A 115343-nucleotide genomic window follows, 5' to 3' on the forward strand; every position below is an offset into this window, starting at 1 on the left:
GCCACGCTCGCCGACATCTGGGCCGACGTGCTGGGCGTCGAACGGGTCGGCGCGCGGGACAACTTCTTCGCGCTCGGCGGCGACTCGATCCTGAGCATGCAGGTCGTGTCGCGGGCCCGGCAGCTCGGGCTGAAGCTGACCTCCAAGGACGTCTTCCTCCGCCAGACGGTCGCGGACCTCGCTTTGGCCGTCACCGAGACCACCGGGCCGACCCACCAGGCCGTGACCGGACCAGCGCCTCTTACCCCGATCCAGCGCTGGTTCTTCACCGAACAGGGCCCGTTGGCGCACTTCACCATGTCGGTGGTGGTGGAGTTGGGTGACGTCGAGCCCGCCGCGGTGCAGGCCGCCGTGCGGGCCGTGGTCGCCCACCACGACGCGTTGCGGCTGCGGTTCAGCCAGGTGGACGGCGTGTGGCGGCAGGAGGTGGCGGAGGACGAGCCGAACGTGTTCCGCGTCGCCTCCACTGCCGACCTCGCCGCCGAAGCCGACCTGGCCCGCGCGAGCCTCGACTTGAGGCGCGGGCCGCTGGTGCGCGCGGTGCTGTTCCCCGACGGCAGGCTGTTCGTCACCGCGCACCACCTGGTGGTCGACGCGGTGTCGTGGCGGATCCTGCTGGCGGACCTGGACACCGTGCTGGCGGGCGGCGGACTCGGCCCGAAGAGCACGGCGTTCACCGACTGGGCGCGCAGGCTGGACCGGCACGTGCTGGACGGCCGGTTCGACCACGCCCTCCCGCACTGGACCGCCGTGCCGGTGGAGGAACCCGTGCCGACGGAGGCCGGCGCCGCGCGGAGCGTGTCGGTCCGGTTGAGCCGAGCCGAGACCGACGCGCTGCTGCACGCCGTTCCGGACGCCTACCGGACGCAGGTCAACGACGTGCTGCTCACCGCGCTCACGTCGGCGTTCGACGGGCGGGCCCTGATCGCGCTGGAAGGCCACGGCCGCGAGGAGCTGTTCGACGGTGTGGACCTGTCCCGGACGGTCGGCTGGTTCACCGCGCAGTTCCCGGTGGCGGTCGAACTGCCCGAAGGTGACTGGGGGGCCGCGCTCAAGTCGGTCAAGGAGCAATTGCGGGCCGTCCCCGACAAGGGTTTGAGCTATGAAGCCCTGAAGTACCACGACCGCGGCCTGACCGGCGCGCTGCCGCGGGTGTGCTTCAACTACCTGGGCCAGTGGGACGGTGAACTATCCGAATCATCAGACACCGAAGCCGACCACGGTCGGGAGGTGCCGGACGACCTGACCCGCCCGCACCTGCTGGACATCACCGCGGCGGTGTCGGCGGGCGAACTCGTGGTGGACTGGGAGTACTCCACCGAGGCCCACGACGAAGCCGACGTCCGGGCGATGGCGGACCGGATGGCGGACGCCCTGCGCGGGATCGCGGCGTTCTGCGCCCGGCCCGACGCCTGGGGCCGCACGCCGTCCGACTTCCCGCTGGCCACGCTGACCGCCGAGCAGGTGGACCGGATCGCCGACCGGGACGTCGAGGACGTCTACCCGCTCACGCCGTTGCAGGCGGGCATGTTGTTCCACAACCTGGTGGACGGCGGCACCGCGTACGTCAACCAACTGCGCGTGCGACTGTCCGATGTGGACCCGGCACGGTTGGCGCAGGCGTGGCAACGGGTCGTCGACCGCACGCCGATCCTGCGTTCTGAAGTGGTGTGGGAGGGTCTGGACGAGCCGGTGCAGGTCGTGCGGCGCGGCGTGACCGTGCCGGTGACCTACGCCCCCGTCACGGACGAGCTGGTCGCAGCGGACGCCGCCGCCGGCGTGGACCTGACCTCGGCGCCGTTGATGCGGTTGACCATCGGGCGGGTGTCCGACACCGAGGTCGACCTGTTGTGGACGTCGCACCACGTGCTGTTGGACGGCTGGAGCACGGCGCAGGTGTTCGGCGAGGTGCTGAACGAGTGCGCGGGCGGCACGGCACCGGTCCGGCGGCCGTTCCGGGACTACCTGGCCTGGCTCGCCGACCTGGACCAGACCGCCGCCGAGTCGCACTGGCGCGGCGTGCTGGCCGGGTTCGAGGCGCCCACTCCCCTGCCGTTCGACCGGCCGCCGGCCGAGGCGCACCGGGCCGAGTCGTCCGCCCGGGTCGTGCTCGACCTACCCGCCGAACGGCTGGACGCGGTCGCCCGCACCCACGGCCTCACGGTGAACACGCTGGTCCAAGGCGCGTGGGCCCTGCTGTTGGCGCGGACCTCGGGACAGCGGGACGTGGTGTTCGGCAGCACGGTGTCCGGTCGGCCGCCCGAGCTGCCCGGCGTCGAGTCGATGGTCGGGATGTTCATCAACACCGTGCCCACCAGGGTGACCGTGGAGCCCGAGGCCGACGTGGTCGGCTGGTTGCGGCGGTTGCAGGAGGCGCAGATCGAGTCCCGCCGGTTCGAGCACGTGTCGCTGGCGCAGGTGCAGGGATGGGCCGGGACCGGATCGGGTCTGTTCGACAGCCTGCTGGCGTTCGAGAACTACCCCGTGGACAAGGACACCCCCGACGGCGGGCCGCGTGTCGGCGAGGCGAGCGGAATGGACACCACCACGTTCCCGCTCACGGTGGCCGCGCACGTGGACGACTCGCTGCACGTGGAGTTGACCTACGACCCGCGCCTGTTCGACGCCTCCACCATGACCGCGCTCGGCGACCGGTTGAGTCGGCTGCTCGACGGGATCGGCGCCGATCCGGACCGGCGGGTGTTCGAACTGCCGTGGCTGTCCGACGCCGACCTGGACCGGGTGCTGACGTCGTGGCGTGGCCCGGCGTCCGTGGTCGAGGACACCATCCCGTCACTGTTCGCCGCACAGGCGGCACGCACACCGGACGCGGTCGCCGTGATGGGTGGCGGGATGAGCTTTACCTACCGGGAATTGGACGAGCGCGCGAACCGGCTGGCGCACCACCTGATCGGGGTCGGAGTCGGGCCGGAGTCGGTGGTGGCGTTGACGTTCCCGCGGTCGCCGGACCTCGTCGTGTCGATCCTGGGCGTGCTCAAGGCGGGCGCGGCCTACCTGCCGGTCGACGTCTCGTACCCGGCCGACCGCATCGCCTACATGATCGCCGACGCACGGCCGGCGCTCGTCCTGGACGCTCTGCCGGACCTGTCCGGGCTGCCCGCCGACGCACCGGACGTGATGCTGCGGCCGGAACACGCGGCCTACGTGATCTACACGTCGGGTTCGACAGGCAAGCCCAAGGGCGTGGTCGTGACGCACGCCGGTCTGGCGACCTTCTCGGCCGCCGAGATCGCGCACTTCGACGTGTCACCGGGCGACCGGGTGCTCCAGTTCTCCTCCCCGAGCTTCGACGCCTCGGTGCTGGAGCTGTGCATGGCACTGCCCTCCGGTGCCACGCTGGTCGTGCCGCCGCCCGGACCACTGCTGGGTGAACAACTGACCGCGTTCGTCACCGAATTCGGCATCACCCACGCCCTGATCCCGCCGGCCGCGCTCGCCACCGTCCCGGACGGCGACCTGCCGACCCTGCGCACCCTCGTGGTGGGCGGCGACGCGACCTCCGCCGACCTCGTGCGCCGGTGGGCGCCAGGCCGACGGATGATCAACGCCTACGGCCCGACCGAGTCCACCGTGGTCACGTCGTGGAGCGAGGCGCTGGAACCCGGCGGCACGCCCCCGGTCGGCCGTCCCATCCCCGGCACCTCGGTCCGCGTGCTGGACGACGCGTTGCAGCCCGTGCCGGTCGGCGTCACCGGAGAGCTGTACGTCTCGGGCATCGGCCTGGCGCGCGGCTACCTGGACCGGCCGGGGTTGACCGCACAGCGGTTCGTCGCCGACCCGTTCGGGAGGCCCGGTGCGCGGATGTACCGCACCGGCGACCTGGTCCGCATCCGTGACGACGGTCAGTTGGCCTTCATGGGCCGCGCCGACCAGCAGGTGAAGCTGCGCGGTTTCCGGATCGAACTGGGCGAGATCGAGGCCGTGCTGGCCATGCACGACGCCGTGGCCCAGGTCGCGGTCGTCCTGCGCGAGAACCGTCTGGTCGCCTACTACGTGCCCGTGGGACGGGTGGACGCCGCCGAGTTGCGCGAGCACGCCGGACAGCAGTTGCCCGAGTACATGGTCCCCACCGCGTACGTGGTGCTGGAACGGTTGCCGCTCAACACCAGCGGCAAGCTGGACCGGGCCGCGCTGCCCGCGCCGGAACGGGAGGCGTCGACGGCGGGCGGGTTCGTCGCGCCGCGCACCGAGGCCGAACGACTGGTCGCCGACGTGTGGGCCGACGTGCTGGGGCTGGACGAGGTGGGCGCCGAGGACAACTTCTTCACCCTCGGCGGCGACTCGATCTCCAGCATCCGGGTGGTGTCGCGGCTGCGGGCGTCCTACGACGTCTCGCCTCGCGACCTGTTCGACCACCCGACCGTGACGGCGCTCGCGGCCCGGCTGTCCGGGTCCACGGCCGACGTCACGGTGATCCCCCGCGTCGACGGTGACGTGCCGTTGTCGTTCGCGCAGCAGCGGTTGTGGTTCCTCGACCAGTTCTCACCCGGCGGCACCGAGTACGTGACGCCGCTGGCCGTGCGGCTGCGTGGCGCGTTGGACGTGCCCCGGCTGGAACGGGCGCTGACGGGGTTGGTGGCGCGGCACGAGTCGCTGCGGACCACGTTCCCTGCGGTGGACGGGCTGCCGGTGGCGGTCGTGCACCCGCCAACCGACGTCGTGCTGCCGGTGGTCGGCGAGATGCCCGCTTTGGAGCCGTTCGACCTGTCCGAGGGGCCGTTGTTCCGGCCGGTGCTGGTGCGGCGCGGGCCGGACGACCACGTGCTGGCGTTGACCATGCACCACATCGTCACCGACGGCTGGTCCGGCGGCGTTCTGATGGCCGACCTGACCGCGCTGTACGGCGGCGCGGAGCTGCCGCCGCTGCCCATCCGGTACGGCGATTTCGCCGCGTGGCAACGGGAACAGCCGCTGGACGTGCAGCTGGACTACTGGCGCGGGCAGTTGGCGGACGTGCCCGCGCTGGAGCTGCCGACCGACCGGCCACGGCCGCCGGTGCAGACGACGGCGGGCGCGCAGACCGAGTTCGTGGTGCCCGCGCCGGTCGCCAATCGTTTGCGTGAGCTGGCACGGGCCGTGGACGGCACGTTGTTCATGGCGTTGGTGGCGGCCTGCCAGGTGTTGTTCCACCGGTGGTCCGGGCAGGACGACTTCGCGGTGGGCACGGTGGCGTCGGGGCGGGACCGGCCGGAGACGCAGGACCTGGTCGGGTTCTTCGTCAACACCGTGACGCTGAGGGCGCGGATCGAGCCGTCGGCGACGTTCCCGGAGTTCCTGGTCCGGACGCGCGACACCGTGCTGGACGCGTTCGCGCACCAGGAGGTGCCGTTCGAACGGGTGGTGGACGCGGTGCAGCCGGACCGTGACACCAGTCGCACGCCGTTGTTCCAAGCGGTGGTGGCGTTGCAGAACTCGCCGCAGGCCACCGGTTTCCCGGGCCTGGAAGCGTCCGATGTCGGGCAGCCGGTGGCGAGCACCGGGTTCGACGTGACGGTGGAGTTCACCGAGGAGGACGACGGGCGGCTGCACGGGGCGTTCGAGTACAACACCGACCTGTTCGACGCGGGCACGGTCAGGCGACTGGTCGAGCACCTGGGCGTGCTGCTGTCCGGGATCGCGGCGGACGCCGACCGTCCACTGTGGTCGTTGCCGGTGTTGCCCGAGGGCGAGCGGAAGTCGTTGGAGGAGTGGGGTTCGACGGGTCCGGCGATCGACGGTCCCGGGTTCGTCGAGCTGGTCGAGGCGCAGGTGGCGCGGACGCCGCACGCGTTGGCGCTGACGGGTGCGGTCGACGTGACGTACGCGGAGCTGAACGCCCGGGCGAACCGGTTGGCACATCACCTGATCGGGCTCGGCGCCGGGCCGGAGCGGATCGTCGCGCTGCGGCTGCCCCGCTCGGTCGACCTCGTGGTGGCCGAGCTGGCGGTGCTGAAGTCCGGCGCCGCGTTCCTGCCGGTCGACCCGGAGTACCCGGCGGAGCGGATCTCGTTCATGCTCGCCGACGCCCGGCCGCTGGTGGTGCTGGACGGTCCGGTCGACGTGTCCGGACAACCCGACACCGATCCCGGCGTGCGGGTGCGGCCCGAGCACGCGGCGTACATGATCTACACGTCCGGGTCGACCGGGCGGCCGAAGGGCGTCGTGGTGACGCACGCCGGTCTGGCCACGTTCTCGGCGGCCGAGATCGCGCACTTCCGGGTGTCGCAGGGTGACCGGGTGCTGGAGTTCTCCTCCCCCAGCTTCGACGCGTCGGTGCTGGAGCTGTGCATGTCGCTGCCGGCGGGTGCGGCGCTGGTCGTGCCGCCGCCGGGGCCGCTGCTCGGCGACCAGTTGGCCGAGGTGATCGACGCGTTCGGGGTGACGCACGCGTTGATCCCGCCGGTGGCGCTGGCGACCGTGCCGGACGCGGCGCTGCCGACGTTCCGCACGCTGGTCGTGGGCGGTGACGCGTGTTCGGCGGATCTGGTGCGGCGGTGGGCTCCCGGCCGACGGATGATCAACGCCTACGGTCCGACCGAGTCCACGGTAGTCACGTCGTGGAGCGAGCCGCTGGAACCCGGTGGTGTGCCGCCGATCGGGCGGCCGATCCCGGGAACGACGGTGCACGTGCTGGACGACGCGTTGCAGCCCGTCCCGGTCGGTGTGCCCGGTGAGCTGCACGTGTCGGGTGTCGGCCTGGCGCGCGGCTACCTGGACCGGCCTGGGCTGACCGCCTCGCGGTTCGTGGCGAACCCGTTCGGACCGCCCGGGTCGCGGATGTACCGCACGGGCGACGTGGTGCGGTGGAACGCGTCCGGGGTGCTGGAGTTCGTCGGACGGTCCGACGAGCAGGTGAAGATCCGGGGCTTCCGGATCGAGCTCGGCGAGATCGAGACGGCGTTGCTGCGGCACCCGGACGTGCGTGAGGCGGTCGTGGTGGCGCGGGCCGACGCCCGTGGCCACAAGCGGCTCGTCGCGTACGTGGTGGGCGAGGTGGCGAAGGTCCGGGACTTCCTGGCCGAGTCGCTGCCGGACTACCTGGTGCCGTCGCTGTTCGTGCCGGTGGACGCGTTGCCGATCAGCTCGAACGGCAAGGTGGACCGGGCGCGGCTGCCCGAGCCGGACTTCTCGGCGCTGACCGGCGGCGAGCACGTCGCGCCGTCCGGGCCGGTGGAGGAGGCGTTGGCGGCGGTGTGGGCGGACGTGCTCGGCGTGCCGCGCGTCGGGGTGGAGGACAACTTCTTCTCGCTCGGCGGCGACTCGATCCTGAGCATGCAGGTGGTGGCGCGGTCGCGGCAGGCCGGATACCGGTTCGCCACACGGGACCTCTTCACGCACCAGACCATCGCTTCCTTGGCGCCGCACGTGTCGGTGGAGGTCGTGTCGGCGGCCGACCGGGCGCCGGTGGTGGGCGACGTGCCGTTGACGCCGATCCAGCACTGGTTCCTGAACTCGGGGCGGCGCAACCCGCACCACTTCAACCAGTCGCACATGGTGGAGCTGGACCCGGCGGTGGACGTGGCGACGTTGCGGCGGGCGTTGGGCGAGTTGGTGGCGCACCACGACGCGTTGCGGCTGCGGTTCACGTCGGTCGACGGGGTGTGGCGGCAGCACAACGACGAGGTGCGCGATGTCGACGTGCTGACCGTGGTCGACGGGATGTCGGAGGCCGTCGCCGACGAGGTGCACGCGTCGTTCGACCTGGCGTCCGGTCCGCTGTTCCGGGCAGTGCTGTTCCAGGCCGCGCAGCCGGTGTTGTTGCTGGTCGCGCACCACCTGGTGGTGGACGGGGTGTCGTGGCGGATCCTGCTGGACGACCTGGACACCGCGTACCGGGGTGGTGACCTGGGCGCCAAGACGACGTCGTACCAGGAGTGGGCGCGACGGTTGGAGGCGCACGTGCTCGGCGGTGGATTGGACGACGAGATCGAGCACTGGAGCACGACGTTCCCGCCGTCTCCCACGCCTGAGGGCGCTACGGAGGCGGTCACGGTGGAGTTGTCGGAGGAGGACACGGACGCGTTGTTGCGCGGTGCGCCCGCCGCGTACCGGACCCGGATCAACGACGTGCTGCTGACCGCGTTGGCGTGGGCGCTGTCCCGGTGGACCGGGTCGTCACGGGTCGCGGTGGACCTGGAGGGCCACGGGCGGGAGGACGTGCTGGACGTGGACCTGTCGCGGACTGTCGGCTGGTTCACCACCATGTACCCGGTGGCGTTGGACGTGCCGGAAGGGACCTGGCGTGACGGGACTTGGCGGGACCGGGTGAAGTCGGTGCGGCGGCAGTTGCGGGCCGTGCCGGGGAACGGTTTCGGCTACGGGGCGCTGCGTCAGCACGGCCTGGTGCCCGACGCCGGACGGCCCGCGGTGTCGTTCAACTACCTGGGCCAGTTCGACGGCGGTTCGGCCGAGGCGACCGGGCTGTACCGGTCGGCGCTGCCGTCCGTCGGCCTGGACCACGACCCGGCGGACGCCGGGGACCACGTGCTGGACGTGGTCGGCGAGGCCGGTAAGACACTGGGCTTCACCTGGTATTACCACCCGTCGGTGCACCCGGCCGCCGAGGTCGAGGCTGTGGTCGCCGACTTCGCCGCCGCGTTGCGCGCGATCGCCGCTGATTGCCGGGGTGCGGCATGACCACGTCGTTGGCGCGCAATCGCAACTACACGCTGTTGTGGGGCGGTCAGGCGCTGGCCGAGGTGGGGTTCAGCGCCACGATGCTGGCGTTGCCGCTGCTGGTGCTGATCATCACCGGGTCGCCGATGCTGTCGGGCCTGGTGCTGACCGTGGACGCCACGGCGCAACTGCTGGTGGGGCTGCCCGCCGGGGCGTTGGTGGACCGGTGGGACCGCCGTCGGATCATGCTGTGCTGCGAGGCGGTCCAGGTGGTCGCCTTGGGCGGGCTGGTGGCGGCGTTGTGGTTCGACGCCGTCACGATGCCGCACATCATGGCGGTGGCCGCGGTGCTGGGTGTGTGCCGGGCGTTGTTCGAGCCGGCGGAGGACGCGTGCCTGCCCCGGCTCGTGCCGGAGTCCCAGCTGGCGACCGCGGTGGCGATGAACAGCGCCCGGTCGTCGTTGGGGCAGATGGCGGGGACGGCGCTGGGCGGCCTGCTGCTGGCCGTGACGCGGTGGCTGCCGTTCCTGGTGGACATGGTCACGCACGTGGTGGCGTTCGTGGCGCTGCTGTTCCTGCGGGTGCCGCCGTCCGCGCCGGTCGAGTCCCACCCGCACCTGCTGCGGTCGATCGGTCAAGGGCTGCGGTGGGTGTGGAGCCGGCGCGAGATCCGGGTGACGGCGCTGTGCGCGGTGGTGCTCAACCTGTTCTTCACCGCGTTCTACCTGGTCGTCATCGTGCTGGTGAAGGACCAGGGCGAGTCGGCCGGCGCGATCGGCGTGATGGCGGCGATGCTCGGGGTCGGCGGTGTGCTGGGCGCGCTGGCCGCGCCGTTCCTGCACCGGGCGCTGGGGCCGCACCGGTCGATCGCGTCGGTGTTCTGGGTGCTGACGCTGCTGGTGCCGTGCGCGTTGCTGGTCGAGTCGCCGTACCTGATCGGGGTGCTGTTCGCGCTGATGGCGTTCCTGGCGCCGACCGCCAACACCACCATCAGCACCCATCAACTGCTCCTCACCCCCGATGAGCTGCGAGGACGGCTGAGCGGGGTGATGGGGGTCGTCGTCGGAGCCGCCGGCGCCATCGGCCCCCTGGTGGGCGGCGCGCTGACCGAAGCGCTGTCCGCCCGTACCTCCGTCGTGGTGTGCGCGGTGGGGATTTCGCTGGTCACGGTATTCGTCACGTTGAGCCCGACTCTGCGGGAGTACGGGAAAGTCCAGGAGGAGAAGGCATGAGGGACGACATCGCTTACCAGGTGCTCGTGAACGACGAGGGTCAGTACTCGCTGTGGCCGGCGCACCACGACGTGCCCGCCGGGTGGCGGTTCGAGGGCACCAAGGGCACGAAGGACGAGTGCTCGGCGCACGTGGACGAGGTGTGGACCGACATGCGCCCAGCCTCCCTACGCGCCGCGATGGACTGAGGCAGGCGTGCGGCCCACGGGGATTCCACCCGTGGGCCGCTCGGCACCTGCCGGAGCCCGAACGGATCGCCAGTCGAGCTGTTGCGGCGACGTGCCTACTTCCCGAAGTCGAGAGCCACCAGCTCATCAAACCGATACCAGCACCTGGTCAGAACAGCGCGATCACCGCGCCGATGACACCGCACGCCACCAGCGCCGTCACCACGCCACGCCGCAGGACGAGCAGCCAGAGCGCGGCGAGGCCGAGCAGGACGAACTGCCAGGGCCGGTCCAGTGACCAGGCCAGCGGCAGGGTGGAACCGGCGATCGCGCCGATGGCGGCGGCGCCCGCGCCGGTCAGGAACGCCTGCGCACGGTCGTTGTCCCGCAGCCGTTCCAGCCTGGGGCCGCCCACGATGACCATCACGAACGAGGGCGCGAACGCGACGAACGCGGCCAGCAGCCCGCCACCCAGGCCGGCGGCGGCGTACCCGACCACGGCGACCGTCTGCACCACCGGCCCCGGCGTGATCTGACCGAGCGCCACCGCGTTGAGGAACTGCGCGTCGGACATCCACCCGTACGTGTGCACGGCGTCCTCCCGCATCAACGGGATGATGACGAACCCGCCGCCGTACGACAGCGCGCCGACCTTGGCGGACACCCACGCCAGCGCGCCCAGCCCTCCCCCGGCGGCAGGCAACGCGAGCACGACAGGCCACGCGGCACGTCGACCGGACGGTGCACGGACCGCGATCTCCACCAGCCCGGCCGCGATGAGCACCAGCACGAGCCACGGACCCGTCACCGCCGCCGCGACCCCGCCGGCCAGCAGGTACAGCACCCACCGCACACGGGCCGCCTTGGCCGCGCCGATGCGCTGCCGACTACCGGGGATCAACCCCCACGCCGCGTGCGCCGCCACCGCCGGCACCGCCGCGCCCGCCCCGGCCGCCGCGCCCGTCACCCACGCCGGGGCGTTGTCGGCCAGGAACAACACGGCCAGCGCGAGGATCAGCAGCAGCCCCGGCACGATGAAGCACAGGCCGCCGACCAGCGCACCCGCCGTGCCGCGCAGCCTCCACGCGCACAGGATCGCGAGCTGCGTCGACGCCGGCCCCGGCAACAGGTTCGTCACCGCGATGCCGTCCTCGAACTCGCGGTCGGTCAGCCAGCCGCGCCGGGTGACGCACAGGTCCCGCAGCAACGCGATGTGCGCGGGCGGTCCGCCGAACCCGATGCAGCCGATACGCCCCCACTCGCGTGCGATGGTCGCCAAGCCGATCCGGGTCACGGTGCGATCCTCGCTGGCGCCCCAGGCCCGGTCAAACGATCATTGGGTGACGTCAGTACAGCGGTCACTGTATGGTTCCGCTCATGCTGAAGTGTGAGACGCGCGAGGACGCCTTGGCGCGGTTGGGCAAGGCGCTGGCCGACCCGACCCGCTGCCGCATCCTCGTCGGCCTGCTGGACGGGATCAGCTACCCGGCCCAACTCGCCGACCACCTGGGGCTGACCCGCTCGAACGTCTCCAACCACCTGTCCTGCCTGCGCGGGTGCGGGCTGGTGGTGGCCGCCTACGAGGGCCGCAAGGTCCGCTACGCCCTGGCCGACGTCCACCTGGCACGGGCGTTGAGCGAGCTGGTCAAGGTCGTGCTCGCGGTCGACACCGCCGAGCCGTGCCTCGACGACGAGCCGGCCCTGACCGCGGTGGAGGCGGGCCGATGAGCACCGACCCCACCCCGGCGCCTGACGGGTGCGCGGACGGCTGCTGCTCGACCAAGGCCGCCGACACCTCGAAACTGGACCCGCCGCGGCGTGCCCTGCTGACCCGCCGGGTGCGGCTGCTGGTCGCCGCCACGATCACCTACAACGTGATCGAGGCGATCGTGGCGATCACCGCCGGGACCATCGCCTCGTCCACCGCCCTGATCGGCTTCGGCCTGGACTCGGTCATCGAAGTCGCCTCGGCGACCGCCGTGGCCTGGCAGTTCTCCGGCAAGGACCCGGAGGCGCGCGAGCGGGTGGCGTTGAAGGTCATCGCGGTGTCGTTCTTCGCGCTGGCCGCCTACGTCACGGTCGAGTCGGCGCGCTCCCTGCTGGGCGCCGAGGCCGCCGACCACTCCACGGTCGGCATCGTGCTGGCGGCGGTGTCACTGCTGGTCATGCCGTTCCTCTCGGCCGCGCAACGCCGCGCCGGACGTGAGCTGGGCTCGGCCAGCGCCGTCGCGGACTCCAAGCAGACGTTGCTGTGCACCTACCTGTCCGGCGTGCTGCTGGTCGGCCTGCTGCTCAACTCGCTGTTCGGCTGGTCCTGGGCCGACCCGGTCGTCGCCCTGGTCATCGCCGCCGTCGCCGTCAAGGAAGGCCGGGAAGCCTGGCGCGGCGACCACTGCTGCTGACGGACCTACATCTACGTCACCGGCACGATCCGGGCCGCCAGCAGCTCGCCGTCCTCGATGTCGAGCAGTCCGATGGTGCCGTGCGGCTGGCGGCGGCGGTCAGTGGGTGAACCGGGGTTGAAGACGCGCACGCCGTCGCCGGTGACGTCCATCGGGATGTGGGAGTGGCCGAACACGACCAGGTCGGCCTCGGGGAACCGGCGGCGCATCCGCGCGGTGCGGCCGGCCGCCTGGCCGCTGTCGTGGATCATCGCCACGCGCAGGCCCGCGAGGTCCAGTTCGACGGTCTCCGGCGCTCCCCACGCGACCACGTCCGGGCCGTCGTTGTTGCCGCACACGGCGGTCACCGGCGCGTACTGCGCCAGCTCGTCCAACACGGACGCCACGCAGACGTCCCCTGCATGCAGGACGACCTCCGCGCCGCGCAGGTGCTTCGCCACTTCCGGGGGACACGACTTCCACCGCCGGGGCGCGTGGGTGTCCGACAGCACGACGACCCGCATGGCTCGGACCGTACCGCCCGCCGGCCCTTGAGGTCAGGTCGCAGCGGGATCAGGTCACGGCGGGGCCGGCGTCGCCGCTGACGCTCAGCTCCCGGAGGAACTCGTGGCACCGCTTGGCGCGCTCGGAGTCCTCCTCCATCACCTGCCGGAAGAAATCGGCAATGTCCCGCTTGCCCGCGTTCTCCGCGTCACGCACGTATTGCCCGTAGTCGTGGCCCGCCTTGAGCGCGTGGTACTGGACGGAGATGAGGTCGTAGGTGACGTCGTCGAAGCCGGTCTCGCCGGTGGCCATGGCCGCTCCTCGGTGGTCGGGTCGGTCGGGTGGTCGGGTCGGGTGGTCGTCCACTGCGCGCACCACTGCCGCACCACTGCCGTACCCGTCCCATACCCGGCGGCGGCCCGACCAACCGCGCGTCACCGGGTGGCTCTGACTGGCAGGGACCAAGGGTTGCTTGTACGGTGCGAAATCGGGTTGAGACGACAGCCTGATCCGGCGTGACGCGGCACATCCCGCATCCTCGGCTGGAGGAACCCATGAGAATCGCAGTCGTTTCGGCCCACGCGAGCCCGCTGCCCGTGCTGAACGACTCCGAGGATGGCGGCCAGGACGTCCACGTGGCCGATCTGGCGGCGGCCCTGGCCACGGCCGGGCACGACGTCGTGGTGCACACCCGGCGTGATTCGGTGCGACCGCACGACGTGGTGCGCACCCGTCAGGGTTACGACGTGGTCCACGTGACGGCCGGGCCGCCGACCCCACTTCACCCGGACGAGCTACTACCCCACCTGGACGACTTCACCAGGTTCCTGCGCGACCAGTGGCGGGCCGACCCGCCGGACGTGGTGCACGCCCACTACTGGACGTCCGGCGTGGCGTCGGTGCTGGCGGCCAACGGGCTCGGCGTGCCGGTGGTGCAGACGTTCCACTCGTTGGGGGTGCTGGAGCAGGTCGACGGCGAGGACGTGCCGGAGGCTCGCGTGTCCACCGAACGGCTGCTCGGCCGTGAAGCGAGCCGGGTCGTGGCCGGCTGCACGGACGAGAAGACGCAGCTGGTGCGGCAGGGTGTGCCGCGCACGCGGATCGCCGTGGTGCCGCCGGGTGTGGACGTCGAGCGGTTCAAGCCGGACGGGCCGCGGCTCAACCGTCGGTTGCCGCACCGACTGGTCGCGCCCGCCACCGGGGCCGAGGACGTGATCGCGGCGTTGCGGTCGGTGTGGGACACCGAGTTGGTCGTGGTCGGCGGCCGGCCGGGTGATGTGCGCTGGTTGCGTGAGCACGCGCGCGTGCAGGAGGTCGGCGACCGGGTGCGGCTGGTCGGCCGGGTGCCGCGGGTGGCGATGCCCGCGTTGCTGAGGTCCGCCGACGTGGTGGTGTGCGCTGGGTCGAGCGGGTCGACCGCGCCGCTGGAAGCCATGGCGTGCGGTGTGCCGGTGGTGGCCGCCACCGTCGGGGCGGCGACCGACACGGTCGTGGACGGCGTCACCGGACTGCTCGTGCCGCCGAACGACCCCAAGACCCTCGCCCGCGCGCTGCGCCCCCTGTTGGCGGACGTCGCCCGCCGCGACGCGTACGGCATCGCCGCCGCCGACCGCGTCGAAGCCCGGTACAGCACGGCGCGGATCGCCGCCGAGACGGTCCGCGTCTACGTGGAGGCGACCGGCTGCGCGGAGGCCGTCGAGGCGTCGGCGCACGAGGGTTAAGGAAACGCCGCGATCGAGACTTCCGGAACACCGCCTAGCCGAGGTCGGGCCGGGTCGTCCCCGCCGGGTACTCGCTGAGGCGGTCCATGAGGTCGTCGGCCGCGCCGTACGCGCGCAGCCGCATCGGCCGGGGGTCGCCGGGATGGTCACCGCGCAGCATCGCCGCCACGAACGCGGCCACCTCCGCCGTCGCGGGCAGCACGTCACCCCGCAGGTAGGCGATGACGACCGGTGGTTCGCCCGTGAGGGTCTCCACCGCGCCGGCCCAGCCGAACTCCTCGTCCCACAGCAAGGCGAGGTCCTGGTCGGGGAGGGACGGCACGTACCCCTCCACGGCGAGGTATGCGGTCGCGGGCGGGCCGGGGTCGGCGCACGAGCACTCCCCCACCAGCCCCAACTCCGCCGCGACCGCCGTCACGTACCGCTGGAGGCCGCGGGCCGGTGTGTTGTCGAAGTCGAGGTCAGGGTCCACCGCCTCCACCCCCGTTGTCCTGACGGTGACGTTCCAGTCCGACTACCCGGCGGGTGTGCGTGCAAAACGGCCGATCGGCCTGTTCTTCTGGGGCGACAGCCCTGACCGTGACCGCCAGGAACCCCATAGGAAGTCCACAGGCGGCACGCGGGAACCGGAGTCAGGGTGGTCCTATGGCAACGCCCATCCACGACCGCGGACTCGCCTTCGACCTCGCCACGCTCACCCGCAGGCGGGCCTTGGCGCTCTTCGGCGGCGTCGGGCTCGCCTCCCTCGCCGCGTGCGACACCGGTGACGGCCAGTCCGCGACCACCACCAGCGCCGCGGCGGCCGAATGCGGTGACGTGATCCGGAGGAGACCGCCGGGCCGTTCCCCGGTGACGGGTCCAACGGCCCGAACGTGCTCACCCAGTCGGGGATCGTGCGCGGTGACATCCGCACCAGCTTCGGCACGGCTTCGTGCACCGCCGAGGGGGTGCCACTGCGGATTGAGCTCGCGCTGCCGGACAACGGATCGGGGTGCGCGCCGTTCGCGGGGGCGGCGGGCACGAAGATCATCACGTCCCAGCTCGCGCTGCCCGAGCAGGTCTGCAAGACGGTGTCCGGCACCGCCGGGTACGTGCAGAGCGTGCGGAACATGGCGCGGACGTCGTTGGAGGACGACACCGTGTTCCGCGACGGGCACGATTCGCAGTTGGCGGACGTCACCGGTGACGTGGACTCCGGCTACACCGCGTCGCTCGCCGTGCGGGTGTGATCAGCGAAGGGTGAGCACCACGTGCGCTGCCACCAGCAGGCCGCACGTGACGGTGTGCGTGATCGGGTTGTGCGTGAGCAGCGCGGCGAACTCGCGCAGGAACGCGCTGGGCAGGAAGTACCACGCCGTGGGCGCGCCGATGATCTGCATCCGCAGCCGGAGCCGGCGGGCCAGGACGGCGGCGCGGAACACGTGGAAGTTGTTGGTCACCGCCACGGCACGGCCGCTCCAGCCGCGTTCGTCGAGGAGTTTCGCGCTGTACTGGAGGTTCTGCTCGGTGGTGGTCGCGCGGTCCTCCAGCACGATCAGGTCGTCGGGCACGTCGCGGCGCAGCAGGTAGTCACGCATCGCCGCCGCCTCGGACACCTTCTCGTCCGGCCCTTGTCCGCCTGAGACGACGAGCAGCGGCGTGCGGCCCGACTCGACTTCGCGCCGGTACAGGTGGATGCCGCGGTCCAGCCTGCTCGCCAGCAGCGGCGGGACGCGGTCGCCCATCAACCCCGCCCCCAGCACCACGACCGCGTCGAAGCCCGTGCGGCGGCCGATGCTGCCGTAGACGATCGAGTACAGCAGCAGGCTGACGAACAGGAACGCGACGTAGGCGGCCACGATCAGCAGTGATCCGATCACCGCGTCGACCACCGGTCCGGTGTGCGCGGTGGCGAAGCCGAACGCGTAGACGACGCCGAAGATCGCGAGGCCGGCGAGCAGCGACAGCAGGTTCGCCGGCCGGAACCCCTCCCGCTTCAGCATCAGCACACCGTTCGCGATCAGGGCGGTCGGCAGCACGAACCCCAGCCCGAGCAGGAGGGCCAGGAACCCGTACCCGACCACGACGGCCGTCCACCCGCCGTACGCCGACGCCCGGAAGAGCAGCCACAGCAGGAGGAACACCAACGTCACCCCGAGCCACACCGCGTTCCCGATCCGCCGCCGGTCGCGGATCACGCCGACCACGAAGAACAGGGCAGGCACGATGGCCGCGATCCCGAAGATCATGGACAGGAATCTAAGCGGCTCCCCACCCGACCGCGCGACTCCCCATCCCCAAACCCCCGTGAGTCCTACGTTCACGTCCCGTGAGTCCTACGTTCAGGACCCCCGAATTCAACGCTCAGAACGGCGGCCGGTTGTTCTGAGCGTTGAACTCGGGGTACGGGAACGTAGGACTCACGGGGTCTGAACGTAGGACTCACGGGGTCTGGAGGTTCGACTCGCGGGGGTTGGGGGTTCGACTCGCGGGTTAGGCGAGGTCGTCCAGCAGGTCGGGGTCGGGGGCGGTGGCGGCTTCTGCTTCGGCCTCGCGGTCGGGCAGGACGGTGGCGAGGTAGGAGCGGAGGGCGGCGGTGGTGCCCACGTCACGGCCCGCGTGCTCGGACAGGTACCAGCGGTGGACGAGGACCTCGTGGAACAGCTCCGCCGGGGCCAGCACGCCGAGCAGGTCGGGCGGAACGGCCGCGACCACCGGGTCGTACACCTCGTTGCGCCACAAGTGACCCGCGGTCGTCTCGGGCACCGGCGCGCCGTCGCGCTGCTCCAGGTACGCGCGGAACGAGCGGAGGTCGTTGAGCAGCCGGCGGGCCTGCCCCTCCTGCACCTCCAGCCCGGTGAGCTTGAACAGCTCGCGCCGGTGCTGGCCGATCTCGGCCACCCGGATGTCCACCCGCAGCCGCGCCCCGCTGTCCGACGTGACCAGCTCCACCTCGCCGACGTCGAAGCCCAGGTCGTTGAGCCGCCGCAGCCGTTCGGCGACCCGGTAACGCTGCTCGTCCAGCTGGAAGAACTCCTCCCGCGTCACCTCGTCCCACAACGCCGCATAACGCACGGGCACGCCGTCCGCGACCTCGACCGGGTCGATGTCCGGCGGCAGCAGACCACCGGCTTCGAGGTCCATCAGCTCACCGCCGATGCGCTCCCGTGCCAGGTCCACGTCGTACGTGCGCTGGCCGATGGACAGCACCGGGTGGCGTTCCACGGTCTCGGCGTCGACCAGGTACGCGGCCAGGTTGCCCGCGTCGAGCCGGAACAGCGTGTTCGACAGCGAGCAGTCACCCCAGAACGTGCCCGACAGGTGCAGCCGGACCAGAAGTTCGACCAGCACGTCCACCAGGCGGTCGGCCGAGTGCTCGCCGCGCGGGCTGGAGAACAGGTATCGGTAGGACATCGAATGTTCGAGGTAGCGCGTAACGAGGATGGCCTGCTGGTCGTCCGGCCGGTCGACGCACAGCCCGAGCACCGACACCGCGGGCATGCCCTCCCGCTCCATGTCGCCGAGCACCGCGTATTCGTGCCGCGCGAGCGCTTCGGCGATCTCCTTCAGCGCGTACACCTGGCCTTCGCTGGCCACGAACCGGACCACGTGCCGCGAGATGCCCCGCTGTGGCACGGTGAGCAGCAGCCGTTCGTCCCACTCCTCCAGCGGCTGTGCCCAGGGCAGGGAGAGCAGGCCACCGGCCTCGGCGGCGGGTGGGCGGAAGAGGAATCGCATGTGCTCCCCGTGGCTGGTGCGCGGACGATCGGAAGCTACCCGTTTCGCGGCCCCCGTATCCACGCGTCCCAAGGAATGGCCTGTTCACCACGATCAAGACTCCGAGCCGGAACGACAAAGCGTGGCACAGGTCACACCCGAGTGGTTCAACGTGGGACGTCCTCTGAAGGGTTTCCCGACCGCAACGGAAACCGACAGCGGGAGAAGGGGGCGCCGTGCCGGACGACGACTTCGACCAGTTCGTCACCGAACGTCTTGATCGACTATTGCGCTATGCCACGGCCCTGACGTGCGACAAGCACCTCGCCCAGGACATCGTCCAGGACGTGCTGCTGCGCGCGCGGCAGCGGTGGGGGCGGATCGGGGCGATGACGGCCCCCTACCTCTACGTCAAGCGGATGGTGACCAACGAGTTCCTGTCGTGGCGTCGCCGCAAGGCCGCGCATGACGTGTCCTCGACCCACGCCACGCTGAACGACCTGGCGCCGACGGTCGCCGACCACGCCGTGCGGCACGCCGAACGGGACGCGATGCGCGCCCGGATCGCGGTCCTGCCGCGCAAACAACGGGCGGCGCTCGTGCTGCGCTACTACGAGGACAGCACCGACGCGGAGATCGCCCAGATCCTGGGCTGCACGGAAGGCACCGTGCGCAGCCACATTTCCCGCGCGCTCCAGAAGCTGCGGGTCAACGAGAACATCCCGTCGGAGGCGCTGCGATGAACCACCAGGAAGACCTGATCCGCGAAGCGATCGCGGCCGAGGCGGACGAGGCGGTCGACTACCGCGTCGTGCTGTCCACCCTGCACCGCGCGAAGTCCCGACGACGGCCGACCGCGCTGTTCGCGGCCCTCGGGGTGACCGCCGCCGTCGCCGCCGTCGCGGTGATCGTGCCGCTGACCATGGACCGGGACTCGTCGTCCGGGACGGTGGCGCCGGCCGAACAGCCGTCGGGGCAGACCGCCGCGCCCGCGCAGAACGTGCTGCTGATCGGCCTGGACGAAGGCACGAACACCGATTCGGTCGTGCTGGCACGCCTCGGCCCGGACGGCTCGGCGAGCGTGGCGTCGCTGCCGCGCGACTCGTGGGTCGACATCCCCGGCGTGGGCGAGGGCAGGCTGAACTCCGCCTACCGCCGAGCCCACGCGACCGCTCAGGCCGAGGGACGGGACGGTCACGCGGCGGGCGCGGAGGCGCTGGTGCAGACGGTCGAGACGTTGACGGGCGCGCAGATCGACCACTACGCGTCGGTCGACATGGCGAGCTTCGGCGCGCTGGCCGACGCGGTCGGCGGGGTGGAGGTCTGCCTCAAGACGGCGGCCCGCGACCAGTACGCCGGCATCGACCTGCCCGCCGGGCGGCACTCGCTCGACGGTGCGCGGTCGTTGGCGTTCCTGCGGCAGCGCCACGGGCTCCCCCACGGCGACCTCGACCGGGTCGCGCGCCAGCAGGCGTTCCTGCGTTCCCTGGCGGCCAAGGTGGTCGGCGCCGGTGACCTGGCGAAGCTGAACGAACTGGTGGCGGTGGCGAGTGCCAACGTGCGCACCGACGCGGGGTGGAACCCGATGGACCTCGCCAAGCACCTGAACGGGACCGTGCGGACGGCGACCGTCCCCGTCGGCGAGGTGATCGACACGGCGGACGGCGCCGCCCTGGCCGTCGACCCGACGGTGGTGCGGGCGTTCGCGGCGGACTTCTTCGCCGACCAGCCCGCCTCGGCGTCCACCACGCCACCTGCGAACTCCACCGGCACGCCCAGCCCGCCGGCCCCGGACGACGGCTGCGTGAACTAGGACCACTAGCGTCACCGCGCATGACTCCGCGTCGCATCGTCATCCTCGGCGTCAGCGGCGCCGGCAAGTCGACGTTGGCGCACAAGCTGGTTCCGCTGGTCGACGGCACGCATGTCGAGCTTGACGCGATCCACCACGGCCCGAACTGGACGCCGACGCCGGTGGAGGAGTTCCGGGCGAGGCTCGCGGCGGCCACGGACGGCCCGGCCTGGGTGGTCGACGGCAACTACATCGACCGGACTGCGGCCGTCCTGTGGCACCGCGCGGATCTCGTGGTGTGGCTGGACCTGCCGTTGCGGGTGATCCTGCCGCGGTTGGTCCGGCGCAGCACGGCCCGGATCGTGCGCAGGTCCGAGTTGTGGAACGGCAACCGGGAAACGCTGAACGCCCTGGTCGGCTCGGATTCGCTGCTGGCGTGGGCGTACCACGCGCACCGTCGGCACCGTGCCGAGTACCCGGACCGGCTGGCGCGCAACGGCGTGCCGTGGGTGCGGCTGCGATCAGCCACCGAGGTGGGACGTTGGCTCGCCGGGTTCAGCACGGCGGGCCGCTAGGTCACGGCCGGCGTCGAAGCGTGACTTCGGCGCCGGTCGCGGCCGACCGCACCAGCGCTTCGCCCACCCGCGCGGTGCGTGCCGAGTGGGCCGGTGACACCAGCGGCGTGACCTTCTCCCGGACCGCTTCGGCGAACGCGGCGGTCTGGTGTTCGTAGGCGTCGGCGGCGGGCACGACCTCGTCGCGCACACCGTCCAGCGTGACGACCGTGATCAGCCCGTCCTCGACAGGGCTGGTCCACGCGTTGCGCACGGAGATCGAGCCGCGCGTGCCCTGGAACTCGTAGGCGGCGCGCGGCCCGTATTCGAGGCTGTAGTCCAGCACCGCCGAGCGGCCGTCGCCGAAGTCCATCGTGGCCACCGCGCTGAGGTCCACCTCACGCGAGTGGAACGTGGCACGCACCCGGAGCGGGTCGGCGCCGAACGCCCACAGCGGCACGTCGAACGCGTAGCAGCCGACGTCCCAGGTCGCGCCGCCGCCCAACGCCGGGTCGAACCGGATGTTGCCCTCGGTCGCGGTCGGGTAGGCGAACGCGGACCGCACCACCCGCAGGTCGCCGATCTCACCGGACGCGAGCAGTTCGGCGGCACGCACCTGCTGCGGGTGGAAGCGGTACATGTACGCCTCCATGACCACGAGGTCGGCGGCGGCGCGTTCGATCCGCACGCAGTCCTCTTCGGACAGTGCCATCGGCTTCTCGACCAGCACGTGCTTGCCCGCGTCCAGCGAGCGCAACGTCCACGGCACGTGCCGGGTGTTGGGCAGCGCGATGTACACGGCGTCGATGTCGGGGTCGGCCAGCAGCGCGTCGTAGCCGTCGTGCACCCGTGCCCCGAACGGTCGCGCCACCTCGGCGGCCGCCGCCTGCCGACCGGGACGGCTCGCCACCGCCGCGACCACGTTGCCGGGCGTCCGGTGTATCGCCGGCAGCACCCGGCCACTGATGTGGGCAGTGGCTCCCAGGACGCCCCAGCGCAGTGGCTTCACAACAAGACCTTAACCGCTTAACCGCACGCCCCCACACCGCCAGACCCCGTGAGTCCTACGTTCAGAACGCGCGAGTCGTACCTTCAGAACCACCGTGTCCTACGTTCAGGACCCCCGAATTCAACGCTCAGAACACGCGGACCACATCGTGGGCGGACCCCTCACCGAGCGGTTCAGGGGCGATCAGCGAGACTTGGGGGTATGAACGACGAGCCCGACGACCGGACCAGCTTCGCCGACCTCGGGTTGCGCCCCGAACTCCTCCGGGCGCTCACCGGCCTCGGCTACGAGGAGCCCACCCCCATCCAACGCGAGGCCATCCCGCCGTTGACCGAAGGCCGTGACCTGCTGGGACAGGCCGCGACCGGCACCGGCAAGACGGCCGCGTTCGCGCTGCCCGTGTTGGAGCGCTTGGCCGCCGCCGACCGGAACCGGCGGGCGCCGTTCGCGCTCGTGCTGGTGCCGACCCGCGAGCTGGCGGTGCAGGTCTCCGAAGCGGTGCACCGGTACGGCCGGGAGCTGGGCGCGCGGGTGCTGCCGATCTACGGCGGCCAGCCCATCGGGCGGCAGCTGCGGGTGCTGGAGCAGGGCGTGGACGTCGTGGTGGCCACTCCGGGACGCGCGGTGGACCACCTCAGCCGCGGCACGTTGAAGCTGGAGCAGCTGGAAGTCGTCGTGCTGGACGAGGCCGACGAGATGCTGGACATGGGCTTCGCCGAGGACCTGGACACGATCCTCGCCGAGACGCCGTCCGAACGGCAGACCGTGCTGTTCTCCGCGACCATGCCCGGCCGCATCGACCGGCTGGCCCGCACGCACCTGTCCGACCCGGTGCGCATCACCATCGGCCGCGAGCAGGCGGAGCCCGGCGAAGCGCCGAAGGTGCGACAGAGCGCGTACGTCGTGCCGCGTGCGCACAAGCCCGCCGCGCTGGGCCGCGTGCTGGACGTCGAGGCGCCGACCGCCGCGATCGTGTTCTGCCGCACGCGTGACGAGGTCGACCAGCTCACCGAGACCCTGAACGGGCGCGGCTACCGGGCGGAGTCGCTGCACGGCGGCATCAGCCAGGAGCAGCGCGACCGGGTGATGGCACGCCTGCGCAACGGCACCGCGGACCTGCTGGTGGCCACGGACGTGGCGGCACGCGGTCTGGACATCGAGCAGCTGACGCACGTCGTGAACTACAACGTGCCGTCCGCGCCGGAGTCGTACGTGCACCGCATCGGCCGGATCGGGCGGGCGGGCCGCGAGGGCGTCGCCATCACGCTGGCCGAGCCGCGCGAGCACGGGATGCTGAAGACGATCGAGCGCGTCACCAAGCAGCGCATCCACATGGAGAAGGTCCCGACGATCGCCGACCTGCGGGCCCGCAAGTTGGAGCTGACCAGGGCCGCGCTGCACGAGAGCCTGCTGGAGGACGACCTGGAGAAGTTCCGGGTCGTGGTGGAGACGCTGACCGACCAGTTCGACGTGATGGAGGTGGCGCTCGCGGCGGTCAAGCTCGCGCACGAGGCCACCGGCGCGGCGGCCGACGAGGAGGAGATCCCGGAGTACGTGCCGCGGTCCGGGCCGTCCGGTGAGCGTCGTGGACGCGAGGCCGGCGGCGAACGCCGTGAACCGCGCAAGCCGCGCCGCCCGTCCGCGGGCATGACGAGGCTGTTCGTCGGCGCGGGCCGCAGCTCGGGCATCCGACCGCAGGACCTGGTCGGCGCGATCGCGGGTGAGGCCAAGCTGAACGGCAGGGAGATCGGCGCGATCGAGATCGCCGACCGGTTCTCGCTGGTGGAGGTGCCGGAGTCGTCGGCGCAGCAGGTCATCGCGTCCCTGCGCGGCGCCACGATCAAGGGCCGCAAGGTGACCGTGCGCCGGGAGCGGGACGACCCGGCACGCTGACCCCTGCCCGACACCGTGTGACGTTCAGCCGGGCGGCTGGACCGGGTAGTCGACGGGCGCGGAGAGGTCCACGCCCCGCCACGGCTCACGCCTGGCCTCGACCTCGTCACCCCAGTGCCGCACGCCGGTCCAGCCGGGGTCGCCGGTCGTGCAGAAGTCCACCCAGGCCTGGAGCATGCGGCGGGACAGCGCGCGCTCGTCGTCTCCGGCCGGGCCCCCGAGCAAGAACTCGGCTCCATCCAGGGTGCCGAACGAGAACGGCACGTCCGCGGTGTGCCAGGCGGGCGGCCGGGTGAGCCGGGCCAGGAACGCCCGACCGTGCGCCTCGGCCAGCCGCGTGGTGGGTTCGCCGAACACGAAGTCGCCGGCGAGCCGTACCTGCGCGTCCTCGAAGTGCGCGTAAGCCGCCACGACGTGGTCCGGGACGCCCCACGCCCGACCGAACTCGCGCAGACCGGGTGGCCGGAACGTGCCGACCGCCTCGAACAGCAGGTACTCGACGTCGGTGTGGCACAGCAGGGCGTCGACGTCCGGGCGCAACGCGGGCAACCCGTCGGCGACCGGCCCGAACAGCACCGGGTCGTACGCCAACGGCCCGGTGCGCTGGGCCGCGGCGAGCGCGTCGGCGGAGGCCACGGTCGACTCGGGCGTCGACGTGTCGATCCACTCGGCGACCCGGCGCGCGAACCCCTGCGTGTAGAACCGGTTCGGCACGCTGTGCGCGATGACCCGCCTCACCGGCTCCCACGCGGCCAGGAACAACGCCGAACCGGCACCTGCCGACTGGCCGCCGACGGTGATCTTGTCCGGGTCGCCGCCGAACACCGCGATGTTCTCCCGCACCCAGCGCAGCGCCGCCCGCTGGTCGAGCAGCCCCCGGTTGTCCGGCCGCCCCGGCACGTGCCCGAAGCCCTCGAACCCCAGCCGGTAGTTGCACGTCACCACGACCAGTCCGGCACGGGCCAACGCGGCGCCGTCGTAGTCGGGCTGGGCGGACGAGCCGAACGTGTAGGCGCCGCCGTGCACGTAGAACAGCACCGGCCACGGACCATCCGAAGTGGACGGTGCCCAGACGTTGAGGCTCAGCACGTCCTCGTCGCCCGGCCGCCACACCGGTGCGCCGGGCAGCCGGACGGACTGCGGCGCGATCGGCCCGAACTCCAGGCAGTCGCCCTCGTGGTGGACGGGGACGGGCTCGGCGAACCGGCGTGCGCCGAAGGGCGGCTCCGCGTACCGGATGCCCAGGAACGCGTCCACCTCGGCGTCGATCGCCCTGCCCCGGAACCGCCCACGTCGTGTCATCGGCGTCTACCCTGCCAGGATGGGTGATCCGCTGAACGCTCGGGAGGACGCCGCCGAGGCGTTGGGGATGGTCGCGAGGGCCGCTGGGCCTTACCTCGACGCGTTGCCGCACCTGCCGGTGCGCGACGCCACGCACGCCCACCTGCTCAAAGACCTGGACGGGCCGCTGCCGGAGGCCGGTGACGGCACGATCGCCGCGATCGCGGACCTGCTGCGCATCGGGACGCGGGCGGCGACGCACTCGTCCGGGCCGCGGTTCTTCCACTACGTGGTCGGCGGCGCGACACCGGCGGCGCAGGCGGCGGACTGGGTGACGTCCCTGTTGGACCAGGCCAGTGGCCTGTGGCTGACCTCGCCGTTCGCCGCGCAGGCCGAGACGGTGGTGCTGCGGTGGCTGAAGGAGATGTTCGGGCTGCCCGCGTCGCACGGCGGGGTGCTGACGCCGAGCGCGACGTTCGCGAACCTCACCGGGCTGGCGTGCGCGCGGTTCTGGTGGGCCGGGCAGCACGGCGTCGACGTGACGGTGGACGGCCTGGTGGGCCTGCCGCGGATGCCGGTGTTCTCCAGCGGGTACGTGCACCCGAGCAGCCGGAAGGCGCTGCAACTGCTGGGGCTGGGGCGTGACAGCGTGCGGACGCTGACCCGTGACGACGCGGGCCGGCTGGACGTGGACGCGCTGGACCGTGAGCTGGCGTCGTCCGGGCCGGCGGTGCTGATCGGCAACGCGGGCGAGGTCAACGGCGGCGACTACGACCCGCTGGACGAGCTGGCCGACCTGGCGGAACGGCACGGCGCGTGGCTGCACGTGGACGGCGCGTTCGGCCTGTTCGCCGCCCTCTCCCCGCGCACGGCGGACCTGGTGCGCGGCGTCGACCGGGCCGATTCGGTGGCGGCGGACGGGCACAAGTGGCTCAACGTGCCGTACGAGAGCGGGGTCGCGTTCGTCAAGGACCGGTCGTTCCTGGGACGGGCGTTCGGCGGCTGGAACGCCCCGTACCTGCCGGAACCGGACGAGGAGTTCGTCAACTACAACAACCTGGGCCCCGAGTCGTCACGTCGGGCGCGCGCGATCCCGATCTGGGCGACGCTGCGCGCGTACGGCCGCGAGGGCCACCGGGCGATGGTGGAACGCCACCAGGACTTGGCGCTCCGCCTCGGCAGGCGCATCGCCGAGGCCCCGGACCTGGAACTGCTGGCCCCGATCAACCTCTTCATCGTCTGCTTCCGCTACCGGCCGCCGGGTTTGTCCGAAGAAGCCCTGGACGACCTCAACCGGCGGATCGGCGAGGAGCTGATCGAGGACGGCCGGGTGTACGCGGGCACCACCGTGTACCGGGGCATGGTCGCGTTCCGGCCCGCGATCGTGAACTGGCGGACCACCGACGAGGACATCGACCTCCTGGCCTCCGTCATCCGCGAACTCGGCGCCCGCCTGGATCGGACGCCCTGAGCCGCTGCGCGACACTCGGGCTCGCCGGAGCCGCTATCGGTCACGCGGCCAGGTCCAGCATCCGGCGATGCCGCCGGATCGTCTCGATCCAGGCGGGGTCGACCAGCTCCCGCCGGTCAAGCGCGACGTGAGGCGTGCCTCCGTGGCCGCAGACGCCGTAAATCTGTGACGCCACGTCGTCCGTCAGGAGGCGGTCGATGTAGAAGTAGCCCTCGAAGCCCAACCACGCCATCCTTCCCTCCTCGGAGGCTCGGCGCAGAACCTCGTGGAGGTAATCGGGGGCACCGGTCGGCAGCACCTTGAAGAGCAGGTCGTACATGAACACGCTCAGGTCCCCGATCACGTTGTCCTCGTCGTCCAACGGGAAGCACCACACCGAGTCCGGCTCCCACGAATCGGTCGTGAAATCCGGGTCTGGCGACGAGTCCAGGTCGGTGAGCAGGTACACGTTGATCATCGCCTCGTACCCGCTCCAGCGAAGAGCGTCGAGCACGTCGTTCACAGCAGACCCCCACTTGGCCGGTTCGGGCGCGAGCAACTCTCGGAACGCTTGCGACTTCTTGATCATATTTCCCTTGTCCAAGAAGAATTCCGTCCGCGCGGGCGGCCGAGCGGGGTCTCCTCGGCGCGGCGGGTCGGACCGAGGTCCGGCGCTCGGCTCGCACAGCACGGGATCGAGCTCGAAGGCCACTGCTCGCCGGGTGTTCCCGGTGTGCCGATGGCGTCGCGGGAATGGGTCGGCCGTAGCATCGACGGTGTGCGGAACTCGATCACCGATGTGACCGGTGTGCTGGTCGGGCACGTCACGCGGATCGGGGACGGTGCGTTGACCGGGACCACCGCGGTGCTCTTCCCGCTCGGCACGGTGTCCACTGTGGACGTTCGTGGTGGGGCTCCGGCGACGCGGGACACGGCCGCGCTGGACGCCCGCTACGGCGGCCGTGAGGTGCGCGGCATCGTGTTGACGGGTGGGAGCGCCTACGGGCTGGCCGCCGCGGACGGGGCGGCGCGGGAGCTGGGGTCGTTCGTGCCCGCCGCCGCGTTGTTCGACCTCGGCCGCGGCGGTGACTTCCACGCCGTTCCCGGGCCGGACGAGGGCGCGGAGGCCGTGCGGAACGCCGGTGTCGAGGTCGCGCAGGGCAACGTCGGCGCGGGCACCGGCGCACTGAACGCCACGCTGAAAGGCGGCCTGGGCACCGCGAGCGTCACGCTGCCCGGTGGCGTGGTCGTCGGCGCGATCGCGGCCCTGAACGCGGTCGGTCCGTCCGTCGACGTCGACACCGGCCTGCCGTTCGCCACCCACCTCGGCGAACCGGGCGAGTTCCCCGCCTACCAGGGTGACGATCTCGAAGCCGCCCGGATCGCCGGTCACGCCCAGCCGTTCAACACCGTCATCGGCGTGGTCGCCACGAACGCCCGCCTGCCGCACCTGTACGCCATGGCCACCGCCGCCCAGGACGGCCTGGCGATCGCCGTCCGCCCCGCGCACGGCCTCACCGACGGCGACACGGTCTTCGCCGCCTCGACCGGCACCCACGACATCGGCACCCACGACGTCGACCCCGGCCAAGTGCTCGCGGCGGCAAGGCAGGTCTTCGCCCGAGCCCTGGTCCACGGCCTGCTCCGCGCCGAATCCGTCACCACGCCCTGGGGTCACCTCGCCGCCTACCGCGAGCTGTACCCACGCACCGCAGCCACATACCGGGGGAACTGACCATGCACGCGATGCACTACGAGATCACCCTGCCCGCCGACTACGACATGGACATCATCCGCACCAGGGTCGCCACCCGCGGCTCGGCGTTGGACGACTTCCCCGGGCTGGGCCTGAAGGCGTTCTGCGTGCGCGAACGCGGGGTCGACGGGTCGCCGGTCAACCAGTACTCCCCGTTCTACCTCTGGCGCACCGCCGAGGGCATGAACAGCTTCCTGTGGGGTCCGGGTTTCCGAGGCCTGAGTGGGGACTTCGGCCGCCCCACCGTGCAGCACTGGGTCGGGCTCGCGTTCGAGAAGGGCGCCGCCACCACGGCCACCGCAGCCTCCAAGCGCACCTGGCGCCTCCCCGCCGACGCCGACCCCGCGGAGGCGATCGACCGCGCGTTGGAGGACCTGCGAGCAGACCGCCCCGAGGTGCACGCCACCGCGTTGGCGATCGACCCGCGGCACTGGGAGCTGCTGCGCTTCACGTTGTGGAGCACGCCGGACGCCACCCCCGAGGACGAGGTGCGCTACCGCGTGCCGCACCTGTCACGGCCGGAGCTGGACGACCTCACCGCGGGCCGGCACTGGTAGGCCGCGACCGGCCCGCCCCGGGGTTGCGGGCACGTTCGCCGTACGGCACGGACACGTAGCCGACGAGGTCGAGCACGCTGCCGCTGGTGCGGTCCACTTCGCGGGCGAAGCCGAGGATGCCGGAGTCGACGCGGTCCATCAGCCACGCCAGCAGCACGACCACGACGTCCGCGAGCAGACCCACCTGGAACGGCATGTCCTCGCGCTTGCCGGCGGTGACCGCGCTGGCGAAGTCGGTCATGCCGCGTTCGGTCAGCTCCAGCGGCCCGGTCTCGATCGCCCGCTTCATCGAGTCCACGACGAGCGGCAGCACGGACGCCCACACCTCGCGCGGCGCGACCTCGCAGATCAGGCCGCCGCACAGGGCCGCGGTCCACAACGCCTCCGGGTCGGCCGCACGGACCGCGCCGACCGCGAGGTGCGGCAGCAGTTCCGCGCCGCGTTCCCAAGCGCCGGTCGCGACCAGCTTCTCCACGGCGTGCCGGTAGTGCTCCAACGCCTTGGGGTGGTCGCCGCGGGCGCTCAGCACTCCGCCGAGGTCGTCGTGGAACGACGCCACCTCGGCCGCCGCCCCCACCTGTTCGGCGCGGGCCAGGCCCACGGTGGCGTAGTGCTGCGCGGTCTCCAGGTCGCCCCGGACGCGGTGGCACTCGCCGAGCCGGCGCAACGCGGCCAGCTCCTGCCGGTCGTCACCCAGCTCGCGGAACAGCTCCACCGCACGCGATCCGGCGTCGATCGCGCCGGCGAGGTCGCCGTGCTCTCGGTAACGGTCGCACTCGGCGAGGGCGAACGCGGCCTGCCGGACGTGGTCGCCCAGTTCCCCGGCCAGGTCGTGGCCCTCGATGGCGTAGCGGAGGGCGGTCTCGGTGTCCGCTTCACCCAGCTCGTCGAGCACGGTGATGGAGTCGAGCAGCCCGGGTCTGTCCCCACGGCCGCGGTGTTCGTCATGCGCCAGGCGTGCCGCCTGGCCGGCCTCGTCCGTTCTGCCTTCTCGCATCAGCAGCCTCGCCATCCGCAGCAGGACGTCCGCTCGGTCGCGGCACGCGTCGCCCAAGCCCACACACCGTTCGAAGTCCGCCAACGCCTCCGGGTATTCCCCGCGGCGCTCGGCCCGGTCCGCGGTGAGCGCGAACCTGGTCGCCCAGAGGGGTTCCACCTCGTCGTCCGGCAGGTCGAGCTCCGGCAGCAACCCGTCGATCCGCTCGACCAGGTCGGCGGCGATCCAGTCGTCGTCTTCCAGCTCCAGCTCGGCCAGCAGCACGCCGGCGAACGACGGTGTGTCGGTCGCGTCGCCCGTCTCGGCGATCCGGCGCAGCGCGGAGATCTCCCGGTGCAGCACGGAGGACAGCGCGCCGGTGCGGTCGCGTGCGGCGGCGGCCAGCAGCTCGCAGCCGGTGAGCGCGGCCTCGGCCTGGGTGGTGGACCGGTCGCGCCACTCGTCCAGCCGACCGTTCGCCGTGCCCACGTACAGGTAGGACCGCTCGATGCCGCCGGGTGTGCCGGTGTTGACGATGGCACGCGCGGCGGGCGTCTCCTCGGCGGTGAGCCGCCGCACGACGGTCCGGGCGAACCCGGCGGCCAGATTCGCGGGGATGGTCCACAGCGTGCCGATGTAGCCGCGCGCGCCGGCCCGGACGAACTCGCGGCCCAGGTCCGTCCACGACCGGCAGGAGTTGTTGAAGACGACCGGCCGGTGCCGCAGGGTCACCGGGATGTCCGTGTCGGGCAGCCCTTCGCCGCCGAGCACGATGGCGCCGTCGGCGTCGTGGACGTTGAAGAACACGACCTCGACCGGCAGGTGCCCGACCAGGTCCCGCAGGTCGTCGGGGGACGCGTCGGACAGCACGATCGGGTGGGTGTGGTGCCCCAGCGACGCGGTGCTCTCCGGGACCTCCAGGAACGTGCCGGAGTCGAACACCAGGCTGAACGCGCCGGGCTCCCGCGCCACGCCCGCGCGGTGCAGCTCGGTGAGCACGACCAGCGTCGGGTCGGCCACGACGTGCCCGATCGGCTTGCGCGCCCAGTTCGCGTCCTCGGTGTGCACGAACGGGTAAGGCAGACCGGTGGTGAACGCGGTCAGCGCCCGTTCGCCGATGTCCGCGACCGCCTCTGCGGGCACCTGCGCGGTCACCACGGCCTCTACTGCCGCGTACGGGTCGTGCCCGCCGGTGGACAGGTACCGCCACAGGGCCTCCACGAACCCGATGCCCTTGACCGCGTCGCCGATCGCACCCGCCGCAGCGGTGACCCGATCTTGTTCCTCGGCCACGACCGCGCGTACCTCGGCGAGGTCCGGTTTCGGCGTGACGACCAGCCGTGCGCCGCGGTGGTGCGCGTATACGGCGGCGGTCAGGTCGTCCGCCTCACCGGTGCTTTCGAGCAGGACGGCTTCGTCACCGTCGTCGGGGTTGTGCTCGGCGAACGGCACGGGCGGCGCATCGTCGTCCACGCGCAGCGCCGCCCCGGTGCGCAGGGCGGTGAACAGGGCGGCGACGAAGTCCGCGTCCGGTGCCACGTCGAGCGTGCGTTCCGGCTCACCGCCGCCGCGCAGCAGTTCCCACGCCTTGCCGGTCAGGCCGACGGGGTCGTCGCACGTCAGGTGCAGGCGTTCGGGCAGATCGGGGAACAGCTCGACGTCCGGTTCGGCGAGGAACACGGCCCGCCGCACGCCCATCGCGCCGAGCAGGTCGGTGACCAGCTCGTCGTGACGGTGCGACGACACGTCACCCGGCCGGAGCGTGACGACGGGCGTGACGCGGTCCGCCGGCAGGCACGAGACCACGACCGCGGCCTCCCGCACCTGGTCCGGGCGGCACACGACGACCGTGTCGCCGACCTCGAACACCGGCTCGCTGGTCACCGTGACGTTCAGCTCCGACACACCCACCGGCAGGTCGACGGACACGCCGCCGTCCTCCACGACGCAGGGCGCCGAGCCCGACACCAGCAGCGTCACCGAGTCGGGCAGGGCGAACGACACCCCGTCGGCGGTCTCGGTGGCGGGCGCGTCGACGGCGAGCCGCCAGCGCGCGGGGGCGGGCAGGTCGAAGCGGTGCCGCAACACCGCGCGCACGTGCCCGTCGCGGTCCTCCTCGACGAACAGGTCGCGGGCTCCCGCCTCGGCGGTCAGCTCCTCGACCGCGTCGACCGGCGGTTTGCGGTGCACGTCGAGCAGGACGGCGCGCAACAGCCCCGCCTCGAAGCGGAACCGAACTCCGTGCGGGGCACCGAGGTCCACTGTCTCACGACCCTTGCAACCAGATGATCCACCGTGTCGGTGGTGGCGGGCCAGAAACTACGCCACCGACGGCCTGACCTGTAGGAGATCCGGCAGGGATGCGCGGTTGTTACACGCCGGGTCGTTCCGAGCGGACCGCCGGGGTCCACCGGGAGCGTCGGTGCCTGCCCGCGGACTGCACCTGGTCCCGGCCGAGCCGCTTGGCGTCGTACAGCGCCGCGTCGGCCGCCGCGAGCAGGCCTTCCACGGTGTCCTCGGCGACTTCCGGCCACACCGCGATGCCGATGCTGACCGTCAGGCCGGCCACCGTGCCGCCGTTGCCGTCGTCCACGAGGACCCGGTGGACCTCCGAGCGCATCCGCTCGGCGATCGCCACCGCCTCCTCGTGCTCCACGCCCGGCAGCAGCACGGCGAACTCCTCGCCGCCGAACCGGCCCACCGCGTCACCGCGCCGGACCGCGCACTCCAGCGCCGCCGCGATGCGCCGCAGCACCAGGTCGCCGGTCTGGTGGCCGTACGTGTCGTTGATGTCCTTGAAGCGGTCGACGTCGATCATGAACAGGCCGACCCGCGCGCCGGGCGGCTGCTGGCGGGTGCGCTGCAACTCGAGCACGGCCTGGAGGTGCCAGGCCTCGGCGTTGAGCAGGCCGGTCTTGGTGTCGGTGCGGGCGGCCAGTTCCAGCTGGTGGATGAGCACGGTGCGGTGCAGGGCGACGGCCGCGACGACCATCGGCACCGCGAACCCGGGCCACCACGCCACGGCGAGGGCGACGAACCCGCCCATCGCGAGCTGACCGGCTTCGAGCAGGTTGTCCGCGCCGCTGCCGATGGCGTCCTTCACCGAGCGGGGGCGGACCGTAAGCAGGATCACCGCGGCGACGAGGGCGGTGTTGACGAGCCACTGCGCGGCACCGGCGCCGACCAGTCCGACCAGGTCAAGAGGCCCGTCGGGCTGCCCGGACCGGAGGTTTTCGCGCAGGCCGGTGACGCCTGCCACGGTGCTCGCGGCGAGCGTGGCCAGCACCATCATCGCCGTGGTGAACACGCACCGGTGCGGTGGTCGGGACGCGTCCCAGCGGCCGACGACCCACCAGCGGTGCGCGTACATGATCACGACGAGGGCGACGGCGAGCGCCGGCGGCAGCACCAGCGCGCCGGCCACGATCCAAATGCTGCACAGGTCGACGTGCGGCAGGTGGCTGTGGTCGCGGCGGATGCGCTCGATCCAGCGCGACGAGTGCAGGTGCAGCGCGGCGCAGCCGAGGAGCACGGCGAACACGGCCCAGGACTCGGCCGGGACGGGCCACGCGGTGGACGCCGCGATCGCGATCACGGCGAGAAGATCCACCGAGAGCACGTACGCCAAGGCCTGTCCGGGCAGGGACCATAGTGACCAGCGTCGATCGCCCGACGACGCCGAACGCGTTCTGCCCATGGTTCCTCACGGCCGTCTACCCCGGACTGTCATCGTGTCCGGACGGAGGGTCACAGTATATGTGACCTGCGCGTATGTCAGCCGCTACCGGGGTGACGCAAACCACTGGAGGTGATTGCGGTGCGCGACAAGATCTGGTGAAACCGCTGGTCAAGGCGTCCGGACGAAACGGGACGGAGGTGTGGTTGTGCGCGACAAGATCTGGTGATCCCGGTGGTAGCCGAATACCGAGTACCGACCGCGAGCGACGCAGAGAGAGGTGTCCCGCCATGCGCGACAAGATCTGGTGAATCCCCGTGGTGACGAAGTGCGGACCGTGAGCCATGCCGAGGGGAGGTGCGCCGCGATGCGCGACAAGATCTGGTGATGCCCGGTGCGACAGACGATCGGTGCACGACGACGACACCCGAGGCCGGGCCGCGGCGAGATTCCGACTCCCGCGGCCGGCGCGGCCAGACTCCGACTCCCGCGGCCGGCGCGGTCAGACTCCGACTCCCGCGGCCGGCGCGGTCAGCCGACCCGTGCCCGGACCAGCCACAGGCACGCCGCGGCGGCGCCCAGGCCGCTGACCACGAGCGTCGCCCCGAGACCGACGACCTGACCGAGCAGGCCGCCCACCAGCGCTCCCGCGGGCGCCGTGCCCCAGACCGCCGTGCGGATGGTCGCGTTGACGCGCCCGTGCAGAGCGGTCGGCGTGGCCTCGTACCGCACGGGCACCTGGTGCACGTTGTAGATCTGGAGCGCGAACCACATCACCGCCACCGCCATGAACGGCTCCACCACCACCAACGCCTGCCCGCCGCCGGTGACGAGGATCGCGGCGACCATCGTGCGGCGACGGCCCCAGCGTTCGCCCAGTCGGGCGGCGACGAGTGCGCCGACCAGCCCACCGACCGCTCCGACGGACAGCGTCAGCCCGGCCTGCGCCGCCGTCAGGTTCCGCTCCGACACCAGGTACAGCAGGACGACGACGGTGAACGCGTTGAACCAGAAGACGTGCGTCGCCGTGCACAGCGTGACGCGCCGCAGCGCGTGGTGCCCGAAGACGGCACGGACGCCGTCCCAGACCCCTCCGGTCGCACGGGGCTGCTCCCCCACCACGCGCAGCCGGACGAGCGTCAGCGCCGCGACGAGGAACGTGGCCGCGTCCGCCAGCAGCGCACCGGCGGCCGTGATCGCGCCGACGAGCCACCCGCCCAGCGCGGGTCCGGCGATCTGCGCCGTGGCCTGACCGACCTCCACCGCGCCCTGCGCCCGCGTCAACTGCTCGCGCGGCACCACCATCGGCACCAACGCCAGCCCCGCGATGTCCCCGACCACGGCGAACGCCCCCGCCACAAACGCCACCGCGGCCAACAACGGCACCGACAGCACCCCGACCGCCGCGGCGACCGGCACCACCCCCAGCGCCACCGCCTGCCCGACCGCGCACGCCGCCGCCACGGCCCGCCGCGGCAACCGGTCCGCCCACACCCCGGCCGGCAACCCGAACACCAGGTACGGCAACCGCCCGCACGCCGTGACGACTCCGATCTCCCACGGCCCGGCGCCGAGCGTGAACGCGGCGATCAACGGCACCGCGATCACCGTCACCTGCGACCCGACGAGCGACACCGTGTGCCCGGTCCACAGCAGCGCGAACGACCCGTTGCGCCACAACGGTGTGTCCGGCACGCGTCAGTTCACCGCGGCGGGCGCGACACGGGACCACGCGGTGGTAGCGGTGAGGGCCAGGATCGTGCCCGCGATGCCCGCCACGGCGATCGCGGTAGCCGCGGAGCCCGTCATGGTGGCCAGCAGGCCGCCTCCGGCGACACCGATGCCTTGCGCCGCGACGAGTCCGCTGCGGGCGAAGCCCAACGCCTGCCCGCGCTGCTCGTCCGGCACCAGACGGACGAACGTCGCGCCCGCCGTCACCTGGTACGCGCTGAACACGCCGCTCACCGCGAGCAGCGCCACGGCGCCGACGAGGTTCGGCGCGAGCAGGTAGCCGACCAGGGGCAGCGCCGTGGCCACCGCCAGCAGTCCGAGCAGCCGAACCCTCAGCGACGCGGGCAGGAACCGCAGCAGCACCGTGCCCAAGACCATCCCCGCCGGGTCTGCGGCCAACAGCAGCCCGACACCCGCCGCGCCCGCGCCGACCTCCGCCGAGAACGGCGCGGCCAACCCCTCCGGCACCACGGTGAACATCGCCAGCCACCCGAGCCCGACCAGCATCCGCAGCCGCCGGTCCCGCCACACCAGCGCCGCGCCGGCCCGGATCCGCACGTGCGCGGCGGGCACGAACGCGGGCGCCGGACGTTGCCGCAGACCGAACCGCAGCAGCAGCGCGGACAACGCGAACGTCACCCCGTCCGCCAGCAGCGCCCCGGACGTCCCGAGCCACGCCACCACCAGACCGCCGCCGACGAACCCCAGCAGCAACCCCGCCTGGTGCGTGATCAGGTGCACGGACTGCCCGGCCTCGTACCGGTCCCCCAGCACGGACGGCAGCAGCGCGCCCTGCGCGGCGGCGAACGGCGGCTCCGCGAGCTGCGCGACCACCAGCAACGCCGCCACCAGCGGCAACGGCACGCCCGGGATCGCCATCACGGCCAGCAGCACGGCCCGCACCACGTCCGCGACGACCATCACGGTCCGCCGCGGGTACCGGTCGGCCAACCCGGTCAGCAGCACCCCCGACACCAACGCGGGCAGCATCGTCAACGCGTACGTCAACGCCGTCCACGCCGCCGACCCGGTGCGCTGGAACACCAGCACCGACAACGCGACCCGGGCCAACTGGTCCCCGACGGTCGACAGCACCGCCGCCGACCACAGCACCCGGAACTCCGGCACCGCGAACACCGCGCGGAACCCCGTGCCCCCGACCAAGCCGCTACCCCCGATCCGACGCGACAGACCCGGCACGATCGATCCCACCCGCGACCGATGAGTTTTCCGGGCCGACCCGGTCACAAGTTGTGCGGCGTGCGACCGGCACGCCACCGTACAAGCCCGGAGGGTGACGATGAGCGGGGTTTCGGCGATGACGGTTGACTTCACACAGGAAGCCGAGCGGTACCGGCACGAGCTGCGGGTGCACTGCTACCGGCTGCTCGGCTCGTTCGACGAGGCCGAGGACCTCGTGCAGGAGACGTTCCTCAAGGCGTGGCGCGCGCGGGACACGTTCGAGGGACGTTCGTCGTTCCGGGCCTGGCTGTACCGGATCGCCACGAACGCGTGCCTCGACGTGATCAACCGGCGTCCTCCGCTCGGCACGACCGACGACATGCCGGCGGCCGACGTGCCGTGGCTCCAGCCGTTCCCGGACTCGCTGCTGGACGACGAGCCGGACGTGGAGGTGGTGGCGCGGGAGACGATCGAGCTGGCGTTCCTGGCCGCGGTGCAGCACCTGCCGGCCAAGCAGCGGGCGGTGCTCGTGCTGCGGGACGTGCTGGGCTGGCCGGCCAGCGAGACGGCGGCGTTGCTGGAGGACACCGTGCCGGCGGTGAACAGCGCGCTGCAACGCGCCCGCGTCACCATGCGCAAGCACCTGCCCGAACGGCGTGCCGACTGGTCGGGTGAGCCGAACCCGCGGGAGAAGGCCGTGGTGCGGAAGTTCGTCGAGGCCACCGAGCGCTGCGACTTGGAGATGATGGCCGCCGCGTTGCGCGAGGACGTCACGTGGACCATGCCGCCGCAGCCCGAGTGGTACCGCGGCCGGGACGCGCTGATCGAACTCTGGACGCCGGTCATGATCGGCCCCGAGGCGTTCGGCGAGTGGAAGGTGGTGGAGATCATGGCGAACCGGCAGCCGGCGCTGGCGAACTACGCCCGCAAGCCCGGCGAGGAGTGCTTCACGCCGGTGGCGATGGACGTGCTGCGCATCGAGGACGGCGTGATCACCGAGATCATCACGTTCCCGTCGGACCGGTTCCCGCACTTCGGCCTGCCCGCGACGCTGTGAACTTCGACGTCCGCGTGGTGACCGTGGCCGGGTCACTCCCTTATGACGCACGGGAGTGGCGGGACGCGTTGGTGATCGTCCTCAGCGGCGTGCTCGACCTGGACGGCGAGCTGTTCCCGGAGGGGTCGGTGCTGGCGTTGGCCGGTTTGTCGCTGGAGGTCCTGCGCCGGCACGGCGGGCAGCCCGCCGTGCTGGTCGCGGTGACGAGGTCAGCTCCCGACGAGCACGCCGCGGGCGAAGGCGACGAGCTCGGCGGGCGCGGTCTCGGGGGACCCGGTCCCGTAGGGCGGTCGGGGGTCGTACTCCAGGAAGAGCTGGGTGAACTCGGCCCGCTGGTCGCCCCAGATCAGGCCGGCCAGGGTGAGCGCCATGTCGATCCCGGCGGACACCCCGGCGGCGGTGACCACGGACCCGTCGACCACCACCCGCTCGGTGCTGACGACCGCGCCGCGGGCGGCCAACTCGTGGCGCAACGCCCAGTGCGTGGTCGCCGGACGGCCGTCGAGGATGCCCGCCTGAGCCAGCAGCGTCGACCCCGTGCACACCGACGTGGTCCAGGTCGCGGTCGGGTGCACCTCGCGCAGCCACGCCGCGACCACGCCCTCCGCCAACACCTTCGCCCAGCCGCGGGCGCCGGGCACCACGATCACGTCGGCGCGGTCCAGCTCGGCGAACGTCGTCGTCGGCACGATCGTCAGCCCGGCGTCGGCCCGCACCGGCTCGCGTGACTCGGCCACGAAGTGCGCGGTCACCTCCGGCTGCTGCCCCAGCACCTCGTACGGACCGATCAGGTCCAACGCGGTCATGTCCGGGTAGAGCACAAATGCGATGTCCATCCGATCCCCCTTCTCATGCCGCACCGGTGGTGCGGAACCTGTGGCGGTACCCGCCCGGCGTCACGCCGAGCACCCGCAGGAAGGCCCGGCGCAACGTCTCCGCCGAGCCGAAACCCGTGCGTCGGGCGACGACGTCCAGTCCTTCGTCGCCCGACTCCAACAACCCGGCCGCCGCCTCGACCCGGACCTGCTCGACGTACCGGGCGGGCGGCAGGCCGACCCGGCGCGGGAACACGCGGGCGAAGTGCCGCGGGCTCATCGCGGCGCGGCGGGCCATCTCCTCGACCGTCCAGCCGGAGGCCGGGTCGTCGGCGATCGCGTCGAGCACGGCCCGCAGCCCCGGTTCCCGCACCGGCTGCACCCGTGACCGCACGCTGAACTGCGACTGGCCGCCGGACCGTTGCAGGAACACCACCATCCAGCGGGCGACCAGCCGGGCCAGCGCGGCGTCGTGGTCGCGTTCCACCAGCGCCAGCGCGAGGTCGATGCCCGCGGTGACGCCGGCGGACGTGGCCACCCGCCCGTCCTGCACGAAGATCGCGTCCGGCACCACCCGCACCGACGGGTGCTCTTCGGCGAGCCGGTCGCAGTACGCCCAGTGCGTGGTCGCTCGGGCGCCGTCGAGCAGCCCGGCCTCGGCCAGCACGAACGCGCCCGTGCACACGCTCGCCACCCGCCGCGCGCTGTCCGCCACGCGCCGCACGTGGTGCAGCAGCTCGGTGTCACGCGCCGCCCCCGTGAACCCGAAACCGCCGACCACCAGGACCGTGTCCACCCCTCCGGACACGTCCCGCAGGTCCTCGGCCTCCATCCGCAGCCCACCGGACACCTCGAACCCGCCGCCGACCGCCGCCAGCCGCAACCGGTACCCGTCCCCCTCGTCGCCGCGCGCCATGTTGGCCCCGGCGAACACGTCCACCGGGCCCGCGATGTCGGTCATCGTGGCCCCGGCGTACCCGACGACCAGCACCTCTCGTTCCACACCGTCCACCCTCTCCGCCGACCGGGGTGGCGGCAACGACCTGCGACCCTCGATTCCTGCCACGCTACGGTCTGGTCCGTGCTGAGGATCGAGATCGACGGCGAGCCGCCCACCATCGACCACTTCGCGCCCGGCCTGCTGGCGAACTACGGGCACTTCACCGCCATGCAGGTCCGCGACCGTCGGGCGAAGGGCCTCGACCTGCACCTGCGCCGGCTCGACCAGGCCAATCGCGAGCTGTACGGCAAGGAACTGCCCGGCGACCACGTCCGCGCCCTGATCTCCCAGGCGCTCGGCGACGACGTCCGTGACGCGACCGTGCGGGTCATCGTGTTCGGAGTGGACGAACCGTCGGTGATGGTGGTGGTGCGCACGCCCTACGGCTCCCCTGCGACGCCGCAACGCCTGATGTCCGTCGACTACACGCGCCCGCTGCCGCACGTGAAGCACATCGGCGGGTTCGGGCAGATCCACCACGGCAAGCTCGCCGAACGGGCCGGCTACGACGGCGCGCTGCTCACCGACGACGGTGTGGTGGTGGAGTCCGCGATCGCGAACATCGCGTTCCTGGACGACGCCGGCGACGTGGTGTGGCCACAGGCCGACTGGCTGCACGGCATCACCATGCAGCTGCTGGAACGGGGCCTGCCGACCCGGCGGGAAGTGGTGCGGCTGACGGACCTCGGCCGGTACCGGGGCGCGTTCGTGACCAACTCGATCGGCGTGGCCGCGGTGTCGCGGATCGACGACGTCGAGTTCACCGTGGACGGTCCGGCGCTCGCGCGGGTGCAGGCGATCTACGACGCGATCCCCGCCGACCCGTTCGATTGAGTAGATCCACCGATGTCCGACGAGCGCGCCGCACGGGACCGTGTGCGGGTGATCGATTTACGCGTCGTCGTCCAGATCGTGGTGGTGTGGCTCGTGATGGGGCTGTCCGCGATGGTCGTCGGCTGGCTGGTGCTGTTCGGGTTCTTCATCAAGAGCGCCGGACTGGTGGCGATCGGCATGATCGGCCCGTTCGCGGTGATCTTCCTGGTCGGGACGTTCACGCCCAAGGGGAGCCCGTTGACGCAGACCGCCGGGCGGCGCGTCGGCTGGGCGGCGCTGGTGACCTTGTTCGGTCTGGTCGGCGCGGTGTTCTACATGGCCGTGCTGGAGGCCAGCGAACCGGCGAAACCGCCGACGTTGGTGGGGATCGTGGGCCTGGGGCTGCCGTTCGCGCTCGTTGCCGCCGTGCTGGCGCACGGACTGGTGGTGCGGCTGACCGCGGGCGTCGTAACCGTGGCCGCGGTGGCGTTCGGCATCTGGCTGCCCGGCACGATGCCGGCCGACGACGGGGCGTCCCGGATCGCGCACGCGAAGCTTCCCGGTGGGGTGCTGCTGATCGCGACGCCAGAGGGCTACGACTTCCCCCGGCTGACCGTCGCCGACGGTCGCGCCACCCTGTCCTACAGCTCTCGCAGTGCCGACCAGCGGCTGGACTGGCACCCGCGCCTGAGCCTGGAGCCGGCGACCGGTGAGACCACCGACCTGGTGTACCAGCGGAACTACGACGACCACGTCTTCGTGCGGCGGATGGGCGACGTGGACGTGACGGCCGTGGTGTCGGACGACGCGGACGTGGACGCCGCGCGCGAGTTCGTGCTCTCCGTCCGGCCCGCGACCGACGACGAGGTCAAGCGACTGCTGCCACGGGCGCCCGGCCGGAACGACCGGAACGTGCTCGGCCGGTTCGCCGCCACGTGGACCCGACTCGCGGAGTAGGCCGGTTCTTCAGACGGCGGGCGGCCGGTCTTCATACGGCGTGGACAGCACGACCGTGGTCCTCGTCGACACGTTCGCCGCCTCGCGGATCTGCCTCAGCAGCTCCTCCAGGGCTGTCGGTGAGGCCACCCGGACGCGGACCAGGTACGAGGCGTCACCGGCGACCGAGTAGCAGGCCTCGATCTGCGGCAGGTGCTCCAGCCGTTTCGGGTAGTCGTCCGGGGCGGCCGGGTCGATCGGGGTCAGCGAGATGAACGCGGTCAGCGGGAGGCCGATCTCGTCGCCGTCCAGCCGCGCCGCGTAACCGCGGACCACGCCGCGCTGCTCCAGCCGCCGCACCCGTTGGTGCACGGCGGAGACGCTCAGCCCGACCCGTTCGGCGAGATCCGTGAAGCTGCACCGGCCGTCGGCGGCCAGTTCGCGCAGGATCGCCCGGTCGGTGGGCTCCAGGCTGGGGTTCGCCAGGTTCGTCACGCGGGCAGCACCACCAGTTCGTGTGGCTGGTTGTTGACGCTCTCCACGCCGTCCGCGGTGGTGATCACGATGTCCTCGATGCGTGCGCCCCACCGGCCGGGGAGGTAGATGCCGGGTTCGACGCTGAACGCCATGCCCGGTTCCAGCGGCAGGTCGTTGCCGCCGACGATGTACGGCTCTTCGTGGACGTCCAGGCCGATGCCGTGGCCGGTGCGGTGGACGAAGTACTCGCCGAAACCGGCGTCGGCGATGATCTCGCGTGCGGCGGCGTCAACGGCCTCGCACGTGACACCCGGCCGGACCGCCTCGACCGCTTTACGCTGTGCCGCTTGGAGGATGGAGTAGGTCTCCCACACATCGGCGTCACGCGGCTCGCCGAGGACGTAGGTGCGGGTGGAGTCGGAGTTGTAGCCGTCGGCCAGCGGTCCACCGATGTCGACCACGACCACGTCACCGGCCTCGATCACCCGGTCGGACACGTCGTGGTGCGGTGAAGCGCCGTTCGGTCCGGAGCCGACGATCACGAAATCGGCCGCCGTGTGGCCCTCGGCGACGATGGCGGCAGCGATGTCCGCGCCAACCTCGGCCTCCGTGCGACCGGGCCGCAGCCACTCCCCCATCCGAGCGTGGACCCGGTCGATGGCCGCGCCCGCCTTACGCAAGGCGGCAACCTCCGCGGCGTCCTTGCGCATCCGCAGCTCGCGGAGCACGGGCCCCGCCAACACTTGGTCCTCGCCGACAACGTCGCGCAAGCGGAGGGTGTGCAGGGCGGGCATCATGTCGGACACGGCCGTCCGGGTGCCCTTCAGCGCCTGTTTGACGAGTGCGTACGGGTCTTCCCCGTCAACCCAGGTGGCGACCTCGACCCCGAGTTCGCCGGTGGGGATGCCGGAGTAGCCGGGCTGCTCCAACTTGGGGACGACCAGGACAGGCGCCCCGCCAACCGGAAGAACCAAACACGTCAACCGCTCGAACGACGACCCGCCGGCGCCGAGGAGGTACCGCAAGTCGGATCCAGGGGAGATCAACAACGCATCCACACCCGCGATGGACGCCGCGGCAGTGGCCCGATCAAGGCGCCCGCGCAACGCGTCCACGTCGACGGGCCCAACTTGGGTCGACATATAAGCCAGCCTAGTGGTCCCCACCCCACCCGACGCCATACGCCGCTCCCACACCCACAATGCCACCCTCCCCCCGCCCACCACTCGCACACCGAACTCCGCCCTCACACCGGACTCCGCCCCCTCCCACTCCTCCCACTCCCAACGCCTCCCACGAAGACCACCTACAAGCACCCCACAAGCGCTCCCCTCGACGCCCACACGGCACCCTCCGGCAAACACCAACGGGTGATCTTCAAATTCGCATCTAAGAAAACGCCGTTATACTGATCCTGAAACGTCGGTTAAAACAACGAGGCCCCGCCAACCACCCCCGCACCCCAAGCGGACGGAAAGCGACCGGCCCACGATGTTCGGCAGCCCCTCATGTCGGAGGCTCCAGCCAGAGGCCAAGCAGCCAGTGGCCCTAGCCAGTCAGTCGCCCCGCGATCAGTGGACCCGGCCAGTGACCCGCCGCCGGTCACCCCAGCACCCAGCCGCCCCGGCACGCGCTGCCACGCAGTCAGCGGACCCGGCACTCAGCAGCCCGCGGCCGGTCGGTCGCAGCCCGCATCCAGCGCCGCAGCCCAGCACCCGTGGCCCAGCGCCGCAGCCCAGCACCCGTGGCCCAGCGCCGCAGCCCAGCACCCGCGGCTCGTCGCCCGCAGCCGGTCGGCCCCAAGGCCCGCAGTCGGTCGCCGTCGCCCGCAGCCGGTCGCCCGGGGGTCAGCGGCCCGCGGTCGCTCGGTCGGTCGGTCGTCGGTCCGCAAGTCGGCCCGCCCGCAAGTCGGCCCGCCCGCAAGTCGGTCGCCGGCATCAGACGCGCGGCGGACCTGCCATCGGTGGCCCCGCCATCGGTCGGCCCCTGCCACCGCGCGATCGGCCATCAGCCCGCCATCGGTGGCCGGCCCCGGACAGCCGTCGCCCTCGCGGTCGGTGGCTCGACATGAGCTGTCCCGGCGCCGGCACATGAGCTGTCCAGGTGTCGGCGGTCTCCAGCATGGCCGTGGTGTCTGGCAAGCTGTCCAGGGTGAGCAACCCGCTGGTCCTGATGGACGCCGCCAGCCTGTACTTCCGGGCGTTCTACGCGCTGCCCGAGTCGATGACCGCGCCGGACGGAACCCCCGTGAACGCGGTGCGGGGGTTTGTCGACACGATCGCCAGGGTCATCACCGACCGGAAGGCCGGCCGCCTGGTGGCGTGCCTGGACGCGGATTGGCGGCCCGAGTTCCGGGTCGCCGCGCTCCCGTCGTACAAGGCGCACCGCGTCGCCGTAGGCGCCGTCGAGGGCGAAGAGGAAGTCCCGGACACCCTCACCCCGCAGGTGCCGATCATCCTCGACGTCCTCGACGCGGTCGGTATCGCGACCGCGGAGGCCGCCGGGTACGAGGCCGATGACGTGATCGGCACGCTCGCCGCCCGCGAGACCACCGATCCGGTCGAGGTGATCACCGGCGACCGCGACCTGTTCCAGGTCGTGCGCGAGGAGCCCACGCCGGTGCGCGTCCTGTACCTGGGGCGCGGGTGGGCGAAGGCGGAGTTGCTTGGGCCGCAGGAGCTGGCGGCCAAGTACGCCCTTCCCGTTCATGACGCCGGTCGCGCGTACGCCGGGATGGCGGTGCTGCGCGGCGACCCGTCGGACGGGCTGCCTGGCGTGGCCGGGATCGGGGAGAAGACGGCGGCGAAGTTGATCACCGAGTTCGGGTCGCTGCAAGCGGTGTTGGAGGCGGTGCACGACGGTCGGGATCGCAAGCTCACCACCCGTGCCCGGACCGCGCTCCTCAACGCCCAGGACTACCTCGCCGTGGCGCCGACCGTCGTGAACGTGGCGACTGACGCGGCGATCGTCATGGACCGGTCCGACGCGGTGCCGGCGGCTCCGGTCGATCCGGACCGGGTCGCCGAGTTGACCCGGCGTTGGGGGCTCGGTAGTTCGCTGCCCCGACTGCTGGCCGCCATGGAACGCCGCACGCCGCAGGGTTGATCAGCGCAGGGTTGATCAGCGAGGAAGCCGGGAACCAGGGCGCGAGAAGAGCCAGGCGTTAGAAGTAGGAGCCGCACCACGGCACTTCGGCGACGGCGAACAAGGTGTCGGCACGGGCTAGTGCGTCGGGCTCCACCACGTCCAGTCGACGGGTGGCGGCCAGCGTCGAGAACGACACGTCGCCCAAGTACGCCGACGCGAGCACGTCCACGTCCACGACCAGCTCAGGCTCGTCCTCCACACGGGTCACACCATCCGCCGTCACCCGGTACGACCCCGAGTTCTCCGGCAGGTACACGTCACGCACACCGAGCACCACAGGCTCACCCTCGCGGTAAGTGCGGGCGGTCAGGGCGGTGGGGACGTCCAGCAGTCGCAGCCACGTCTCATCGAACTCGTCGGGGACGCGGCACGCGCGCGGGTCGCCCAGGAGCCACTGCACCGGTTCGTCCACCGGCCGCCCCTCCGCCGACACCTCGCCCACCAGGTCGACGCCCAGCACGAACAGCCACAGGTCGGCCCACGCCTCCGCGTTCCCCGCCCACAGGTCCAGCACGGACAGCCTGGTCTGCTTGCCCTGGCGCGGGTCGTTCTCGCCGGGCTCCACCTTGAACACCACGTAGCCGTCGTCGCCGGAAGGCCCGGAAGGCACCGAAGATGACCGGACGGCGATCTTCAGGTTCTGCTCGACCGCCGCACGCCGCACGTTCAACGTCCACCACGAGGGCCACCGCGAGATCGTGCCCGCACGCCGCAACGTCAGCTCGTCGAACAACTCCCGCGCGATGCGCTCCCCCGCCTCACCCTCCACCAACCGCACCCGACCCACTGGACGGGACCGCGGCGCGGCCCGACGCCGATCGATGTCCAAGTACCGGAACCGCGACGCCACCCCGTACCCGTACCGCCCGTAGATCATCGTCTCCGACGCGCGCAACGACGCCACCACGTCACCAGCCGACCGCATCGCCCGCAACTGCGCCCGCTGCAAAGCGCTCAGCACACCCCGACGCGTCCAGTCCGCCCGCACCCCGACCCGGCTCACCGCCCCATGCTGCACGACCGCCCCACCCGGCACTGCCATCCGCGACGGGAACGACTGGACGGTCCCGATCATCTTCCCGTCGGCGAACGCACCCAGCGCACGACCCGGCTCATACGACTCCTGCACGACCTTCCACTGCTCGTCGGGCGCAGGCGCGTTGTGCAGCGTGCCGCGGAACAGGGTGTGCGCGGTCCGGAACTGGGAGTCGTCCAGAACCCTGACGTCGTGGTCGGTCACCTCCGCATAGTGCCGGAGGATCGCTCGCCTCGCTAACGACTTTCCGGCAAACGCCGGACAAGCGCCGGACAAACGCCGAGGCCGCCCCACCGAAGAGGTGGCGGGCGGCCTCGGAAAACCAACGACGCGGATCAGCCGGCGGGCTGGCCGACCTCGTACTCGCCGTCGTCCGTCTTCACCGTGATCTTGACCTTCTTGTCCTCGCCGCCGACCTTCGCGGTGCACTCGAAGGTCGTGTTCGGCTTGACCGCCTGGTCCGCGGGGCAGGTCGCGCTCTCCACGTCCTTGATCTTGTAGTCGTCCTTCAGGACGCCCACGACACCGTTCTGCACCGCGGTCTGGTCGAAGACCTTCGTCATGAACCAACCCGGCGTGACGAACCCCAGGATGCCGACCGCCGCGATCAGCAGCACGGCCACCGCGACACCCACCCAGATCATCGCGCTGGACTTCTTCGGCGGCGGCTGCTGGCCGTACCCGGGCTGACCGAACTGGCCGGGCTGCTGCCCGAACTGACCGGGCTGACCCTGCTGGCCGAACTGACCGGGCTGGCCGAACTGACCTGCCTGCGCGGGCTGCCCGTACGGGTTCGACTGCGGGTTGTTCGGGTCGTACCCGGCCGGGTACTGCTGCGTGTAAGGCTGCTGCTGGGGCTGCTGCCCCCACTGCTGCTGCGACGGGTCGGGCTGCCCGTACTGGTTGGGCTGCTGTGACTGGTCCGGCTGCCCATAGGGGTTGGGCTGCTGAGCGGGGAAACCACCCGACGGCGTGCCGGGGTACCCACCACCACCGTAGGGCTGTTGTTGCTGGCCCCACTGCGGCTGCGGGTCGTTCCCTCCGGACGGTCCGTACGGACTGGTCATGCTCGGCCTCCGACGGTCGGTCTGGAAACGGTCTCGAAAACGGTCTGGCACTGCGCCCGGCCCGAAAGCGGTGTTCAAGCCTTGCGGGCGCGATCAAACCACAGCCATGGGGACGGTACCCACCCGACCCGCAAAGCTGTGTCAAACGGTGGCCATCGCCACCACCCCGCGGCGCAGCGAGTCCACCGCCTTTCGGGCGGACGCGCCCACCGGGTCACCGCCGCCGACCACGTCCCGGATCTGGTCCAGGAAGTCGATCACCTGCCGGCACCACCGGACGAAATCGCCCGCGCCCAGCTCCGCGCCGTTCTCCTCGGCCGCCGACAACACCTTCTCCAACGACTCGCCGCGCGCCCACCGGTACACCGCCCACGCGAAACCCGGATCGGGCTGACGGGTCCGGTCGAGCCGGTGCCGACGCTCGTCGTCCTCCAACTCGGCCCACAGCCGGGCCGTCGCGGTCAACGCGTCCCCGACCTTCCCCGGTGGCAGCCGCGCCTCCAGCGGACCGTCCCGCCGCGCCTCGTACACCAGCGCCGACACCACCGCGGCCAGCTCCGCCGGATCGAGGTCACGCCACACGCCGTGCCGCAGGCACTCCGCCGCCAGCAGGTCCGACTCGCTGTACAGCCTGGTCAGCCGCTTGCCGTGCTCGGTGACCTCCTCGCCGGGCCCGTTCTCCTCCTCGTGCAGGTAACCGCGCTCCCGCAGCAGACCGCGGATCCGGTCGAACTCGCGCGCCAACGAGTGCGTCGTCGCCGCGACCTTCCGCTCCACCTGCTCCGTCTCGGCCAGCAGCCGGTGGAACCGCTCGCCCCACCGGGCGTGGTCCTCGCGCTTCTCGCAGCCGTGGCACGGGTGCGCCCGCAACGCCCGCCGCAACGTCGCCAGCTCCGCGTCGTCATCCGCCGTCGACCGACGCTTGCGCATCGCGGGCGCCACGATCCCGGTGGCGCGCAACGACGCCGCCAGGTCACGCCGCGACTTCGGCGACCGCGTGTCCACCTGCTTCGGCAGCCGCATCTTGCCCAGCACCTCGACCGGCATCGGGAAGTCCGACGACGACAGCCGGCCCGCCCACCGGTCCTCCGTCACCACGAACGGACGCGCCTCGCCCAGCGGCTCCAGACCCGGGTCGATCACCACCGCCAACCCCGTCCGACGCCCGGACGGCACCGCGATCACGTCGCCCTTGCGCAGCCGCTCCAACGACTGCGCCGCCTCCGCCCGCTTCGCCGACGTGTTCTGCCGCGCCAACGCCTTCTCCCGCTCGGCGACCCGGCGGCGCAGCGACGCGTACTCGGAGAAGTCACCGAGGTGGCACGTCATCGCCTCGGCGTAGCCGTCCAGCGCCTCCCGGTTCCGGTCGATCCGCCGGGCCAGGCCGACCACCGACCGGTCCGCCTGGAACTGCGCGAACGACTGCTCCAGGATGTCCCGCGCCGCCGCCGCGCCCAGCTGGTTCACCAGGTTGACGGCCATGTTGTAGCCGGGCCGGAACGACGACCGCAGCGGGTACGTGCGGGTGGACGCCAGACCGCCGACCGCCTTCGGGTCGATACCCGGCTGCCACAACACCACCGCGTGGCCCTCGACGTCGATGCCGCGACGCCCGGCACGACCGGTGAGCTGCGTGTACTCGCCCGGCGTGAGGTCGACGTGCGCCTCGCCGTTGTACTTGACCAGCTTCTCCAGCACGACGGTGCGGGCGGGCATGTTGATGCCCAGCGCCAGCGTCTCGGTGGCGAACACGACCTTCACCAGACCGCGGACGAACAGCTCCTCCACGGTTTCCTTGAACGCGGGCAGCAGACCGGCGTGGTGGCTGGCGATGCCGCGCTCCAACGCCTCGCGCCACTCCCAGTAGCCCAGCACCATCAGGTCGCCCTGCGGCAGGTCCTTGGTCTTCTCCTCGATGACCTCGCGGATCTGCTCGACCTCGTCGTTCGAGTTGAGCCGCAGCCCCGCCCGCACGCACTGCAACACCGCCGCGTCACAGCCCGCCCGGCTGAACACGAAGTCGATCGCGGGCAGCAGGCTCGCGCCTTCCAGCCGCTGCACGATGTCGACCCGCGACGGCGGCTTGAACCCCGACCCGCGCGGCGGCCGGCCACGCTGGTCCTTGTTGTTGCGGTTCCGGCTCCACGGCACGTGGTAGCGGGACAGGTCCTCGGTGTGGCGCAACAGTTGCGGGTTGATGCGGGTGTGCCCGTCGGGCCCGTCGCCCGCGAACAGGTCCATCATCCGGCCGCCGGCCATCATGTGCTGCCACAGCGGCACGGGCCGGTGCTCGTCCACCACGACCGTCGTGTCGCCGCGCACCTCGACCAGCCACTCGCCGAACTCCTCGGCGTTGCTGACGGTGGCGGACAGGCCGACCAGCCGCACCGACTCGGGCAGGTGCAGGATCACTTCCTCCCACACCGGGCCGCGGAACCGGTCGGCCAGGTAGTGGATCTCGTCCATCACCACGTAGGCGAGGCTCTTCAACGTCGAGGAGCCCGCGTACAGCATGTTGCGCAGCACCTCGGTGGTCATCACCACGATCGGCGCGTCGCCGTTGACGGACGTGTCGCCGGTGAGCAGGCCGACCTTGTTCGGGCCGTAGCGGGCGCTCAGGTCTGCGTACTTCTGGTTGGACAGGGCCTTGATCGGAGTGGTGTAGAAGCACTTGCGGCCCTCGGTCAGGGCCAGGTGCACGGCGAACTCGCCGACCACCGTCTTGCCGGCGCCGGTGGGCGCGCAGACGAGCACGCCGTGCCCGTCCTCCAGCGCCTCGCACGCGCGTTGCTGGAACGGATCGAGCTCGAAAGAGAGGACCCCGAGGAAATCGGTCAGCTTGGGCCAGGTGGAGCGGCGGCGGGAATCCGCGTACGCCTCGGCCGGGGACCGCGAAGTGCTTGACACCTCTCCAGGCTGTCATACGGGACCGACAAAATCGCTCCTGATACCGGGCGGACCGCGGAACACCCCATTTAATCCACACTGAAGTCATAAAGACCATAGAGGTCGACCATGGGGCACACTCACAGTCGTGGAGGCGATTCCGTTGGCGGAGGGCGACCTCCGGTGGGTGTTCCCCGAGCTCATCGACGTCGACCCGGTGCTCGACGTGCTGCGACAGGCCGCCGTGCGGGTCGAGCGACTGGCCGGTCACCTGGGCAGACCGGGCGCCGGCCTGGTGTTCGACCACCTGCCCGGCGCGCCCTACGCGGGTCTGTCCGCCTTCGCCGAGATCGAAGAGGTGGCGTTCCGCGTCCACGTGTCACCGCCACGCGACCCGCACCGCCACGTGCTCACGCTGCCGCCTCCGTGGCAGGTCGAGGGCGAGATCTCGGTCCGCTGCGACGCGATCCGGGACTGCGGCAGGCACGAGATCGAGACCGTCGAGTCGGCGCACGGCACACCGTTGGACGCGGCCGACGGCGTGTTGACGGTAGCCGGGTGGCTGTACCAGCGGGGCACGACCGAGCCGCAAGCGTCGTGGCGCAAGCGGGACGTGCTCAGCCGGCACCGCTGACGACCGTGAGCGCCCCCGGCACGCATGTGGTGGTCAACGGCACCTCGCTCATCCGCTCGCCGTCCGCGTAGGCCACCCAGGACGTCCCGGACAGCCGCACGGACCGCGCCCGGAGCGTGCGCACCGCCGGGTGCTCGACGTGTCGTCCGGTGCGCAGGGTGGGCAGCATCCGCAACAGGGTGCGCCGCGGCGTGGCCTCCACGACGGTCAGGTCGAACAGTCCGTCGGCGGGCAGGGCGTCCGGGCACACGGGGATGCCGCCGCCGTAGCTGGTCGTGTTGCCCACCGCGACCAGCAGGGCGTCCAGTTCGAGCAGGGCGTCCTCGGTCTCGACCACCAGCCGCTGGGGTCGGAGCGTGGCCAGTTCGGCCAGGATCGCCAGGTCGTAGCGCCGGGGACCGGCGGGCCAGCGCATCGAGTTGGCCCGCTCGTTGACCGCCGAGTCGAATCCCGCGCACAGCACGGTGGCGAACCACGGGCCGTTCTCGACGCGTCCGAGGTCGATGGCGCGGCGGCTGCCGTCGCGCAACGCGGTCACCACGGCGTCCAGCGACGTGGCGCCGAGCGCGGTGGCCAGGTCGTTCCCGGTGCCCGCGGGCACCACGGCCAGCGCGGTGGCGGACTGGGCGCACGCCTGCACGGCCAGGTGGGCGCCGCCGTCACCGCCGAGGACGACCAGCACGTCGACACCGTCGGCCACTGCTTTGCGCGCCATCTCGGCCGTGCCCGCCGCCGAGGGCGCCACGTGCAGGTCCAGGCGATCGGCCACGTCGCGCAGTCGGGCGGCGACGGTGCCCGCCACGCGCCCGGCCCTGCCCTTGCCCGAGGTGGGGCACACCAGCAGGGCCACCCGCGTTGACGTCGCCATGGTCGGGAAGCCTACAAAGATGCCGCCCGATCAGGTGAGGCCGATCAGGTGGCGTCGTCGTAGCGGACGCGACCGGGCGGCGGTTGGCCGTCGTCGGGAGGCCCGGTCACCGGGTCCGGCGTGGGCACCGGGTCCGGCAGCGGCTCCGGTTCCTCCGCGACCGACGGCGTGTACTCGAACGGCGCGGCCTCGTCGTCGGACAGGTCCGCCAAGCCCTCCGCCTTGCGCCTGCGCTCGACCCGCCGGTCGTGCACGCGGGCGATCTGGATGGCCAGCTCGAACAGCAGCACCAGCGCGATGGCCAGGGCGACCATCGAGATCGGGTCGGTGCCCGGCGTCGCGACCGCGGCGAAGATGACCAGGCCGAACGTGATGCCGCGACGCCATCGCCGCAGCTTGTCGTAGGTCAGGATGCCGACCTGGTTCAGCATCACCACGATCAGCGGCAGCTCGAAGCTCACGCCGAAGATCAGCAGCAACGTCAGCACGAAGCTGATGTACTCGCCCGCCGTCAACGCGGTGATGAACTTCTCGTCACCGAAGCTGACCAGCACGGACAGGCCCTGCGGCACGACGTAGAACGCGAGCGCCGCACCCGTCACGAACAGCGCCGACGCGCAGGCCACGAAGACGACCGCGAACCGGCGTTCCTTGGCGTACAGGCCGGGCGCGATGAACCGCCACACCTGGTAGAGCCACAGCGGCGCGGTGAGGGCCATGCCCGCGCCCGCGCCGACCTTCAGGCGGATCATGAAGATCTCGAACGGCTGGGTCTGGAGCAGCTGGCAGCCCTCGCCGCCCTGGGTGAGCCGCTGGCCGACCGGGATGCCGCAGTAGGGGGCGATCACGATGTCGCCGAGGTTCGGCAGGCCGAAGATCCGCCAACTCCACCAGAACCAGCCGAAGACCGCGCCCGCCGCGATGATCAGCAGCGCCAGGCCGAGGCGGCGCCGGAGGTCGTAGAGGTGATCCTTCAACGACATGGTGCCGTCTGGGTTGCCCCGACGACTCGTGACCTTGCGGCGTTCCCGGCGCTGGGACCACCACCGGACCGGACTTGCCCCCACCGTGCGGACCGTCCTTCGGCTCTCGTTGACGCGGCTCTAGTTGGAGTTCTGCTTGTTCTGGAGGTTCTGCTGCGACTGCTCGATGGGCGGCGCCACCTGCGGCTGCACCGGCTGCGCCTGAGCCTGCTGCGCCGGCGGCTGGACGACCTGCGGCTGCGCGGGCGGCAACTGCTGCGCCGCGGGCATCTGCTGCGCGGTGGTTGCGCCCGGCTGGGCCGACTGCGGGGGGTCGTCCTCGCTGCGCAGACCCTTGGTCTCGGCCTTGAGGATCTTCGCGGAACGGCCGATCGAGCGCGCCATGTCGGGCAGCTTCTTCGCGCCGAAGAGGAGAATGATCACCACGGCGATGATGATCAGTTCGGTTGGTCCGAGGTTACCCACGGTTGTCCTCCTGTCTCCCCCGGTCCACCGATGGTACGCGGGGCTTGCCCTCACGGGCCTGGTCCGGACGCCGTTCGGCGAAGGCCACCCCGAGCGCGGCGAACCGCGCTCGCAGCAGACCCGCGTCGTCGCCGACCCTGTCGGCCACCAGAGTGCTGGCAGCGCGGAAGCGGCGCAAGGATCCGATGACCCGGACCGCGATCGCAACCAGCACGACCAGCCCGAACAGGACCAGCACCAGGATCGGCAAGTACGGCACGGCACCACCGTACTTGGCTCAGGTTGCCGGAAGGTGATCCGCCCGGCGCAACGCCGCTTCCGCCTGCCGGACGACCTCGGCCACCAGGTCTGGCGGTTGCTCGACGTGCACGTCACCGCCGAGGCCGAGCAGCAACCGCACCATCCACGGTGTGTCGGCGTAGCGCATCAGCACGCGGGCCCGGCCCTCGGGCAACTCGACCAGCCCGTCCGTCGGGTAGTACTCGGCCACCCAGCGCGCGTCCGGTTCGAGCACCAGCACGGCGGTCCGCTGCGACGGGTCCGGCTGGAACAGCCCCTCCGACGTATCGGTGGGCGTGGCGTGCGGCGGCGGGGCCGCGGGCTCGTCCAGCACCCGCACGGCGTCGATCCGGTCCAGCCGGAACAGCCGGACGCCGTCCGCCGCGCGGCACCAGGCCTCCAGGTAGCCGCGGCCTTCGACGAGGAGCATCCGCATCGGGTCGACCACGCGGTCGGTGATCTCGTCCCGTGACGGCGTGTAGTAGCGCAGGTGGAGGGCGCGACCGCGCAGGACGCCGTCCGACACCGAGTCACGCACGCGGGCCGTCTCCGGCGCCTCCCGCATGGCCAGGCCGACGGCCACACCGGCGGGCTGCGCCTGACCGACCGCGGCCTCGATCTTCGCCACCGCCCGCTGCACCGCGGCCTGGTCCGCGACACCCGGCGTCTCGGCCAGCGCACGCAGCGCCACCAGCAGCGATGTCGCCTCGGCCGCGGTCAGCCGGAGGGGGCGGCTCATGCCCGCGTCGAACGTGACGGTGACCGTGTCGCCCTCGAACGACAGGTCGATCAGGTCGCCCGGGCCGTAGCCGGGCAGGCCGCACATCCACAGCAGTTCGAGGTCGCGCCGGATCTGCTTGGGCGACACCTCGAAGTCGGCCGCGACCTCGTCGATCGGCACGCCCGGCCGGGCCAGCAGGTACGGCACGAGGGCGAGCAGCCGGGGCAGCCGGTCGGTGGCGGCGGTCACGCGCGCACCCCCGCACCGCGCAGCGCGCCCAGCAGCTTCTCCCGCACCGTCTTGGCCAGCACCTCGGGCTCCAGCACCACCACGTCGGGGCCGAACCCGGCGATCCAGGTGGCGGCCGAGTCGGGGAACCTCAGGTCGATCTCCAGCAGGTCGCCGGGCTCGCCGTCGAACTGCTCCGCGCCGACGATCCGGGCCCGCCGGCGCACGCCCTGCGCCCGGCCCTCGGCCACCCACAGCTTGGCGGTGGCCACCACCTGGTCGGCGGCGGGCTGGGTCCGCGTCACGAACGAGAGCAGGTCGAGCTGGTCGGGGCGTTGAACCGCGCCGGCCTTGCCGAGCACGCGGACGTCACCGGCGATGCGGGACAGCCGGAAGCAGCGGGCCGCGCTCCGGTCGCGGTCGTGGCCGACGAGGTACCACCGGCCGCGCCAGGCGACCACACCCCACGGCTCGACGGTGCGGGTGCCCACCTCGGCGGGCACCGGGCGGCGGTAGTCGAACTCGACCACGCGCCCCTCCTGCACCGCCGCGAGCAACGGCGGGAACGCCGGTTCGCTGGTGCGGACCTTGGGCTCGACCGGCACGTGCACGTCCTGGTCGACGTCGACACCCGCCGCACGCAGCTTGATCAGCGCGCCGTGCGCGGCGCCGGTGAACTGCGGCGAGTCCCAGAGGCGGGCCGCCAGGGCGACCGCGGCGGCCTCGTCCGGCTCCAGGTCGATGTCGCCGAGCTCGTAGTCCCGACGGGCGATGCGGTAGCCGTCGATCGCGTCGAAGCCCGCGCTGCGGCCGGTCTCCAGCGGCACGCCCAGATCGCGCAACTCGGTCTTGTCGCGTTCGAACATGCGGAAGAACGCCTCGTCCGTCGCGGCGTCGGCATAGCCGGGGACGATGGCGCGGATGCGCTCGGCGGTCAGGTACTGCCGGGTCGACAGCAGGCAGAGCACCAGGTTGACGAGCCGTTCGGCGCGTGCAATGGCCACCCCGGAACCCTAACCCCGGACGAACGTCCGGCAACGCCATCCCCGCCCTGAACGCGGATGAATGGTCCATTCAGCTGATTGCGGCCGGGAAAACAAGCCGTTCGGCGGCCATACGGGCCGCCCACGCCCCGAGGTCCGGGTGGCCCGACACGCCACCCGTCCCCGTCCTCCGGCGAAACGACCGTCCGCTCCTACCGCGTCCCCGCTCAGCCACCGATCGCGGCGAGCCCGGCCCGCGCGAAACGCTCGTCCAGGTCACCGCTGGGCGCGCCGCCGACGCCGATGCCCGCGATGGGCGCGCCGTTGGACACCACCGGCACGCCACCGGCCAGGAACAACGTGCCGGGGATGTCCCGCAGCGTCGCGCCGGCTCCGGTCACGCGCCCGGCCAGCTCGGACGTCGGCGCGTTGAACGACACCGACGTGAACGCCTTCCGCCGCGCCGACTCCTCGGACTGCGGGCCCGCGCCGTCACCGTGCAGCAGCACGACGACGTCCCCGCCCCGGTCCACCACGGCCACGGTGACCCGCTGGCCCTCCTTCTCAGCCGCGTCCAACGCCGCCTGAGCCGCCTGCACGGCCGCGTCGATCGTGATCGCCGTCGTGGTCCGCACGGCGACTTCGCTGCGTCCGTGCTGCTGGTCGGCCACCGCGTAGCCACCCGCACCCGCCACGGACAACGCCACCAGCACCGCGATCGTGGTCTTGCGCATCGCACTCTCCTCATCCGGTCGTGTGAGTCCAAGACTCGTCACGTCCGGGCGGCTTGACCTGGTGGTTCCGGTTGACCCCGGTTCAACCCATCGGTTGACCCGGCGCGCCGGAACCTGGCCTAGGGTCGGGCCCGTGTGGCTGCACCGGGCGATGCACGCGGGCTTCTACGTGCTGTTGACGGCGTCGGCGGCGCGGTACGTCGCGTACCACGGCGTCGCGCCCGCCGTGCTGGGCACGGCCGTCGTCCTGGGCGCGGCATACCCGCTGGGCGTGCGCTGGACCAGGGCCCTGCCCGCCGTGCTCGCCCTGTGGCTGGTGCTGGTGTGGCTCGCGCCGAGCTTCGGCTGGTGCGCGATCCCGCTGTTCTTCCAGTGCCTGCGGCAGTTGCGGCCACGGGTCGCCGTGCCGCTGGCGGGCGTGCTCACGGTTGCCGTGGTGCTGACCCAGGTGCGGCTGGCCGCGGAGTTCGAGCCGAGCCTGGTGCTCGGTCCGGTCGGGGTCGCGATGATCACCGCCGCCGTGTTCTTCGACCGTCGGCGACTCCTGCACCAGGCGGGCGTGCTGGAGGAGCGGCAGCGCCTGGCCCGCGAAATCCACGACACCTTGGCGCAAGGGCTGTCCAGCATCACGCTGCTGTTGGAACTGGGCGACACGGGACGGGCGCGCGAGGTGGCGAAGGAGAACTTGGCCGAGGCGCGGCGTTTCGTGCGCGACCTGTCGCCGCTGGAAGGCCGCACGTTGACCGACGCGTTGCGCGGGCTGTGCGACCGGGTCGAGGTGGAGGGCGAGCCGTACCCGCTGGCCGTGCCGGTGGAGGTGGCGTTGCTGAGGGTCGCGCAGGGCGCGCTGGCGAACGTCCGCGAGCACGCCGAGGCCACCACGGCGGTCATCACGCTGACGTACCTGGGTGACGCCGTGACGCTCGACGTGCGGGACGACGGCCGCGGGTTCGACCCGGCCCTGATCCGCCCCGAGCCTGGACGCGGCTACGGCCTCGACGCCATCCGCGACAGGGTCGCCGAGTTGGGCGGCACGATGACGGTGGAGAGCGCGCCTGGTGAGGGCACGGCGCTGGCCGTGAGCGTGCCCACCCCATGACCGACCACCCCACGGACGACCCCGCGACCGACCCCGCGAACATCCCCGCAACCGGTCCCGCGAACAACCCCGCGAACATCCCCGCCCGCCTGAAGGTGCTGGTGGTGGACGACCACCCCGTGGTCCGGTTCGGGCTGGCCGGTCTGCTGGCCCGCGACTTCGACGTGATCGGCGAGGCCGCCACCGGGGAGGACGCCGTCCGCCACGCCGCCACCCGGAGCCCGGACGTGGTGCTCATGGATCTGCGTCTCGGCGCGGGCATCGACGGCGTCGAGGCCACCAAGCGCATCCGCGCGCTGCCCGATCCGCCACAGGTCGTCGTGCTGACCACGTACGACTCGGACGCGGACGTGGTGCGCGCGGTCGAGGCGGGTGCGACCGGCTACCTGCTGAAGGACTGCCCGCCGGACGAGCTGGCCGCCGCGGTCCGGCAGGCCGCCGCCGGTCGCACCGTGCTCTCACCCGAGATCGCCCACCGCCTGCTGCACCGGACGCCCGCGCCCGCGATCACCAAGCGGGAGGTGCAGATCCTCGACCACCTCGCCCGCGGCCTGTCGAACCGGGAGATCGCGAAGGCCCTGTTCATCAGCGAGGCGACGGTGAAGACCCACCTGGTGCGGATCTTCGACAAGCTGGGCGTGGACACCAGGACCGCGGCCGTCCGCACCGCCGTCGAGCTGAAGCTGATCCGCCTCAGCCGCTGGTGAGCATCCCGTCGGGCAGGCCCGGCACGTCCGGCTGGAGCCAGATCGGCCGCCAGTCGGCCAGCTCGTGGTAGCGGCGCAGTTCCGCCACGCCCGACAGCCAGCCCGCCCACGCCCCGTACGGCGGCCGGCCGGTGTCGAACCCGCTCTGCACGAACGTCAGCCGGGTGCCGCCGCCCGACTCTGCCAGCTCCCACGTCGACACCATGCCGCCCCAGTCGACGCGCATCCGCTCACCGGGCACGAACTCCAGCACCTTCGCCGGTTCCGGGTTCGCGTCGAACCCGCCCATGGCGACCCGACCGCCCTCCCACGGCTCGATGTCGATCTTCGCGCCGAACCACCGCGAGTGCTGCTCGGACTCGACCAGCGACCGGGCCACCGCGTCGACCGGCGCGGCGATCACCACCTCGGTGCGCATCTCCGGGGTGCTGAAGTCGACCTTCGGCGTCAACGGCCGGCCCTCGACGTGGTCGACCAGGTTCGCCAGCGACAACGCCCAGTAGGTGTAGAGGTGGCCGAGCACGCCGGTCTCCGCGACGGCCGCCTCCCAGCCCGCGAAGTGGCTCTGGGACAACGTCACGACCGTGTCGCCGTCCTTGGCCGCCCACGAGATCTCGACGGTCGTGTCCTCGCCGCCGACCCTCCAACCGAACCGCAACGACCGGTCGTCGACGTGCCGCAACGTCTGGTGCGGCTGGTCGCCCTCGGGCGTGTACCTGCCCCAGAACTCGAACCGGTCGGGCAGCTCCACGGCCGCGTGCTCGGCCAGCCACGTGCCCAGCTCGCCCGCGTCGGTCACCGCCTGCCGCACCCGCTCGACGGGCGCGGTGGTGCGGACGCGAAGGACCACGGTCTCACTCATCGGTCTCCTCCTCCATCGGGTAGCACGCCACGGCCAGCCGGAAGGCGTCGCCCTCCGCGCCGCCGTAGCGGGCGAACAAGTCCTGCAAAGTCGTCTTCAGGTCGTCGAAGAACTCCTGCCGCTGATCGGGCCGCAGCCGGATCTCGCCGGACACGCCGAGCGACGGCAGTTCCGGCCGGGTCCGGTCGAGGCCCGCGATGTCCGCCTGGACCTGCTCCACGAGGTCCAGCAGGTATCCCAGGCTCAACTCGTCCTGCGCGCGGCGCAGCCCGAGCCGGCCGACCAGCCTCGGCGACAGCCAGTACGAGCGCGCGCTCGCCTGGTACACGCCCTCGTTGATGCCACGCACACGGCGCTCGCTCACCAGCGTCACCAGACCGGCTTCGACCAGGCGTTTCACGTGGTAGTAGACCCGCTGCGGGGTCTGGTCGAGCACCGCCGCCACCTCGGTGCACGACCGCGGCTCGGCCAGCTGCCGCAGCACCTCGATGCGCTGCGGCTTGAGCAGTGCCTCGGCCTGCTCGATCTGCTCCAGGTACAGGACGTCTCTCATCGCAAAAATCATGTTGTACGTAAAAATCTGTTTTGTCAATCGGGCCGAAGAAGACCCCGGACCACCCGGCCCGGGGTCTTCTCAGGAGCTACAGCGAGCTGATCAGCCGCTCCACGCGCTCGTCCACCGCGCGGAACGGGTCCTTGCACAGCACGGTGCGCTGCGCCTGGTCGTTCAACTTCAGGTGCACCCAGTCGACCGTGAAGTCACGGCCCGCGGCCTGCGCGGCGGCGATGAAGTCACCGCGCAGCTTGGCCCGCGTCGTCTGCGGCGGGGTGTCCTTGGCGGCCTCGATCTCGCCGTCGTCGGTCACCCGTTCCACCTGGTCCTTGCGCTGGAGCAGGTCGAAGATGCCCCGGCCGCGCCTGATGTCGTGGTAGGCGAGGTCGAGCTGGGCGATCCGCGGGTTGGACAGGTCCATGCCGTGCTTGGCCTGGTACCGCTCCATCAGCCGGTACTTGATGGCCCAGTCGATCTCGCGGTCGATCTTGGACAGGTCCTCGGCCTCGACCGCGTCCAGCGTGCGGCCCCACAGTTCGAGCACCCGCTCGGCCATCGGGTCCGGCGCGCGCTTGGCCACGTGCTCCACCGCGCGCTCGTAGTACTCGCGCTGGATGTCCAGCGCCGAGGCCTCCTTGCCGCCCGCGAGGCGGACGGTGCGGCGGCCGGTCAGGTCGTGGCTGATCTCGCGGATCGCGCGGATCGGGTTGTCCAGGCTGAAATCGCGGAACTGGACGCCTTGCTCGATCATCTCCAGGACCAGGTTCGCGCTGCCCACCTTGAGCAGCGTGGTCACCTCGGACATGTTCGAGTCGCCGACGATGACGTGCAGCCTGCGGTAGCGCTCGGCGTCGGCGTGCGGCTCGTCGCGGGTGTTGATGATCGGCCGCGACCGGGTGGTGGCGCTGGACACGCCCTCCCAGATGTGCTCGGCCCGCTGCGAGAGGCAGTAGACCGCTCCGCGCGGCGTCTGGAGCACCTTGCCCGCGCCGCAGATGAGCTGCCTGGTCACCAGGAACGGCAGCAGGACGTCGGCGATGCGGGAGAACTCCCCCGCTCGCGCGACCAGGTAGTTCTCGTGGCAACCGTACGAGTTGCCCGCGGAGTCGGTGTTGTTCTTGAACAGGAAGATGTCTCCCCCGATGCCCTCGTCGGCGAGCCTGCGCTCGGCGTCGACGAGCAGGTCTTCGAGGATCCGCTCACCAGCCTTGTCATGCGTCACGAGCTGGGCGAGGTCGTCGCATTCCGCCGTCGCGTACTCGGGGTGCGAGCCCACGTCCAGGTAGAGCCGAGAGCCGTTGCGCAGGAAGACGTTCGACGAGCGTCCCCACGAGACGACCCGGCGGAACAGATAACGCGCGACCTCATCCGGGGACAGCCTGCGCTGCCCGTGGAAGGTGCAGGTCACCCCGAACTCAGTCTCAATGCCGAAGATCCGCCGCTGCATCCCTCAACAGTAGGCGCATTCGGAACTTTCCTCAGTGATCCAATCGGGCGTCTCACCGTTTTCGCGGATAACGTTCGGGTGTGCTTCGCCGAGTGAACCACCTTGACCTGGCTCTCATGAGGCGTTCCGGCGCTCTGCGCCCCTCGCCTGTCGATCACGGAATGAAGAGGTTGTCACGCGCCGCCAATCACAGCGTGTTGTGGCTAGTCGTCGCGGGCGTGTTGGCCGCGCGGAAGGGTGTGAGCAGGCGGGCGGCGTTGCGCGGAGTCGCGGCGATCGCCGGGGCGAGTTTCAGCGCGAGCCTGGTGGCGAAGCGGCTCCTCCCGCGCCGGAGGCCTGCCGCGGACCTGCTGGCGGTGCCGCGACGGCTGACCAGGCGCCCGACGTCGTCGTCGTTCCCGTCCGGGCACGCGGCGTCGGCGGCGGCGTTCACCACGGCGTTGGCGATGGAGTCGCCCGCGTTGGCGTTGGCGGTCGCTCCGGTCGCGGCGGCGGTCGCGTACTCGCGGGTGCACACAGGCGTGCACTGGCCGTCGGACGTGGCCGCCGGCGCCGCTATCGGGATCGGCGCAGGACTGCTGACCAGGCGTTGGTGGCCGTTGGGGCGGACGGAGCGTGCGACGGCACGGGAGCACCAGACGTTGGCGGCGCTGGTGGACGGCGAGGGCCTGGTGGTCGTCGTGAACCGGAGCGCGGGCCTGGGCGCGACGAGCCTGGGCGCGGTCGATCCGGCCGAGGCCGTGGCGGAGGAGTGGCCGAAAGCCACGATCGTGGGAATCGACGATCTCGACACGCTGATCGATGATTACGCTCCGCAGGCACTGGGCGTGGCTGGCGGTGACGGTTCGGTGGGCGCGGTCGCGGCGGTGGCGGCGGCACACCGGCTGCCGTTCGCGCTGGTGCCGGCGGGGACGTTGAACCACTTCGCCCGGGACGTCGGCGTGCACGGCGTGGACGACACCGCGCGGGCGGTGACGGACGGCGAGGGCGTGCTGGTGGACCTGGCGGCCGTGTCGGTGGACGGAGCCGGGCCGCGCTGGTTCGTCAACACGGCGAGTCTCGGCGGTTATCCGGACATGGTCCGGCTCCGGGAGAAGCTGCAGGACCGGTGGGGCAAGTGGCCGGCGGCGGTCATCGCGCTGGCCAAGGTGCTGCGCACTTCCCGACCGATGCGGGTGGAGCTGAACGGCGAGCCGCGGTTGATCTGGATGCTGTTCGTCGGCAACGGTCCGTACCGGCCGAAGGGCTTCGCGCCGACCATGCGGCCGGCGTTGGACGCGGGGCTCATGGACGTCCGGTACATCCGCGCCGACACCCGGTTCTCCCGGGCGAGGTTCTTCGTCGGCGCCCTGCTCGGCGCCCTGGACCGCAGCCGCACGTACCGGCACCTGGAGACGCGGTGGCTGGACGTCCGACTGCTCGACGGCGCGGTGGCGATCGCGACGGACGGCGAGGTCGGCCCCACCGGCTCCACCTTCGAGTTCCGCTCGCGCCCGGCGGCCCTGGCGGTCTACCGCCCCCAGGACTAAGGTTGACTCCGTCAACATTTCTGTTGAGGGAGTCAACGATGACGGTCGCCGACGTCCGCGCGTTCAACCGCTTCTACACCGGCGTGATCGGCGTGCTCGACCGGGGCTACCTGGCGTCGCCGTACTCGTTGACCGAGGTGCGGGTCCTGTTCGAGCTGTCCGCCGGGCCGTGCGAGGTGCCCGACCTCCGCGCCGCGCTGTCGTTGGACGCCGGGTACCTGAGCCGGATTTTGACGTCATTCGAGCGTGCCGGCCTGGTTACCCGCACCCCGTCGGCCCGCGACTCACGCCGCCACGTCGTCACCCTGACCGCGCGGGGCGAGTCGGTGTTCACCGACCTGAACGCCCGTTCGGACGCGGAGATCGGCGCGCTGCTGGACCGCGTGCCGATCTCCGACCGCGCCGAACTCGTGGCGGCGATGCGCAAGATCGAACGACTGCTCACCGGCGCGGCCCGGTCGTACCTGCTGCGACCGTTGCGCCCCGGCGACCTGGGCTGGGTCGTGAACCGGCACGGGATTCGGTACGCAGAGGAGTACGGCTTCGACCAGACCTTCGAGGCGTTGGTGGCCCGCGTGGCGGGCGAGTACGTCGAGAACCACTCGCCCGACCACGAAGCGGCGTGGATCGCCGAGGTCGACGGCGAACCGGTCGGCTCGGTCTTCTGCGTCCGAGCGGACGACCACACCGCCCAACTCCGCCTCCTCCTCGTCGAGCCGGCCGCCCGGGGGCTCGGCATCGGCGGCCGCCTGGTCGACGAATGCCTCCGCTTCGCCCGCCGGGTCGGGTACCGACGGATGGTGCTGTGGACTGTGTCCGGGCTGGCGGCGTCACGGCACATCTACGAGAAGGTCGGGTTCACGTTGGACAAGAGCACGCCGGAGCGCCTTTACGGGCGTGACGACCTGGAAGCGCAGACCTGGTCGCTCGACCTCTGACCGGGACACCCCGCCAACCAGGCGAGTTCGACATGGTCGAACGGTTCCGCGCTAGAGTGATCGTGTGCCCGGTCCCATCCAGTCCATCGAACGGGCAGCCGCGGTGTTGCGGCTGCTGGCCAGTGGTGCGCGGCAGATGGGGGTCGCGGAGTTGGCGCGGGCCCTTGAGCTGCCCAAACCGACCGTCCACGGCATCCTGCGGACGTTGCAGCTGGTCGGCTTCGTCGAACAGTCGCCGGACACGGGCAAGTACCAGCTCGGCGCCGCGCTGTTCCACATCGGCAGCAGCTACCTCGACGGCAACGAACTGCGCACCCGTGCGCTGAACTGGTCGGACTCGCTCGCCTCGCGCAGCATGGAGAGCGTCCGCATCGGCACCCTGCACGAGAACCAAGTCCTGGTCGTGCACCACGTGTTCCGCCCGGACAACTCGCGGCAAGTCCTCGAAGTCGGCGCTCTCCTCCCGTCCCACGCCAGCGCGCTGGGCAAGGTCCTGCTCGCCGACGACCCGGTCGGCCTCAGCTTCGCCGACGACGAGCCGCTCAAGGCCTACACCGCCGCCACCATCACCGACCTCGACCGCCTCAGCGACACGTTGGAGCAGGTCAGGCAGCGTGGCTGGGCCAGCGACGTGGAAGAGCTGGTGGACGGCGAGGTGTCGCTGGCCGCCCCCATCCGGGACCGCCGGACGGTGACCGTGGGCGCCGTGGGCATCTCCGGGCCGGTCGAGCGGCTGTGCGACGAGAAGAAGCTGCCCCGCACCGAACTCGTCTCCTACGTCCGCGAGGCCGCGCGATCCATCTCGCGCGAACTCGGCGCCATCCCCTGGTAGAGCCCGACCGGTTACAGGACTGCTTCGGGAGGGTTGACATCTTGTGAGCGTCGGCACAGGATTCACGCGCGCCGTACGACATTGTCGAACGGCATTCAGGCCAGAGAGGGCGCGTGGATGACCAACCAGTCGATCTTCATCGGTGAGTTCCTGGGCACCGCACTGCTGTTGCTCCTCGGCAACGGCGTCGTCGCGGGCGTGGTGTTGGCCAAGTCGAAGTCGAACGGCGCGGGCTGGGTCGTGATCACGTTCGGCTGGGGCTTCGCGGTGCTCGCGGGCGCCTACGCCGTCGCACCGCTGTCCGGCGCGCACCTCAACCCGGCCGTCACGGTGGGCCTCGCCATCCACAACAGCGACTGGAGCACCGTCCCGCTCTACGTGACCGCGCAGCTGCTCGGCGCGTTCACCGGCGCGGTCCTCTGCTACCTCGCCTACCTCGGCCAGTTCCGCGCCAACACCGGTGAGGTGCTCGGCATCTTCGCCACCGGCCCCGAGGTCCGCCACCGCGTCCAGAACCTGACCACCGAAGCCATCGCCACGTTCGTGCTGGTGTTCGTCATCCTGGCGACCGGCCAGACCAAGGGACTGGAGACCTCCGGCACCGGCGCGCTGATCGTCGCCCTGCTGGTCGTCGGCATCGGCATGTCCCTCGGCGGCCCCACCGGCTACGCCATCAACCCCGCGCGCGACCTCGGCCCCCGCATCGCGCACGCCGTCCTGCCGATCCCCGGAAAGGGTGGATCGGATTGGGGATACGCCTGGATCCCCGTCGTCGGTCCCCTGATCGGCGGAGCATTGGCCGGGCTCGTCGACATCGCCGTCTACTGAGGAGCGTCACCGTGACCACCTACTCAGCCCAATCGTTCGTGGCTGCCATCGACCAAGGCACGACCTCCTCACGCTGCATCGTCTTCGACCACGGCGGCGCGATCGTCTCCGTGTCCCAGAAGGAGCACCGGCAGATCTTCCCGAGGCCGGGCTGGGTCGAGCACGACGCCGAGGAGATCTGGGCCAACGTGCTGGACGTCGTGCACGGCGCCCTGCAAAAGGCGTCGCTGACCGTGCACGACCTCGCCGCCGTCGGCATCACCAACCAGCGCGAGACCACGCTGGTCTGGGACAAGACCACCGGCAAGCCCGTGCACAACGCGATCGTGTGGCAGGACACCCGCACCGACCAGCTGGTGAAGGAACTCGGCGAGCAGAACCGGTTCCGGGAGAAGTGCGGCCTGCCGCTGGCGACGTACTTCTCCGGCCCGAAGGTCCGCTGGCTGCTCGACCACATCGACGGCCTGCGTCAACGCGCCGAAGCGGGCGAGGTCCTGTTCGGCACGATGGACACCTGGCTGATCTGGAAGCTCACCGGACGGCACGTCACCGACGTCACCAACGCCAGCCGCACCATGCTGATGAACCTGGAGACGCTGGACTGGGACGACGAACTGGTCGACGCGATCGGCGTGCCCCGGGCGATGCTGCCGGAGATCCGCTCGTCCGCCGAGGTGTACGGCACCGCGACCGGCACGCTGGAAGGCGTCCCCGTGGCGTCCGCGCTCGGCGACCAGCAGGCCGCATTGTTCGGCCAGACCTGCTACGCGCCCGGTGAGGGCAAGTGCACGTACGGCACCGGCAGCTTCCTGCTGGTCAACACCGGTGACAAGCCGGTGGTCTCGGAGAACGGCCTGCTGACCACGGTCGGCTACAAGATCGGCGACCAGCCGGCGGCGTACGCGCTGGAAGGCGCGATCGCGGTGACGGGCGCGTTGGTGCAGTGGTTCCGGGACAAGATGGGCCTGATCTCCAGCGCCGCCGAGATCGAGACGTTGGCGCGCACCGTGGAGGACAACGGCGGCGCGTACTTCGTGCCCGCGTTCTCCGGTCTGTTCGCGCCGCACTGGCGGTCCGACGCACGCGGCGTGATCGCGGGCCTCACCGGCTACATCGACAAGGGCCACATCGCCCGCGCCGTGCTGGAGGCGACCGCGTGGCAGACCCGCGAGGTCGTGGACGCGATGAACGCCGACTCGGGCGTGGAGCTCGTCGCGTTGAAGGTCGACGGCGGCATGACGGCGAACAACCTGCTCATGGGCTTCCTGTCGGACGTGCTGGACGTGCCGGTGGTGCGGCCGATCGTCGCCGAGACCACGTGCCTCGGCGCGGCCTACGCGGCCGGGCTGGCGGTCGGCTACTGGTCGGACACCGAGTCGTTGCGGGAGAACTGGCACAAGGCGGCCGAGTGGCTGCCGACGATGGACGCCAAGGCCCGCGACAAGGGCTACCGCAAGTGGAAGAAGGCGGTCGAGCGGACCGTGGGCTGGATCGACGAGGACGACAACGATGAGTGAACAGCGGGACAGAGCACGCGAGGCGCTGGGACACGGGGCCTTCGACCTGGTCGTGATCGGCGGCGGCGCGCTGGGCATCGCCACCACGTGGGCGGCGGCGCGGTCGGGTCTGCGGGTGGCGCTGGTGGAGGCGGGCGACTTCGCGGGCGCCACGTCCAGCGCGTCGTCCAAGCTCGTGCACGGCGGGCTGCGGTACCTGGCGATGGGTCCGGGCGCGGTGCCGATGGTGCGGGAGAACCACGCCGAGCGGCGCGCATTGGGCGACCGCCTGGCGCCGCACCTGGTCCGGCCGCTGCCGTTCCTGGTGCCCGTGTACCGGGGCGGGCCGCACTCGCGGCCGATCCTCGGCGCGGGCGTGATGCTGTACTCGGCGCTGTCCGGGTTCGGCGACGGCATGGGCAAGGTGCTGTCGGCACGGCGGGCGGTCGAGTACGTGCCGCACCTGCGCACCGAAGGGCTGCGCGGGGCCGCTCTCTACTACGACCACCAGATGAACGACGCCCGCGTGGCCATCACGGCGGCGCGTGCGGCGGCCGAGGCCGGTGCGGTGCTGCTGAACCACGTCGAGGTCCTGGGGCTGCGCAAGCGCGGTTCGCAGGTCACGGGTGTGGAGCTGCGTGACCGCGTGGACGGGTCGGCGTTCGGGTTGGACGCGTCGGTCGTGGTCAACGCGACCGGGCCGTGGCTGGACAAGCTGCGGCGGATGGAGGACGAGTCGGCCTCGCCGAGCATCCGGCTGTCCAAGGGCTCGCACCTGGTGCTGAAGACGGACACGCCGTGGCGTGCGGCGATGACCATCCCGTTGGACGACGTGCGGGTGTCGTTCGCCATCCCGTGGGAAGGGCAGCTGCTGCTGGGCACGACCGACGAGGCGTACGAGGGCGATCCGGCCGACGTGCGGTGCTCGCAGGCCGACATCGACCAGATCCTCGGTGAGGCTTCGGTCGGCATCAACCCGGAAGCCCTGGACCGGTCGCGGTTGGCTTACACGTTCGCCGGGCTGCGGGTTCTGCCGGGCGGATCGGGCGACACCAGCCACGCCAAGCGCGAGACCGTGATCACCAGCGGGTCCGGCGGGATGATCAGCGTGGCGGGCGGCAAGTGGACGACGTTCCGGCGGATCGGCGCGTCGGTGCTGGCACGCGTCGGAGAGTCGCTGGGGCGCGACCTTTCGCGCGCGTTCGACGGCGTGCCGGCGGCGTTGCCGGGCGCGTCGCTGCCCGAACGGGTGAGCGCGCAGCTGGGTCGTGAGATGCCGTCGTTGCCGGACGACGTGCTCAGCCACTTGGCCACGCATTACGGCACGGTGAGCCACGAGGTGCTGGCGATGGCGTTGGACGACCCGTCGCTGCTCGACCGCGTGCACCCCGACGGGCCGGACATCTGGGCGCAGGTGGCGCACGCGCAGCGGTACGAGTGGGCGACCGAGGTGGACGACGTGCTGCGGCGGCGGACCACCGTGGTGGTGCGTGGTCTGGACACGCCTTCGGTGCGTGAACGCACGGGACGGTTGCTGGCCAAGGCGATCGCCTGACGGGCGTGCGGGTGGTGCGGGTGCGGTCGGCATACTCGATGCATGCCCTTCACCAGCACCACCCACGTGCGCTGGCCGGATGTGGACCCGAACGGCCACATGCGCACCACCGCGTACCTGGACGCGGCCGAGGACAACCGGATGCAGTTCTTCGCCTCGGCGGGCTTCCCCGTCACCGAGCTGGCCGCCCGCCGCATCGGCCCGATCTCGCACGGCGACGACATCCGGTACCGCGCCGAACTGCGCCTGCTCGAAGCCTTCACGGTGGAACTGCGGCTGGCCGGGCTGGCGTCGGACGGCGCGCGGTTCCGGCTGCACAACAGGATCGTCAAGGCGGACAACCGGACCGCCGCCACCATCGTGACCACCGCGGGTTGGCTCGACCTGGACGCCCGACGGCTCACCACCCCGCCGGCCGACCTGCTCGCCGTGCTCACCGCCCTGGACCGCACCAAGGACTTCGCCGAACTTCCCTCACCCCTGGCCCACGTCTGAATCCCGCGAGCCGCCGGTCCCGGTAGGACACGACGAAGGCCCCCGGCTCAGCGCCGGGGGCCTTCCGTGTCGTGCAAGTGCGTCGTGCGGGTGCGGGACCTACGCCTTGTCGTCGTTCGGCGGCAGGTTCACGTCCGTCACCGGCTTCTTCCGGCCGCCCTTGGCCGGCGGGGCCGCCGGTTCCTCGGCTTCGGCCGCCGCGGGAGCGGGCTCGTCACCGGGGAGCAGGGACGCCAAGGCGGCGCCCGTGATGCGGCGGAACGCGCGGCGCGGGCGGTCGTGTTCCAGGACCGCCACTTCGAGCTTGCCGCGGTCCAGGAGGTCGGGCTTGCCGTTGCCGGTGGTGGTGCTGCCGGCGCTCAGAGCCTTCACCGCGACGCGCACGGCGTCGGCCAGGGGCAGGTTCTCGGCGTACGCGTCCTTCAACGCGGTGCCCGTCGCCTCGGCCTGGCCGCCCATCACGACGTACTGCGGCTCCTCCACGATCGACCCGTCGTAGGTCAACCGGTACAGCGTGTCCTGCTCGGGCGTGGCGCCGACCTCGGCCACGCAGATCTCCACCTCGAGAGGTTTGATCTGCTCGGCGAAGATCGAGCCCAGCGTCTGGGCGTACACGTTCGCCAAGGACCGACCGGTGACGTCGCGCGGGTCGTTCTGGTACCCGCGGATGTCGGCGAACCGGATGCCCGCCTGCCGCAGGTTCTCGAACTCGCTGTACCGGCCGACCGCGGCGAACGCGATCCGGTCGTAGATCTCGGAGACCTTGTGCAGCGTGGCGGACGGGTTCTCCGCCACGAACAGCACGCCGTCGGCGTACCGGAGCACGACGACGCTCCGGCCGCGGGCGATGCCCTTCCGGGCGTACTCCGCGCGATCGCGGAGGATCTGCTCGGGTGAGGCGTACAACGGCATCGTCACTGCTGCGGCTCCCGGGCTCGGCGGATGCGGGTGGGGATGGGGGTCGACACGGTGCTCAGCCCGCCGGCTTGATCCGGCGGCCCTCGACGACCGACTCGGCCAGGGTCGCGGTCCGCTCGTCGGACAGGTGCGCGGCGCCGTCGGCGGTGATCGTCACGACGACCGGGTAGATCTTGCGGATCACGTCCGGTCCGCCGGTGCCCGAGTCGTCGTCGGCGGCGTCGTACAGCGCCTCGATCGCGGTCCTGGTGGCCAGTTCCGCGTCCGCGTCGGGGTTGTAGAGCTTCTTCAGCGCCGACTTCGCGAACAGCGAGCCGGAGCCGACGGCCTGGTAGCCCTGCGAATCCTCGTAACGCCCGCCGGTCACGTCGTAGGACACGATGCGGCCCGCGCGCTCCGGGTCGGCCGCGTCGATGTCGAAACCGGCGAACAGCGGCACCACGGCGAGGCCCGCCAGCGCGGCGTCCAGGTTGCCCTTGATCATCGCGGAGAGCCGGTTCGCCTTGCCGTCCAGGGACAGCGAGACGCCCTCGATCTTCTCGTAGTGCCGAAGCTCGACCGCGTAGAGCCGGACGATCTCGACCGCGATGCCCGCCGTGCCCGCGATGCCCACCGCCGAGTAGTCGTCGGTGATGAACACCTTCTTCATGTCGCGCTGGGCGATCACGTTGCCCATCGTGGCGCGCCGGTCGCCCGCGATCACCACGCCGCCCTTGAACGTGAGCGCGACGATGGTGGTGCCGTGCGGGGCCTGCACTGTGCTGCCCTCGGGCAGCTTGCGGCCTGACGGCAGCAGTTCGGGGGCCTGCGCGCGAAGGAAATCGGTGAACGACGACGACCCCGGCCTGAGGTAGGCCGGGGGCAGCGACGCGGCCGGGTAGTGCCCGGTCGAGCTGTGGTCCATGTGTGCGTTCTTCTCCTGTCCCGCCGGTGGCTTACTACTCGCCGCCCTTTTGCACGTACGCGCGGACGAAGTCCTCGGCGTTCTCCTCCAGCACGTCGTCGATCTCGTCGAGGATCGCGTCGACGTCCTCGCCGATCTTCTCCCGGCGCTCCTGGCCGGCCGCCGCCGCGCCGTCGCCGTTCTCGTCGCCGTCACCGCCGCCTTGGCGCTGAACCTGTTCCTGGGCCATGTCGACCTCCCGGTCTTCGGGTCCTGCGACTCAAACACTACCTACCAGGTCCGACATTGTGTGCCTGCCACTCGGGTCGGATGATCAGCCCCTGGTCAGCGCCTCGACCAGTTCCTCAGCCGTGTCCGAGGCCTCCAACAGGGCTCCGACGTGCGCTTTCGTCCCGCGCAGCGGCTCCAGGGTGGGAATCCGAACGAGTGATTCGCGGCCGAGGTCGAAGATCACCGAATCCCACGAGGCCGCCGCCACGGACGTGGGGTAGCGCTCCAGGCACCGACCGCGGAAGTAGGCGCGCGTGTCCTCGGGGGGCGAGAGGACGGCCGCACGCACCTCCTCCTCGTTGACCAGGCGTTTCATCGAGCCGCGGGCCACCAGCCGGTTGTACAGGCCCTTGTCGAGCCGCACGTCGGAGTACTGGAGGTCGACCAGCGACAGTCGGGGCGAGCCCCAGGCCAGGCCGTCCCGGGCGCGGTAGCCCTCCAGCAGCCGCAGCTTGGCCACCCAGTCGAGCCGGTCGGCGCACTCCTGCGGGTCACGGGCCAGCGCGTCCAGCACCTCGCCCCACACGCGGAGCACGTCACGGTCGCCGTAGCCCTCCTGCTCCACGAACGCGGAGGCGCGCTCGTAGTAGGCGAACTGGAGGTCCAAACCGGTGAACTTGCGCCCACCGGTCAGCTCGACCTTCGCCTTGAGCGTCGGGTCGTGGCTGATCTGGTGCACCGCGCGGACCGGGTCCTGCAACCGCAGGTCGTCGAACCGGCGGCCGGCCTCGATCATGTCGAGCACCAGCGACGTGGAGCCGCACTTGATGTAGGTCGAGTACTCGGCGAGGTTCGCGTCGCCGATGATGACGTGCAGCCGGCGGTACTTGTCCGCGTCGGCGTGCGGCTCGTCGCGGGTGTTGATGATGCCGCGCTTGAGCGTGGTCTCCAGGCCGACCTCGACCTCGATGTAGTCCGAGCGCTGGGACAGCTGGTAGCCGGCCTCCTCGCCCGCCGCGCCGATGCCGACCCGGCCGGAGCCGACGATGACCTGGCGGGACACGAAGAACGGGGTGAGCCCGGCGATCACCGCGGTGAACGGCGTGCTGCGCTGCATCAGGTAGTTCTCGTGGGTGCCGTAGCTGGCGCCCTTGCCGTCCACGTTGTTCTTGTACAGCTGGAGGCGGGGCTGGCCGGGGACGGTGGCCGCGCGCATCGCGGCCTCCTCCATCACCCGCTCCCCCGCCTTGTCCCAGATCACCGCGTCACGCGCGTTGGTGACCTCGGGCGCGGAGTACTCGGGGTGCGCGTGGTCGACGTAGAGGCGCGCGCCGTTGGTGAGGATGACGTTGGCCGCGCCCAGGTCCTCGACGTCGTTGTCGTTGGAGTGGCCGCCGGGCGTGCCGAGGTCGAAGCCGCGCGCGTCGCGCAGCGGCGATTCGACCTCGTAGTCCCAGCGTGCCCGGCGTGCCCGCGGTATGTCGGCGGCGGCCGCGTAGGCCAGCACCACCTGTGTCGAGGTGAGCACCGGGTTCGCCGTCGCGTCACCCGGCACCGAGATGCCGTACTCCACTTCGGTTCCCATGATCCGCCGCATACACGCAGCCTACGACCAACCACCGACAGACCGCCCGTACCCGGGTCACGTTTCAGCCGGCCGCCAGTCCCGCGGCGGGCCGGATGCGGGACGCGCCGCGGGCCGGTCCGAATGCCGCGACCACCGCCAGCACGACCACTCCGGCGCCGCCGACAAGCAGCGGGAGCACCGCGGCGGTGGGCCACGCGAACACGCCGACCGCGACCAGCGTCAGCTCCGCGTAGACCAGCCCGAAAACACCGCCGCCCAGCACTCCTACCAGCGCCAACAGCACCGCTTCGGCCACCACGCCGCCCTGGAGGCCACCCTTCGTGACGCCGAGCGCGCGCCGCAGTGCCAGCTCCTTGCGGCGCTCCTGCACGGAGATCGTCAACGCGGTCCCGATGCCGGTCACCGCGACCGCGACGGACAGTCCCAGCAGCACCATGAGCATCATGATTCCCAGGTCGAGGTACCGCTGGTTCTGCGCGGTCGCTTCGGCCCTGGTCTTCACCAGAACGGTCGGCGCTCCGGTCAGGGACGTCCGCACGCCCTCCTGGTACGCCGCCGCGTCCGCGCCCGGCCGGAACTTGACCAGCACCTTCGACGCCGGGGCCAGGTCCGGGTCGGGCAGCACCACGTCCGCCTCGTCGAGCAGGGAGCCGGTGAACGTGCCGGCGACCGTGGCCGTGCGCGGTCCGCCGGGCAGGCCCTCGACGGTGAACGGCCGGCCGACCTGAGCCCCGAACCGCTTCGCGTACCACTCGTCCAGCAGCACGGCGCCCGGCACGAACCCGGCTGCGTCCACGTTCTGGCTGGTCAGCCACTCGCGCATGAGGTCGGGGTCGGCGCCGACGACCTGGGTCGGGAACGTGAAGCCGTCCGCGTCCTTCTGCTCCACCTCCAGCCCGTGCACGACGACGGTGTTCGCCGCTTCGGGCCGGTTGGCCGCCGCGCCGACCGCGCCGCCGAGCGCGCGCCCGCCGGAATCCGCCACCACGGCGTCCGGCTGCGGCTCGTTGCTGAACTCGTCCTCCATGCGCTGGGCCGAACCGACCGTGACGGCGAAGAACGTGACCATCGCGGCGGCCAGGAGCAGCGGCATCGCCACGGACGCGGACCGCTGCGGCACCCGCCGCACCTCGGCTGCGGCCAGTTTCCACTGCGCGCCGCCGAAGCGGCTCGCGACCGAGCCGAAGATCCGGCCGAGCGCGGGCACGACCACCGGTCCGAGCACGCCGAACAGGCCGAACACGGCGGTGATGCCGGAGAACAGGACGAGGAAGATCGCCGCCATCGACGGGCCGGTGATCACCGCCAGCCCGGCCATCACCGCGGCGACGGCCACCACGCCGATGCCGAACCTGCGCCGCCTCCGGACCACGGACTGGTCCGGAGTCTGGCCTTCGGACGTCCGCAGCGCCGCCAGCGGTGAGATGCGTGCGGCGGCGAGGGCGGGCCGGACGGCGGCGAACGAGCTGAGCGTGGCGGCGGTGACGACGCCGATCACCAGCTGACCGGTCGTGGGCAGCAGCGACGGGCTCAGCTCCACCGCGCCGAGCAGCGCCGACAGGCCGGTGGTGTCGAACAGCCTGGCCAGCAGCCACGCCACCGACCCGCCGAGCACCGCGCCCACCGCGCCGGCGACCGCGCCGGTGAGCAGCGCTTCGAGGAGGTTCGCCCAAACGAGTGGACCGCGATGGGCGCCCAGACAGCGCAGAAGCGCCGTGTGCCGCTGGCGTTGCGTGTAGACGGCGCGGTAGGTGGCCGAGGCCACGAACACCGACGTGGCCAGCGCCAGGATGCTGAACGGCAGCAGCACGGCCGCGAGGTCGTTGTTCGGCGGCTCCGCGGCCACCCCCGCCCTGGTGTCCACCCGGAAGCCCTGGCCGACGGCCTGTGCGACGGCGTCCCGGTCCCCGCCGACCACGTGCAGCGCCTCGAACCGGGGCGTGCCGTCGAGCTTGGCGGCCAGCTCCTCCCCGACCACGAGCCGCGGTTCCTCGGCGACCGAGCCGCGTTTGGTGATGCCCCGGACCACCACGTCCAGCGGTTTGCCCGCCGCGTCGGCGATCTTGATCGAGGCGCCGGGCTTGAGGCCGTGCTCGTAGGCGGTGACCCGGTCGACCGCGACCTCGCCGTCCGCGCCCGGTGAACGGCCCTCCAGGATCGGCACCCGGCGCAGGCCGTCCCGATCCGTTTCGACGTCGGCGGTGGTCCGGCGGTCGTTCGCCCGGCCGCCGTCGATCAGCAGGTCGACTCGAACCTCGCGCACCGGGTGAACCCGCTCGACCCCGGCGGCCTGCGCGACCCGATCGGCGGTCCCCTGATCGAGCGACACGCCCGAGCGGAAGTCGGGACGCACGACCAAGTCGACGCCGGCGGGCACGACGGGCGCGCCTTCGTTGGTGGCGCGGACCATCGCGTCACTGAGCATGAGGGCGGCCAGCAGGCAGGCGACGCCGACGACCAGGGCGACACCGGGCAGCACGGCGCGACCGGGCCGGTTGCGGAACTCGGCGACCGCGAGCCGCAGGGATGTGGGCACAACTCCTCCTCGTGACGCGAACGACACGACGGTAGGAAGCCGGGCCGTCGGCGGGCGTCGGCCCGAGGTAGCACTCGCCGGTAGTACCCAGGGAGGATCTTGGGGTGGAACTCGTAGCAGTGGTCGACCCGGACGGCACCCCCATCGGCACGGCGACTCGCGCCCGGATGCGTGCGGAAGGGCTGTGGCACGCGTGCGCGGTGATCGTCGTGCGCTCTCTCGACGGGACGCGGTTGTACGTGCACCGGCGCACCGACACCAAGGACGTCTACCCCGGTCTGTACGACCCGACGTGCGGTGGGGTGATGGCGGCGGATGAGACGGCCGACGAGTGCGCGGAGCGTGAGCTGGCCGAGGAGCTGGGGGTCTCGGCGGCGCCGGAGTTCCGGTTCAGGACACCTTTCGTGGACGGAACTATCCGGTACGTGGCGCACGTTTACGACGTGCGCAGCGACGGACCGTTCACCCACCAGCCGGAGGAAGTGGCCTGGGGCGGCTGGATGGATCTGGAGGAGGTGCGGGCAAAGGCGGAAGACCCGGAGTGGCCTGTCGTGCCGGACGGTCGGGCCCTGATCCTGGAGTGGTTCAGATGGGCATGATGTTCGCGATGTCGATCCCCGGCCTGGCCGTGCTCCTCGTCGTGCTGGCGGCTGGTGAGCGGGTCTGGCGGGCGATCCGGCGGCGCAGGGGCACCCCGCCGGTGGTCTCCGCGGCCGCGTTCGACGAGTTCACCACGCTGTTCTCCGGGAGCAAGCACATCGAGCTGCGGCAACGCGAGGTGACGCTGATGCTGGGCGACGACGAGGAATCCGCCGCGCCGCCGCGCGGGCCGGTCGACCTCGACTCGGGCCGGATCCGGCTCATTCCCAAGGGAGGGACGACCGAGTAGCCCAGTACTGCCCGGCCGGCTCGGCGCACTCCGCCAACTCGTCCAACTCGTCCGGCTCCAGGTGGACGTCCTGGGCCTTCAGGTTGGCGTGCAGCTGGTCCGGGCTCGCCGCCCCGGACAGGACCACGTCCGCCCACGGTTGGGCGCACACGGCCGCCAGCGCGATCGCGTCCGGCCCCACGCCGTGTTTGGCGGCCAGCTCGCGCACACGTGGTGGCGGGTCGACGGCCAGCCTGCCGTTGGCCAGGCCCTCCTTGACGAACACCTCCGCCCCTGACTCCTTGGCGGACGCCAGCTCCGGGCCCACCGACGTCTCCAGCACGTTCCAGGTGGACTGGACGCTCTCGAACAGCCGCCGCCCCTCCACCTCCAATTCCAGCGCCCGCCGCACCGTGCCCGCCTGGTCCGGGCCGGATGTGGAGAACCCGAGCCGGACGCCCGAGTCCCGCAGCGCGCCCAGGGCGAGAAGCAGCTCCGGATCGCCGAACAGCGGGCTGTCGGGCGTCAGCGAGTGCACGTTGTACAGGCCGACGTGTGCGCCGAGCAGCTCCTGCGTCTCCCGCCACTGCCGGGTGAACCGGTCAAGCGAGTGCTCCTTCACCTCATGCGTCTCCACGTCCCGCCGCCAGTCCGCGACGTACGCGTAACCCCACTTGCTGGACACCCGGACGTCCCGGTGGCCGCGCGCGGCCAGCCACTGCCCCAGGAACTCCTCCGCCCGCCCGTAGGAACGGGCCGCGTCCACCCGCCGAACACCGGCCGCGTAGGCGGCGTCCAGGACGGCGTGGCACTGCGCGCGCATGGCGTCCACGTCCCGGTGTTCGGGCAACGCGTGCTCACGGCCGAGGTTGATGTAGGCGGGACGGCCGAGCGCGGCCAGCCCCAGCGCGAATTCGGACACGCCCGACACCGTAACCGCCGGCCCCGGGAGGCCGCCGGACCACATCGCCGGCGCTGCCCGCTCTGCCCGCCATGCGTTCAGGCGTCACGACGCAGCAGCACGGTGGCGCCGGCTCCCAACACCACGAGCAGGTACGAGATCATCACCAGCCCGGCGCCAAGGGGCGACAGCGGTGGGTTCGGTAGTTCACCCGACAGTTGCGGAGCGAGGACCGGGAGCATCACCGAGTACGCCCGGTCGTTCCACGGGGACGGCAGCAGCAGCGTGAGCACGGGCAGCACGAACAGCAGGCCGCACAGGGTCACCAGCGCGCCGGCCGTGGACCGGAGCAGGAAGCCCAGACCGAGGCCGACCAAGGCGAGCAGGACCAGCGACGCGGAGTTCGCCAGCAACGTCGGCACCGCGTCGCCTAACGAGTCGTACGCCGAGATCGGCTTCGGCCGGTCCCCGGTGATCAGCTCGCCGGTCAGGTAGGCCAGCAGCGTGGTGACGACCGCGACGACCGCGGACACACCGGCCACCACGAGCGTCTTGGCGGCCAGATAGGCCTTGCGTCTCGGCACGGACACCAGAGCGGTCCGGATCATGCCGCTGCCGTATTCGGAGGTGACCGCCAGCGCGCCGAGGACACCCAAGCAGAACTGGCCGAACGGGACCACCATCACCCCCGGATCAGCAGCCCCGAACCGCTGTTGGAGGTCCGGGGGCGAGCTGTCCCAGTCGGCTGTCATCAGGTACGAGATCAACGCACCGCCCAGTAGCGCGACGGCGATCGCGAGCAGCACGTACGACGTCGAGCGGACCGATCGGAGCTTCAGCAGTTCGGAGTTCAGGACGTCGGTCATCGGGCGGTCTCCGTAGTGCTGGGCTCGGCAGGGTGGCGATCGGCAGCGCGGAACTCGGCAGATCGGTCATCAGCCGGGCGTGGATTGGCGGTGCGGGAGTCGGCGGGGACGGGACCGCCGCTGTGGGTACCGGCCGGGCGGGCACCGGCGGAACGGGAATCGGCGCGGCGAGCACCAGCCGGACGGGGATCGGCAGGGCTGGGATCGACAGGGCTGGGATCGGCAGGGCGGGCATCGACAGGGCGGGCATCGACAGGGCGGGAGTCAGCGGGGTAGGGATCGACGCGGCGACCACCAGCCGGGCGGGAGTCGGCGGGGCGGGAGTCGGCGGGGCGGGAGTCGGCGGGGCGGGAGTCGGTGCGGTATTCGGTGCTGTCCTCGGTCAGTTCGAGGTAGGCGTCCTCCAGGGACGCGCTTCGCGGGGTCAGCTCGTGGATTGGGATGTGGTGGTGGGCGGCGAGGTCGGCGATGGCCGGTGCGTCCAGGCCCTGCACCAGCAGGGCGCCGTCCTCCGGTCTGGCCGTCGCGCCTGCCGCGGCGAGAACCGCGGCCAACGCGTCCGGCATGGGCGAACGGACCAGCACGTCCTTCCTGAACTTCTCCTGGAGGTCCCGCATGGACGCCTCCAGGATCAACTTGCCGCGACCGATCACGATCACTCGATCCGCCGTCAGCGCCATCTCGCTCATCAGGTGGCTGGACACCAGCACCGTGCGACCTTCCCTGGCCAGGTCGCGCATCAGGTGGCGGATCCAGCGGATGCCCTCCGGGTCCAGGCCGTTCACCGGCTCGTCGAACAACAGCACGCCCGGATCGCCCAACAGGGCCGCCGCCACGCCGAGGCGTTGCTTCATGCCCAGCGACAGCGAGCCCACCCGCCGTCTCGCCACCCCCGCCAAGCCCACCTGCTCGAGGGTCGCCACGACCCGGCTGTCCTTGATGCCGTTGCTCCGGGCCAGCACCCGGAGGTGGTCGTAGGCCGACCGGCCGCCGTGCACCGCGCCCGCGTCGAGCAGCGCGCCGACGTGGTGCAGAGGACGGTGGATGTCGGCATACCGACGCCCGTCGACCAGGGCCTCACCGCTGGTCGGGCGGTCCAGGCCGAGGATCGCCCGCATGGTGGTGGACTTGCCCGCCCCGTTGGGGCCGAGGAAGCCCGCGACGTAGCCGGGTTTCACCTCGAACGTGAGGCCGTCCACGGCCCTGGTGGCGCGGTAGCGCTTGGTCAGTTGCCTTACTTGGATCATGGGGATGAGCGTGCTCGGTTGGCGGGCTGGGCGGATCGGACCGAGGTCCGGGATCTGATGTCGGACCGTGGTCCGACGCCCGGCCCGGCGAACGCCGATTACCGTGCCGTCGTGTGCCGATCGTGAAATCACGACTCCTGCGGTTTCTGCCGACTGCGTACCTGTACGCGCTGGACCTCGCCGCCGCCGTGGCGGTGGTCCTCGTGTACCTGACGTTCGCCGAGGTGAGCACCGCACCGCCATGGCTGGGCTACCCGCTGGCGCTGCTGATCGGCGCGCCGCTGGCGATGCGGCGGGGCCGACCCCTGCTGACGCTCGGGATCGTCCTGACGGCGCAGACCGTGGCCACGATCGCCCACGTCACCCTGGAGCCCTACGGCGCGACCGCGTTCGCGATGTACATGGTGGCCGCGACCTGCGAACGCCGCGTGGCGGTGGGCGCGCTGGCCGGTTCACTGGGGGTGGTGGCGGTGGCGGTGTTCATCGCCGAGCCGTGGCCGGAGGACGCCGGGCTGGTCCTGTTCGCGGCGCTGGCCATCGGGGCGGCGTGGGCGCTCGGCCGCACCACCTTCATCCGCCGGTCCTACGAGGCCAGACGGGCCGCCGAGGCGGCGTCCAAGGCCATCGCCGACGAGCGGATGCGGATCGCCCGCGAGCTGCACGACGTGGTCGCGCACAGCCTGAGCCTCATCACGGTCAAGGCCGGCGTCGCCGCGCACGTGGCGTCGTCGCGGCCCGAGCAGGCCCACGAGGCCCAGGAGGCGCTGCGGGTGATCGAGAGCGCGTCGCGCGGCACCCTGGTCGAGATGCGGCGGTTACTCGGCGTGCTGCGCTCGGAGGACAGATCGGTGGAACTGGCGCCCATGCCCGGTATTGACGATCTGCCCGAGTTGGTGTCACGGGTGGAGCTCGCCGGGGTGTCGGTGGAGCTGACGGTGTCCGGCGAGGTGCCCGACGGCCTGGCGTTGACCGCGTACCGGATCGTCCAGGAGTCCGTCACGAACGTGGTGAAACACGCCGCGCCGGCCTCCTGCACGGTCTCGATCGTCGTAGGGGATGCTTCCGTGGTGATCTCGGTGGTCGACGACGGACCAGGGGAACGGGTGTTGGCCGGTCGCGGCGGAGGGCACGGGTTGATCGGGATGCGGGAACGGGTGGCGGTGTACGGCGGCACGTTCACGGCCGGGCCGCTGGCCGATGGCGGTTTCGCCGTGCGCGCCGAGGTGCCGCTGTCGTGATCTCGGTGGTGGTCGTGGACGACCAGGCGCTGCTGCGCGGCAGTTTCCGGGTGCTCGTGGACTCGGAGCCTGACCTGCGGGTCGTCGGCGAGGCCGGTGACGGCGCCGAGGCGGTGTCCGTGGTGCGCGAGGTGTCCCCCGACGTGGTGCTGATGGACATCCGGATGCCCGGCGTGGACGGCATCGCGGCGACCCGCGAGATCTGCTCCTCCTCGACCGCCCGGGTGCTGATCCTGACCACGTTCGACCTGGACGAGTACGTGTACTCGGCGCTACGGGCCGGTGCGAGCGGGTTCCTGCTCAAGGACACTCCCCCGGCCGACGTGCTGGCCGCCGTGCGCGTCGTGGCCGCCGGAGACGCCCTGCTGGCGCCCTCGGTGACCCGCCGTCTGGTGGCCGAGTTCTCCCGCACGCCGGAACCCCGTACGGTCCGCCTCGACGGGATCACCGAACGTGAGCAGGATGTGCTGATGCTGATCGCGCGCGGCAGCTCCAACTCCGAGATCATGGCCGAGCTGCACCTGTCGCCAGGCACGGTGAAGACCCACATCGGCCGCCTGCTGCACAAGCTCCAGGCCCGCGACCGGGCCCAACTGGTGATCGCCGCCTACGAGTCCGGGCTGGTCACCGCCCGGTCGTGAGCAGCGGCCGACGAAGACTCCGGGGACCTGAGGCCCCGGGACGCGGAACGCCCGCCCGGCCATCTCGGCCGGGCGGGCGTTCCAGGCGGGTTGCGGTTGTCTGCGCTTGCCGGTGTTACAGGTATTGACCGGTGTTGGTGGCCGTGTCGATGGCGCGACCCGACTCCTGGTTCTTGCCGGTCACGAGCGTGCGGATGTAGACGATCCGCTCGCCCTTCTTGCCCGAGATCCTGGCCCAGTCGTCCGGGTTGGTCGTGTTGGGCAGGTCCTCGTTCTCGGCGAACTCGTCCACGATCGCGTCCAGCAGGTGGCGCACCGACAAGCCCGGCTGCTTGGTGTCCAGCAGGCTCTTGATGGCCGCCTTCTTCGCGCGGTCGACGATGTTCTGGATCATGGCGCCGGAGTTGAAGTCCCGGAAGTACAGGACCTCCTTGTCACCGTTGGCGTAGGTGACCTCCAGGAACCGGTTCTCCTCGGACTCCTCGTACATCCGCTCGACCGTGTGCTGCACCATGCCGTCGATGCAGGCCACCGGGTCGCCGCCGAACTCGGCCAGGTCGTCGGCGTGGATCGGCAGGTCGGGCGTGAGGTACTTGAAGAAGATGTCCTTCGCGCCTTCGGCGTCCGGACGCTCGATCTTGATCTTCACGTCGAGCCGGCCCGGACGCAGGATCGCCGGGTCGATCATGTCCTCACGGTTGGAGGCGCCGATCACGATCACGTTCTCCAGGCCCTCGACGCCGTCGATCTCGCTGAGGAGCTGGGGCACGATCGTGGTCTCGACGTCCGACGACACGCCACTGCCGCGGGTCCGGAAGATCGAGTCCATCTCGTCGAAGAACACGATCACGGGAGTGCCCTCGGAGGCCTTCTCCCGGGCCCGCTGGAAGATCAGCCGGATGTGGCGCTCGGTCTCGCCCACGAACTTGTTGAGCAGTTCGGGACCCTTGATGTTGAGGAAGTAGCTCTTGGCTTCGCGGTGGTTCTCGCCACGGGCGGCGTGAACCTGCTTGGCCAGGGAGTTCGCCACCGCTTTCGCGATGAGCGTCTTCCCGCAGCCGGGAGGGCCGTACAGCAGCACGCCCTTGGGCGGGCGGAGCTTGTACTCGCGGAACAGGTCGGCGTGCAGGAACGGCATCTCCACGGCGTCGCGGATCTGCTCGATCTGCCGGTAGAGGCCACCGATGTCCTCGTACCTGACATCGGGCACCTCCTCCAGCACCAGGTCCTCGACCTCGGCCTTCGGCACCCTTTCGTACGCGAAGCCCGCCTTCGAGTCGACCAGCAGGGAGTCGCCGGCCTTCAGCGGCGAGTCCATCAGCGGCTGCGCCAGCCAGACGACCCGCTCTTCGTCGGCGTGTCCGACGACGAGGGCGCGGCCGATCGAGCTGTCCTCGATCTCGGAGTGCAACACCTCACGCAGCGTGCAGACCTCGCCGGTGCGCTCGAAGTCGCCGCCCTCGACCACGGTCAACGCCTCGTTCAGGCGCACCGACTGGCCCAGGACCAGCGACGGTGTCTCCACCGCCGGAGAAACCGAGACCCGCATGCGACGGCCTGAGGTGAACACGTCGACCGTGCCGTCGTCGAATCGGGCCAGAAACACGCCGTAACCGCTGGGCGGTTGCGCGAGCCGGTCGACTTCCTCGCGCAGCGCGAGGAGTTGGCTCCGTGCTTCTCGAAGGGTGTCGATGAGCTTCGTGTTGCGCTCGGTCAGTTGGCTGACGCGCTCAGTCGCCTCGGCCAACCGCTGCTCCAGCAGGCGGACGTGTCGTGGGGATTCCGTCAACTTGCGGCGCAGCAACGCGATTTCGTCCTCGAGGAACCGGATCTGCGCAGTCAGCTCACCAGAGTTGTTGCCCTTGTTCAGCTCGCCGCCCTCATCGGGCCGGCTGCCGGGATGACCGTGCTGCATGTCGGCACCCTCCTCCCGTGTTCGTCCCACGACGATACCGGCGATCACCGACAAAAGCCGACACCCTGCGAGTTCCCGGGCGTCATGTGATCACTCATTCCGCCCGCTCGGCCGGAGCAACTGCTCCAATCCGGTGTCAGCCGGCACCCCGCACCCGCTACCGTGCGTTGAGCACGAGTCCCACGAGAGTGGTCCGGGCAGTGTCACTGCCACCAGCGGAAAGTTCTAGGAGAACGTGATGTCCGTCCCGCCGCAGCAGCCGGGTCCCTACGGTCAGCAGCCGGGTCAATTTGGCCAGCAACCAGGTCAATTCGGCCAGCAGCCGGGCCCCGGACAGCAGCCCGGCGGGTTCCCGCCGCCTGCGCCGGGCTTCCCACCAGGTGGGCAGCAGCCCGGTTACGGCACGCCTCCGGGCGGCTACCAGCAGCATCCCGGTCAGCCGGGGCAGCCCGGCCAGCCCGGTTACGGCCAGCAGCCCTACGGCCAGCCGGGACAGTTCAACCAGCCCGGTTACGGCCAACCGGGTGGTTTCGGCGGCCCATCCGGCATGCCGCCGAAGAAGAGCCCCATGCCGTGGATCCTGGGCGGCGCCGGCGCCCTCGTCGTCATCGTCGTGGCGGTCGTCCTGATCCTCAACATGACCGGCGGCAGCAACGGCACCGCGAAGGACGCCGCCGACTCTTACGCGGCGGCGATCAACGCGAAGGACTTCGACAAGGTCCGCTCGCTGACCTGCGCCGAGCACCACGACGAGATCGACGACATGAAGAAGCTCTACGACCCCGCGACGATGAGCGCGGAGATCGAGAAGCAGCTCGAAAGCCTGCCCGCGGAGATGCGGAAGGAAGCCCAGAAGTCGATCGACAAGGCGAAGGACGTCAAGGTCACCCTCGCCGTCGACAACGTGGTCGAGAAGTCCGACACGACTGCCGAAGCCTCGATGTCGGTGAAGTACGAGAACGTGCCCGAGGACATGAAGTCGCTCATGAAGGACCAGAAGGCCGCGAAGATCCCGTTCAAGAAGACGGACAGCGGCTGGGTCGCCTGCGACTGAGCCGACCAGTGCCGAAACGGCCCGCACACCACCTGGTGTGCGGGCCGTTTTCGTGGCGAAAGACCTGGTCAGCCCTTGGACGGTCGGCGCTGCGGCCGGAGCGGGGTGACGCCGTCGGCCAGCCTGCGAGTGGTCAGCAGGAACGCCGTGTGCCCGATCATCCGGTGCTCGGGCCGCACCGCCAGGCCCACCACGTGCCACGGCCGGACGAGGGTCTCCCACGCGTGCGGCTCGGTCCAGTGCTGCTGCTCACGGATCGCCTCGGTCACCTTCGACAGCTGCGTCGTGGTCGCCACGTACACCACCAGCACGCCGCCGGGGATGAGGCTGCGGGAGACGGCGGGCAGCACGTCCCACGGCGCGAGCATGTCCAGGACGACCCGGTCGACCTCGCCCTCGTGCTCGTTCACGTCGGCGACGGTCAGCGACCAGTTGCCCGGCCGCTCGCCGAAGAACTGCTCGACGTTGCGGATCGCGTGGTCGGCGTGGTCCTGGCGGACCTCGAACGACGTCACGCTGCCCTTCTCACCCACCGCGCGCAGCAACGAGCAGGTCAGCGCACCCGAACCGGCGCCGGCCTCCAGCACCCGCGCGCCGGGGAACACGTCCCCGTACATCACGATCTGGGCGGCGTCCTTGGGGTAGATCACCTGCGCGCCGCGCGGCATCGACAGCACGTAGTCGGACAGCAGCGGCCTCAGCGCGAGGAACGAAGTGCCGCCGACGGACACCACCACGGACCCCTCGGGCTGCCCGATCAGCTGGTCGTGCGACAACGCGCCGCGGTGGGTGTGGTACTCCTTGCCCGGTTCGAGCACGATCGTGTAGTGCCGTCCCTTCGGGTCGGTCAACTGCACCCGGTCACCCGGTTGGAACGGACCACTGGCGGTGCTCACCGCGGTAAACCTCCTGCTAAACGCTCGTGTCAACAGCGCACGATGGTCCCACGGCGCCCGCGCCGCCCTACTGGCGGGACTTCTCCCGGCCGTTGACCACTTCGGCGACCGAGTGGTAGACGGGCCAGCCAAGCAGCCAGATCACACCGACGACCGTCAAGCCGGACATCTGTCCCCACAGCGCCTGCGTGCGCTCCGGCGTGCCGACGACGAACATCAGCAGCAGCATCACCACGCACGCGATCGCCCAGGCCACGGCGAACTTGCCGAACTCGCGCCACTCGTGGCGGACCTTCGCCGGGCCGCTCTTGGGCGGCTTGGTGGGCGGCGGCCCGCCGGCGAACCGGTGGGCGACCCGCTGATCGGCCCACCGGAGCATGCTGTGCCCGAACGCCACGCTCACCCCCAGGTAGATCGCGGCCAGCCCGTGCGCGGACGTCGCCTCACCCCCCGACCGCAGGTCGAAGACGGTCGCCACGAGCAGCACGACGTCCACCACGGGGGTGCAGACGAGCAGGGCCGCGCCGAGCCTGCGCATCTTCAGCGCGTACCGGGCCAGCAGCCCGGCGCCCAGCACGACCCAGAATCCGATCTCGCACGCCACGATGAGGACCACCAGCGGTTCAACCACGGCTCAAGCGTGCGTGTCGGGCGCGCTCGCGCGCGTCGTCGGACGGACCGACCGCGGGTCATCAGTTCGTAGGACGCCCGCGCGCCGCGGCCTGTGCTGTGATGACGTCGTGGAGCTCCGTCGTGCACACCGGGACGCGCTGGTCACGGCGGCGTTCTTCACCGTGGGCGCGGTGGTCTACGGGCTCCACATGGACCTCGTGGTGGGTGGCCAGGGCGACAACACGCCGTTGACGACGCGGCTGCTGATCCTGACGGTGGCGTCCGTCGGTCAGCTGTTCCGCCGGTCCGCGCCGGTGGTGGCGCTGCTCGTGGTCATCGTCGCGACAGCGGCCGACCTCTACTTCGGTCTGAGCATGCCGGTGGTGATGGTCGCCATCGACGTGCTGTTCGTGGCGGCCCTGCACGGTCCGCGCCGGCTGCACCAGGTGCTTGTCGGGGTGGTGGCCACGGCCACGGTCGGCGTGGCGGCGGCGGTCGCGGTGGTGGGTGACTGGCGGCTGTCGTTCTACGCGGGGTTGCAGGTGTTCTCGCTGCTCGCGGTGCCGGTGTGGTGGGCGACGAACGTGCGGCAGCACCGGGAGAGCGCCGAGCAGATCGCGCTGATCTCGGAGTTGGACCGGCGGGCGTCGGTGAACGCCGAGCGCAACCGGATGGCCCGTGACCTGCACGACGTGGTCGCCGGGCACCTGTCGGCGATCGCGATCCAGTCCGAGGCGGTGCTGTCGATGCGCGAGGGCGACCCGGAGACGGTGCGCACGGTGCTGAAGTCGGTGCGCGAGAACAGCGTGCGGTCGCTGGAGGAGATGCGGATGATGATCGACGTGCTGCGGGCCGACGAACCGGTGGACGAGCCGGTCGCGGTGCGGCTGGCGGACGTCGGCACGCTGGTCGAGTCGGCCGCCGCGGGCGGGCTGGACGTCGAGCTTCGCGGCGCGAACGTGGCCGGGCTGCCGGTGGCGGTGGACGTCGCCGCGTACCGGATCGTGCAGGAGGCGTTGACGAACGCGCTGAAGCACGCGCCCGGCTCGCGCACGTCGGTGACCTTGGAACGGCAGGTCAGGCGGTTGGTGGTGGTCGTGCGCAACACCGTGGGACGGGCTACGGGCGGGTCGGAGGGCTCGGGGACGGGGTTGGTGAGCATGGCGGAACGCGCCCAGGTCGTCGGCGGGACGTTCGCCGCCGGGCGCGACGGCGACGGCTGGGTCGTGCGGGCGGAGCTGCCGCTGTGATCCGGGTGCTGGTGGCCGACGACCACGCGGCGATCCGCGCGGGCCTGGTGATGATCCTCGGCGGCGCGGACGGCATCGAGGTGGTCGGCGAGGCCGGTGACGGCGCGGAGGCGGTGCGGTTGGCGACGCGGCTGGAGCCGGACGTCGTGCTGATGGACATCCGGATGCCCGGCGTGGACGGCATCGAGGCGACCAGGCAGCTCAGCGGGGTGTGCGAGGTGCTGGTGCTGACCACGTTCGACCTGGACGAGTACGTGCACGGCGCGCTGCGGGCCGGTGCGGCCGGGTTCCTGCTGAAGTCGGTGGAGGCCCCGGCGCTGGTGGACGCCGTGCGGCAGGTCGCGGCCGGTGACGGTGTGCTCGCGCCGAGCGTGACGCGGCGGGTGATGCGGGAGTTCGCGTCGGCCGCGCCCAAGTCGCGCCCGGCAGGCTTGGACTCGTTGACGGAACGCGAGGTCGACGTGCTGCGCTGCCTCGGCGAAGGGCTGTCGAATCACCAGATCGGGCGAAGGCTGCACATCGGCGAGACGACCGTGAAGACGCACGTGTCGCGGGTGTTGACGAAGCTGGACCTGAGGTCGCGGGTGCAGGCGGCGATCCTGGCGCAGGAGGCCGGCTTGCTCAGCGGCGGTCCAGCGCGGCCTTGAGGTCTTCCCGGCGCAGCACGCCCGCCGGTCGGCCTTCGAGGTCCACGACCAGGTACTCCCAGGCCGCGGTGCCGCGCACGCGTTCCACCACTTCGGCGCCGCTCTCGTTCTCCAGCAGCACGGTCTCCGGCCGGATCGGCACGGCCGCCTGCTCGGCGGGCGCGTGCGGCGAGGTGCTGGCCAGCCGGCGGGCCATCTCCCGGTCGAGCAGGCCGGCCGCGACACCGTCCGCGCGGACCAGGACCACACCCCGGCCGGCGGACGCGGTGAGCGCGCCCGACACCGGGCTCTCGGCGGGCAGTTGGAGGACGGGGCGGACCAGCTCGCCCAGCGTCAGACCTTCCGGCCAGGTGCTGCGGCGTTCGGCGGTGAACTCGCCGCGCGCGCCGGCCAGCACGAACCACGCGGTCAGCAGGCACACGCCGAAGCGGAGCCAGCGGTCCTCGGCGCCTTCCATGACGCCCCAGATCGCCCACACGACGAGCAGCGCGGCCACCACGCCGCCACCGATGACGGCGGCTTTCGTGCCCGTCGCACGGCGGCCGGTGAAGGCCCACACGCCCGCACGCAGGATCCGGCCGCCGTCCAGCGGCAGGCCGGGGAGCAGGTTGAACACCGCGACGGCGGCGTTGGCGAAGGCGGTCTGGGCGATCAGCAGCCAGACCGCGTCCGGGTACGGGATGGCGGCGGCGACCAGCGCGAACAGGCCGGCCAGCGCGATGGAGACGATCGGGCCGGCGGCGGCGATCGCGCCTTCGTGGGACGGACGGGTCGGGGTGCGCATCACCTCGGACACGCCGCCGAGCAGGAACAGGCGCAGCCGGCGGACCGGCAGGCCGAGGCGCAGGGCGACCAGGCAGTGGCCGAGTTCGTGCGCCAGCACCGAGAGGCCGAGGAAAATCGCGAAGGTGGCGGCGAGGAGCACGCCGGTGAGGCCGCCCGTGCCGGGCGCGATGCGGCCGACCAGCGGCGCGTAGAGGACCACGATGGCCGCCGAGCCGAGCCACCACGAGGGCGCGAGCAGCACGGGGATCCCGGCCGCGCGGAACAGCGGCAGCCCGCCGTCCCGACCGACCTGCCGCCGCCAACTGCTCGTCGTCGCCACGGGCCGAGCCTAGGTGCAGGCGTGTATCAGCGGCGTGTTGGATCGCCGCTGCTCCGCGCGTGTCCGACCCTGGCGCGGAGGCCGTCCAGGATGAGGTCGAGGCCGAAGTCGAGCGCCTCGTCCTGATCTCCCCCGGCCATCGACTCCGCCAGCGCCGCCTTGGTGTGCGGGTAGCGGTCCCCGCGCTGGAACACGACCTCCGCCAGGACCGCGCCGAACTGCGCTCCCGTGTCACCGCCCGGCGTCTTCGCCACCTGCTGGGCCAGGGCGCGGACGTGCCCGGCGAGCACGGCCAGCACGTCCATCCGTTCGGCGCCGGCCAGGCCCGTGCCGTCGAGGACGGCGAGCGCGGCTTCCATCCAGGCCAGCTCGTTGGGGCCGACGACGTGCGGACCCGTGGTGACCTCCAGGACCCAGGGGTGCCGCAGGAAACCGGGCAGGAGCGCCAGCGCCCACGTTCGGAGCCGGTCGCACCAGTCGCCGTCGTGGAGGTCTTCGGGCGGTGTGCCCATGGCCAGGTCGGCCATGAGCGCGACCAGCTCAGACTTCCCGGGCACGTAGCGGTAGAGGGACATCTTCGTGAAGCCGAGGTCGGCGGCGACGCGCTGCATGGAGACGGCGGCGAGCCCCTCGGCGTCGGCGATCGCGATGCCGGTCCGGGCGATGAGTTCGTGGCTGAGCGCGGGCTTGGGGCCGCGGCGAGGGCCCGGAGGGTCGCCCCACAGCAGTTCGAAGGTGCCCGCCGTGTCCATCGCGACCTCCGGTGTTGCCCACGCCAAAGAACTGTGTCTACAGTACACAGAAGTAATTGCTTCCAGTGGACACAGTTCAGGAGTGACGATGTCGAACAAGCGGGTCCTCGTCTCCGGCGCGAGCGTCGCGGGACCGGCCGTGGCCTATTGGCTGGGGCGTCACGGCTTCGAGCCGACCGTCGTGGAGATCGCTCCCGCGCTGCGCAAGGGCGGTGCGGCGGTGGACTTCCGCGGTGAGGCGCACATGACCGTGCTGGAACGCATGGGCGTGCTCGGCCGGCTGCGTGAGATCCAGACCGGTGGCAGCCCGATGACGTTCGTCGACGAGGAGGGGCGCACGGTGCTCCACCTGCCGGCGGACTTCGCGGGCGGCGAGTTGGAGGTGCTGCGTTCGGACCTCTCGCGGGTGCTGTACGAGCACGGCAGAGGTGTGGCGGAGTACGTGTTCGGTGATTCCGTCGTCGGGCTGACCGAGACGCCGGGCGGGGTCGACGTGACGTTCGCTTCCGGTGTCGAGCGGACGTTCGACCTGGTCATCGGGGCGGACGGCATCCACTCGGGCGTGCGCGGTCTCGTCTTCGGGCCGGAGGAGCGGTTCGTCAGCCACCTCGGGTACTACGTCGCCGGCTGGGACCTGCCCGACGGCTTCGGCGTGCCGTCCGGGTCGGTGAAGTCCGGGTCGGTGAACTACAACGTGCCGGGGCGGCTGGTCTCCACCAGCGGCGACGGGGGCCGGGCGAGTGCGTTCGTGGCTTTCCGGTCGCCTCTGCTGCGGTACGACCGGCGTGACGTGGCGCAGCAGCGCAGGTTGATCACCGACGCGTTCGGCGGGTTGGGCTGGGAGACGCCCCGGCTGCTGGCGTCGCTGGAGCACACGACGGAGATGTACTTCGACTCGATCAGCCGGGCGGATGTCCCGACGTGGTCACGGGGGCGCGTCGCGCTGGTCGGGGATGCCGCTTGCGGCGCCACCATCGGCGGTATGGGCACGGGCACGGCCATCGTCGGCGCGTACGTGCTGGCCGGTGAACTGGCCGCTTCGGATGGGGATCATGGGGCTGCGTTCCGGCGGTACGAGCACGTCATGCGCGACTACGCCGAACGGTGCCAGAAGGGCGGCGACCGGGCGGGCAAGTTCCTGGCGCCGCCGAGTCGGTTCGCCTTGCGGATGCGCAACGGGCTGCTGGGCAACCGGTTCCTGCTGGACCTGATGCTCAAAGCGGGCAAGGACATCACGAACAAGATCGAGCTCAAGGACTACGTGAAGGCCTCCGCATAGGCCGGTCCGCACTGCAAATAAACGATCTTGTCGGGGGGTTGGCCTATGGTTCTGGGCCATGGCAGTGCCGACGATCACCGAGCGCCCTGTTCGCAGGCCAGCGCTGTCGCCCTCCCGCGCGGGCGACTTCAAGCAGTGCCCGCTGCTCTACCGCTTCCGCGCCGTCGACCGGCTGCCCGAGAAGCCGACGAGGGCGCAGGTGCGCGGCACGGTGGTGCACGCGGTCTTGGAGGACTTGTTCGGCCTGCCCGCCGCCGAACGGCTGCCGGAGACGGCACGCGCGCTGGTCGGTCCGGCTTGGGAGCGGGTGCGGGCCGAGCGGCCGGAGTTCGCGGAGCTGTTCGCCGAGGGCGATCCGGAGCAGGACGAGTGGCTGGCGTCGGCGGAAGGTCTGCTGGACGGCTACTTCGGCCTGGAGGACCCGCGCCGGTTCGACGCGGACGCCCGTGAGCTGCTGGTCGAGTGGGAGCTGCCGTCGGGTGTGCTGCTGCGCGGGTACGTCGACCGGGTGGACGTGGCGCCGACCGGCGAGATCCGGGTGGTCGACTACAAGACGGGCGCCGCGCCGCGCGAGGTCGGCGAGGCCAAGGCGTTGTTCCAGATGAAGTTCTACGCGCTCGTGCTCTGGCGGCTGCGTGGTGTCGTGCCGCGCCAGCTGCGGCTGATGTACCTGGCCGACCGGCAGGCGTTGGCCTACCAGCCGGACGAGGCCGAGCTGACCCGGTTCGAGCGCACGCTGGAGGCGATCTGGGACGCCATCCTGCGCGCGGCGAAGTCCGGCGACTTCCGGCCCAACCCGAGCCGGCTGTGCGACTACTGCGACCACAAGGCGCTGTGCCCGGCGTTCGAGGGCACACCGCCGCCGTACCCGGGCTGGCCCGAGCCGGACGCGGGTGTGGAGACCGTGTTGGACCGGGCGGACTAGATGGACGCCTTCTACGAGCGGCTGGACGACGACAGGTTCGCCTCGACCGGGCACACCTCCGGGCCGTGGAGCAGCGAGAGCCAGCACCTGGGGCCGCCGTCGGCGCTGCTGGTGCGGGCGTTGGAGCGGTGCGCGCCGCGGCCGGAGACGATGCTGTCGCGGGTGACGTTCGAGGTGCTGGGGCCGGTGCCGGTGGCTGAGCTGACCGTGACGGCGTCGGTCGACCGGCCGGGGCGTTCGGTGGAGCTGCTGGCGGCGGAGTTGGCGCACGAGGGCCGGCCGGTGCTGCGGGCGCGGGCATGGCGGATCGTCACCGGTGACACGACGGCGGTGACGACCGGCCAGGGTGAGCCGTTGGCGTCGCCGCACGGTTGCGCGCCGATGGCCGTCCCGGAGCACTGGCGGGTCGGCGGCTACCTGACCGCGATGGAGTGGCGTGCGGTCAGCGGCGGCATCTTCACACCGGGGGACGGGGCGGTGTGGGCGCGGCCGGTCGTGCGCGTGGTGGCGGGTGAGGAGCCGAGTGCGGTGCAGCGCCTGTTCACGGTGGCGGACTCGGCGAGCGGCGTGTCGAGCCGGGTGGACATCCGCGAGTGGTACTCGATCAACACCGATCTGACCGTCCACCTGCACAGGGAGCCGGTCGGCGAGTGGTACGGGCTGGACGCGCAGACCGTGATCGGGCCGTCCGGGGTCGGCGTGGCGACGAGCGTGCTGCATGACGAGCAGGGGCCGGTGGGGCGGACGACGCAGTCGCTCTTCGTGCGGAAACGGTAGGGGGCCGCCCTGGTCGAACTGGTCGGACTGGGCCGCTCCAGTCGTACTGGCCGCTCCAGTCGTACTGGTCGCTGCGGTCGTACTGGTCGCCGCGGTCGCCCTGGTCGCCGCGGTCGCTCCGGTCGCACTGGTCGCACTGGTCGCAGATCGCGCCCGACGCGCGCACCATGGAGGTGTGAGGTTCACAGACCGTTCCGAAGCCGGCCGGGTGCTCGCGCGGACGCTGGCCGGCGAGTCCTGGACCGACCCGCTAGTGCTCGGCCTCGCGCGCGGCGGGGTGCCGGTGGCTGCGGAGGTCGCCTCGGCGCTGGGCGGTGAGCTGGGCGTGGCCGTGGCACGCAAGATCGGCGCGCCCGGTCAGCCGGAGTTCGGCGTCGGCGCCGTCACCGCCGGTGGCGATCCGATCTTCAACGAGGAGGCCATGACCGCCCTCGGCCTCACCCCCGAGGACATGGCCGACACCTGCGAGGCGGAGCGGCGTGAGGCCCAGCGGCGGCTGGACCTGTACGGGAACGGCCCGATGCGGCTCGAAGACCGTGACGTCCTGGTCGTGGACGACGGCCTGGCCACCGGCGTCACCGCCCGTGCCGCGCTGCGCGAAGCACGTGGCCAGAACCCCCGTCGCCTGGTGCTGGCGGTGCCCGTGGGCGCGGCGGACTCGGTGCGGGCGTTGAGCGCCGACGCCGACCTGGTGGTGTGCCCGCACCCGCGCACCGACTTCCGCGCGGTCGGCCGGTTTTACCAGCACTTCGACCAGACCACCGACGACCAGGTCATCGAACTGCTGAACCGACAGCACTGACGGCCGTTCAGGGCTGCAGCCGTTCAGAGCTGACGGTCGTTCAGGGCTCGCGGTAGTGCTCGACGGTCGGGAACGGGTCGTAGAAGTGGTGCAGCAGCGCCTTCCAACGCGGGTACAGCGGCCCCTGGCGGAACCCGACCGTGTGGTCCTCCAGCCGTTCCCACCCCACCAGCAGCAGGTACCGGGACGGCTGCTCGACCGAACGCCGCAGGTCCAGCGAGACGAACCCGGGCGACTGCGCGATGAGCCCGCGCGCCTCCCCGAACGCCCGCTCGAAGTCCGCCTCCAGACCGGGGCGGACGTCGAGCGTGGCGACTTCCAGGATCACAGGTGCTTGTACACGTCTTCGAGGGTCAGACCGCGGCCGAGCATGAGCACCTGCACGCGGTACAGCAGCTGGGAGACCTCTTCGGCCAGGCGCTCGTCGGACTCGTGCTCGGCGGCGATCCAGACCTCGCCGGCCTCCTCCAACACCTTCTTGCCCTGCGCATGCACCCCGGCCTCCAAGGCCGCGGCGGTGGCGGAGCCCTCAGGGCGGGTGCGTGCGCGTTCGCTCAGCTCGGCGAACAGCTCGTCGAAGGTCTTCACGGGGTCTGATCCTCGCATCCTCCGAACGGCCGCAGGCAGGCAGACCCCCGGTTCCGCCACCCACGGCGGGCACTAGATCCCGTAACGCGGGCTCGTGAACGGCCACACCTCGGCGATCCACTTCGGCACGAACGCGTCCAGCGCGCGCTCCAGGTCCGTGTCCACGTACTCGTCCACGACCCACCACGAGATCAGCGCGTCCTCGGCGGGGTCGATGTAGACGCAGCCCAGCAGCTCGGTCTCGTCCGCGTTGAACAGGGCGTAGTTGAACGACTCGTGCGCGTTCTGCTCACGCTCGTGCCGCGCGAGGTCGACGCGGTCCTGCTCGTGGGTCATGTGGGCGGGCGGCCAACCCCACTGCTCGCCGTACAGCGACCAGAGCCGCTCCCGCGAGCCCATCACGGCCGGGTAGTCGATGTCCACATCGGACTCGCGGATGGGCCGCAGGTGGTGACCGTCGTCGAGCGGGACGTGGGTCGGGTGGGCGAAGTCAGCGGGAAGCCACGGCATGGGCGGAGTCTGCGGTGACGTGAGCCGGAACGCCACCGAAAATCCGATGGCGCGACCCGCGGCGCCCCGAGACACTGCCTGGATGACCGATGGCGGGATGACCGACGGGCTGGTGCTGCGGACCGCGCGACCGGCGGACCTGGACCAGATCGGCGCCCTGCTGACCGACCGGGGTGAACCGGCGGACGCGATCGACCACCGCCTGGTGGTCGAGGACCCGGACGCGGGCTGGGAGGCGTGCGCGGTCGTCGTGGACGGCGACAAGGTCGTGTCCACCGCGACCCTGCTGGACGAGACGCTGGTGTTGAACGGTCTGGAGATCCCCGCAGGCCAGGTCGAACTTGTGGCGACCGACCGTGCGTACGAGGGCCGTGGGCTGGTGCGCGCGTTGATGGCGTGGGCGCACGAACGGTCGGCCGCGCGCGGTCAGCTGGTGAACGTGATGCTCGGCATCCCCTATTTCTACCGCCTGTTCGGCTACACCTACGCGATCCCGATCTCGGCCACGCGGCCGGTGACGAGCCTGCCGGACGGCTCCGGCCACAACCTGCGTGAGGCGACGGCGGACGACATCCCGGCGATGGCCCGCCTCCAGGATGCCGTGCAGGCACCGGCCGACCTGCGGATGCCGCACTCCCCTGGCCTGTGGCGGTGGCTGGTGGCGCGGGACGGCAGCACGGAGTGGCTGGTCGAGCGGAACGGCGTGCCGGTGGCGGCCGGGCGAACCACCCCGCCGGACGAGGGCGTCCGGCTGTGCGAGGTGGCGGCCGTGGACGAAGCCGCCGCGCACGCGCTGCTCGCGTTGACGGAGGCCACCGAGGTGAACGAGCGGCCGGGCACGGTCGCGGGCGAGGCGCTGGAGCCGTTCCTGGGGCCCGCGCCGGAAGACGCGAGCTCCTACTACGTGCGGATCGGCGACCCGGTCGCGTTGCTGGAGCACCTGCGGCCGGTGTTCGGGCGGCGGTTGGCGGACGGTGGTTTCGGTGATCAGGAGGGCGAGGCGGTCGTCTCGTTCTACCGCTCGCACGTGCGGCTGCCGTTCAAGGCGGGTGAGGTCGGGCCGGTCGTGTCGGGCGGCACCATGCAGGCTCCAGGCGCGGCGGGAGGTGCGGGTGTGGCGCCGGACCTGCTGGCATCGCTGCTGTTCGGCCCGCACGGCCTCAAGGGCCTGACCGCGCGGGAACCGGACGTCTACCCCGGCCCGAACGCCGACTTGATGCACACCTTGTTCCCGCCGGTGCGCGGCGACCTGATGACGTTCTACATCCCTTGACGTGCTTGCCGGGCGACTTCCTCAGACCGTGAGCAGGCCCCAGTACGCCGCCCACGGCAGGAAAACGACCCCACCGGCGGTCAGCACGGCCAGGCGCGGAGTTGGCCGCTGCCTGCGCCACCCGGCGATGACGAGTGCTGTCGCAACCAGCACGCCCACGGCGGTGAGCTGGAGCAGCAGCCACGGAAGCGGCCTGCCCAGCACGCTCGACCGCACGTCCGTCGCTCCACTTTGGACGATGGAGAACAGGTAGGTCAGCGCGCCGAGCACGGTCGCGATTCCGCCCACCGCCAGGCAGCGGGCCAGCCAGCGCACCGGTGTCGGGCTGCGGCGGCCACGCAACCGTCGCACTGCTGCTGCTACCGGGTAGGCCAGGAATGCCAGCAGCATCAGGATTACCCCGATCGTGTGCAGCCACGGGGATTCGTGCCAGGCGAGCGGTGTGACGGGCTCGCTGTGGACGGGTTGGTCCGGTGGCGCGTCGGCGGAGGCGTGCGGCGGACCGGCGGCGAGGTCGTTGATCCACGACGTCATGAGGTCGACGTAGCCGGGCGCGAAGTCCGCCGTGCCGTCGTCGAAGCCGTTCGTGCTGCGGCGCATGTTGTGGTCCGCGTTCGGGACGACCCGCAGCGTGTAGTGCGTGTTGCCGCCTTGGTCGAGGGATTGACGGAAGGTCGTCAGGCTCTCCCCCGGCGCGGTCGAGCGGTCGTGCTGGGCGAACACGCCGAGCAGTGGCTGGTCCACTCCCGTCAGGGTCGTTGCGGGGTCATAGGCCGTGTCGCCGAACAAGCCGGCGGCGTCCAGCATGCGGCTGACGTTATGTCCGAGCGGGCCGATCAGTCGGGTGTTGACGCCCGCGTGCGCCAGGTGTGCGTGGTTGCTCCACAGTTGGGTGCGGGCGGCGTCCATTCCGCTTGCTGCGACCGTGACCACGAAGGCGACGTCGTTCGAGCGCGACGCGGCCAGCGGCACGACCCAGCCGCCCTGGCTGTGGCCCCACAACCCCACCAGGGACGGGTCGACTCCCGGTCGGGTTCGCAGTAGGCGGACTCCGGCCAGCGCGTCGTCTGCGAGGTCGCCGAACGTGCTTGTCGCCCTTGAGTAGCCGGGGGCCTTGTCGTAGATCAGCGCGGTGATCCCGGCTCGGGCGAATGCCTCGGCCTCACGCCGGTAGTCGTCGCGGTGGGTGGATCCGGCGCCGGCGACGATGACCACGGCTGGGCCGTTGGCGTCGGGTGGGGCTATGACCGTGCCGTGCAGGGTGTGGTCGCCGCTGGCGAAGGTGACGTCGGTGGTGGTCGGGCCGGCGGGTTCGGCGGTGGCGGGCAGCGGTAGCAGCGCGCTGGCGACGGCCAGGATGAGAACGGCCGATTTGTGTGCGGGCAGCACGAAATGCTCTCCTGTCGGAGGAAGTGCGGTGACTTGGTGCTCGCCCGGTGGGCGAGGTGTGACGACTTCCATGCCCGGGCCGTCGAGTTGCCGCTCGGCGGTCCGGGGTCGGCTATGCGGTGTGCGTGGTGTCGTCCTCCGGATCGGTGGTGGTCCCGGGGTCGGTGTCAGGGTCGGGGTCGGGGAAGGCCACGAACCGCGTCTGCACGGTCCGCGCGCCGTCCGGAATCCGGTTGGCAGGCCGCTGGTACTTCTTCAGCAGCGTCAGGTAGTCCTCGAAGAACGCGGCCAGTTCGCCGGGCGTGACCTGGATGGAGCCGCGCGAGAAGGGCACGGCGTCCGACCACACGCCGAGTTCGTGGCGCACCGCGTCGAACCGGGCGAACATCTCCAGGTCTTCGGCGAGCCAGAGTCGTTGGAGGTCGTCGATCGTGGACCGCATCTCCGGGTCCTGCTCGCCGCGCCGGTCGAACCGCACGTCCCGGCGGACGTGCCGCCACCAGCGCTCACGTCCGCGTGCGCGCTCGGGAACCTCTTCGACCAAGCCGTGTTTGGCGAGGATCCGGAGGTTGTAGCTGGTGCCGCCGGTGGTCACGCCGAGCCGTTCGGCGAGCACGGTCGACGTCGCCTCGCCGAGGAGTTCCAACTCCCGGAGCATGCGTTGCCGCAACGGGTTCGCCATCGCCTTGGCGAGCCCGAGATCGGCCCTGACTGGTTCCGACATGGTGCACGATAACCCGTGCATCACTTCTCGTGCAACTGCTCAGCCCGTTCGCAGGTCGCCCGTGAACTCGACGCCCATCACGATGCCGACGAGTACGAGCAGCCCTCCCGCGCAGGCGAGCGCGCGCCGGTAGCCGGTGTCCCCCAGCCGACTGCGCCCGCGTGCGACGAGCAGTGCGATCACGATCTTGCCGCCGACCAGGGTCGCGTAGAACCCGATCAGCAGCGCCGCGCCCGCGCCGGCCGACTCGCGCCAAGTGGTGATGATCAGCGGCCCCAACGCCGTCGCCCAAGCGATCCACGGATGCGGACTAAGCAGATTGACCACCACCGCCCGCTTCAGGGCACCGGAATTGTCAGACCCCGTCGGTAGAATCGAATTCAGGGGTCCCCTTGGCGGCGACCCCTGCAAAGCCCGGCCTCCGGCCGCATCTCCCCCAGCGACGCCGCTCACGGCCGCATCTCGCCCAGCCGCGTCTACGCGGGCAGCGTTCTCGTCAGCCGGGCGCGTGGTACCGCCACTGACCGGATCGTCGGCAACGGCGGTTTCAGCGGCGTTCTGAGTGGCGGTTTCGGCGGCGAATTCGTCTGCCGGGCGCGCGGTGGCGGTGCCTAGTGAGGCCGATCGTGCCTCCCGGACCGTCTGCACGCCGCTCCACACCACGAACACCGCGCCCACCACCCCGAGCACGCCCAGCGCCCGCCCCGGCAGCCGGTCCAGCAGGAGCAGCGTCACCAGCACCACGACCGCGTCCGACAACAGCGGCGCGCAGGCGGTCAGCACACCGGCCATCCGGCCCGAGCGCAAAGCCGACGTCACCACCAGCACCAACAGCGGGCCGGGGCTGATGCTCGCGGCCAAGCCGAGGGTCAGTCCCAACCCCAGTGCGTCCACAGCGGCAGACTAGGACACGTGTCCGAGTTCGCCCGAGTCCTGACCACCCTGCGGCAGATCCGCGGCCTGAGCCCGTTCTTCGTCCTGGACGTCGGTCGGCCCACCGACGGCGACCGGCCCGACAGCGACCGGCCCGACAGCGGCTGGCACGACGGCGAAGACCTGCTGCACGGTCCCGCCCTGCCCGACGCGCTCGACCGGATCGCCACCCGGTACCGCACAACCGAACGGCGGGTCGCCGCGTCGCTGTTCTTCCTCAGCTACACCGCGCGGCTGCTCAGCCCGGTAGTTGCCGCCCGCGCGATCGACGGGGTCGCGCCGGACGTCCGACCTACCAACCTGTGGTGGCGCTACCGACCTGACGGCCTCCAAGTCCGGCTCAAGGACCCGCTCGCGGGCGTCGGCGTCGCCGAGTCGATGGAGCCGGTGGTCGAAGCGGTGCACGGGATCACGCCGGTGGCGCGCGGCCTGCTGTGGGGCAACGCGGCGTCGTCCATGGCGGGCGCGCTGCGCATGATCAGCCGCAGCGACATCACGGCGGACTGCGTTGCGCTCGGCGAGGAGTTGTTCGCCGATCCTCCGTTGAAGGGCACTGGCGAGTTCATCCCGTTCCCCGGCGAGGTCGTGTTCCGGCGACGCAGCTGCTGCCTGTACTACCGCCTCGACGGCGGCGGGACGTGCGGCGATTGCCCGCTGCCGCCCCGCTGACCGGCGGACGTGAGGAAACGACAACTCGTCTGGCCGGTTGTGCCCGGCCACGATCGACATCTACGGTTCGGGCGCCGCAGTGGACGGGAAGCCGGTGGGAATCCGGCGCGGTCCTCGCCACTGTGACCGGGGAGCCAACCCGCCGAGAACGTCACTGGTCGCGTGGAGCGGCTGGGAAGACGCGGGGACGGTGCTGATCCGGGAGTCAGGAGACCGGCTGCGGCGCGCGTTGTTGTTGACCTTCCACGAGGTATGGAGGAGGCCGTCCCGTCATGACGAGCCCCGCTCAGTCCCCCGCAGTTTCCGACAATCTGGTCATCCCCAAATGGGCCTACGCCATCGCACTGGTCGCGTTGACCGTGACGTGGGTGGTCCTCCAGGAGAACGGCGTCGCGCTCGGCCACGCCGCCGAGACCGTGCACGAGTTCTTCCACGACGGGCGCCACGCACTCGGCGTCCCGTGTCACTAGGGCTCGCCGAGATGCGGGCGAACGTGCCCACCTACAGAGGTCTGCTGCTCCGCGGTGTCGGTGCGGGCGCGGTGTCCGGGCTGCTCGCGGGCCTGGTCGGCGTGCTCGTGGTCGAAGCCCCGATTCGCGCGGCGCTGGCCGTCGAGCAGGCACGTCCGGTTGAGCCGGGTGGACACGAGCACGGCGAGCTGTTCAGCCGTGGCACGCAGGTGGTCGGCGGTGTGCTCGCCGCGGTCGTGGTGGGTGTCGCCGTCGGCGCGTTGTTCGCCACCGCGTACGCGGGATCACGGCGCTGGTTCGCGTCCAAGGCGCCGTTCGTGCGGGCGGTGACGTTGTCGGCGGCGGTGTTCGGCGCGGCGGCGTTGCTGCCCGCGGTGAAGTACCCGGCCAACCCGCCGGCCGTGGGCGACCCGAACACGGTGGAGTACCGGACGGTGCTCTACCTGGGGTTGATCGCGGCCGGGCTGCTGGTCGCGTTCGGGGCGAGCTACCTGGCGTCCCGGCTCGGGCACCTGGGCCAGCCCGTTCGCAGCACCGCCGTGGCGTTGGCCGTGGTGGCCGCGGTGATCGTGCTGCTGGTGGCGTTCCCGGCCACTCCGGACGCTGTTCCGGCGGACATGCCGGGCGGGGTGCTCTGGGACTTCCGGTTGGCGTCGCTGGCCGAGACGGCCACGTTGTGGCTCGGCCTCGGCGTGGTGTTCGGCCTGCTGGTGGACCCGGCCGCGCGCCGCGTCCCCGTGTCACCCACCCCCTGACCGCGAGTCGTCCACCCGGACACTCCGAACGCCACGTTCGTGGACGTCTCGCCGGACGCGAGCGTGGAGTTCGGGGTACCGGAGTGGACGACTCGCGGAGTTCAGTGGGGAAGGAGCGAGGCGAGGGTCTTGTGGTCCACGCCTACCAGGGACTCGCGGAACACGCGCCGCTCGCCTTCGAGGACCGGGAGGTCGCAGGGGACGACCAGGACCGTGCAGCCCGCGGCGACGGCGGCGGTGGTGCCGGTCGGCGAGTCCTCGACGGCCACGCACCGGGTCGGGTCGACGTCGAGCAGGCGGGCCGCCTTCAGGTACGGCTCGGGCAGCGGCTTGTTCAGGCCGTCGACCTCGTCACCGCACACCGTGACGTCGAACAGGTCCCGCCCGATCGTCTCCAGCGCGACCTCGGTCAACTGCCGTTCGGTCGACGTCACCAGCGCCATCGGCACACCGGCGTCCCGCACCGCCCGCAACGCCTCACGCGCGCCAGGCCGCCACGGCAACCCGGCCCGGAACACCTCCTCGGTGCGCCGCTGGATCCACGCCGCGCCGTCCGCGATGTCGCCGTCCCGCGGCGTGATGCCGACCTCGGTGAACAGCAACGCCATGGTCGTGGCCACGTTCGACCCGACCATCGCGTGCCGCGTCTCCAGCGACAGCGTGCCGCCCAGCTTCTCGGCGAACTCGTAGAGCGGGATGTCCCACAGCTTCTCCGAGTCCAGCAGCGTGCCGTCCATGTCCCACAGCACGGCCTCGACCGTCATGCGCACCTTCCCCCAGTGATCACGCGTTGAACGATTGGGTGAATCGGCCCCGAACGTGTTGGTCTCCACCGTGTCCGCGCCGGCTGCCGGTAGTCGCGGGGGTGCACCTGGGGCACGACATCGGGCCTGGTCACGTTGAGGGTCGGCCGGCACGCCCCGAAAAGGGGGCGTGACACGATCCGACATGCGCCAAGCCTACGGCGTCGGGTCTGCGGCAGTGGTCGTAGTCTGACGCCGTGACCGATCCGGACGAGGCCGCCCAGACCCCCTTCGACCCCAGCAAACCGCTCACCAATCCGATCATGGTGGCGGCGTTCGAGGGGTGGAACGATGCTGGCGACGCCGCCAGCACGGCGATCGAGCACCTGCAACTCACGTGGGACGCGACGCCCTTGGCGGAGATCGATCCGGATGACTACTACGACTTCCAGGTGACTCGGCCCACAGTCCGACTGGTGGACGGCATCACCCGACGGGTTGAATTCCCGACCACCAGGCTGTCGGTCTGCCGGCCGCCCGGGTCGTCCACCGACGTGGTGCTGGTGCACGGGATAGAGCCGAACATGCGGTGGCGGAAGTTCGCCGCCGAACTGCTGGGGCACATCGAGGACCTGGGCGTGACCACCGTGGTCACGTTGGGTGCGCTGCTGATGGACACGCCGCACACGCGGCCGGTGCCCGTGACGGGGACGGCGTACGACGCGGCGGCGGCGGCGAAGTTCGGGCTGGAGCGGTCCCGGTACGAGGGGCCCACGGGGATCGTGGGTGTCTTCCAGGACCTGTGCGTGCAGGCGGGGGTGCCGGCGATCTCGTTCTGGGCCGCCGTGCCGCACTACGTGTCCCAGCCTCCGTCGCCGAAGGCCACGCTGGCCCTGCTGCACCGGGTGGAAGAGGTGCTGGACGTCGAGGTGCCGCTCGGTGCGCTGCCGGAGCAGGCGGAGGAGTGGGAGCGCACGGTCAGCGAGATGGCCGATGAGGATGAGGACGTGCGCAACTACGTGCGGGCGCTGGAGGAGCGCGGGGACGCGGAGATCCAGATCACCGAGGCCAGTGGTGACGCCATCGCGGCCGAGTTCGAGCGGTACTTGCGGCGACGTGGGCGCGGGCCGGGGCGCGGGCCGACCGGTATGTGAACCGACGCCAGCCGGTCGAACGCCAGCCGGTCGAACGCAGGCCGGTCGAACGCAGGCCGGTCGAACGCCAGGCGAACGACCATCAAGCCATCGAGCATCGGCGAACGGTGGGTGGTCGCCTCCGACCGGTGGCCCGGAACCGGCCGCGCGGCGAGCCGCGATCGCTTCGCAGGGGTCCTCGCCAAGGGGACCCCTGCTTTAACCCTGCCAGAAGGGGCCGACAATTCCGGTGGTGGAAGCGGCTCCTGTGGACAAGTCCCGGTCTCGGGTTCGACTCGCGGCGCTGTACGCGGGTGGGTTCTTGGGGCCGTTCGGTGGCGCGATGACGTCGTCGGTGCTGCCCGAGGTGGGTTCCAGCTACGGCATCTCCGCCGGCTCGGCCGCCGCCACGTTGACCGGCTACATGGTGCCGTTCGCGCTGCTCATGCTGGTCTCCGGCACCCTCGGCGAACGCTGGGGCGCCCGGCGGACCATTCGGATCGCCTACGCCGTCTACGTGGTCGCCTCGGTGTTGTGCGCGGTGGCTTGGTCGTTTCCCGTGCTGATGGGCGGGAGGGCTTTGCAGGGGGCCGCGAACGCGTTCACCACTCCCCTGCTGTTGGCGGCGATCGCGGCGGTGACGCCGCAGGCCCGGTTGGGGCGGGCGCTGGGTGTGTTCGCGTCCATGCAGGCCGCCGGGCAGACGTCGGCGCCGCTGCTCGGCGGGCTGGCGGCGGAGGCGTCGTGGCGGTGGGCGTTCGTCGGCGCGGCGGTGGTGGCCGGGGCTTTGGCATTGGCCGGGTTGCCCGCCGACCCTCCGCGCGGCGGTGAACGGCCACGGCTTCGCAGCGCGTGGCAGCCCCGCACGCTGCGGGTCGCCCTAGTGGGGTTCGTGGGCTGGGGATGTCTGGGCGGTGTGTCGTTCCTGGTGGCACTGCGGCTCGGCGACTCGTTCGGGTTGGGCGCCGGGGAGCGCGGGCTGGTGCTGACCGGGTTCGGCCTGGTCGGGATCTTCTGCGCACGGCTCACGGGGTGGTCGATCGACCGGTTCGGGGCGCGGCGGTGGGCGTTGTTCGGGGCGGCCGGCGGCGCGGTGCTGTTGGCGGGTGTCGGGGTGTTGCCGTCGGTGGTTGCGGTCGGTGTGCTGTGGGCGGTGGCGGGGGCGTTCAGCCAGGCGGTGATCGTGAGCCTGAACGCCCTCGTGCTGTCCGACGGGGGCGGCAACCGGAGTGGGGCGGTGTCGGTCGTGCAGTCGTTGCGCTTCCTCGGTGGCGCCGCGTCGCCGGTGGCGTTCGTGCCGCTGTACCACCTGGACCCGACGAGCGCGTTCCTCGTGCCTGCCGCCTTGGTGCTGGCCGTCCCGCCCGCCCTGCTGCTCGGGTTCAAGCCGCGACGCGCGGACGCCGAACGTCAAGAAGAGCCAACGCCAACGCCCCGGCCACCAGGTAGAGACCGGCCTGGACGTTGAGCAGCACGGACAGCCCGAGCACGGGCGTCAGCACACCCGCCAACACCATCCCGAGCGCCTGACCACCGTCGTACAGGCTGACGAACGTGGCCAGCACCCGACCGCGCACCTCGTCGACCGTGTGCAGTTGGAGCACCGACATCATCCCCGCGCCCGCGATCACGCCAGGCAAGCCGATCACCGCGAAAACCGCCAGGTAGAACACCAGGGCCGTGGTCAGGTGCGGCGCGTTCCAGCCGACCGCCGCGATCACGCCGAAGCCGAGCAACGCCACGCCCAGGAGCCTGTCGGGCGGGAGTCTCCGGGCCAACACACCCACCAGCAGACCGCCGAGCAGCCCGCCGACCGCCTGAACCCCGCGCAGCAACCCGACCTCAGCCGCACCACCGCCGAGCTCCGAGCTCACGAACACCACGAACAGCACCACGAACAGTCCCTGGCTCATCGCCATCAGCCCGACCACGGCGACCATCGGCCGCAACGGCCCCCGGATCTCGCGCAGCCCGTCCAACCACGCCCGCCACGCGGGTTTCCCCACCTCACGGGCAGGGTCCGCCGTCCCCGAAGCCAACAGCGCGGCAGCGAGCAGGAACGACACCACGTCGACCAGCACCACCCCCGGCAGCCCGGTGTACCCGAGGACCAGACCACCCAGCGACGCGCCGACCAGCCGGGCCAGGTTGCTGTTCAACCCCACCAGCCCATTCGCCGCCGGCACCTGGTCACGCGGCACGAGCGTCGGCAGCAGGGCGTTCTTCGCGGGCTCGAACAACGCCGCCAACCCCGCCTGCACCGCCGTCACCACGTTCACCAGCACCAGATCGCCGGTGAGCAGCGGCAGCAGGGTGACCGCCTGGGCCAGGCTGACCAGCAGCATCAGCTTCCGCCGGTCCCAGCGGTCGGCCAGCACCCCGGCCAGCGGCGACAGGGCCAGGCTCGGCAGCAACCCCACCACAAACGTCGTCGCGGTAGCCGCCGTCGAACCCGTCAGCTGGTACACGTACACGGGCAACGCGACGAGCAGCACCCAGTCGCCGATCTCGGACACGAACCCGGCGATCCACAACCGCCGGAACGCGGGCACCGCCAACGGGCCGGTCATCGCGGGAACGCGCGGATGCCGACGTGCGCGGGCACTGCGCCTTCGGGCACGTCCTCACGGACCGGCACCAAGTACGGGCGCAGGATGTCGTCGATCATGCCGAGCAGGCCGGTCAGCTCCTCGGCCGTCACGTTGACCGTGTAGCCGTGCAACCCTGAGGCCTCCAGCCACTCGCGCGGCAACTCGTGCTGCCGGTCGAGGAACCGCTGCGCGAGTCGGTTGTCCTCGTTGAGCTGCAACGCGATCAGCGCGTCCTGATGGGCGCGGACCTCCGGGTCCTCGTCGAACCCGCCGATGTCGTAGCCGACCGACGTGGCCCGCCACGGCCGTTCACGCCCGTCACCGGCCTCGACCCGTTCCACGAACCCGGACTTCGCCAACTGCCGCAGGTGCCAGCTGCAATTCGACGCGGTCGACCCGACGGCCTCGGCGCACTCGCTCGCCGTGCGCGCGCCCACCGCGACGAGGTGGTTCAGCAATGACACGCGCAGCGGGTGGGCCAGCGCCTTCAGCGCGTCGACATCGGTGATCCGTCGAGGCCGTGGAAGATCCATGGCCCCGACGGTAGACCTGAAAGACCTCTTTCGAAAGGATTCTTTCAGAACTGCTAGCCGACGTCCCTCCGCCGGAACGCCGCGAGCCCGACCGCCACCAGCCCCGCCGCGACCACCGTCAGCCACAGCAACGGGCCGGCGGTCACGTCCGCGCCCGGCACCTTCGGGATGTGCGTGAACGGCGAGAGGTCCATCGCCCACTGGTCGAGCTGGAGCAGCGGCCCGAGCTGGCCGAGCACCAGGAACACCACGATCACCGCCCAGCTCGCCGACGCCAGCTTCGGCACCACCGCGAACAGCACCAGCGCGAGACCCGCGACCACCCACACCGCCGGGACGTGCGTCAACGCGGCGCCCACCAGCCGGACGACCTGCCCGCCGACATCGCCGACGCGCGCGCCGTGCACCAGACCCGCGCCAGCGCCCGCGGCGGCCAGCACCACGGCCGTGCCGACGGTGGCGAACACCAGGTGGCTGCCGACCCACGCGTACCGGCTGACCGGCGTGGCCAGCACCGCCTCGGCGCGGAACTCCGTCTCCTCGCCGCGCAGCCGCAACGTCGCCTGCACCACGTAGATCGCGCTGAACAGGGCGATGACGCCGATGATCGACGCCAGGTAGACGTCCACGATCGCGCCCGCGCCGCCCATCTGCGAGAGGATCTTCTCCAGCGCCGGGTTGGCCTCCAGCATCTCCTCGACGCCCCGTGCGACCGACCCGTAGACGGCGCCCAGCCCGAACAGGCTCAGCGTCCAGCCGATCAGCATGCCCCGCTGCAACCGCCAGGCCAGGCCGAACGCGCTGCCCAACGAGCCGGGCGCACGGGCCGGGCCGAGCCGCGTCGCCAGCAGGCCACCGCCGATGTCGCGTTTCGTCACGAGCGTTGAAGCGGCCACGAGCAGCACCGCGAACAACACCAAGGGCAGCAACAGCACCCAGTACCGGTCACCCGCGAACGACCTGGTCTGCTCCAGCCAGCCCAACGGCGACAGCCACGTCAGCCACGTCGGCCCCTGGTCGCCCGCCGCGTCACCGACGGCGCGCAGCAGGTAGGCGACGCCGAGCGCGGCGCCGGAGATCGAGTTGCAGGTCCGGGCGCTCTCCGACAGCTGCGCGCTGACCGCGCCGACACCCGTGAACACCCAGCCGACGGACATGAAGGCGAGGCCGAACGCGAACGACCCGGACGCCGACTGACCCACGCCGAGCAGGCCGAACGCGATGAGCAGGCCGATCGCCGTGCTCGCCAGCAGCGCCACGACCACGGCGGCGGCCAGCGGCGCGTGCCGGGAGACGACGGCCGAGCCGATCAGCTCCAGCCGGCCGGTCTCCTCCTCGGCCCTGGTGTGCCGGGTGACCAGGAACATGCTCATCAGGCCGATCAACAGCGAGCCGAACACGCCCCATCGCCAGGCCAACACGCCGCCGATGGTGGACGCGTCGTGCAGCGGGCCGAGCATGGCCAGGAACGCCGGGTTGCTGCCCGCCGTCGCGGCCAGCTGCTGCCGCGAGTCGGCCGAGCCGTACAGCTCTTCGAGGGTCGACGCGGTGGACAGCGTGATGCCGACCAGCCCGATGATCCACGCGGCGAGCAGGAGCCGGTCGCGGCGCAGGGCCAGGCGCACCAGCGAACCGAGCCCGGTCACGACGACACCGCCTCCTTGACCCCTCCGGCCGGCGCCTCGTCCTCGTAGTGGCGCAGGAACAGTTGCTCCAGCGTGGGCGGCTGGCTGGTCAGCGTGCGGACGCCGCTGCCGACCAACGCGCGCAGCGCGGTGTCCAGGTGGTCGGTGTCCACCTCGAACTTCACCCGCAGCCCGTCCACTTCCAGGTCGTGCACGCCGGGCAGTCCGGCGAGCCCGTTCGGCGCGCCGACGAGCTCGGCGGACACGCTGGTGCGGGTGAGGTGGCGCAGGTCGGCCAGCGTGCCGGTCTCCACCGTGCGGCCGTTGCGGATGATGCTGACCCGGTCGCACAGCGCCTCGACCTCGGCCAGGATGTGGCTGGACAGCAGCACGGTCCGCTCGCCGCGCAGCTCGTTGACGGCCTCCTGGAACGCGGCCTCCATCAGCGGGTCCAACCCGGAGGTCGGCTCGTCCAGGATCAGCAGCTCCACGTCCGACGCCAGCGCGGCGACCAGCGCCACCTTCTGCCGGTTGCCCTTCGAGTAGGTGCGGCCCTTCTTGCGCGGGTCGAGCTCGAAGCGCTCCAGCAGCTCGGCGCGGCGCTTCTCGTTCAGGCCGCCGCGCAGCCTGCCCAGCAAGTCGATCACCTCGCCGCCGGTCAGGTTCGGCCAGAGGCTCACGTCGCCCGGCACGTAGGCGAGCCGGCGGTGCAGTTCGGCGGTGTCGCGCCACGGATCGCCGCCCAGCAGCGACGCGGAGCCCGCGTCGGCGCGCAGCAGACCCAGCAGGACCCGGATGGTGGTCGACTTGCCCGACCCGTTAGGACCGAGGAAGCCGTGCACCTCCCCCTCGTGGACGGTGAGGTCCAGAACGTCCAGTGCACGCGTCGGCCCGAACGTCTTGACCAGGCCCGATACGGATATCGCAGCAGTCATACGCGGTAAGCTACAGTCATTTCACAAAGTCGTGAAGTTAAGGAAGCGTATAAACTGCCACCCGTCCGAAGGACCTCGAAAGGATGATCCGGCAGTGACACAGGTGGACGAGCGTGACGATCAGGCCGTGCTGCGCTTCATCGAGCGCTTCTCCTCGGTGTTCACCGAGTCCGGCATGCCGAGGATGCCCGCCCGGGTGTTCGTCGCACTGCTCTCCACCGACTCCGGTGGGATGACCGCCGCCGACTTGGCCGACATGCTGCGCGTGTCACCCGCCGCGATCTCCGGCGCGGTCCGGTACCTGACCCAGATCGGCCTGGTGAGCCGGGAGCGGGAGACGGGCACCCGCCGCGACCTCTACCGGGTGCTCGACGACCTCTGGTACGAGGCGCTGTTCCGCCGTGACGAGATGCTGCGCCGGATGACCGGACCGCTCAAGGAAGGCGTCAGCGCGCTCGGCGCCGAGACGCCCGCGGGCAAGCGCATCGCCGAGACGCTGATGTTCTTCGAGTTCTTCCACGCCGAGCTGCCGAAGCTGCTGAAGCAGTGGCGGGAGTACCGGGACGAGCGGCTGCGCTCCTGACCGGTCGGCCCCGCGCGGCCGTGATCCGTCCGGTTTGACCGTAGTGATCGGTCCAGTTCCGCTGTAGTACCGACGATCGGCGCTATGCGCGTGTCGGTGTCGTCACGGAGCATGCAGGTGACCAGGTCGCTACACCCAGTTCGCGCGAACGTCCCCACCCTGCATCGCACGGCCGACCGGCGCACCCGCCCGGCACGGCCGCGCAGCCCTGCCCAAAAGGGAGAACCCTGCCATGGGAGACGCCCGCACCACCAGAAGACTGGCCGTGCTCGGCCTGGCCGCCGTGTCGGCCGCCGCGCTGGCCTTCGCCAACACCGGAGTGGCCTCGGCCGAGGGCGACGTGCTCGGCGCCGAGCGCGCCGACGCCGTCCCCGGTTCGTACATCGTGGCCCTGAACGACGCCGCGTCGCCGCGCTCGGACTCCGCGTCGACCGCGTCCTCGTTGGTCGGCAAGTACGGCGGCAAGGTCCGCGTGGCCTGGCAGCACGCCCTCAACGGCTTCCACGCCTCGCTGTCCGAGGGGCAGGCCAGGCGTCTCGCCGCCGACCCGCGGGTCGCGTTCGTGCAGGCCGACCTGCCGGTGTCGCTGAACGCCGTCCAGCCGAACCCGCCGTCGTGGGGCCTGGACCGGATCGACCAGCGCAACCTGCCGCTGGACAGCGCCTACAACTACTCCACGACCGCGAGCAACGTGCGGGCGTACATCATCGACACGGGCATCCGGACGACGCACAGCGACTTCGGCGGCCGTGCCACCTGGGGCACCAACACCGTCGACACCAACAACACCGACTGCAACGGCCACGGCACGCACGTCGCCGGCACCGTCGGCGGCACGGCCTACGGCGTGGCCAAGGGCGTGCAGCTGATCGCGGTCAAGGTGCTCAACTGCGCGGGCTCCGGCACCACGGCGGGCGTCGTGAACGGCGTCAACTGGGTCACCCAGAACGCGGTCAAGCCGGCCGTGGCGAACATGTCGCTGGGCGGCGGCGTGGACTCCGCGCTCGACACCGCGGTGCGCAACTCCATCGCGTCGGGCATCACGTACGCGGTGGCGTCGGGCAACTCGAACGCGAACGCGTGCAACTACTCGCCGGCCCGGGTCGCCGAGGCGCTGAGCGTGAACGCGTCGACCAACGCCGACGCGCGTGCGTCGTTCTCGAACTTCGGCACCTGCACCGACCTGTTCGCGCCCGGCCAGAACATCACCTCGGCGTGGATGACGAACGACACCTCCACCAACACCATCAGCGGCACGTCGATGGCGTCGCCGCACGTCGCGGGCGCGGTCGCGCTGTACCTGGCGAACAACCCCTCGGCCACCCCGCCGACGGTGAACGCGGCGATCGTCGCCGCCGCCACCCCGGACAAGATCACCAACGCGGGCACCGGATCGCCGAACAAGCTGCTGTTCACCGGCACGGGCACCCCCAGCGGCCCGGCCGTCACCAACCCGGGCAGCCAGACGACGCTCGTCGGCACCGCGGTCAGCAAGCAGCTGTCCGCCACCGGCGGCACCGCGCCGTACACGTTCTCGGCGACGGGCCTGCCCGCCGGCCTGTCGATCAGCACGTCCGGCCTCATCAGCGGCACGCCGACGACCGTGGCCAACTACTCGGTGACGGCGACCGTGCGTGACGCGGCCGGCCTGACCGGCAGCACCACGTTCTCGTGGGCGATCACGTCGACCAGCGGCTGCGCCGCGGCCACCAACGGCACCGACGTGACGATCGGCGACAACTCCGACGTGAGCAGCTCGATCTCGCTGAGCTGCGCGGGCAACGCCTCGTCCGCCACCACCGTTGCGGTCGACATCCGGCACACCTACATCGGCGACCTGATCGTCGACCTGGTCGCGCCGGACGGCTCGGTCTACAACCTGCACAACCGCAGCGGCAGCAGCACCGACAACATCAACCGGACGTACACCGTGAACGCCTCGTCCGAGGCCGCCGCGGGCGTCTGGAAGCTGCGCGTCCGTGACCAGGCGTCCCTGGACACGGGCTACATCAACAGCTGGACGCTCGACGTCTGAGCCCTGATGTGACAGAGCGGGGCCGTCACCCTTTTCGGGTGGCGGCCCCGCTCGCGTGTCGCCTGACTACAGCTCTGTCTACAGCTCTGTCTACAACTCTGGCTACAGCTCGACGCCCAGCAGCGAGTCCACCGCGGTCCGGAAGAGGGTCGGCGCCGTGGCGTCCGAACCGCCGGTCGACAGGGCCTCCGCCGCCCAGCCGTCCAGGGCCGCCAGCGCGCGGGGCGTGTCAAGGTCGTCGCCCAGGTGGTCGCGCAGTCTGGCGACCACGTCCGCCGCGCTCGGCCCGGTCGACAGTGCCGCCGCCTCGCGCCACTTCGCCAGCCGCGCCTGGGCCTCCGCCAGCAGCGCGTCGCTCCACGGCCGGTCCGCGCGGTAGTGGCCCGAGAACAACGCCAGCCGGACCGCGTTCGGGTCGACCTTCTCCGCCCGCAGCTTGGACACGAACACCAGGTTGCCGCGGGACTTGGACATCTTCTCGCCGTCCAGCCCGATCATGCCCGCGTGCACGTAGTGCCGCGCGAACGGGTGCTCACCGGTCAACGACTCGGCGTGCGCGGCGGAGAACTCGTGGTGCGGGAAGATCAGGTCGGAGCCGCCGCCCTGCAGGTCGAACGCGGTGCCGAGCCGGTTCAGCGCGATCGCGCTGCACTCGATGTGCCACCCCGGCCGGCCGGGGCCCAACTCGGACGGCCACGACGGCTCGCCGGGTCGCGCGGTCCGCCACATCAAGGCGTCCAACGGGTGCCGCTTGCCGGGCCGGTCCGGGTCGCCCCCGCGCTCGCCGAAGAACCGGGTCATCGTCTCCAGGTCGTAGTTCGACTCGTAGCCGAACCGGCCGGTGGCCGACTGGTCGAAGTAGATGTCGGGGTACTCGTCGTCGTCCACCCGGTACGCGGCCCCGCTCGCCATCAGCTTCGCGATGGCCTCGACGATCTCCGGGATCGCCTCCACAGCGCCGACGTACTCGCGCGGCGGCAGCACCCGCAGCGCCACCATGTCCTCGCGGAACAGCGCGGTCTCGCGCATGCCGAGCACGACCCAGTCGTCCTGGTCCCGCTCCGCGCGCTCCAGCAGCGGGTCGTCGATGTCGGTGACGTTCTGGACGTAGTGCACGTCGTGGCCGTTGTCGAGCCACAGCCGGTGCACCAGGTCGAACGCCAGGTAGGTGGCGGCGTGCCCCAGGTGGGTGGCGTCGTACGGGGTGATGCCGCAGACGTACAGCCTGGCGGTGGCGCCGGGGGCGGTCGGGCGCACCTCACCGGTGGCGGTGTCGAACAGCCGCAGCGGGCGCGGCTCGCCCGCTACCCGCGGGACTGGAGTAGATGACCAGGTCTGCATATCAACGACCCTAACTCCCCCGTCGGACGGTGGACGAACGTCCGCCTGGTGGGACGGCGGGCGTACCCTCTGACCAGGGAGATGGTCGCGATGATCCTCGACATCGTCATCGGCGTGCTCGGTCTGGCCGCGCTCGGGCTCGCGGGCAGCGCGCGTGTGGTGAAGCAGTACGAACAGGCGTTGGTCTTCCGGTTCGGCAAGGTGCGGCCGGAGTTGCGCGGGCCGGGGTTGACCATGGTCGTGCCGGGCGTCGACCGGCTCCGGAAGGTGAACCTCCAGATCGTCACCCAGCCGATCCCCGCGCAGGACGGCATCACGCGCGACAACGTCACCGTGCGGGTGGACGCGGTCGTGTACTTCAAGGTGGTGGACCCGGTCCGGGCGGTGGTCAGCGTCGAGGACTACCGGTTCGCCATGCTCCAGGTCGCGCAGACGTCGTTGCGCTCGATCATCGGCAAGAGCGAGTTGGACGACCTGCTGTCGAACCGGGAGCGCCTCAACCAGGGCCTGGAGCTGATGATCGACAACCCGGCGCTGTCGTGGGGCATCGAGATCGACCGGGTCGAGATCAAGGACGTGGCGCTGCCGGAGAGCATGAAGCGGTCGATGTCGCGGCAGGCCGAGGCCGAGCGGGAACGGCGGGCCCGGGTCATCACCGCGGACGGCGAGTTGCAGGCGTCGAAGAAGCTGTCCGAGGCCGCCGCGGCGATGGCCGAGACGCCCGCCGCGCTCCAGCTCCGGCTGCTCCAGACCATCGTGGAGGTGGCCGCGGAGAAGAACTCGACGTTGGTGCTTCCGTTCCCGGTGGAGTTGCTGCGCTTCCTCGAACGGGCGTCCGGCGCGATAGAACAGCAGGTCAAGACACCCGAAGTCGGCTGAACGCCGGTCCCGCGCGTTTGCCGGGCGCGGTCGACCGGAGGAGCATGTGATGTGGCTTGCGCCGTCGGGACGTCGTCAGGACATCGTCGGGACGAGGGAGGCGGGATGACCGCGCTCAAACCGGAACCCGTGATCACCCATCCGGGTGCGGCCAGACGACGGTCCAAGGGCGCGGTGTTCCTGGGTCTGCTCAAGACCACCGACCCGAAGCAGATCGGGCTGCTCTACCTGTCGACGTCGTTCATGTTCTTCATGGTCGGCGGCCTGATGGCGTTGCTGATCCGGGGCGAGCTGGCCCGGCCGGGGCTCCAGTTCCTGTCGACCGAGCAGTACAACCAGCTGTTCACCATGCACGGCACGATCATGCTGCTGCTGTACGCGACGCCGATCCTGTTCGGGTTCGCGAACTACATCCTGCCGTTGCAGATCGGCGCGCCGGACGTGGCGTTCCCCCGGCTCAACGCGCTCTCGTACTGGCTCTACCTGTTCGGCGGGCTGACCGTGATGGCCGGGTTCGTCACGCCGGGCGGCGCGGCGGACTTCGGCTGGACCGCCTACACGCCGTTGAGCAGCGCCGTGCACGCTCCGGGCATCGGCGCGGACCTGTGGATCATGGGCCTGGCGGTGTCCGGGCTCGGCACGATCCTGGGCGGGGTGAACATGGTGACGACGGTGTGCTGCCTGCGCGCGCCCGGCATGACCATGTTCCGGATGCCGATCTTCACCTGGAACATCTTCGTCACCAGCCTGCTGATCCTGATCGCGTTCCCGATCCTCACCGCGGCGCTGATGGGGTTGGCCGCCGACCGGCACCTGGGCGCGCACGTGTTCGACCCCGCGAACGGCGGGGTGATCCTGTGGCAGCACCTGTTCTGGTTCTTCGGGCATCCCGAGGTGTACATCGTGGCGCTGCCGTTCTTCGGCATCGTGTCGGAGATCTTCCCGGTGTTCAGCCGGAAGCCGTTGTTCGGCTACAAGGGGCTGGTGTTCGCCACGTTCGCGATCGCCGCGCTGTCGGTGGCGGTGTGGGCGCACCACATGTTCGCGACGGGAGCGGTGCTGCTGCCGTTCTTCTCGCTGATGACGTTCCTCATCGCGGTGCCGACCGGGATCAAGTTCTTCAACTGGATCGGCACCATGTGGAAGGGGCAGATCACGCTGGAGACGCCGATGCTGTTCAGCGTCGGGTTCCTGATCACGTTCCTGCTCGGTGGGCTGACCGGCATCATCCTGGCGTCGCCGCCGCTGGACTTCCACGTCACGGACACGTATTTCGTGGTGGCGCACTTCCACTACGTGCTGTTCGGGACGATCGTGTTCGCCACGTACGCGGGCATCTACTTCTGGTTCCCCAAGATGACCGGGCGGATGCTGAACGAGCCGCTGGGCAAGCTCCACTTCTGGACCACGTTCCTCGGGTTCCACCTGACGTTCCTGATCCAGCACTGGCTGGGCAACATCGGCTTCCCGCGCCGGTACGCCGACTACCTGCCGTCCGACGGGTTCACCCTGATGAACACCATCTCCACGATCGGGGCCTTCCTGCTGGGCGCGTCCGTCCTGCCATTCGTGTGGAACGTGCTGCGCAGCTACCGGTTCGGCGACCCGGCGGGGCACGACGACCCGTGGGGCTTCGGGAACTCGCTCGAATGGGCGACGACGTGCCCGCCGCCCCGGCACAACTTCACCGAACTGCCCCGGATCCGGTCGGAGCGGCCCGCGTTCGAACTCCACTACCCGCACATGGTGGAGCGGATGCGCGACGAGTCGCACTTCTCGCTGACCCATCCCGGCAAGCACCGGGTGCCACCGGACGACACGACGGAAAAGGCCCTCGCGTCGACCGAGCGGGAGCATGAGACGAAGGATGAGGTCAGGAAGGACCGGGAGGACTGAGGCCCGAGCGTCGCCCATGTCCGAAGCCCGGCAGGCCCGGCGGGGGTGCGGGTCGGCGCCCCTGGTCAGACCGCTCGATCGGCGGCCGCGCGACGGCGGGTGATCGTCCGGTCCACCAGGACGGCCGGGACCGTCAGGACCGCCAGGCCCGCGCCGATCCACGGGATCGCGGTGAACTCCGCGCCCGCGCTGAGCGCGATGCCCGCGAACACCGGCACGAGGCTGATGCCGAGCTGGAACATCGACACCGCGGTCGACCCGGCGAGGGTCGGCGCCTGTCCCGCCAGGGTGAACACCCGGCCGTAGATCGCCGGGTTCAGCACGAAGCCCGCGATGCCCATGAGCACCACGAGGACGATCACCGCGATGTCGTGCTCGGCGAGGAGCGCGAGCAGGACCGAGGACACCCCGATCCCGATCGCACCGATCAGCAACGCGTGGAAGGGCCGGGCGTCGGCGATCCGGCCGCCGATGGACAGGCCCACGAACGCGCCGATGCCGAACAGCGTGAGGATCGGCGGCACCCACACCGCGCCCAGCCCGGTGACGTCGGTCAGGAGCGGCGCGAGGTAGTTGTACGTGATCATGTAGGACGCGGTGCTCAGCAGCGTGGCGGCGTAGACCGCGTACAGCCGGGGCTGCTTCATGGCCCGCAGTTCCTGCCGCACACCGGGTTCCACGGCCGACTTCGTCGCGGGCACGGCCGCCGCGGTCAGGATCGCGCCGATCAAGGTCAGCGCGAACACGGCCCAGAAGCCGCCCCGCCACCCGGTGTAGTAGCTGAGCAACGCGCTCGCCGGCCCACCTGCGAGCATCGCGATGCTGAGCCCGCTGACGACCACCCCGGACGCGCGTGCGGTGCGTTCCGGCGGGACGAGGCTGATCGCGGTGACCGCCGCGACCGCCCAGAACCCGGCGTAGGCGATACCGCAGACGAACCGGGCGACCAGGATCACCGCGTAGTCGTCAACGAGGAGGCTGACGGCCACGGCGGCGGCGAACAGCAGCTGCGTGACGACCAACGTGGTGCGCCGGGGCCACCGCAGGGTCAGCACCGCCATCGGCGGCCCGCCGATCACCACCGCGATGGCGAAGGCCGTGATCAACGCGCCGGCGGCGGGCAGCGTGATGGCCAGGTCGTCGGCGATCGCCGGCAGCACACCGGCGACCAGGAACTCGGCACTGCCCATCGCGAGAAGGCTGAACGCGAGCAGGTAGACGCCGAGCGGCAGCCTCTTGCCGCTGTCGACAGCTGGTTGCGTGACGGCTTCGGCGCTCATCGGACGGCACCTCGGATCAGGGTGGCGGCAAGTTCTGTGGTCATTGGCTGGGACCGAATCCGTTCTGCCGATGGCTGGTCGTCTCCGGGGCCCAGGTTGGGCAAGACGGCGACTCCCTGGCAAGTTCCGTTGCCGGAACCGGGACGATTCGGCTCGACCTCGTGCGACCGACGACGTTGATCGGCGTGGCCGCACCCGCCGAGCCCGAGTTCCCCATCGAGGTCGAAGCGTCCGCCGTCCTGCCCTGAAACGCCGGAAGGCACGGTGTCCTCGCTCGCACGACCGAGCGAGGACACCATGGCGCTGGGGCAGTCGGGTCACCAGACCCGGCGGGTCCGCGCGTAGTACTCCCGGAGCAGCTTGAGCAGGTCGGGGTCCAGGCGGGAGCTGAAGACCAGCTCCGCGGGCGGCGTGATCTCCGGGTCGATCTCCTCGACCCAGCGCTCGATCGCGGGCCGCAGGTCCATGCCGATCCAGTAGTGCCAGTCGACCGGCAGCGTCCAGTCCTGCTCCGGGCCGATCGCGAACTGCTCGAAGAACGTGGTCGTCACGATCTGCTCGCGGCTCGACGCCTGGATCGGCCTGCGCAGCGGGGTGAACAGCTCGAAGTCCTCCGCGGTCGGCTCGCCCAGGATGCGGGCCGTCATCTCACGCGCCACCAGGGGGGACATGTGCAGGCCGTCCCGGTAGGTGCCGGTCATGATCCACAGTCCGGCCATCCCGCCCGAGCCGAGCAGCGGGAAGCCGTCCACCGACACCGGCCGGTTGCCGACCTGGACCTTCTGCACCGGGCTCGCCCACAGGTTCATCCGGATCTGGCGGTGCGCGCACTGCATGAGGAACACCATGTCGCGCATGTCCGCGAGGTCCCTCGGCTGAGTCG

Annotated in this window: 106 protein-coding genes, 1 pseudogene and 1 riboswitch (2 of these 108 only partly in view); of the genes and pseudogenes, 49 read left to right on the plus strand and 58 right to left on the minus strand. The window is 71.3% G+C overall.

All coding sequences use genetic code 11. The features are described from left to right. The 3 genes in view from F4560_RS18320 to F4560_RS18330 are tightly spaced (each overlapping or abutting the next) and all read left to right on the plus strand, a layout consistent with a single transcriptional unit that may run on beyond the window. Positions 1 to 8637, plus strand: the 3' portion of a protein-coding gene (locus tag F4560_RS18320; RefSeq protein ID WP_184921580.1) for a non-ribosomal peptide synthase/polyketide synthase. Its footprint begins 10086 nt before the window's first position; the window shows 8637 of its 18723 coding nt (coding positions 10087–18723); its start codon lies beyond the left edge, outside the window; the stop codon is at positions 8635 to 8637. Continuing rightward, positions 8634 to 9848, plus strand: a complete 1215-nt coding sequence (locus F4560_RS18325; RefSeq protein WP_184921582.1) for an MFS transporter — start codon at positions 8634 to 8636, stop codon at positions 9846 to 9848. Before F4560_RS18320 ends, F4560_RS18325 begins: the two co-directional genes overlap by 4 nt. Beyond that, positions 9845 to 10036, plus strand: a complete 192-nt coding sequence (locus F4560_RS18330) for an MbtH family protein (protein ID WP_033442426.1) — start codon at positions 9845 to 9847, stop codon at positions 10034 to 10036. The genes F4560_RS18325 and F4560_RS18330 overlap by 4 nt, the downstream gene beginning before the upstream one ends. A 148-nt stretch (positions 10037 to 10184) precedes the next feature. Here the strand turns inward: F4560_RS18330 and chrA are convergent, their stop codons facing one another. After that, the gene (gene chrA, locus F4560_RS18335; protein WP_184921584.1) at positions 10185 to 11309 is read right to left on the minus strand and encodes a chromate efflux transporter; all 1125 of its coding nucleotides are present in this window, start codon (positions 11307 to 11309) and stop codon (positions 10185 to 10187) included. Between the two features lie 83 nt (positions 11310 to 11392). On the opposite strand from chrA, the gene cmtR reads away from it, so the two are divergent. Then, entirely contained in the window at positions 11393 to 11743 is a 351-nt protein-coding gene (cmtR, locus tag F4560_RS18340) for a Cd(II)/Pb(II)-sensing metalloregulatory transcriptional regulator CmtR (protein WP_184921586.1), read from the plus strand. Beyond that, a complete protein-coding gene (locus F4560_RS18345; protein WP_184921588.1) occupies positions 11740 to 12417 on the plus strand; it encodes a cation efflux transmembrane domain-containing protein in 678 nt (225 codons plus the stop codon). Before cmtR ends, F4560_RS18345 begins: the two co-directional genes overlap by 4 nt. 11 nt (positions 12418 to 12428) lie before the next feature. On the opposite strand, the gene F4560_RS18350 is transcribed toward F4560_RS18345, so the two are convergent. Together F4560_RS18350 and F4560_RS18355 are read right to left on the minus strand one after the other, a co-directional pair. Next, complete coding sequence (locus F4560_RS18350) at positions 12429 to 12920, minus strand: metallophosphoesterase family protein (RefSeq protein WP_184921590.1); 492 nt, start codon at positions 12918 to 12920, stop codon at positions 12429 to 12431. Between the two features lie 49 nt (positions 12921 to 12969). After that, a complete protein-coding gene (locus F4560_RS18355) occupies positions 12970 to 13212 on the minus strand; it encodes an acyl carrier protein (RefSeq protein ID WP_184921592.1) in 243 nt (80 codons plus the stop codon). Positions 13213 to 13454: 242 nt separating this feature from the next. On the opposite strand from F4560_RS18355, the gene F4560_RS18360 reads away from it, so the two are divergent. Next, entirely contained in the window at positions 13455 to 14621 is a 1167-nt protein-coding gene (locus F4560_RS18360; RefSeq protein WP_184921594.1) for a glycosyltransferase, read from the plus strand. Between the two features lie 34 nt (positions 14622 to 14655). Here the strand turns inward: F4560_RS18360 and F4560_RS18365 are convergent, their stop codons facing one another. Beyond that, positions 14656 to 15093 (minus strand): DUF6292 family protein, encoded by a 438-nt coding sequence (locus F4560_RS18365; RefSeq protein ID WP_184921596.1) that lies wholly within the window; start codon positions 15091 to 15093, stop codon positions 14656 to 14658. Positions 15094 to 15493: 400 nt separating this feature from the next. Between F4560_RS18365 and F4560_RS43670 the strand changes: the two genes are divergently transcribed. After that, on the plus strand, positions 15494 to 15850 hold the full coding sequence (locus F4560_RS43670) for a peptidase associated/transthyretin-like domain-containing protein (RefSeq protein ID WP_221483556.1): 357 nt from the start codon (positions 15494 to 15496) through the stop codon (positions 15848 to 15850). On the opposite strand, the gene F4560_RS18375 is transcribed toward F4560_RS43670, so the two are convergent. Both F4560_RS18375 and F4560_RS18380 read right to left on the minus strand, forming a co-directional pair. Continuing rightward, positions 15851 to 16849 (minus strand): YdcF family protein, encoded by a 999-nt coding sequence (locus tag F4560_RS18375; RefSeq protein WP_184921598.1) that lies wholly within the window; start codon positions 16847 to 16849, stop codon positions 15851 to 15853. A gap of 244 nt (positions 16850 to 17093) precedes the next feature. Beyond that, entirely contained in the window at positions 17094 to 18338 is a 1245-nt protein-coding gene (locus F4560_RS18380) for a DUF4032 domain-containing protein (RefSeq protein ID WP_184921600.1), read from the minus strand. A 215-nt stretch (positions 18339 to 18553) separates the two neighbouring features. Between F4560_RS18380 and F4560_RS18385 the strand changes: the two genes are divergently transcribed. The 3 genes from F4560_RS18385 to F4560_RS18395 are packed head-to-tail and all read left to right on the plus strand — an operon-like array spanning position 18554 to position 20684. Further along, positions 18554 to 19060: a SigE family RNA polymerase sigma factor gene (locus F4560_RS18385; RefSeq protein WP_184921601.1), complete on the plus strand. Its 507-nt coding sequence runs from the start codon at positions 18554 to 18556 to the stop codon at positions 19058 to 19060. Next, positions 19057 to 20130: an LCP family protein gene (locus F4560_RS18390; protein WP_184921603.1), complete on the plus strand. Its 1074-nt coding sequence runs from the start codon at positions 19057 to 19059 to the stop codon at positions 20128 to 20130. Before F4560_RS18385 ends, F4560_RS18390 begins: the two co-directional genes overlap by 4 nt. Positions 20131 to 20150: 20 nt before the next feature. Next, on the plus strand, positions 20151 to 20684 hold the full coding sequence (locus F4560_RS18395; protein ID WP_184921606.1) for a P-loop NTPase family protein: 534 nt from the start codon (positions 20151 to 20153) through the stop codon (positions 20682 to 20684). Between the two features lies 1 nt (position 20685). On the opposite strand, the gene F4560_RS18400 is transcribed toward F4560_RS18395, so the two are convergent. Continuing rightward, positions 20686 to 21672 (minus strand): Gfo/Idh/MocA family protein, encoded by a 987-nt coding sequence (locus tag F4560_RS18400; RefSeq protein WP_221483557.1) that lies wholly within the window; start codon positions 21670 to 21672, stop codon positions 20686 to 20688. A 201-nt stretch (positions 21673 to 21873) separates the two neighbouring features. On the opposite strand from F4560_RS18400, the gene F4560_RS18405 reads away from it, so the two are divergent. Continuing rightward, positions 21874 to 23565, plus strand: coding sequence for a DEAD/DEAH box helicase (locus F4560_RS18405; protein ID WP_184921608.1), 1692 nt, complete (start codon positions 21874 to 21876; stop codon positions 23563 to 23565). 24 nt (positions 23566 to 23589) lie between these two features. On the opposite strand, the gene F4560_RS18410 is transcribed toward F4560_RS18405, so the two are convergent. Beyond that, on the minus strand, positions 23590 to 24867 hold the full coding sequence (locus F4560_RS18410) for a carboxylesterase family protein (RefSeq protein WP_184921610.1): 1278 nt from the start codon (positions 24865 to 24867) through the stop codon (positions 23590 to 23592). Positions 24868 to 24886: 19 nt separating this feature from the next. Here F4560_RS18410 and F4560_RS18415 point away from each other — a divergent pair, with 19 nt between their 5' ends. Continuing rightward, complete coding sequence (locus F4560_RS18415; RefSeq protein WP_184921612.1) at positions 24887 to 26317, plus strand: pyridoxal phosphate-dependent decarboxylase family protein; 1431 nt, start codon at positions 24887 to 24889, stop codon at positions 26315 to 26317. A 40-nt stretch (positions 26318 to 26357) separates the two neighbouring features. On the opposite strand, the gene F4560_RS18420 is transcribed toward F4560_RS18415, so the two are convergent. Then, positions 26358 to 26885 (minus strand): hypothetical protein, encoded by a 528-nt coding sequence (locus tag F4560_RS18420; RefSeq protein ID WP_184921613.1) that lies wholly within the window; start codon positions 26883 to 26885, stop codon positions 26358 to 26360. A gap of 189 nt (positions 26886 to 27074) precedes the next feature. Here F4560_RS18420 and F4560_RS18425 point away from each other — a divergent pair, with 189 nt between their 5' ends. Both F4560_RS18425 and F4560_RS18430 read left to right on the plus strand, forming a co-directional pair. Further along, complete coding sequence (locus F4560_RS18425; RefSeq protein ID WP_184921615.1) at positions 27075 to 28031, plus strand: P1 family peptidase; 957 nt, start codon at positions 27075 to 27077, stop codon at positions 28029 to 28031. Positions 28032 to 28033: 2 nt separating this feature from the next. Next, on the plus strand, positions 28034 to 28609 hold the full coding sequence (locus tag F4560_RS18430) for a DUF4865 family protein (RefSeq protein ID WP_184921617.1): 576 nt from the start codon (positions 28034 to 28036) through the stop codon (positions 28607 to 28609). Here the strand turns inward: F4560_RS18430 and F4560_RS46210 are convergent. The 4 genes from F4560_RS46210 to F4560_RS18450 all read right to left on the minus strand — a co-directional run bounded on the left by F4560_RS46210 (position 28587) and on the right by F4560_RS18450 (position 36156). Beyond that, the gene (locus tag F4560_RS46210) at positions 28587 to 31847 is read right to left on the minus strand and encodes a tetratricopeptide repeat protein (protein WP_184921619.1); all 3261 of its coding nucleotides are present in this window, start codon (positions 31845 to 31847) and stop codon (positions 28587 to 28589) included. The genes F4560_RS18430 and F4560_RS46210 overlap by 23 nt on opposite strands. 109 nt (positions 31848 to 31956) lie before the next feature. Beyond that, on the minus strand, positions 31957 to 33204 hold the full coding sequence (locus F4560_RS18440; RefSeq protein ID WP_312869857.1) for a GGDEF domain-containing protein: 1248 nt from the start codon (positions 33202 to 33204) through the stop codon (positions 31957 to 31959). Between the two features lie 588 nt (positions 33205 to 33792). Next, on the minus strand, positions 33793 to 34956 hold the full coding sequence (locus F4560_RS18445) for an MFS transporter (protein ID WP_184921623.1): 1164 nt from the start codon (positions 34954 to 34956) through the stop codon (positions 33793 to 33795). A gap of 3 nt (positions 34957 to 34959) precedes the next feature. Next, a complete protein-coding gene (locus tag F4560_RS18450) occupies positions 34960 to 36156 on the minus strand; it encodes an MFS transporter (protein ID WP_221483559.1) in 1197 nt (398 codons plus the stop codon). A gap of 136 nt (positions 36157 to 36292) precedes the next feature. Between F4560_RS18450 and F4560_RS18455 the strand changes: the two genes are divergently transcribed. Next, positions 36293 to 37231 carry an RNA polymerase subunit sigma-70 gene (locus tag F4560_RS18455; protein WP_184921625.1) on the plus strand — a complete coding sequence of 313 codons (939 nt, stop codon included), beginning with the start codon at positions 36293 to 36295 and terminating at the stop codon, positions 37229 to 37231. A 209-nt stretch (positions 37232 to 37440) separates the two neighbouring features. Here F4560_RS18455 and F4560_RS18460 read toward each other — a convergent pair whose 3' ends face one another. Next, positions 37441 to 38067: a DJ-1/PfpI family protein gene (locus F4560_RS18460; protein ID WP_184921627.1), complete on the minus strand. Its 627-nt coding sequence runs from the start codon at positions 38065 to 38067 to the stop codon at positions 37441 to 37443. A gap of 13 nt (positions 38068 to 38080) precedes the next feature. Next, positions 38081 to 39049: a GlxA family transcriptional regulator gene (locus F4560_RS18465; protein ID WP_184921629.1), complete on the minus strand. Its 969-nt coding sequence runs from the start codon at positions 39047 to 39049 to the stop codon at positions 38081 to 38083. A gap of 78 nt (positions 39050 to 39127) precedes the next feature. On the opposite strand from F4560_RS18465, the gene F4560_RS18470 reads away from it, so the two are divergent. Together F4560_RS18470 and F4560_RS18475 are read left to right on the plus strand one after the other, a co-directional pair. Further along, entirely contained in the window at positions 39128 to 39880 is a 753-nt protein-coding gene (locus F4560_RS18470; RefSeq protein ID WP_184921631.1) for an aminotransferase class IV, read from the plus strand. A 12-nt stretch (positions 39881 to 39892) separates the two neighbouring features. Continuing rightward, positions 39893 to 40816: a hypothetical protein gene (locus F4560_RS18475; RefSeq protein WP_184921633.1), complete on the plus strand. Its 924-nt coding sequence runs from the start codon at positions 39893 to 39895 to the stop codon at positions 40814 to 40816. 9 nt (positions 40817 to 40825) lie between these two features. Here the strand turns inward: F4560_RS18475 and F4560_RS18480 are convergent, their stop codons facing one another. Continuing rightward, the gene (locus tag F4560_RS18480) at positions 40826 to 41281 is read right to left on the minus strand and encodes an Lrp/AsnC family transcriptional regulator (RefSeq protein ID WP_184929235.1); all 456 of its coding nucleotides are present in this window, start codon (positions 41279 to 41281) and stop codon (positions 40826 to 40828) included. Positions 41282 to 41286: 5 nt separating this feature from the next. After that, positions 41287 to 42414: a M24 family metallopeptidase gene (locus tag F4560_RS18485; RefSeq protein WP_184921635.1), complete on the minus strand. Its 1128-nt coding sequence runs from the start codon at positions 42412 to 42414 to the stop codon at positions 41287 to 41289. 1009 nt (positions 42415 to 43423) lie between these two features. On the opposite strand from F4560_RS18485, the gene F4560_RS18490 reads away from it, so the two are divergent. Then, positions 43424 to 44377: a 5'-3' exonuclease gene (locus F4560_RS18490; RefSeq protein ID WP_184929236.1), complete on the plus strand. Its 954-nt coding sequence runs from the start codon at positions 43424 to 43426 to the stop codon at positions 44375 to 44377. A gap of 58 nt (positions 44378 to 44435) precedes the next feature. Here the strand turns inward: F4560_RS18490 and F4560_RS18495 are convergent, their stop codons facing one another. The 3 genes from F4560_RS18495 to F4560_RS18505 form a co-directional block, all read right to left on the minus strand. Then, positions 44436 to 45659 carry a GNAT family N-acetyltransferase gene (locus F4560_RS18495; RefSeq protein WP_184921637.1) on the minus strand — a complete coding sequence of 408 codons (1224 nt, stop codon included), beginning with the start codon at positions 45657 to 45659 and terminating at the stop codon, positions 44436 to 44438. Positions 45660 to 45790: 131 nt separating this feature from the next. Further along, positions 45791 to 46522 carry a DUF4333 domain-containing protein gene (locus F4560_RS18500; protein ID WP_184921639.1) on the minus strand — a complete coding sequence of 244 codons (732 nt, stop codon included), beginning with the start codon at positions 46520 to 46522 and terminating at the stop codon, positions 45791 to 45793. Positions 46523 to 46663: 141 nt separating this feature from the next. Then, positions 46664 to 49429 carry a DEAD/DEAH box helicase gene (locus F4560_RS18505; RefSeq protein WP_184921641.1) on the minus strand — a complete coding sequence of 922 codons (2766 nt, stop codon included), beginning with the start codon at positions 49427 to 49429 and terminating at the stop codon, positions 46664 to 46666. A gap of 127 nt (positions 49430 to 49556) precedes the next feature. Here F4560_RS18505 and F4560_RS18510 point away from each other — a divergent pair, with 127 nt between their 5' ends. Next, entirely contained in the window at positions 49557 to 50042 is a 486-nt protein-coding gene (locus tag F4560_RS18510; protein ID WP_184921643.1) for a hypothetical protein, read from the plus strand. Here the strand turns inward: F4560_RS18510 and F4560_RS18515 are convergent. The 7 genes from F4560_RS18515 to F4560_RS18545 form a co-directional block, all read right to left on the minus strand. After that, positions 50026 to 50910, minus strand: a complete 885-nt coding sequence (locus F4560_RS18515) for a diacylglycerol/lipid kinase family protein (RefSeq protein ID WP_184921645.1) — start codon at positions 50908 to 50910, stop codon at positions 50026 to 50028. The two genes, F4560_RS18510 and F4560_RS18515, sit on opposite strands and share 17 nt — an antisense overlap. Positions 50911 to 50954: 44 nt before the next feature. Continuing rightward, on the minus strand, positions 50955 to 51893 hold the full coding sequence (gene tatC / locus F4560_RS18520) for a twin-arginine translocase subunit TatC (protein ID WP_184929237.1): 939 nt from the start codon (positions 51891 to 51893) through the stop codon (positions 50955 to 50957). A gap of 120 nt (positions 51894 to 52013) precedes the next feature. Next, positions 52014 to 52358, minus strand: coding sequence for a Sec-independent protein translocase subunit TatA (gene tatA, locus F4560_RS18525; RefSeq protein ID WP_184921647.1), 345 nt, complete (start codon positions 52356 to 52358; stop codon positions 52014 to 52016). Further along, the gene (locus tag F4560_RS18530) at positions 52351 to 52617 is read right to left on the minus strand and encodes a bacteriophage holin (RefSeq protein ID WP_184921649.1); all 267 of its coding nucleotides are present in this window, start codon (positions 52615 to 52617) and stop codon (positions 52351 to 52353) included. The genes tatA and F4560_RS18530 overlap by 8 nt, the downstream gene beginning before the upstream one ends. A gap of 18 nt (positions 52618 to 52635) precedes the next feature. Next, a complete protein-coding gene (locus F4560_RS18535) occupies positions 52636 to 53607 on the minus strand; it encodes a helix-turn-helix transcriptional regulator (protein ID WP_184921651.1) in 972 nt (323 codons plus the stop codon). Continuing rightward, on the minus strand, positions 53604 to 54590 hold the full coding sequence (locus F4560_RS18540) for a helix-turn-helix transcriptional regulator (RefSeq protein ID WP_184921653.1): 987 nt from the start codon (positions 54588 to 54590) through the stop codon (positions 53604 to 53606). Before F4560_RS18540 ends, F4560_RS18535 begins: the two co-directional genes overlap by 4 nt. A 206-nt stretch (positions 54591 to 54796) precedes the next feature. Next, entirely contained in the window at positions 54797 to 55303 is a 507-nt protein-coding gene (locus F4560_RS18545) for a GlcG/HbpS family heme-binding protein (RefSeq protein WP_184921655.1), read from the minus strand. Positions 55304 to 55436: 133 nt separating this feature from the next. Between F4560_RS18545 and F4560_RS18550 the strand changes: the two genes are divergently transcribed. Next, on the plus strand, positions 55437 to 56402 hold the full coding sequence (locus tag F4560_RS18550; protein WP_312869354.1) for a sensor histidine kinase: 966 nt from the start codon (positions 55437 to 55439) through the stop codon (positions 56400 to 56402). Continuing rightward, positions 56399 to 57109: a response regulator gene (locus F4560_RS18555; RefSeq protein ID WP_184921658.1), complete on the plus strand. Its 711-nt coding sequence runs from the start codon at positions 56399 to 56401 to the stop codon at positions 57107 to 57109. Before F4560_RS18550 ends, F4560_RS18555 begins: the two co-directional genes overlap by 4 nt. On the opposite strand, the gene F4560_RS18560 is transcribed toward F4560_RS18555, so the two are convergent. The 3 genes from F4560_RS18560 to pafA all read right to left on the minus strand — a co-directional run bounded on the left by F4560_RS18560 (position 57096) and on the right by pafA (position 59971). Continuing rightward, the gene (locus tag F4560_RS18560) at positions 57096 to 57971 is read right to left on the minus strand and encodes an SRPBCC family protein (protein WP_184921660.1); all 876 of its coding nucleotides are present in this window, start codon (positions 57969 to 57971) and stop codon (positions 57096 to 57098) included. The genes F4560_RS18555 and F4560_RS18560 overlap by 14 nt on opposite strands. After that, a complete protein-coding gene (locus tag F4560_RS18565) occupies positions 57964 to 58524 on the minus strand; it encodes an ArsR/SmtB family transcription factor (RefSeq protein WP_184921663.1) in 561 nt (186 codons plus the stop codon). Before F4560_RS18565 ends, F4560_RS18560 begins: the two co-directional genes overlap by 8 nt. Positions 58525 to 58612: 88 nt before the next feature. Next, positions 58613 to 59971, minus strand: a complete 1359-nt coding sequence (gene pafA / locus F4560_RS18570) for a Pup--protein ligase (protein ID WP_141982938.1) — start codon at positions 59969 to 59971, stop codon at positions 58613 to 58615. A 116-nt stretch (positions 59972 to 60087) separates the two neighbouring features. Between pafA and F4560_RS18575 the strand changes: the two genes are divergently transcribed. The 7 genes from F4560_RS18575 (at position 60088) to F4560_RS18605 (ending at position 67644) form a co-directional block, all read left to right on the plus strand. Further along, a complete protein-coding gene (locus F4560_RS18575; RefSeq protein WP_184921665.1) occupies positions 60088 to 61500 on the plus strand; it encodes a bifunctional phosphatase PAP2/diacylglycerol kinase family protein in 1413 nt (470 codons plus the stop codon). A gap of 38 nt (positions 61501 to 61538) precedes the next feature. Further along, positions 61539 to 62438, plus strand: coding sequence for a bifunctional helix-turn-helix transcriptional regulator/GNAT family N-acetyltransferase (locus tag F4560_RS18580; protein WP_184921667.1), 900 nt, complete (start codon positions 61539 to 61541; stop codon positions 62436 to 62438). 64 nt (positions 62439 to 62502) lie between these two features. Further along, complete coding sequence (locus F4560_RS18585; RefSeq protein WP_184921669.1) at positions 62503 to 63270, plus strand: IclR family transcriptional regulator; 768 nt, start codon at positions 62503 to 62505, stop codon at positions 63268 to 63270. A 117-nt stretch (positions 63271 to 63387) separates the two neighbouring features. Next, positions 63388 to 64098 (plus strand): MIP/aquaporin family protein, encoded by a 711-nt coding sequence (locus tag F4560_RS18590; protein WP_184921671.1) that lies wholly within the window; start codon positions 63388 to 63390, stop codon positions 64096 to 64098. A gap of 11 nt (positions 64099 to 64109) precedes the next feature. Continuing rightward, positions 64110 to 65615: a glycerol kinase GlpK gene (gene glpK, locus F4560_RS18595; RefSeq protein ID WP_184921673.1), complete on the plus strand. Its 1506-nt coding sequence runs from the start codon at positions 64110 to 64112 to the stop codon at positions 65613 to 65615. Next, the gene (locus F4560_RS18600) at positions 65608 to 67149 is read left to right on the plus strand and encodes a glycerol-3-phosphate dehydrogenase/oxidase (protein WP_184921675.1); all 1542 of its coding nucleotides are present in this window, start codon (positions 65608 to 65610) and stop codon (positions 67147 to 67149) included. The genes glpK and F4560_RS18600 overlap by 8 nt, the downstream gene beginning before the upstream one ends. Before the next feature lie 42 nt (positions 67150 to 67191). Further along, the gene (locus F4560_RS18605) at positions 67192 to 67644 is read left to right on the plus strand and encodes an acyl-CoA thioesterase (protein ID WP_184921677.1); all 453 of its coding nucleotides are present in this window, start codon (positions 67192 to 67194) and stop codon (positions 67642 to 67644) included. Positions 67645 to 67743: 99 nt separating this feature from the next. On the opposite strand, the gene prcA is transcribed toward F4560_RS18605, so the two are convergent. The 5 genes from prcA to F4560_RS18630 all read right to left on the minus strand — a co-directional run bounded on the left by prcA (position 67744) and on the right by F4560_RS18630 (position 73800). After that, on the minus strand, positions 67744 to 68562 hold the full coding sequence (prcA, locus tag F4560_RS18610; protein WP_184921679.1) for a proteasome subunit alpha: 819 nt from the start codon (positions 68560 to 68562) through the stop codon (positions 67744 to 67746). Positions 68563 to 68617: 55 nt separating this feature from the next. After that, entirely contained in the window at positions 68618 to 69466 is an 849-nt protein-coding gene (prcB, locus tag F4560_RS18615; protein WP_184921681.1) for a proteasome subunit beta, read from the minus strand. A 34-nt stretch (positions 69467 to 69500) separates the two neighbouring features. Beyond that, positions 69501 to 69695, minus strand: a complete 195-nt coding sequence (locus tag F4560_RS18620; RefSeq protein WP_184921684.1) for a ubiquitin-like protein Pup — start codon at positions 69693 to 69695, stop codon at positions 69501 to 69503. A gap of 84 nt (positions 69696 to 69779) precedes the next feature. Then, the gene (gene dop / locus F4560_RS18625) at positions 69780 to 71273 is read right to left on the minus strand and encodes a depupylase/deamidase Dop (protein WP_184921686.1); all 1494 of its coding nucleotides are present in this window, start codon (positions 71271 to 71273) and stop codon (positions 69780 to 69782) included. Positions 71274 to 71325: 52 nt separating this feature from the next. Further along, a complete protein-coding gene (locus F4560_RS18630; RefSeq protein ID WP_184921688.1) occupies positions 71326 to 73800 on the minus strand; it encodes an FtsX-like permease family protein in 2475 nt (824 codons plus the stop codon). A 104-nt stretch (positions 73801 to 73904) separates the two neighbouring features. Here F4560_RS18630 and F4560_RS18635 point away from each other — a divergent pair, with 104 nt between their 5' ends. Together F4560_RS18635 and F4560_RS18640 are read left to right on the plus strand one after the other, a co-directional pair. Further along, positions 73905 to 74399 (plus strand): NUDIX hydrolase, encoded by a 495-nt coding sequence (locus F4560_RS18635; protein ID WP_184921690.1) that lies wholly within the window; start codon positions 73905 to 73907, stop codon positions 74397 to 74399. Continuing rightward, positions 74390 to 74689, plus strand: coding sequence for a DUF6191 domain-containing protein (locus F4560_RS18640; protein ID WP_184921692.1), 300 nt, complete (start codon positions 74390 to 74392; stop codon positions 74687 to 74689). Before F4560_RS18635 ends, F4560_RS18640 begins: the two co-directional genes overlap by 10 nt. Here the strand turns inward: F4560_RS18640 and F4560_RS18645 are convergent. The 3 genes and pseudogenes from F4560_RS18645 to F4560_RS18655 form a co-directional block, all read right to left on the minus strand. After that, positions 74661 to 75635: an aldo/keto reductase gene (locus F4560_RS18645; protein ID WP_184921694.1), complete on the minus strand. Its 975-nt coding sequence runs from the start codon at positions 75633 to 75635 to the stop codon at positions 74661 to 74663. The two genes, F4560_RS18640 and F4560_RS18645, sit on opposite strands and share 29 nt — an antisense overlap. Before the next feature lie 32 nt (positions 75636 to 75667). After that, positions 75668 to 76435, minus strand: a complete 768-nt coding sequence (locus F4560_RS18650; RefSeq protein WP_184921696.1) for an ABC transporter permease — start codon at positions 76433 to 76435, stop codon at positions 75668 to 75670. Between the two features lie 353 nt (positions 76436 to 76788). Then, a pseudogene (locus tag F4560_RS18655) lies at positions 76789 to 77682 on the minus strand (ATP-binding cassette domain-containing protein); the annotation flags it as partial. Between the two features lie 122 nt (positions 77683 to 77804). On the opposite strand from F4560_RS18655, the gene F4560_RS18660 reads away from it, so the two are divergent. Together F4560_RS18660 and F4560_RS18665 are read left to right on the plus strand one after the other, a co-directional pair. Further along, on the plus strand, positions 77805 to 78920 hold the full coding sequence (locus tag F4560_RS18660) for a sensor histidine kinase (RefSeq protein WP_184921700.1): 1116 nt from the start codon (positions 77805 to 77807) through the stop codon (positions 78918 to 78920). Beyond that, positions 78917 to 79561 (plus strand): response regulator, encoded by a 645-nt coding sequence (locus tag F4560_RS18665; RefSeq protein ID WP_184921702.1) that lies wholly within the window; start codon positions 78917 to 78919, stop codon positions 79559 to 79561. Before F4560_RS18660 ends, F4560_RS18665 begins: the two co-directional genes overlap by 4 nt. Positions 79562 to 79676: 115 nt before the next feature. Here F4560_RS18665 and arc read toward each other — a convergent pair whose 3' ends face one another. Continuing rightward, a complete protein-coding gene (gene arc, locus F4560_RS18670) occupies positions 79677 to 81476 on the minus strand; it encodes a proteasome ATPase (RefSeq protein ID WP_184921704.1) in 1800 nt (599 codons plus the stop codon). A gap of 157 nt (positions 81477 to 81633) precedes the next feature. Beyond that, positions 81634 to 81996, minus strand: a complete 363-nt coding sequence (locus F4560_RS18675; RefSeq protein WP_184921706.1) for a hypothetical protein — start codon at positions 81994 to 81996, stop codon at positions 81634 to 81636. A gap of 48 nt (positions 81997 to 82044) precedes the next feature. On the opposite strand from F4560_RS18675, the gene F4560_RS18680 reads away from it, so the two are divergent. After that, entirely contained in the window at positions 82045 to 82530 is a 486-nt protein-coding gene (locus F4560_RS18680) for an Rv0361 family membrane protein (protein ID WP_184921708.1), read from the plus strand. 68 nt (positions 82531 to 82598) lie between these two features. Here the strand turns inward: F4560_RS18680 and F4560_RS18685 are convergent, their stop codons facing one another. Together F4560_RS18685 and F4560_RS18690 are read right to left on the minus strand one after the other, a co-directional pair. Beyond that, entirely contained in the window at positions 82599 to 83426 is an 828-nt protein-coding gene (locus tag F4560_RS18685) for a tRNA (adenine-N1)-methyltransferase (protein ID WP_184921710.1), read from the minus strand. Between the two features lie 67 nt (positions 83427 to 83493). Beyond that, positions 83494 to 84057: a hypothetical protein gene (locus F4560_RS18690; RefSeq protein WP_184921712.1), complete on the minus strand. Its 564-nt coding sequence runs from the start codon at positions 84055 to 84057 to the stop codon at positions 83494 to 83496. Between the two features lie 109 nt (positions 84058 to 84166). Here F4560_RS18690 and F4560_RS46215 point away from each other — a divergent pair, with 109 nt between their 5' ends. Together F4560_RS46215 and F4560_RS18700 are read left to right on the plus strand one after the other, a co-directional pair. Further along, positions 84167 to 85288: a sensor histidine kinase gene (locus tag F4560_RS46215; protein ID WP_184921713.1), complete on the plus strand. Its 1122-nt coding sequence runs from the start codon at positions 84167 to 84169 to the stop codon at positions 85286 to 85288. Beyond that, complete coding sequence (locus F4560_RS18700; RefSeq protein WP_184921715.1) at positions 85285 to 85935, plus strand: response regulator; 651 nt, start codon at positions 85285 to 85287, stop codon at positions 85933 to 85935. Before F4560_RS46215 ends, F4560_RS18700 begins: the two co-directional genes overlap by 4 nt. Here the strand turns inward: F4560_RS18700 and F4560_RS18705 are convergent. Further along, positions 85910 to 87040, minus strand: a complete 1131-nt coding sequence (locus tag F4560_RS18705) for a site-2 protease family protein (RefSeq protein WP_184921717.1) — start codon at positions 87038 to 87040, stop codon at positions 85910 to 85912. The two genes, F4560_RS18700 and F4560_RS18705, sit on opposite strands and share 26 nt — an antisense overlap. Before the next feature lie 26 nt (positions 87041 to 87066). Beyond that, a complete protein-coding gene (locus tag F4560_RS18710; protein WP_184921719.1) occupies positions 87067 to 87792 on the minus strand; it encodes a TetR/AcrR family transcriptional regulator C-terminal domain-containing protein in 726 nt (241 codons plus the stop codon). Positions 87793 to 87880: 88 nt separating this feature from the next. Between F4560_RS18710 and F4560_RS18715 the strand changes: the two genes are divergently transcribed. The 4 genes from F4560_RS18715 (at position 87881) to F4560_RS18730 (ending at position 91575) form a co-directional block, all read left to right on the plus strand. Further along, positions 87881 to 89071: an FAD-dependent monooxygenase gene (locus tag F4560_RS18715; RefSeq protein ID WP_184921721.1), complete on the plus strand. Its 1191-nt coding sequence runs from the start codon at positions 87881 to 87883 to the stop codon at positions 89069 to 89071. A 58-nt stretch (positions 89072 to 89129) separates the two neighbouring features. Then, positions 89130 to 89996, plus strand: coding sequence for a RecB family exonuclease (locus F4560_RS18720; protein ID WP_184921723.1), 867 nt, complete (start codon positions 89130 to 89132; stop codon positions 89994 to 89996). Further along, positions 89997 to 90773, plus strand: a complete 777-nt coding sequence (locus tag F4560_RS18725) for a thioesterase family protein (RefSeq protein WP_184921725.1) — start codon at positions 89997 to 89999, stop codon at positions 90771 to 90773. A 175-nt stretch (positions 90774 to 90948) separates the two neighbouring features. Beyond that, a complete protein-coding gene (locus F4560_RS18730) occupies positions 90949 to 91575 on the plus strand; it encodes a phosphoribosyltransferase (RefSeq protein WP_184921727.1) in 627 nt (208 codons plus the stop codon). Positions 91576 to 91615: 40 nt separating this feature from the next. Here the strand turns inward: F4560_RS18730 and F4560_RS18735 are convergent, their stop codons facing one another. The 3 genes from F4560_RS18735 to F4560_RS18745 all read right to left on the minus strand — a co-directional run bounded on the left by F4560_RS18735 (position 91616) and on the right by F4560_RS18745 (position 92673). Then, complete coding sequence (locus tag F4560_RS18735) at positions 91616 to 91903, minus strand: antibiotic biosynthesis monooxygenase family protein (RefSeq protein ID WP_184921729.1); 288 nt, start codon at positions 91901 to 91903, stop codon at positions 91616 to 91618. Next, the gene (locus F4560_RS18740) at positions 91900 to 92163 is read right to left on the minus strand and encodes a phosphoribosyl-ATP diphosphatase (protein ID WP_033434999.1); all 264 of its coding nucleotides are present in this window, start codon (positions 92161 to 92163) and stop codon (positions 91900 to 91902) included. Before F4560_RS18740 ends, F4560_RS18735 begins: the two co-directional genes overlap by 4 nt. 72 nt (positions 92164 to 92235) lie before the next feature. Beyond that, positions 92236 to 92673, minus strand: a complete 438-nt coding sequence (locus tag F4560_RS18745; RefSeq protein ID WP_184921731.1) for an N-acetyltransferase — start codon at positions 92671 to 92673, stop codon at positions 92236 to 92238. 82 nt (positions 92674 to 92755) lie between these two features. On the opposite strand from F4560_RS18745, the gene F4560_RS18750 reads away from it, so the two are divergent. Next, positions 92756 to 93946: a GNAT family N-acetyltransferase gene (locus F4560_RS18750; protein ID WP_184921733.1), complete on the plus strand. Its 1191-nt coding sequence runs from the start codon at positions 92756 to 92758 to the stop codon at positions 93944 to 93946. Between the two features lie 21 nt (positions 93947 to 93967). Here the strand turns inward: F4560_RS18750 and F4560_RS18755 are convergent, their stop codons facing one another. From F4560_RS18755 to F4560_RS18765, 3 genes are all read right to left on the minus strand, one after another. Then, entirely contained in the window at positions 93968 to 95335 is a 1368-nt protein-coding gene (locus F4560_RS18755) for a prolyl oligopeptidase family serine peptidase (protein ID WP_312869355.1), read from the minus strand. A 112-nt stretch (positions 95336 to 95447) separates the two neighbouring features. Further along, entirely contained in the window at positions 95448 to 96059 is a 612-nt protein-coding gene (locus F4560_RS18760) for a winged helix-turn-helix domain-containing protein (protein WP_184921737.1), read from the minus strand. Between the two features lie 39 nt (positions 96060 to 96098). Further along, on the minus strand, positions 96099 to 96953 hold the full coding sequence (locus F4560_RS18765) for a LysE family transporter (protein ID WP_184921739.1): 855 nt from the start codon (positions 96951 to 96953) through the stop codon (positions 96099 to 96101). A gap of 18 nt (positions 96954 to 96971) precedes the next feature. On the opposite strand from F4560_RS18765, the gene F4560_RS18770 reads away from it, so the two are divergent. The 3 genes from F4560_RS18770 to F4560_RS18780 all read left to right on the plus strand — a co-directional run bounded on the left by F4560_RS18770 (position 96972) and on the right by F4560_RS18780 (position 98886). Next, positions 96972 to 97661, plus strand: coding sequence for a (2Fe-2S)-binding protein (locus tag F4560_RS18770; protein WP_184921741.1), 690 nt, complete (start codon positions 96972 to 96974; stop codon positions 97659 to 97661). Between the two features lie 60 nt (positions 97662 to 97721). Further along, positions 97722 to 97897, plus strand: a riboswitch (cobalamin riboswitch). Between the two features lie 36 nt (positions 97898 to 97933). After that, positions 97934 to 98131, plus strand: a complete 198-nt coding sequence (locus F4560_RS18775) for a CbtB domain-containing protein (RefSeq protein WP_184921743.1) — start codon at positions 97934 to 97936, stop codon at positions 98129 to 98131. Then, positions 98122 to 98886, plus strand: a complete 765-nt coding sequence (locus tag F4560_RS18780) for a CbtA family protein (protein ID WP_312869356.1) — start codon at positions 98122 to 98124, stop codon at positions 98884 to 98886. Before F4560_RS18775 ends, F4560_RS18780 begins: the two co-directional genes overlap by 10 nt. 101 nt (positions 98887 to 98987) lie before the next feature. Here the strand turns inward: F4560_RS18780 and F4560_RS18785 are convergent, their stop codons facing one another. After that, positions 98988 to 99650, minus strand: coding sequence for an HAD family hydrolase (locus F4560_RS18785; protein WP_184921745.1), 663 nt, complete (start codon positions 99648 to 99650; stop codon positions 98988 to 98990). A gap of 236 nt (positions 99651 to 99886) precedes the next feature. Here F4560_RS18785 and F4560_RS18790 point away from each other — a divergent pair, with 236 nt between their 5' ends. After that, positions 99887 to 100783, plus strand: coding sequence for a PAC2 family protein (locus F4560_RS18790; RefSeq protein ID WP_184921747.1), 897 nt, complete (start codon positions 99887 to 99889; stop codon positions 100781 to 100783). 232 nt (positions 100784 to 101015) lie between these two features. Beyond that, a complete protein-coding gene (locus F4560_RS18795) occupies positions 101016 to 102230 on the plus strand; it encodes an MFS transporter (RefSeq protein WP_312869357.1) in 1215 nt (404 codons plus the stop codon). Here F4560_RS18795 and F4560_RS18800 read toward each other — a convergent pair. From F4560_RS18800 to F4560_RS18815, 4 genes are read right to left on the minus strand one after another with little or no spacing between them, the layout of a single operon-like run. Continuing rightward, positions 102145 to 103332 carry an MFS transporter gene (locus F4560_RS18800; RefSeq protein WP_184921749.1) on the minus strand — a complete coding sequence of 396 codons (1188 nt, stop codon included), beginning with the start codon at positions 103330 to 103332 and terminating at the stop codon, positions 102145 to 102147. The two genes, F4560_RS18795 and F4560_RS18800, sit on opposite strands and share 86 nt — an antisense overlap. Then, on the minus strand, positions 103329 to 103886 hold the full coding sequence (locus F4560_RS18805; protein WP_184921751.1) for an ArsR/SmtB family transcription factor: 558 nt from the start codon (positions 103884 to 103886) through the stop codon (positions 103329 to 103331). Before F4560_RS18805 ends, F4560_RS18800 begins: the two co-directional genes overlap by 4 nt. 53 nt (positions 103887 to 103939) lie before the next feature. Beyond that, entirely contained in the window at positions 103940 to 105532 is a 1593-nt protein-coding gene (locus F4560_RS18810) for an ABC transporter permease (RefSeq protein WP_184921753.1), read from the minus strand. Continuing rightward, positions 105529 to 106446: an ABC transporter ATP-binding protein gene (locus F4560_RS18815; protein ID WP_221483564.1), complete on the minus strand. Its 918-nt coding sequence runs from the start codon at positions 106444 to 106446 to the stop codon at positions 105529 to 105531. Before F4560_RS18815 ends, F4560_RS18810 begins: the two co-directional genes overlap by 4 nt. 94 nt (positions 106447 to 106540) lie before the next feature. On the opposite strand from F4560_RS18815, the gene F4560_RS43675 reads away from it, so the two are divergent. Both F4560_RS43675 and F4560_RS18825 read left to right on the plus strand, forming a co-directional pair. Next, on the plus strand, positions 106541 to 107029 hold the full coding sequence (locus F4560_RS43675) for a GbsR/MarR family transcriptional regulator (protein WP_312869358.1): 489 nt from the start codon (positions 106541 to 106543) through the stop codon (positions 107027 to 107029). A gap of 232 nt (positions 107030 to 107261) precedes the next feature. Further along, on the plus strand, positions 107262 to 109064 hold the full coding sequence (locus tag F4560_RS18825; protein WP_184921756.1) for a S8 family peptidase: 1803 nt from the start codon (positions 107262 to 107264) through the stop codon (positions 109062 to 109064). A 102-nt stretch (positions 109065 to 109166) separates the two neighbouring features. Here F4560_RS18825 and mshC read toward each other — a convergent pair whose 3' ends face one another. After that, positions 109167 to 110405 (minus strand): cysteine--1-D-myo-inosityl 2-amino-2-deoxy-alpha-D-glucopyranoside ligase, encoded by a 1239-nt coding sequence (gene mshC, locus F4560_RS18830; RefSeq protein ID WP_184921757.1) that lies wholly within the window; start codon positions 110403 to 110405, stop codon positions 109167 to 109169. 90 nt (positions 110406 to 110495) lie between these two features. Between mshC and F4560_RS18835 the strand changes: the two genes are divergently transcribed. Both F4560_RS18835 and ctaD read left to right on the plus strand, forming a co-directional pair. Continuing rightward, entirely contained in the window at positions 110496 to 111284 is a 789-nt protein-coding gene (locus tag F4560_RS18835; RefSeq protein WP_184921758.1) for an SPFH domain-containing protein, read from the plus strand. Positions 111285 to 111389: 105 nt separating this feature from the next. Continuing rightward, positions 111390 to 113180 carry an aa3-type cytochrome oxidase subunit I gene (gene ctaD / locus F4560_RS18840; RefSeq protein WP_184921759.1) on the plus strand — a complete coding sequence of 597 codons (1791 nt, stop codon included), beginning with the start codon at positions 111390 to 111392 and terminating at the stop codon, positions 113178 to 113180. Positions 113181 to 113245: 65 nt separating this feature from the next. Here the strand turns inward: ctaD and F4560_RS18845 are convergent, their stop codons facing one another. Beyond that, on the minus strand, positions 113246 to 114460 hold the full coding sequence (locus F4560_RS18845; protein WP_184921760.1) for an MFS transporter: 1215 nt from the start codon (positions 114458 to 114460) through the stop codon (positions 113246 to 113248). A gap of 317 nt (positions 114461 to 114777) precedes the next feature. Beyond that, positions 114778 to 115343, minus strand: the 3' portion of a protein-coding gene (locus tag F4560_RS18850; RefSeq protein ID WP_184921762.1) for an NAD(P)/FAD-dependent oxidoreductase. 886 nt of this gene lie beyond the right edge of the window; 566 of the gene's 1452 nt are visible here — the last part of the coding sequence; its start codon lies beyond the right edge, outside the window; its stop codon occupies positions 114778 to 114780.

It is taken from the genome of Saccharothrix ecbatanensis, from assembly GCF_014205015.1.
In the GTDB taxonomy this organism is placed as follows: Bacteria; Actinomycetota; Actinomycetes; order Mycobacteriales; family Pseudonocardiaceae; genus Actinosynnema; species Actinosynnema ecbatanense.

Excerpts from the sequence above, each read along its gene's own strand:
- F4560_RS18325 (WP_184921582.1), top strand. The coding sequence starts at position 8,634 with ATGACCACGTCGTTGGCGCGCAATCGCAACTACACGCTGTTGTGGGGC.
- F4560_RS18330 (WP_033442426.1), top strand. The coding sequence starts at position 9,845 with ATGAGGGACGACATCGCTTACCAGGTGCTCGTGAACGACGAGGGTCAG.
- cmtR (WP_184921586.1), top strand. The coding sequence starts at position 11,393 with ATGCTGAAGTGTGAGACGCGCGAGGACGCCTTGGCGCGGTTGGGCAAG.
- F4560_RS18345 (WP_184921588.1), top strand. The coding sequence starts at position 11,740 with ATGAGCACCGACCCCACCCCGGCGCCTGACGGGTGCGCGGACGGCTGC.
- F4560_RS18350 (WP_184921590.1), bottom strand. The coding sequence starts at position 12,920 with ATGCGGGTCGTCGTGCTGTCGGACACCCACGCGCCCCGGCGGTGGAAG.
- F4560_RS18355 (WP_184921592.1), bottom strand. The coding sequence starts at position 13,212 with ATGGCCACCGGCGAGACCGGCTTCGACGACGTCACCTACGACCTCATC.
- F4560_RS18360 (WP_184921594.1), top strand. The coding sequence starts at position 13,455 with ATGAGAATCGCAGTCGTTTCGGCCCACGCGAGCCCGCTGCCCGTGCTG.
- F4560_RS18375 (WP_184921598.1), bottom strand. The coding sequence starts at position 16,849 with ATGATCTTCGGGATCGCGGCCATCGTGCCTGCCCTGTTCTTCGTGGTC.
- F4560_RS18380 (WP_184921600.1), bottom strand. The coding sequence starts at position 18,338 with ATGCGATTCCTCTTCCGCCCACCCGCCGCCGAGGCCGGTGGCCTGCTC.
- F4560_RS18390 (WP_184921603.1), top strand. The coding sequence starts at position 19,057 with ATGAACCACCAGGAAGACCTGATCCGCGAAGCGATCGCGGCCGAGGCG.
- F4560_RS18395 (WP_184921606.1), top strand. The coding sequence starts at position 20,151 with ATGACTCCGCGTCGCATCGTCATCCTCGGCGTCAGCGGCGCCGGCAAG.
- F4560_RS18405 (WP_184921608.1), top strand. The coding sequence starts at position 21,874 with ATGAACGACGAGCCCGACGACCGGACCAGCTTCGCCGACCTCGGGTTG.
- F4560_RS18410 (WP_184921610.1), bottom strand. The coding sequence starts at position 24,867 with ATGACACGACGTGGGCGGTTCCGGGGCAGGGCGATCGACGCCGAGGTG.
- F4560_RS18415 (WP_184921612.1), top strand. The coding sequence starts at position 24,887 with ATGGGTGATCCGCTGAACGCTCGGGAGGACGCCGCCGAGGCGTTGGGG.
- F4560_RS18420 (WP_184921613.1), bottom strand. The coding sequence starts at position 26,885 with ATGATCAAGAAGTCGCAAGCGTTCCGAGAGTTGCTCGCGCCCGAACCG.
- F4560_RS18430 (WP_184921617.1), top strand. The coding sequence starts at position 28,034 with ATGCACGCGATGCACTACGAGATCACCCTGCCCGCCGACTACGACATG.
- F4560_RS18455 (WP_184921625.1), top strand. The coding sequence starts at position 36,293 with ATGAGCGGGGTTTCGGCGATGACGGTTGACTTCACACAGGAAGCCGAG.
- F4560_RS18460 (WP_184921627.1), bottom strand. The coding sequence starts at position 38,067 with ATGGACATCGCATTTGTGCTCTACCCGGACATGACCGCGTTGGACCTG.
- F4560_RS18475 (WP_184921633.1), top strand. The coding sequence starts at position 39,893 with ATGTCCGACGAGCGCGCCGCACGGGACCGTGTGCGGGTGATCGATTTA.
- F4560_RS18485 (WP_184921635.1), bottom strand. The coding sequence starts at position 42,414 with ATGTCGACCCAAGTTGGGCCCGTCGACGTGGACGCGTTGCGCGGGCGC.
- F4560_RS18500 (WP_184921639.1), bottom strand. The coding sequence starts at position 46,522 with ATGACCAGTCCGTACGGACCGTCCGGAGGGAACGACCCGCAGCCGCAG.
- F4560_RS18515 (WP_184921645.1), bottom strand. The coding sequence starts at position 50,910 with ATGGCGACGTCAACGCGGGTGGCCCTGCTGGTGTGCCCCACCTCGGGC.
- tatC (WP_184929237.1), bottom strand. The coding sequence starts at position 51,893 with ATGTCGTTGAAGGATCACCTCTACGACCTCCGGCGCCGCCTCGGCCTG.
- F4560_RS18545 (WP_184921655.1), bottom strand. The coding sequence starts at position 55,303 with ATGCGCAAGACCACGATCGCGGTGCTGGTGGCGTTGTCCGTGGCGGGT.
- F4560_RS18555 (WP_184921658.1), top strand. The coding sequence starts at position 56,399 with ATGACCGACCACCCCACGGACGACCCCGCGACCGACCCCGCGAACATC.
- F4560_RS18560 (WP_184921660.1), bottom strand. The coding sequence starts at position 57,971 with ATGAGTGAGACCGTGGTCCTTCGCGTCCGCACCACCGCGCCCGTCGAG.
- F4560_RS18565 (WP_184921663.1), bottom strand. The coding sequence starts at position 58,524 with ATGAGAGACGTCCTGTACCTGGAGCAGATCGAGCAGGCCGAGGCACTG.
- pafA (WP_141982938.1), bottom strand. The coding sequence starts at position 59,971 with ATGCAGCGGCGGATCTTCGGCATTGAGACTGAGTTCGGGGTGACCTGC.
- F4560_RS18575 (WP_184921665.1), top strand. The coding sequence starts at position 60,088 with ATGAGGCGTTCCGGCGCTCTGCGCCCCTCGCCTGTCGATCACGGAATG.
- F4560_RS18580 (WP_184921667.1), top strand. The coding sequence starts at position 61,539 with ATGACGGTCGCCGACGTCCGCGCGTTCAACCGCTTCTACACCGGCGTG.
- F4560_RS18590 (WP_184921671.1), top strand. The coding sequence starts at position 63,388 with ATGACCAACCAGTCGATCTTCATCGGTGAGTTCCTGGGCACCGCACTG.
- F4560_RS18600 (WP_184921675.1), top strand. The coding sequence starts at position 65,608 with ATGAGTGAACAGCGGGACAGAGCACGCGAGGCGCTGGGACACGGGGCC.
- F4560_RS18605 (WP_184921677.1), top strand. The coding sequence starts at position 67,192 with ATGCCCTTCACCAGCACCACCCACGTGCGCTGGCCGGATGTGGACCCG.
- prcB (WP_184921681.1), bottom strand. The coding sequence starts at position 69,466 with ATGGACCACAGCTCGACCGGGCACTACCCGGCCGCGTCGCTGCCCCCG.
- F4560_RS18620 (WP_184921684.1), bottom strand. The coding sequence starts at position 69,695 with ATGGCCCAGGAACAGGTTCAGCGCCAAGGCGGCGGTGACGGCGACGAG.
- dop (WP_184921686.1), bottom strand. The coding sequence starts at position 71,273 with ATGCGGCGGATCATGGGAACCGAAGTGGAGTACGGCATCTCGGTGCCG.
- F4560_RS18640 (WP_184921692.1), top strand. The coding sequence starts at position 74,390 with ATGGGCATGATGTTCGCGATGTCGATCCCCGGCCTGGCCGTGCTCCTC.
- F4560_RS18645 (WP_184921694.1), bottom strand. The coding sequence starts at position 75,635 with ATGTGGTCCGGCGGCCTCCCGGGGCCGGCGGTTACGGTGTCGGGCGTG.
- F4560_RS18650 (WP_184921696.1), bottom strand. The coding sequence starts at position 76,435 with ATGACCGACGTCCTGAACTCCGAACTGCTGAAGCTCCGATCGGTCCGC.
- arc (WP_184921704.1), bottom strand. The coding sequence starts at position 81,476 with ATGCAGCACGGTCATCCCGGCAGCCGGCCCGATGAGGGCGGCGAGCTG.
- F4560_RS18680 (WP_184921708.1), top strand. The coding sequence starts at position 82,045 with ATGCCGTGGATCCTGGGCGGCGCCGGCGCCCTCGTCGTCATCGTCGTG.
- F4560_RS18710 (WP_184921719.1), bottom strand. The coding sequence starts at position 87,792 with ATGGACACGGCGGGCACCTTCGAACTGCTGTGGGGCGACCCTCCGGGC.
- F4560_RS18715 (WP_184921721.1), top strand. The coding sequence starts at position 87,881 with ATGTCGAACAAGCGGGTCCTCGTCTCCGGCGCGAGCGTCGCGGGACCG.
- F4560_RS18720 (WP_184921723.1), top strand. The coding sequence starts at position 89,130 with ATGGCAGTGCCGACGATCACCGAGCGCCCTGTTCGCAGGCCAGCGCTG.
- F4560_RS18725 (WP_184921725.1), top strand. The coding sequence starts at position 89,997 with ATGGACGCCTTCTACGAGCGGCTGGACGACGACAGGTTCGCCTCGACC.
- F4560_RS18745 (WP_184921731.1), bottom strand. The coding sequence starts at position 92,673 with ATGCCGTGGCTTCCCGCTGACTTCGCCCACCCGACCCACGTCCCGCTC.
- F4560_RS18750 (WP_184921733.1), top strand. The coding sequence starts at position 92,756 with ATGACCGATGGCGGGATGACCGACGGGCTGGTGCTGCGGACCGCGCGA.
- F4560_RS18760 (WP_184921737.1), bottom strand. The coding sequence starts at position 96,059 with ATGTCGGAACCAGTCAGGGCCGATCTCGGGCTCGCCAAGGCGATGGCG.
- F4560_RS18775 (WP_184921743.1), top strand. The coding sequence starts at position 97,934 with ATGACGAGCCCCGCTCAGTCCCCCGCAGTTTCCGACAATCTGGTCATC.
- F4560_RS18785 (WP_184921745.1), bottom strand. The coding sequence starts at position 99,650 with ATGACGGTCGAGGCCGTGCTGTGGGACATGGACGGCACGCTGCTGGAC.
- F4560_RS18800 (WP_184921749.1), bottom strand. The coding sequence starts at position 103,332 with ATGACCGGCCCGTTGGCGGTGCCCGCGTTCCGGCGGTTGTGGATCGCC.
- F4560_RS18805 (WP_184921751.1), bottom strand. The coding sequence starts at position 103,886 with ATGGATCTTCCACGGCCTCGACGGATCACCGATGTCGACGCGCTGAAG.
- F4560_RS18815 (WP_221483564.1), bottom strand. The coding sequence starts at position 106,446 with ATGACTGCTGCGATATCCGTATCGGGCCTGGTCAAGACGTTCGGGCCG.
- F4560_RS18825 (WP_184921756.1), top strand. The coding sequence starts at position 107,262 with ATGGGAGACGCCCGCACCACCAGAAGACTGGCCGTGCTCGGCCTGGCC.
- mshC (WP_184921757.1), bottom strand. The coding sequence starts at position 110,405 with ATGCAGACCTGGTCATCTACTCCAGTCCCGCGGGTAGCGGGCGAGCCG.
- F4560_RS18835 (WP_184921758.1), top strand. The coding sequence starts at position 110,496 with ATGATCCTCGACATCGTCATCGGCGTGCTCGGTCTGGCCGCGCTCGGG.
- ctaD (WP_184921759.1), top strand. The coding sequence starts at position 111,390 with ATGACCGCGCTCAAACCGGAACCCGTGATCACCCATCCGGGTGCGGCC.
- F4560_RS18845 (WP_184921760.1), bottom strand. The coding sequence starts at position 114,460 with ATGAGCGCCGAAGCCGTCACGCAACCAGCTGTCGACAGCGGCAAGAGG.